At 54.5% G+C, this 115,343-nt stretch carries 101 protein-coding genes, 1 other RNA gene and 8 pseudogenes (2 of these 110 running past the window's edge); 55 read left to right on the top strand and 55 right to left on the bottom strand.

The features are described from left to right. Positions 1 to 1,133, top strand: the 3' portion of a protein-coding gene (locus tag K6K13_RS01580) for a purine-cytosine permease family protein (RefSeq protein ID WP_222159256.1). The gene continues 268 nt to the left of window position 1, outside the view; the window shows 1,133 of its 1,401 coding nt (coding positions 269–1,401); its start codon lies beyond the left edge, outside the window; it ends in the stop codon at positions 1,131 to 1,133. Next, on the top strand, positions 1,133 to 2,086 hold the full coding sequence (locus K6K13_RS01575; protein ID WP_222159255.1) for a PfkB family carbohydrate kinase: 954 nt from the start codon (positions 1,133 to 1,135) through the stop codon (positions 2,084 to 2,086). Before K6K13_RS01580 ends, K6K13_RS01575 begins: the two co-directional genes overlap by 1 nt. Before the next feature lie 13 nt (positions 2,087 to 2,099). Here K6K13_RS01575 and K6K13_RS01570 read toward each other — a convergent pair whose 3' ends face one another. After that, positions 2,100 to 2,993, bottom strand: a complete 894-nt coding sequence (locus tag K6K13_RS01570) for a LysR family transcriptional regulator (RefSeq protein WP_222159254.1) — start codon at positions 2,991 to 2,993, stop codon at positions 2,100 to 2,102. Positions 2,994 to 3,094: 101 nt separating this feature from the next. Between K6K13_RS01570 and K6K13_RS01565 the strand changes: the two genes are divergently transcribed. Then, positions 3,095 to 3,601 (top strand): phenolic acid decarboxylase, encoded by a 507-nt coding sequence (locus K6K13_RS01565; protein WP_222159253.1) that lies wholly within the window; start codon positions 3,095 to 3,097, stop codon positions 3,599 to 3,601. A gap of 28 nt (positions 3,602 to 3,629) precedes the next feature. Continuing rightward, a complete protein-coding gene (locus K6K13_RS01560; RefSeq protein WP_222159252.1) occupies positions 3,630 to 4,664 on the top strand; it encodes an alpha/beta hydrolase in 1,035 nt (344 codons plus the stop codon). A gap of 67 nt (positions 4,665 to 4,731) precedes the next feature. On the opposite strand, the gene ftsP is transcribed toward K6K13_RS01560, so the two are convergent. The 3 genes from ftsP to parC form a co-directional block, all read right to left on the bottom strand. Further along, positions 4,732 to 6,138 (bottom strand): cell division protein FtsP, encoded by a 1,407-nt coding sequence (gene ftsP, locus K6K13_RS01555; RefSeq protein WP_222159251.1) that lies wholly within the window; start codon positions 6,136 to 6,138, stop codon positions 4,732 to 4,734. 257 nt (positions 6,139 to 6,395) lie between these two features. Beyond that, complete coding sequence (locus K6K13_RS01550) at positions 6,396 to 7,133, bottom strand: 1-acylglycerol-3-phosphate O-acyltransferase (protein WP_222159250.1); 738 nt, start codon at positions 7,131 to 7,133, stop codon at positions 6,396 to 6,398. Between the two features lie 146 nt (positions 7,134 to 7,279). After that, positions 7,280 to 9,538: a DNA topoisomerase IV subunit A gene (gene parC / locus K6K13_RS01545; protein WP_222159249.1), complete on the bottom strand. Its 2,259-nt coding sequence runs from the start codon at positions 9,536 to 9,538 to the stop codon at positions 7,280 to 7,282. A gap of 462 nt (positions 9,539 to 10,000) precedes the next feature. Here parC and K6K13_RS01540 point away from each other — a divergent pair. Further along, positions 10,001 to 12,390, top strand: a pseudogene (locus K6K13_RS01540) (TonB-dependent receptor domain-containing protein). A 237-nt stretch (positions 12,391 to 12,627) separates the two neighbouring features. Beyond that, positions 12,628 to 13,209 carry an NAD(P)H-dependent oxidoreductase gene (locus K6K13_RS01535; protein ID WP_222159248.1) on the top strand — a complete coding sequence of 194 codons (582 nt, stop codon included), beginning with the start codon at positions 12,628 to 12,630 and terminating at the stop codon, positions 13,207 to 13,209. 7 nt (positions 13,210 to 13,216) lie between these two features. Here K6K13_RS01535 and K6K13_RS01530 read toward each other — a convergent pair whose 3' ends face one another. Then, on the bottom strand, positions 13,217 to 14,113 hold the full coding sequence (locus K6K13_RS01530; RefSeq protein ID WP_222160928.1) for a LysR family transcriptional regulator: 897 nt from the start codon (positions 14,111 to 14,113) through the stop codon (positions 13,217 to 13,219). Between the two features lie 210 nt (positions 14,114 to 14,323). Between K6K13_RS01530 and bglB the strand changes: the two genes are divergently transcribed. From bglB to K6K13_RS01515, 3 genes are all read left to right on the top strand, one after another. After that, a complete protein-coding gene (gene bglB, locus K6K13_RS01525) occupies positions 14,324 to 15,403 on the top strand; it encodes a beta-galactosidase BglB (RefSeq protein ID WP_222159247.1) in 1,080 nt (359 codons plus the stop codon). Between the two features lie 173 nt (positions 15,404 to 15,576). Further along, positions 15,577 to 17,928 (top strand): hypothetical protein, encoded by a 2,352-nt coding sequence (locus K6K13_RS01520; protein WP_252120390.1) that lies wholly within the window; start codon positions 15,577 to 15,579, stop codon positions 17,926 to 17,928. 179 nt (positions 17,929 to 18,107) lie between these two features. After that, the gene (locus K6K13_RS01515; RefSeq protein WP_252120389.1) at positions 18,108 to 19,322 is read left to right on the top strand and encodes an MFS transporter; all 1,215 of its coding nucleotides are present in this window, start codon (positions 18,108 to 18,110) and stop codon (positions 19,320 to 19,322) included. 42 nt (positions 19,323 to 19,364) lie between these two features. On the opposite strand, the gene K6K13_RS01510 is transcribed toward K6K13_RS01515, so the two are convergent. Both K6K13_RS01510 and K6K13_RS23020 read right to left on the bottom strand, forming a co-directional pair. Then, the gene (locus K6K13_RS01510; RefSeq protein ID WP_252120388.1) at positions 19,365 to 20,174 is read right to left on the bottom strand and encodes a LacI family DNA-binding transcriptional regulator; all 810 of its coding nucleotides are present in this window, start codon (positions 20,172 to 20,174) and stop codon (positions 19,365 to 19,367) included. Further along, positions 20,071 to 20,427 (bottom strand): LacI family DNA-binding transcriptional regulator, encoded by a 357-nt coding sequence (locus tag K6K13_RS23020; RefSeq protein WP_252120387.1) that lies wholly within the window; start codon positions 20,425 to 20,427, stop codon positions 20,071 to 20,073. Before K6K13_RS23020 ends, K6K13_RS01510 begins: the two co-directional genes overlap by 104 nt. Positions 20,428 to 20,547: 120 nt before the next feature. Between K6K13_RS23020 and K6K13_RS01505 the strand changes: the two are divergent. Next, positions 20,548 to 21,078, top strand: a pseudogene (locus tag K6K13_RS01505) (GNAT family N-acetyltransferase). 5 nt (positions 21,079 to 21,083) lie between these two features. On the opposite strand, the gene parE reads toward K6K13_RS01505, so the two are convergent. The 5 genes from parE to nudF form a co-directional block, all read right to left on the bottom strand. Beyond that, complete coding sequence (parE, locus tag K6K13_RS01500) at positions 21,084 to 22,979, bottom strand: DNA topoisomerase IV subunit B (protein ID WP_222159246.1); 1,896 nt, start codon at positions 22,977 to 22,979, stop codon at positions 21,084 to 21,086. A 117-nt stretch (positions 22,980 to 23,096) separates the two neighbouring features. Continuing rightward, positions 23,097 to 23,678, bottom strand: coding sequence for an esterase YqiA (yqiA, locus tag K6K13_RS01495; protein WP_222159245.1), 582 nt, complete (start codon positions 23,676 to 23,678; stop codon positions 23,097 to 23,099). Beyond that, a complete protein-coding gene (cpdA, locus tag K6K13_RS01490) occupies positions 23,678 to 24,505 on the bottom strand; it encodes a 3',5'-cyclic-AMP phosphodiesterase (protein ID WP_222159244.1) in 828 nt (275 codons plus the stop codon). Before cpdA ends, yqiA begins: the two co-directional genes overlap by 1 nt. A gap of 16 nt (positions 24,506 to 24,521) precedes the next feature. Then, positions 24,522 to 24,974: a DUF1249 family protein gene (locus K6K13_RS01485; RefSeq protein ID WP_222159243.1), complete on the bottom strand. Its 453-nt coding sequence runs from the start codon at positions 24,972 to 24,974 to the stop codon at positions 24,522 to 24,524. A 4-nt stretch (positions 24,975 to 24,978) separates the two neighbouring features. Further along, positions 24,979 to 25,611 (bottom strand): ADP-ribose diphosphatase, encoded by a 633-nt coding sequence (gene nudF, locus K6K13_RS01480; protein ID WP_222159242.1) that lies wholly within the window; start codon positions 25,609 to 25,611, stop codon positions 24,979 to 24,981. A 287-nt stretch (positions 25,612 to 25,898) separates the two neighbouring features. Here nudF and tolC point away from each other — a divergent pair, with 287 nt between their 5' ends. The 4 genes from tolC (at position 25,899) to K6K13_RS01460 (ending at position 30,237) form a co-directional block, all read left to right on the top strand. Continuing rightward, complete coding sequence (gene tolC / locus K6K13_RS01475; protein ID WP_222159241.1) at positions 25,899 to 27,275, top strand: outer membrane channel protein TolC; 1,377 nt, start codon at positions 25,899 to 25,901, stop codon at positions 27,273 to 27,275. Positions 27,276 to 27,705: 430 nt separating this feature from the next. After that, positions 27,706 to 28,374, top strand: a complete 669-nt coding sequence (locus tag K6K13_RS01470) for a DUF1190 family protein (protein ID WP_222159240.1) — start codon at positions 27,706 to 27,708, stop codon at positions 28,372 to 28,374. 11 nt (positions 28,375 to 28,385) lie between these two features. Further along, positions 28,386 to 29,546, top strand: coding sequence for a glutathionylspermidine synthase family protein (locus tag K6K13_RS01465; protein ID WP_222159239.1), 1,161 nt, complete (start codon positions 28,386 to 28,388; stop codon positions 29,544 to 29,546). A gap of 160 nt (positions 29,547 to 29,706) precedes the next feature. Continuing rightward, positions 29,707 to 30,237, top strand: a complete 531-nt coding sequence (locus K6K13_RS01460; RefSeq protein WP_222159238.1) for a tetratricopeptide repeat protein — start codon at positions 29,707 to 29,709, stop codon at positions 30,235 to 30,237. Positions 30,238 to 30,289: 52 nt separating this feature from the next. Here the strand turns inward: K6K13_RS01460 and ygiD are convergent, their stop codons facing one another. The 5 genes and pseudogenes from ygiD to rsmI all read right to left on the bottom strand — a co-directional run bounded on the left by ygiD (position 30,290) and on the right by rsmI (position 34,951). Further along, on the bottom strand, positions 30,290 to 31,075 hold the full coding sequence (ygiD, locus tag K6K13_RS01455) for a 4,5-DOPA-extradiol-dioxygenase (RefSeq protein WP_222159237.1): 786 nt from the start codon (positions 31,073 to 31,075) through the stop codon (positions 30,290 to 30,292). 164 nt (positions 31,076 to 31,239) lie between these two features. Beyond that, positions 31,240 to 32,845 (bottom strand): annotated as a pseudogene (locus K6K13_RS01450) (ABC-F family ATP-binding cassette domain-containing protein). 269 nt (positions 32,846 to 33,114) lie between these two features. Continuing rightward, entirely contained in the window at positions 33,115 to 33,486 is a 372-nt protein-coding gene (locus K6K13_RS01445) for a FlxA-like family protein (protein WP_222159236.1), read from the bottom strand. A 179-nt stretch (positions 33,487 to 33,665) separates the two neighbouring features. Then, positions 33,666 to 34,044: RNase P RNA component class A (rnpB, locus tag K6K13_RS01440), an RNA gene on the bottom strand. A 19-nt stretch (positions 34,045 to 34,063) separates the two neighbouring features. Further along, entirely contained in the window at positions 34,064 to 34,951 is an 888-nt protein-coding gene (gene rsmI, locus K6K13_RS01435) for a 16S rRNA (cytidine(1402)-2'-O)-methyltransferase (protein WP_222159235.1), read from the bottom strand. A gap of 69 nt (positions 34,952 to 35,020) precedes the next feature. Between rsmI and K6K13_RS01430 the strand changes: the two genes are divergently transcribed. The 4 genes from K6K13_RS01430 (at position 35,021) to dolP (ending at position 38,602) form a co-directional block, all read left to right on the top strand. Next, the gene (locus K6K13_RS01430) at positions 35,021 to 36,997 is read left to right on the top strand and encodes a penicillin-binding protein activator (protein WP_222159234.1); all 1,977 of its coding nucleotides are present in this window, start codon (positions 35,021 to 35,023) and stop codon (positions 36,995 to 36,997) included. Further along, complete coding sequence (locus K6K13_RS01425; RefSeq protein ID WP_222160927.1) at positions 36,994 to 37,347, top strand: YraN family protein; 354 nt, start codon at positions 36,994 to 36,996, stop codon at positions 37,345 to 37,347. The genes K6K13_RS01430 and K6K13_RS01425 overlap by 4 nt, the downstream gene beginning before the upstream one ends. A gap of 80 nt (positions 37,348 to 37,427) precedes the next feature. Then, on the top strand, positions 37,428 to 38,018 hold the full coding sequence (gene diaA / locus K6K13_RS01420) for a DnaA initiator-associating protein DiaA (protein ID WP_195314305.1): 591 nt from the start codon (positions 37,428 to 37,430) through the stop codon (positions 38,016 to 38,018). An 11-nt stretch (positions 38,019 to 38,029) separates the two neighbouring features. After that, positions 38,030 to 38,602: a division/outer membrane stress-associated lipid-binding lipoprotein gene (gene dolP / locus K6K13_RS01415; RefSeq protein ID WP_222159233.1), complete on the top strand. Its 573-nt coding sequence runs from the start codon at positions 38,030 to 38,032 to the stop codon at positions 38,600 to 38,602. Between the two features lie 344 nt (positions 38,603 to 38,946). Here the strand turns inward: dolP and K6K13_RS23675 are convergent. The 5 genes and pseudogenes from K6K13_RS23675 to mnmL form a co-directional block, all read right to left on the bottom strand. Continuing rightward, positions 38,947 to 39,678: pseudogene (locus tag K6K13_RS23675) on the bottom strand (alginate lyase family protein); the annotation flags it as partial. Positions 39,679 to 40,039: 361 nt separating this feature from the next. After that, positions 40,040 to 40,774: pseudogene (gene mtgA, locus K6K13_RS01405) on the bottom strand (monofunctional biosynthetic peptidoglycan transglycosylase). Next, positions 40,771 to 41,424: an isoprenoid biosynthesis glyoxalase ElbB gene (gene elbB / locus K6K13_RS01400; protein WP_222160926.1), complete on the bottom strand. Its 654-nt coding sequence runs from the start codon at positions 41,422 to 41,424 to the stop codon at positions 40,771 to 40,773. The pseudogene mtgA and the gene elbB overlap by 4 nt, the downstream one beginning before the upstream one ends. 340 nt (positions 41,425 to 41,764) lie before the next feature. Beyond that, the gene (arcB, locus tag K6K13_RS01395; protein ID WP_222159231.1) at positions 41,765 to 44,113 is read right to left on the bottom strand and encodes an aerobic respiration two-component sensor histidine kinase ArcB; all 2,349 of its coding nucleotides are present in this window, start codon (positions 44,111 to 44,113) and stop codon (positions 41,765 to 41,767) included. An 85-nt stretch (positions 44,114 to 44,198) separates the two neighbouring features. Continuing rightward, complete coding sequence (mnmL, locus tag K6K13_RS01390) at positions 44,199 to 45,131, bottom strand: tRNA modification radical SAM protein MnmL/YtqA (RefSeq protein ID WP_222159230.1); 933 nt, start codon at positions 45,129 to 45,131, stop codon at positions 44,199 to 44,201. 674 nt (positions 45,132 to 45,805) lie between these two features. Between mnmL and gltB the strand changes: the two genes are divergently transcribed. Beyond that, positions 45,806 to 50,266, top strand: coding sequence for a glutamate synthase large subunit (gene gltB / locus K6K13_RS01385; RefSeq protein WP_222159229.1), 4,461 nt, complete (start codon positions 45,806 to 45,808; stop codon positions 50,264 to 50,266). 9 nt (positions 50,267 to 50,275) lie between these two features. Further along, positions 50,276 to 51,694, top strand: coding sequence for a glutamate synthase small subunit (locus K6K13_RS01380; RefSeq protein ID WP_222159228.1), 1,419 nt, complete (start codon positions 50,276 to 50,278; stop codon positions 51,692 to 51,694). 53 nt (positions 51,695 to 51,747) lie between these two features. On the opposite strand, the gene K6K13_RS01375 is transcribed toward K6K13_RS01380, so the two are convergent. The 6 genes from K6K13_RS01375 to zapE all read right to left on the bottom strand — a co-directional run bounded on the left by K6K13_RS01375 (position 51,748) and on the right by zapE (position 55,997). Continuing rightward, positions 51,748 to 52,164 (bottom strand): GFA family protein, encoded by a 417-nt coding sequence (locus K6K13_RS01375; RefSeq protein ID WP_350338146.1) that lies wholly within the window; start codon positions 52,162 to 52,164, stop codon positions 51,748 to 51,750. Between the two features lie 96 nt (positions 52,165 to 52,260). Then, the gene (gene sspB, locus K6K13_RS01370) at positions 52,261 to 52,758 is read right to left on the bottom strand and encodes a ClpXP protease specificity-enhancing factor (protein WP_222159227.1); all 498 of its coding nucleotides are present in this window, start codon (positions 52,756 to 52,758) and stop codon (positions 52,261 to 52,263) included. Positions 52,759 to 52,764: 6 nt separating this feature from the next. Continuing rightward, the gene (gene sspA / locus K6K13_RS01365; RefSeq protein ID WP_222159226.1) at positions 52,765 to 53,406 is read right to left on the bottom strand and encodes a stringent starvation protein SspA; all 642 of its coding nucleotides are present in this window, start codon (positions 53,404 to 53,406) and stop codon (positions 52,765 to 52,767) included. Positions 53,407 to 53,761: 355 nt separating this feature from the next. Continuing rightward, positions 53,762 to 54,154 carry a 30S ribosomal protein S9 gene (gene rpsI, locus K6K13_RS01360; RefSeq protein WP_195314295.1) on the bottom strand — a complete coding sequence of 131 codons (393 nt, stop codon included), beginning with the start codon at positions 54,152 to 54,154 and terminating at the stop codon, positions 53,762 to 53,764. A 15-nt stretch (positions 54,155 to 54,169) separates the two neighbouring features. Then, positions 54,170 to 54,598: a 50S ribosomal protein L13 gene (rplM, locus tag K6K13_RS01355; protein ID WP_196908474.1), complete on the bottom strand. Its 429-nt coding sequence runs from the start codon at positions 54,596 to 54,598 to the stop codon at positions 54,170 to 54,172. Between the two features lie 247 nt (positions 54,599 to 54,845). Then, on the bottom strand, positions 54,846 to 55,997 hold the full coding sequence (zapE, locus tag K6K13_RS01350) for a cell division protein ZapE (RefSeq protein ID WP_222159225.1): 1,152 nt from the start codon (positions 55,995 to 55,997) through the stop codon (positions 54,846 to 54,848). 235 nt (positions 55,998 to 56,232) lie between these two features. On the opposite strand from zapE, the gene zapG reads away from it, so the two are divergent. The 3 genes from zapG (at position 56,233) to degS (ending at position 59,434) form a co-directional block, all read left to right on the top strand. Further along, a complete protein-coding gene (gene zapG, locus K6K13_RS01345) occupies positions 56,233 to 56,637 on the top strand; it encodes a Z-ring associated protein ZapG (RefSeq protein ID WP_222159224.1) in 405 nt (134 codons plus the stop codon). A gap of 229 nt (positions 56,638 to 56,866) precedes the next feature. Then, positions 56,867 to 58,237, top strand: a complete 1,371-nt coding sequence (degQ, locus tag K6K13_RS01340; protein WP_222159223.1) for a serine endoprotease DegQ — start codon at positions 56,867 to 56,869, stop codon at positions 58,235 to 58,237. A gap of 102 nt (positions 58,238 to 58,339) precedes the next feature. After that, a complete protein-coding gene (degS, locus tag K6K13_RS01335; protein WP_222159222.1) occupies positions 58,340 to 59,434 on the top strand; it encodes an outer membrane-stress sensor serine endopeptidase DegS in 1,095 nt (364 codons plus the stop codon). A 45-nt stretch (positions 59,435 to 59,479) separates the two neighbouring features. Here degS and murA read toward each other — a convergent pair whose 3' ends face one another. The 7 genes from murA to mlaF all read right to left on the bottom strand — a co-directional run bounded on the left by murA (position 59,480) and on the right by mlaF (position 64,302). Beyond that, positions 59,480 to 60,745, bottom strand: coding sequence for a UDP-N-acetylglucosamine 1-carboxyvinyltransferase (murA, locus tag K6K13_RS01330; RefSeq protein ID WP_222159221.1), 1,266 nt, complete (start codon positions 60,743 to 60,745; stop codon positions 59,480 to 59,482). A gap of 51 nt (positions 60,746 to 60,796) precedes the next feature. Next, entirely contained in the window at positions 60,797 to 61,051 is a 255-nt protein-coding gene (gene ibaG / locus K6K13_RS01325) for a BolA family iron metabolism protein IbaG (RefSeq protein WP_222159220.1), read from the bottom strand. Positions 61,052 to 61,193: 142 nt separating this feature from the next. Continuing rightward, positions 61,194 to 61,487 carry a lipid asymmetry maintenance protein MlaB gene (gene mlaB / locus K6K13_RS01320; RefSeq protein WP_222159219.1) on the bottom strand — a complete coding sequence of 98 codons (294 nt, stop codon included), beginning with the start codon at positions 61,485 to 61,487 and terminating at the stop codon, positions 61,194 to 61,196. Beyond that, entirely contained in the window at positions 61,480 to 62,112 is a 633-nt protein-coding gene (mlaC, locus tag K6K13_RS01315) for a phospholipid-binding protein MlaC (RefSeq protein WP_222159218.1), read from the bottom strand. Before mlaC ends, mlaB begins: the two co-directional genes overlap by 8 nt. 16 nt (positions 62,113 to 62,128) lie before the next feature. Then, positions 62,129 to 62,695: an outer membrane lipid asymmetry maintenance protein MlaD gene (gene mlaD, locus K6K13_RS01310; protein WP_222159217.1), complete on the bottom strand. Its 567-nt coding sequence runs from the start codon at positions 62,693 to 62,695 to the stop codon at positions 62,129 to 62,131. 4 nt (positions 62,696 to 62,699) lie between these two features. Further along, positions 62,700 to 63,482 (bottom strand): lipid asymmetry maintenance ABC transporter permease subunit MlaE, encoded by a 783-nt coding sequence (gene mlaE / locus K6K13_RS01305; protein WP_222159216.1) that lies wholly within the window; start codon positions 63,480 to 63,482, stop codon positions 62,700 to 62,702. Between the two features lie 7 nt (positions 63,483 to 63,489). Then, a complete protein-coding gene (gene mlaF / locus K6K13_RS01300; RefSeq protein ID WP_222159215.1) occupies positions 63,490 to 64,302 on the bottom strand; it encodes a phospholipid ABC transporter ATP-binding protein MlaF in 813 nt (270 codons plus the stop codon). Positions 64,303 to 64,605: 303 nt separating this feature from the next. On the opposite strand from mlaF, the gene K6K13_RS01295 reads away from it, so the two are divergent. The 12 genes and pseudogenes from K6K13_RS01295 to rnk all read left to right on the top strand — a co-directional run bounded on the left by K6K13_RS01295 (position 64,606) and on the right by rnk (position 73,496). Then, the gene (locus K6K13_RS01295) at positions 64,606 to 65,577 is read left to right on the top strand and encodes a calcium/sodium antiporter (RefSeq protein ID WP_222159214.1); all 972 of its coding nucleotides are present in this window, start codon (positions 64,606 to 64,608) and stop codon (positions 65,575 to 65,577) included. A gap of 51 nt (positions 65,578 to 65,628) precedes the next feature. Beyond that, positions 65,629 to 66,615, top strand: a complete 987-nt coding sequence (gene kdsD, locus K6K13_RS01290) for an arabinose-5-phosphate isomerase KdsD (RefSeq protein WP_222159213.1) — start codon at positions 65,629 to 65,631, stop codon at positions 66,613 to 66,615. A gap of 66 nt (positions 66,616 to 66,681) precedes the next feature. Further along, the gene (gene kdsC / locus K6K13_RS01285; protein ID WP_222159212.1) at positions 66,682 to 67,248 is read left to right on the top strand and encodes a 3-deoxy-manno-octulosonate-8-phosphatase KdsC; all 567 of its coding nucleotides are present in this window, start codon (positions 66,682 to 66,684) and stop codon (positions 67,246 to 67,248) included. A 96-nt stretch (positions 67,249 to 67,344) separates the two neighbouring features. Next, positions 67,345 to 67,911, top strand: coding sequence for an LPS export ABC transporter periplasmic protein LptC (lptC, locus tag K6K13_RS01280; protein ID WP_222159211.1), 567 nt, complete (start codon positions 67,345 to 67,347; stop codon positions 67,909 to 67,911). Then, the gene (lptA, locus tag K6K13_RS01275; protein ID WP_222159210.1) at positions 67,892 to 68,470 is read left to right on the top strand and encodes a lipopolysaccharide ABC transporter substrate-binding protein LptA; all 579 of its coding nucleotides are present in this window, start codon (positions 67,892 to 67,894) and stop codon (positions 68,468 to 68,470) included. Before lptC ends, lptA begins: the two co-directional genes overlap by 20 nt. 3 nt (positions 68,471 to 68,473) lie before the next feature. Continuing rightward, complete coding sequence (lptB, locus tag K6K13_RS01270) at positions 68,474 to 69,199, top strand: LPS export ABC transporter ATP-binding protein (RefSeq protein WP_196908458.1); 726 nt, start codon at positions 68,474 to 68,476, stop codon at positions 69,197 to 69,199. A 51-nt stretch (positions 69,200 to 69,250) separates the two neighbouring features. Then, positions 69,251 to 70,684, top strand: coding sequence for an RNA polymerase factor sigma-54 (rpoN, locus tag K6K13_RS01265; protein WP_222159209.1), 1,434 nt, complete (start codon positions 69,251 to 69,253; stop codon positions 70,682 to 70,684). Positions 70,685 to 70,707: 23 nt separating this feature from the next. Then, a complete protein-coding gene (gene hpf, locus K6K13_RS01260; RefSeq protein ID WP_222159208.1) occupies positions 70,708 to 70,995 on the top strand; it encodes a ribosome hibernation promoting factor in 288 nt (95 codons plus the stop codon). A 90-nt stretch (positions 70,996 to 71,085) separates the two neighbouring features. Next, the gene (ptsN, locus tag K6K13_RS01255; protein ID WP_222160924.1) at positions 71,086 to 71,559 is read left to right on the top strand and encodes a PTS IIA-like nitrogen regulatory protein PtsN; all 474 of its coding nucleotides are present in this window, start codon (positions 71,086 to 71,088) and stop codon (positions 71,557 to 71,559) included. Between the two features lie 115 nt (positions 71,560 to 71,674). Then, complete coding sequence (rapZ, locus tag K6K13_RS01250; protein ID WP_222159207.1) at positions 71,675 to 72,526, top strand: RNase adapter RapZ; 852 nt, start codon at positions 71,675 to 71,677, stop codon at positions 72,524 to 72,526. Beyond that, positions 72,526 to 72,800, top strand: a pseudogene (gene npr / locus K6K13_RS01245) (PTS phosphocarrier protein NPr). Before rapZ ends, npr begins: the two are co-directional and overlap by 1 nt. 285 nt (positions 72,801 to 73,085) lie before the next feature. Further along, positions 73,086 to 73,496 (top strand): nucleoside diphosphate kinase regulator, encoded by a 411-nt coding sequence (gene rnk / locus K6K13_RS01240; protein ID WP_222159206.1) that lies wholly within the window; start codon positions 73,086 to 73,088, stop codon positions 73,494 to 73,496. 42 nt (positions 73,497 to 73,538) lie between these two features. Here rnk and K6K13_RS01235 read toward each other — a convergent pair whose 3' ends face one another. After that, on the bottom strand, positions 73,539 to 73,847 hold the full coding sequence (locus tag K6K13_RS01235; protein ID WP_222159205.1) for a hypothetical protein: 309 nt from the start codon (positions 73,845 to 73,847) through the stop codon (positions 73,539 to 73,541). Positions 73,848 to 73,889: 42 nt separating this feature from the next. Then, positions 73,890 to 75,230 (bottom strand): metalloprotease PmbA, encoded by a 1,341-nt coding sequence (gene pmbA, locus K6K13_RS01230; RefSeq protein ID WP_222159204.1) that lies wholly within the window; start codon positions 75,228 to 75,230, stop codon positions 73,890 to 73,892. Between the two features lie 199 nt (positions 75,231 to 75,429). Between pmbA and yjgA the strand changes: the two genes are divergently transcribed. Beyond that, the gene (yjgA, locus tag K6K13_RS01225) at positions 75,430 to 75,984 is read left to right on the top strand and encodes a ribosome biogenesis factor YjgA (RefSeq protein ID WP_222159203.1); all 555 of its coding nucleotides are present in this window, start codon (positions 75,430 to 75,432) and stop codon (positions 75,982 to 75,984) included. A 73-nt stretch (positions 75,985 to 76,057) separates the two neighbouring features. On the opposite strand, the pseudogene aaeB reads toward yjgA, so the two are convergent. From aaeB to aaeX, 3 genes and pseudogenes are all read right to left on the bottom strand, one after another. Next, a pseudogene (aaeB, locus tag K6K13_RS01220) lies at positions 76,058 to 78,016 on the bottom strand (p-hydroxybenzoic acid efflux pump subunit AaeB). A gap of 12 nt (positions 78,017 to 78,028) precedes the next feature. Further along, a complete protein-coding gene (aaeA, locus tag K6K13_RS01215; RefSeq protein WP_222160923.1) occupies positions 78,029 to 78,976 on the bottom strand; it encodes a p-hydroxybenzoic acid efflux pump subunit AaeA in 948 nt (315 codons plus the stop codon). Positions 78,977 to 78,998: 22 nt separating this feature from the next. Further along, positions 78,999 to 79,202, bottom strand: coding sequence for a p-hydroxybenzoic acid efflux pump operon protein AaeX (gene aaeX, locus K6K13_RS01210; RefSeq protein WP_222159202.1), 204 nt, complete (start codon positions 79,200 to 79,202; stop codon positions 78,999 to 79,001). A gap of 321 nt (positions 79,203 to 79,523) precedes the next feature. Here aaeX and aaeR point away from each other — a divergent pair. Both aaeR and K6K13_RS01200 read left to right on the top strand, forming a co-directional pair. After that, a pseudogene (aaeR, locus tag K6K13_RS01205) lies at positions 79,524 to 80,453 on the top strand (HTH-type transcriptional activator AaeR). Positions 80,454 to 80,554: 101 nt separating this feature from the next. Further along, positions 80,555 to 81,433 carry a hypothetical protein gene (locus tag K6K13_RS01200; protein ID WP_222159201.1) on the top strand — a complete coding sequence of 293 codons (879 nt, stop codon included), beginning with the start codon at positions 80,555 to 80,557 and terminating at the stop codon, positions 81,431 to 81,433. Positions 81,434 to 81,481: 48 nt separating this feature from the next. On the opposite strand, the gene tldD is transcribed toward K6K13_RS01200, so the two are convergent. From tldD to csrD, 9 genes are all read right to left on the bottom strand, one after another. Continuing rightward, the gene (tldD, locus tag K6K13_RS01195) at positions 81,482 to 82,927 is read right to left on the bottom strand and encodes a metalloprotease TldD (protein ID WP_222159200.1); all 1,446 of its coding nucleotides are present in this window, start codon (positions 82,925 to 82,927) and stop codon (positions 81,482 to 81,484) included. Between the two features lie 68 nt (positions 82,928 to 82,995). After that, positions 82,996 to 86,820, bottom strand: a complete 3,825-nt coding sequence (gene yhdP / locus K6K13_RS01190) for an AsmA2 domain-containing protein YhdP (RefSeq protein WP_222159199.1) — start codon at positions 86,818 to 86,820, stop codon at positions 82,996 to 82,998. A 71-nt stretch (positions 86,821 to 86,891) separates the two neighbouring features. Then, a complete protein-coding gene (gene rng, locus K6K13_RS01185) occupies positions 86,892 to 88,361 on the bottom strand; it encodes a ribonuclease G (protein WP_222159198.1) in 1,470 nt (489 codons plus the stop codon). Then, complete coding sequence (locus tag K6K13_RS01180) at positions 88,351 to 88,944, bottom strand: Maf family protein (RefSeq protein WP_222159197.1); 594 nt, start codon at positions 88,942 to 88,944, stop codon at positions 88,351 to 88,353. Before K6K13_RS01180 ends, rng begins: the two co-directional genes overlap by 11 nt. 71 nt (positions 88,945 to 89,015) lie before the next feature. After that, positions 89,016 to 89,504 carry a rod shape-determining protein MreD gene (mreD, locus tag K6K13_RS01175; RefSeq protein WP_196908447.1) on the bottom strand — a complete coding sequence of 163 codons (489 nt, stop codon included), beginning with the start codon at positions 89,502 to 89,504 and terminating at the stop codon, positions 89,016 to 89,018. Then, positions 89,501 to 90,568: a rod shape-determining protein MreC gene (gene mreC / locus K6K13_RS01170; protein WP_222159196.1), complete on the bottom strand. Its 1,068-nt coding sequence runs from the start codon at positions 90,566 to 90,568 to the stop codon at positions 89,501 to 89,503. Before mreC ends, mreD begins: the two co-directional genes overlap by 4 nt. A 250-nt stretch (positions 90,569 to 90,818) precedes the next feature. Beyond that, on the bottom strand, positions 90,819 to 91,862 hold the full coding sequence (mreB, locus tag K6K13_RS01165; protein ID WP_004385136.1) for a rod shape-determining protein MreB: 1,044 nt from the start codon (positions 91,860 to 91,862) through the stop codon (positions 90,819 to 90,821). 44 nt (positions 91,863 to 91,906) lie between these two features. Beyond that, positions 91,907 to 92,095 carry a hypothetical protein gene (locus tag K6K13_RS01160; RefSeq protein ID WP_222159195.1) on the bottom strand — a complete coding sequence of 63 codons (189 nt, stop codon included), beginning with the start codon at positions 92,093 to 92,095 and terminating at the stop codon, positions 91,907 to 91,909. An 84-nt stretch (positions 92,096 to 92,179) separates the two neighbouring features. After that, entirely contained in the window at positions 92,180 to 94,114 is a 1,935-nt protein-coding gene (csrD, locus tag K6K13_RS01155) for an RNase E specificity factor CsrD (protein WP_222159194.1), read from the bottom strand. A gap of 284 nt (positions 94,115 to 94,398) precedes the next feature. Between csrD and msrP the strand changes: the two genes are divergently transcribed. The 10 genes from msrP (at position 94,399) to fis (ending at position 103,134) form a co-directional block, all read left to right on the top strand. Continuing rightward, the gene (gene msrP, locus K6K13_RS01150) at positions 94,399 to 95,412 is read left to right on the top strand and encodes a protein-methionine-sulfoxide reductase catalytic subunit MsrP (protein ID WP_222159193.1); all 1,014 of its coding nucleotides are present in this window, start codon (positions 94,399 to 94,401) and stop codon (positions 95,410 to 95,412) included. Then, on the top strand, positions 95,413 to 96,012 hold the full coding sequence (msrQ, locus tag K6K13_RS01145) for a protein-methionine-sulfoxide reductase heme-binding subunit MsrQ (protein WP_222159192.1): 600 nt from the start codon (positions 95,413 to 95,415) through the stop codon (positions 96,010 to 96,012). Between the two features lie 230 nt (positions 96,013 to 96,242). Continuing rightward, positions 96,243 to 96,695: a type II 3-dehydroquinate dehydratase gene (aroQ, locus tag K6K13_RS01140; protein WP_222159191.1), complete on the top strand. Its 453-nt coding sequence runs from the start codon at positions 96,243 to 96,245 to the stop codon at positions 96,693 to 96,695. Between the two features lie 38 nt (positions 96,696 to 96,733). After that, complete coding sequence (gene accB / locus K6K13_RS01135) at positions 96,734 to 97,204, top strand: acetyl-CoA carboxylase biotin carboxyl carrier protein (protein WP_222159190.1); 471 nt, start codon at positions 96,734 to 96,736, stop codon at positions 97,202 to 97,204. 29 nt (positions 97,205 to 97,233) lie between these two features. Further along, positions 97,234 to 98,577: an acetyl-CoA carboxylase biotin carboxylase subunit gene (gene accC, locus K6K13_RS01130; RefSeq protein ID WP_222159189.1), complete on the top strand. Its 1,344-nt coding sequence runs from the start codon at positions 97,234 to 97,236 to the stop codon at positions 98,575 to 98,577. Positions 98,578 to 98,653: 76 nt separating this feature from the next. After that, positions 98,654 to 98,896 carry a YhdT family protein gene (locus K6K13_RS01125; RefSeq protein ID WP_222159188.1) on the top strand — a complete coding sequence of 81 codons (243 nt, stop codon included), beginning with the start codon at positions 98,654 to 98,656 and terminating at the stop codon, positions 98,894 to 98,896. After that, positions 98,886 to 100,337, top strand: a complete 1,452-nt coding sequence (gene panF / locus K6K13_RS01120; protein WP_222159187.1) for a sodium/pantothenate symporter — start codon at positions 98,886 to 98,888, stop codon at positions 100,335 to 100,337. The genes K6K13_RS01125 and panF overlap by 11 nt, the downstream gene beginning before the upstream one ends. Before the next feature lie 17 nt (positions 100,338 to 100,354). Next, positions 100,355 to 101,236 (top strand): 50S ribosomal protein L11 methyltransferase, encoded by an 882-nt coding sequence (gene prmA, locus K6K13_RS01115; RefSeq protein ID WP_222159186.1) that lies wholly within the window; start codon positions 100,355 to 100,357, stop codon positions 101,234 to 101,236. 612 nt (positions 101,237 to 101,848) lie between these two features. Continuing rightward, a complete protein-coding gene (gene dusB, locus K6K13_RS01110) occupies positions 101,849 to 102,814 on the top strand; it encodes a tRNA dihydrouridine synthase DusB (protein ID WP_222160922.1) in 966 nt (321 codons plus the stop codon). Positions 102,815 to 102,837: 23 nt separating this feature from the next. Continuing rightward, positions 102,838 to 103,134, top strand: a complete 297-nt coding sequence (fis, locus tag K6K13_RS01105; RefSeq protein ID WP_012883002.1) for a DNA-binding transcriptional regulator Fis — start codon at positions 102,838 to 102,840, stop codon at positions 103,132 to 103,134. Between the two features lie 192 nt (positions 103,135 to 103,326). Here the strand turns inward: fis and K6K13_RS01100 are convergent, their stop codons facing one another. From K6K13_RS01100 to K6K13_RS01085, 4 genes are all read right to left on the bottom strand, one after another. Beyond that, complete coding sequence (locus K6K13_RS01100; RefSeq protein ID WP_222159185.1) at positions 103,327 to 103,683, bottom strand: hypothetical protein; 357 nt, start codon at positions 103,681 to 103,683, stop codon at positions 103,327 to 103,329. A 34-nt stretch (positions 103,684 to 103,717) separates the two neighbouring features. Beyond that, positions 103,718 to 104,422, bottom strand: coding sequence for a scabin-related ADP-ribosyltransferase (locus K6K13_RS01095; RefSeq protein ID WP_222159184.1), 705 nt, complete (start codon positions 104,420 to 104,422; stop codon positions 103,718 to 103,720). Between the two features lie 620 nt (positions 104,423 to 105,042). After that, positions 105,043 to 105,717, bottom strand: coding sequence for a 4-carboxy-4-hydroxy-2-oxoadipate aldolase/oxaloacetate decarboxylase (locus tag K6K13_RS01090; RefSeq protein ID WP_222159183.1), 675 nt, complete (start codon positions 105,715 to 105,717; stop codon positions 105,043 to 105,045). Between the two features lie 18 nt (positions 105,718 to 105,735). Further along, positions 105,736 to 106,929 (bottom strand): mandelate racemase/muconate lactonizing enzyme family protein, encoded by a 1,194-nt coding sequence (locus tag K6K13_RS01085; protein WP_222159182.1) that lies wholly within the window; start codon positions 106,927 to 106,929, stop codon positions 105,736 to 105,738. A gap of 388 nt (positions 106,930 to 107,317) precedes the next feature. On the opposite strand from K6K13_RS01085, the gene K6K13_RS01080 reads away from it, so the two are divergent. The 5 genes from K6K13_RS01080 to K6K13_RS01060 all read left to right on the top strand — a co-directional run bounded on the left by K6K13_RS01080 (position 107,318) and on the right by K6K13_RS01060 (position 111,998). Continuing rightward, positions 107,318 to 107,971 (top strand): RraA family protein, encoded by a 654-nt coding sequence (locus K6K13_RS01080; RefSeq protein ID WP_222159181.1) that lies wholly within the window; start codon positions 107,318 to 107,320, stop codon positions 107,969 to 107,971. A gap of 202 nt (positions 107,972 to 108,173) precedes the next feature. Then, positions 108,174 to 109,172: a Bug family tripartite tricarboxylate transporter substrate binding protein gene (locus tag K6K13_RS01075; protein ID WP_222159180.1), complete on the top strand. Its 999-nt coding sequence runs from the start codon at positions 108,174 to 108,176 to the stop codon at positions 109,170 to 109,172. Between the two features lie 14 nt (positions 109,173 to 109,186). Then, positions 109,187 to 109,972, top strand: coding sequence for an RraA family protein (locus tag K6K13_RS01070; protein WP_222159179.1), 786 nt, complete (start codon positions 109,187 to 109,189; stop codon positions 109,970 to 109,972). Between the two features lie 56 nt (positions 109,973 to 110,028). Beyond that, positions 110,029 to 110,496, top strand: coding sequence for a tripartite tricarboxylate transporter TctB family protein (locus tag K6K13_RS01065; RefSeq protein WP_222159178.1), 468 nt, complete (start codon positions 110,029 to 110,031; stop codon positions 110,494 to 110,496). Then, positions 110,493 to 111,998 (top strand): tripartite tricarboxylate transporter permease, encoded by a 1,506-nt coding sequence (locus tag K6K13_RS01060; protein WP_222159177.1) that lies wholly within the window; start codon positions 110,493 to 110,495, stop codon positions 111,996 to 111,998. The genes K6K13_RS01065 and K6K13_RS01060 overlap by 4 nt, the downstream gene beginning before the upstream one ends. 58 nt (positions 111,999 to 112,056) lie before the next feature. Here the strand turns inward: K6K13_RS01060 and K6K13_RS01055 are convergent, their stop codons facing one another. After that, entirely contained in the window at positions 112,057 to 113,124 is a 1,068-nt protein-coding gene (locus tag K6K13_RS01055; protein WP_222159176.1) for a ketopantoate reductase family protein, read from the bottom strand. 85 nt (positions 113,125 to 113,209) lie between these two features. Then, positions 113,210 to 113,794 (bottom strand): peroxidase-related enzyme, encoded by a 585-nt coding sequence (locus K6K13_RS01050; protein ID WP_222159175.1) that lies wholly within the window; start codon positions 113,792 to 113,794, stop codon positions 113,210 to 113,212. A 273-nt stretch (positions 113,795 to 114,067) separates the two neighbouring features. Here K6K13_RS01050 and K6K13_RS01045 point away from each other — a divergent pair, with 273 nt between their 5' ends. Then, positions 114,068 to 115,039 (top strand): ABC transporter permease, encoded by a 972-nt coding sequence (locus K6K13_RS01045; protein WP_222159174.1) that lies wholly within the window; start codon positions 114,068 to 114,070, stop codon positions 115,037 to 115,039. Next, a protein-coding gene (locus tag K6K13_RS01040; RefSeq protein ID WP_222159173.1) for an ABC transporter permease crosses the window boundary here: on the top strand, positions 115,036 to 115,343 show its 5' portion. 541 nt of this gene lie beyond the right edge of the window; the window shows 308 of its 849 coding nt (coding positions 1–308); it begins with the start codon at positions 115,036 to 115,038; its stop codon lies off the right edge, out of view. The genes K6K13_RS01045 and K6K13_RS01040 overlap by 4 nt, the downstream gene beginning before the upstream one ends.

Raw genomic sequence — 115,343 nt, 5'->3', positions numbered from 1 at the left:
CGTTGACCCTGTCACGTGCGGTGTTTGGCCTGAAAGGCAATATCGCGCCTACTGCTTTTGGCTGGTTTACCCTGATGGGTTGGGAAGCCGTTAACCTCACCACTGGCACACTGACGCTGGTGGCCTTGTTTGAAGCCATTGGTTTTACCAGCAGCACTACGCTGACCGCTATCTGCCTGATTCTGTTCGGCGGCCTGACCATTGTGGTAAGTATTCTTGGGCAAAATACCCTGATCCTGATGCAAAGCTGGATCACCAAAATCTTCGGCACCATGACGCTTATCGTCGTGGCCTATATCTTGTTCAGTACCCCGTGGGATGTGGTACTGGCACTGCCGTCTGGCAACTGGCTGACTGGTTTTCTCCCGGCCGTGTCCGTGATTGCGGCTGGCACCGGGGTCGGTTGGGCCATCGCCGGCGCGGACTACAGCCGCTATCAAAGCCCTACCACCACGCGCAGCAGCGTCTTTTTTGCCGTGGTCGGTGGCTCCGCGTTGCCGCTCGTCCTGCTGATGCTGGCAGGCATTTTACTTTCAGCCCAATTACCAGAGTTAACCAGTTCAGCTAACCCCATCGCCCTGATCGGCACCGTATTGCCAACGTGGATGTCAGTGCCCTATCTGCTAACGGCCACCGCGGGTATCGTCACTATTGCGGTACTTAGCCTCTATTCCGCCAGCCTCAACCTGCTGGCTATCGGCGTAAAACTGCGCCAGTCGGTGGCCGTTTCTCTGGATGCCGTGCTGGTGGTGGGCGTTGCGGTCTACGTTCTGTTTGTATCGCAGGATTTCCTTTCGCCGTTTATCGCCTTTCTGATCTTCTGTGGCCTGTTTCTCGGCCCGTGGGCGGCGGTGTTTATTCTGGACTATATCTACCTGCGCCAACGCGACGGCTACGATAACGACGCGCTGTTTGCCGTCAACGGCAAGAATAACGGCGTGCGCTGGGTACCATTACTGTGCTGGCTGTTGGGTGCCTTTGCCGGGCTAATGGTGACCAAAACCGGCTTTATTGATGGCCCGTGGGCAACCGGTATTTTCGAAAACTCCAGCCTTGGGCTGTTCCTCTCCTTCGGCGTCAGCGGCGTGACGTATGGCCTCTATGTCATGCTACTGCCCAAGGAGAATCACTAATGCATGAAGGAAAAACGCTTCGACAGGTGCTGGTGATCGGCGGTGCTTGTGGCGATATGCTGCTGGGCGTTCCACGCATGCCGCTCAGCGGCGAAGACGTGGAAGCCAAAGACAACGGGCTGCAAATCGGCGGCTGTGCCTTTAACGTCGCGCGTGCGCTCACCCGTCTTGGTGCTCCAGTGCTCAACGGCATGCCGGTGGGCAACGGTACCTGGGGCAACGCGGTAGAAAGCGCCATGAAAGCGCTGCATCTGCCTGTGCTGATGCGCCACCCCGATATGGACAACGGCTGGTGTCTGGCGCTGGCGGAACCGGGCGGCGAGCGCACGTTTATCAGCATCACAGGCTGTGAGGCCCATATCACCGCAGCGATGTTGCAACGTCTGCAACCCGCTGCGGATACGCTGATTTATGTGAATGGCTACGAGTTGTTTGGTACGGGCGGTGCCGCACTGCGCGCCTGGGTACTGGCGCAGCCTCAGCAAAAACTGATCGATTTCGGCCCTCGTCTACCGGGCATTCCGCCCGGCTTTATCACGGCGCTGTTTGGCAGTCGCACGCTATTGACGCTAAACCGAGACGAGGCGCGCCACCTGCTGGGCGAAGGCGATATTATCGCACTGGCGCAGCAGTACGCCGCACGCAGTGGGCTTACGCTGATTTGTCGACTGGACAAGGAAGGGGCATGGATTTGCCCACCGGACGCCGCACCGCAATCCGTAGCGCCGTATCCGGTCACGGTGGTAGACAGCATTGGCGCAGGTGATGCGCACTGTAGCGGGTTGCTGGCTGGCCTAGCTGCGGGCTGGCCGCTGACGCAGGCGGTCGATTTGGCCAATCGCGTTGCCGCTTGTATGGTCGCCGTTCAAGGATCGTCACAGCCTCCCGGCTGGAATACGCTAGACGAGTATTTCCCCGACGCCGCGCCGCTGCCCGCTTTTCCCACGCGCTAAACCATAGACAGGCTTATTCGGTACACCCCGTTTGGGGCGTACCGCGGCTGGCACGCCGAAACAGTGTCAGCAAGGTTTTTACCTGTTCATCCAACGGTGCCAGCGCCCGCCGGACAATCAGGTGCAGCGGCGTGGCGCGGCGCGTGCCGTGCCCTAATGCCAGTGTTTTTAACATGCCCGACGCCAGCGGTGCCGCAATCCACTCTTCCGGCAACCAGCCATAACCGACCTGATGCATCACCGCTTCAATCGCTGATTCTACGGTGGAGAACGTCCAATATTCAGTGGCTGCTGTTACCGCCAATGGCATGCTGTTTTCCCGGGAAGCGATTCGCACCAGCGGATAACGCAACAGCGTTTCTTCACGCAACGGCGCAGGGAGTTGATGCAACGGATGATCGCAATGCGCCACGGCAACAAAATCGATGTTCATCAGCCATTCGCCCCGCCCCATCATATCTTCACGCCGCGTCAGTACCGCCACATCGGCATCCACGTCCCAGGATTGGTTCTCCAGTATCTCCGTCAGATGGAGGTGGGTATCGGGATGCAACTGCTGAAACTCACGTAAGATGGCAAATAGCGTTTCACGGGGAAATACGTTATCGACCACCAGATCGAGACGCGTACGCCCCCCCTTTTTCAGCGTGGCCGCCTGCGTTTCCACATAATGAAATGCATTAAGTAGCGGCCTGACCTGCGCCAACAGCAGCGCGCCGGCAGGGGTTATCTCCGCTTTACGTCCTTTAGCTTCCAGCAATGCCACACCAAGGCGCTCCTGAAGCAGCGCCAGATTGTAGCTCACCGAAGACTGGCTACGGTGCGTTGCCTGCGCTGCACGCGCAAAGCTGCCCAGCTCAATCACCTTATCCAGCAAGAACCATTGTTCCAGCGTTGTCTTGTGCATAATCAATCTACATTTTGGATGAATTAGATGAAAAATAAGCGTTATGAATTCACAGAGTGACGCAATATGATCCTGACATCAAGAACAAAAGGAGCAGGACCATGAGTACATTTGATAAGCACGACCTCAGCGATTTTGTCGGCAAACATCTGGTTTATACCTACGATAATGGCTGGAACTATGAGATTTACGTGAAGAACGACCACACGCTGGATTACCGCATTCACAGCGGCATCGTCGCTAACCGCTGGGTCAAGGATCAGTTTGCCCACATCGTTCGCGTTGCCCACAGCGTTTATAAAATTTCTTGGACGGAACCCACTGGCACCGATGTCAGCCTGATCGTGAATCTGGGCGATCGCCTGTTCCACGGCACCATCTTCTTCCCGCGTTGGGTTATCAACGATCCACAAAAAACCGTGTGCTTCCAAAACGATCATATCCCGACCATGGAAGCCTACCGCGCCGCGGGCCCGGCTTACCCAACGGAAGTGATCGACGAGTTTTCCACCATCACGTTTGTGCGTGATTGCGGCCCCGATAACGAGAGCGTGATCGCTTGCCCAGCCAGCGAACTGCCGGCCAATTTTCCTGAAAATCTGAAGTAACCGATACCGCAGTCACGTAAGGAACGTCATGAAAATAAAACAGATTGCCTTAATTGGCGCGATTGTGGCAGGCATTGCCGCCGCGTCCGCCAATGCTGCCCCACAGCAACTTCCCGGCTACACGCCCGGTGCCGAGGTCACTCAGATTGCTGCTACCCGCGGACAAATTGATACCATCAGCAATGTGATCTACAGCCAGATCAAAGGCCCACGTGCGGTTCGTCAGTTGAGGATGTCGTTTCTTATCCCGCGTACTGCCGCCGCTAAACCGGCTATTGTCTATTTCCCTGGCGGCGGTTTTACCTCCGCCGATCATGAGAAATTTATCGAAATGCGCATGGCGCTGGCACAGGCTGGTTTTGTGGTCGCTGCCGCAGAATATCGCACGGTGCCAGACACCTTCCCTGCGCCAGTACAAGACGGTAAAGCCGCGGTGCGTTACCTGCGCGAACACGCCGCAGAATATGGCATTGATCCGCAACGTATTGGCGTATTGGGTGATTCTGCGGGTGGATATCTGGCACAAATGCTGGGTGTCACCAACGGTGAAAAAAACTTCGATAAAGGGGATTATCTCAATCAATCCTCGGATGTTCAGGCCGTGGTGACCCTCTATGGGCTCTCCAATCTGCTCAACATCGGTGCTGGCTTCCCAGAGAATATTCAGGATGTACACCGCTCACCGGCGTCAACCGAAGCGCTGTTGGTTAACGGTGCGGCCTTCCGCGATTTCCCTGGTGCAGCTATCGGCAAAGATGAGAAGAAAGCCCTTAATGCCAGCCCTATGGGGCACATCAACGGTAAAAAACCGCCATTCCTGATCATGCACGGCAGCGCGGATACGCTGGTTTCTCCGGTACAAAGTGCTCAGTTGTTTAAGGCCTTAAAACAGGGCGGAAATCCGGCAGAGTATGTGTTGCTGGAAGGGGCGAATCACGGCGATTTACCGTGGTATCAAGAGCCGCTGATTCATCGCGTGGTGGAGTGGTTTAAACTAACGCTGAAAGTGTCTGCATCGCAACCCGTCGCGGCGGCACCACAGAATCCAAACGCCAATTTGTAATACACGGCGGTAATACAAAACGGCAAGACAAAACAAAGGGGGCCATACGCCCCCTTATCGTGCCGTTTTACTGCACCACCAACTGTCCGGTGGAACCACGATCCGCCATCTCCAGCGTGTGGCTGTAGTAGAGGAACGGGAATGAGGCCGATGACGATTGGGTGAAATAGACCAACAGTTCGGCGTCCCCATCCACCCACACCGTGTCTTTCCAGCCACTCTGATCGGCAGCAGGAGCCGCGCCGTTGATGCTGCGCACCAGAAACATCGCCCCCTGAATGTGGAACGGTTGCGGTGAATCGGCGTGAATGATCCAGCGTTCACAGCGTCCTTCCTGCGTTTGCACATCCGTGCGCGTCATATCCCACATCGCACCGTTAATCCCCGGCAGGCTATCGCCCAGACGGAACTCCCGCGTCCGGCTGATATTGGCGGGTAGCACAATATCCGTCAGCAAGCGGGCGGGAAGATTGTTGGTCACCAGTGGCAGCAAACCGGTGGGTTTTAACGTCAGTATCTGCGTTGACACCAGGATGCTGGAGGGCTCAAACAAGCCACGCAGTCGCTCCATCAGCGTTGCCGCATCACCCGCCGCCAAGGTCACTTCACCGCCCTGAGACATATCAATCAGAATTTCACGGCGTTCACCCGGCGCCAGGGAAATCTGATTCAGCGCCAGCGGCAGCGGTAAAAAACCCAAATCGCTGGCGATAAGGTACATCGGGCGACCGTCGCTCAGACGCATCACATAACGACGCGCATTTGATGCATTCAGCAAGCGCAGGCGCACCCAACCGCGTGAGACTTCGACAAACGGTTCTTGTATACCGTTCACCAACAGCGTATCGCCGACAAAGCCTCCGCTACTGGGCGGGTTGTAGACCGGAACGCCAAAGTTATCCAGGCGCTTATCCTGAATAATCAGCGGAAAATCATCCACACCGTAGTGATTCGGAATAGGCAAACTCTTGCTGGCGCTGTCTTCTATCAGCCAAAGACCAGCCAGCCCCTGATACACATGCGGCGCCATGCGGTTCGGCGTATTGGCGTGATACCAGCAGGTAGCCGCCGCCTGTCGAATGGGCAACACTGGGGCCCAGTCAGTCCCCGGAGAGATCATACGTCCGGCTCCGCCCATCAACGGACCTGGCACCTGCAGGCCACTGACAGTCATCGAGACCGGCTCATTCAGACGGTTGCCATAGATCAGTTTGACATCATCGCCGCTGAACACTTTTACCGTAGGACCGAGATAACGTCCGTTAACGCCCCACACCGACGTCTTACGATCACCGGAGAACGCCCAGTGTGCACGCTGCATGGTCAAAAAAAGCGGTTGTCCGCGACGAGACTCCAACAGCGGCGGGATGGGTAGCGCATTTTGCTTGCCCTTTGCCTGCGCCGGCGCAGGTAACCCGCTCGCACACACCATAAGCCCCGATGCCTGAATAAACTGACGGCGGCTAAGTGACATAAAAACTCCGTAATCTTGCTAACCGTATATGCCCGTCATACTTCGCATTACAGGGGCGTTGGCTACGCTCGCTCACCCGAATCACTTACCTGAGTAAGCGCATCGGGACTCCCTCACTTGCCGCATTACGAGACGCATAAATGAGCTTCGCCCTAGAGGGCCAGCGCAAGCGCTGTTCAAAACGTAAACGTTTTGTCCTGCAACGCGAATTAGTTAGGGTATACATCCACCACCAATGTAGAGGGCGTAAAAAAACGTTAACGCTTCGCTGCTTTCTCCCGATCAACGACTTCAGCATTCAGTTCAACCAAACGCGCTGCCATCACATCATGACAGTGTGCGGCCAGCTCACGCACCTGCTCTTTACCGTATGCAGAAGTATCAATCGGTGGCAGCATTTCAACGATCACATGGCCGTTATTCCACCGGTTCAGTTTGACTTTATTGTGCGTGTCGGTCACACAAATTGGCACAATTGGCACGCCTGCGCTGATCGCCGCATGGAAAGCGCCGGTTTTGAACGGCATCAATCCGCGACCACTGCTACGCGTGCCTTCTGGAAACATCCAGACAGAAATATTGCGCTCTTTAATGTGATGAACAACTTGCGCAATGGTGCCGTGCGCCTTGGCGCGGTTTTCTCTGTCAATCAGCAAGTTACCTGCCAGCCAATAGAGCGGCCCAAAGAAAGGGATCCACACCAGACTTTTTTTACCGACCGTTACCGTACCCGGCTGCACCGCATTTGCCGCCGTCACCATATCGTAGTTGTTCTGATGGTTGGCAATGTAAATGCAGTTGCCATAGTTTCCCGCATCCGCAGGCACTCTGACTTCTACTTTTAGGCCAAACAGGGTCGAAAGCCGCCCAAACGCATGGCCAAAGGTCGCCACGTGGCGCGGATTCTTCGGGCTAAACAGGCAGTAAATCGTACCGAACAGGCAAATCAGAATGGAAAAAATCACCACTACCACAAAACGGATAATGAATAACATAACAACCTCATAAGCCAACCGCCGCCGCTAGTATAGCGACTTCGGCATAAAACACACGGGTAATCCTTTGCCGTGGCGCCCGCGCCATCGGCACGGTAACAAAGGGGGGATGCCTGATACCGCCATCGGTGATATCAGGCAACGAATTACTCCTCGCTGTCATCCTTCGACGCTGGCGGCGCATCAACCTCAATGCGGTCAATGTTTTGCAGCCCGCGTAGCAGGGTGCCTTTGCGCCCCCGTTCACCGTGATGCTCGCTCGCACGCACCACAATTTTGCGCTTGCCGGAATACAGTTTCACCGTCGCCTGCGGCCACAGTACCAGCAGGAGAGCCAGGCGATCCTTGCCTTCAGTAAAGTCCGCCGAAGAGATGGAGATGATCTTGTTGCCTTTGCCTTTCGACAACTGAGGCAGATCGGACACCGGGAACACCAGTACGCGCCCCGCAGCAGTGACCGCCATCAGCAGATCGTCTTCGCGCTCTATCACGATCGGTGCCAGCGCTTTGGCATTGTCCGGCAGCGTGATCATCGCTTTACCGGCACGGTTGCGCGCCACCAGATCGTTGAACGTGCAAACAAACCCGTAGCCGGCATCGGACGCCATCAACAGACGCTGTTCATCCGCCGCCATCAGCACATGCTCAATGGTGGCACCCGGTGGCGGTGTCAGTTTGCCCGTCAGCGGTTCACCCTGGCCGCGCGCCGACGGCAGCGTGATAGGATCGAGCGCATAGCTACGCCCGGTGGAGTCGATAAACACCACCGGCTGGTTACTCTTGCCGCGCGCGGCCGCTCGGTAGCTATCGCCTGCTTTAAAGCTCAGCCCGGAAGGATCGATATCGTGCCCTTTCGCGCTACGCACCCAGCCCATTTCTGACAACACAATCGTGACGGGCTCAGACGGCACAAAATCGTGCTCGCTCATGGCCTTGGCTTCCGCACGCTCATGCAACGGCGAACGGCGATGATCGCCATACAACTCCGCATCCGACTGAATCTCTTTTTTCAGCAGATTGTTGAGCTTGCGTTCTGATGCCAACAGCGCCTGAAGCTGATCGCGCTCTTTTTCCAAATCATGTTGCTCGCCACGGATTTTCATCTCTTCCAGGCGCGCCAAATGCCGCAATTTTAATTCAAGAATGGCTTCAGCCTGGGTATCACTCAGGCCATAGCGGCGCATCAGCTCCGCTTTGGGCTCATCCTCGGTGCGGATGATATGAATAACGTCATCAATGTTCAGGAACGCAATCAACAAACCTTCCAGAATGTGCAAACGCTTGAGCACTTTTTCCAGGCGGTAATTAAGGCGGCGGCGCACCGTATCACGGCGGAACACCAGCCATTCGCTCAGGATCTCCACCAGCCCTTTCACGGCGGGACGGTTATCCAGACCGATCATGTTCATGTTGATACGGTAGCTTTTTTCCAGATCGGTGGTGGCAAACAGATGATTCATGACCTGATCGAGATCGATCCGGTTAGATCGCGGCACCAGCACCAGGCGCGTCGGATTTTCATGATCCGATTCATCGCGTAAATCGTCGATCATCGGCAGCTTTTTCGCCCGCATTTGGCTGGCGATCTGCTCTAACACTTTCGCCCCCGAGACCTGATGCGGCAGCGCGGTGATCACCACTTCGCCGTCTTCTTTCTTCCACAGGGCACGCATCCGCACGGAACCACGCCCCTGCTCATAGACACGGCGCAGCTCATCACGCGGCGTGATGATTTCCGCTTCGGTGGGGAAATCCGGCCCCTGGACGAACTGCAACAGATCGTCGAGCGAGGATTCCGGTTTTTCCAGCAGTTCAACGGCGGCGGCCGCCACTTCGCGCACGTTATGCGGTGGGATATCCGTCGCCATCCCGACTGCAATGCCGGTGGTGCCATTGAGTAAAATGTTGGGCAGACGCGCCGGCAACATTTTCGGTTCCTGCAAGGTGCCGTCAAAGTTGGGCTGATACTCAACGGTGCCTTGCCCCAACTCGCCCAGCAGCACTTCGGCGTATTTGGAGAGGCGCGATTCGGTGTAACGCATCGCCGCAAAGGATTTCGGATCGTCCGGTGCCCCCCAGTTGCCTTGACCGTCCACCAACGGATAGCGGTAAGAGAAAGGCTGCGCCATCAGCACCATGGCTTCATAGCAGGCGCTGTCACCGTGCGGATGGTATTTCCCCAGCACGTCACCCACGGTACGGGCGGATTTCTTAAACTTGGCGCTGGCGCTCAACCCCAGTTCCGACATCGCATACACGATGCGGCGTTGCACCGGCTTAAGGCCGTCACCAATAAAAGGCAGCGCCCTGTCCATGATGACGTACATGGAGTAGTTCAGGTACGCATTTTCTGTAAACGTATGTAGCGCAAGACGTTCTGCGCCGTCATGAGTTATCTCACTCATCGATAATCCTTACGCGGTGACTCAATGATCATGCCATAACAGGTCATCTATACCCGTCATACGTCAAGTTGCAGGTGCGTTGGCTGCGTTCACTCACCCGCATCACTTACCTGAGTAAGCTCATCGGGATTCATTCGCTTGTCGCCTTCCTGCAACTCGAATTATTTAGGGTATAAAAAGGCTTAATTCCCGCAACGCGCGCGGTAATGTCTGCGCAGATAGTACAGCATCTTGCCAGCCACTGTCACAAACCTCCGGTGTCTTCCTCCCTTAACACTTCATCAATCGTCGTTGAGTTCCTGCATTAAGAAATCTTAATGCCGCAATCGCGGTGATAATGATTATATTTGCTATATGCTAATGATTATCATTTAGCTATACGCGGCATCCTACCGCACCGATGACAATATCGGCACCGCTATTTTTACGAACCCAAACCATCGCGAACCCAAGAGCTCTATCATGTTAAATCATAAGAATATGAATAACATTTTGCTGACCGGCGTCCTGTCCGGCTTGGCATTTGGTGCCAATGCGGCGCAAAGCGCGCAGGGCAAATCGGATACTGCCCAGAAAGAGTCCCAGGATACCATGACGGTACTTTCTCCCCGCGTGGAGCGAGAAGCGGGCACGAAAACCACCCTGACGGCCAACGACCTCTTGAAAGAAGGCGGTAACACCTTCGGCAATATCATGCGCTATCAGCCACTGGTGAGCGCACCGGGCGTCAGCGCCGGGGCTACCGCAGGCAAAAGCAGCTACGATCGCGGTGGCTATAGCGGTTACAACATTCGCGGACTGGAAAACAATCGCGTCTCTATCGATATCGATGGCGTTGAACTTCCCGCAGGAACCGATCGCGGGACTTCCACGCCAAGCGGTCGCGTTCAGGCAGGCAGCACCGGCATCGGCCGCGGTGATTACCTCGATCCCTACCTGTACGGCTCAGTAGACATCGCCTCCGGTGCGACCGACGTGTCTAACAGCAATAACGCGCTGGGCGGCTCGGTTTCATTTATGCCCAAATCGCCGGATAACTTCCTCAGTAGCGATAAACACAGCTATTTTGGCTATCAGGCTGGATATGACTCCGCCGATCGCAGTTTCCACAACGGGATTACCGCCGCTGGCGGTGACGACACCCTGCGCGGCGTAGTGGTCTACAGCCGCCGTGACGGCAATGAAACCGAAAACCACCGTGATGCCACCATCGACAGCAATCCGGCCAACTGGCACTCCAACGCAGTATTGGCCTCCGGCATCTGGCAGGCAACCGACGTGCACCAGCTCACCGGTACCGTGGACTATTACGAGAAGTTTAACCACAGCAACTTCCCCACCTGGAATGTCAGCGCCTCTGGCAGTTCTTCTCGTGATGGCAGCACCTCATTTCAGGACAGCAAAACGCGCCGCTGGGGCGTAAGCGTTGCCGATCTGTATACCCCGACTGACGGGCTGCTGTTTGACAGCCTGAACAGCAAACTGTTCTTTAGCAAAACCGAAGCCCACGACTACACCATCAGCAATGCGGCGTCACCAACTCAGGTGTGGAGCGGCTACGATACCAACACCCTTGGGCTGGAAAGCAAAGCGACCAAAGAGTGGCGTAACCATCGGTTTAGCTATGGTGTCAATATTCGCCAATCTGAATCCGAAAGACCGCTGACAGCACAAAACATAGCGGCTGATGGATTACCTATTCAATTGGGCCGCCCTCAAGCAGACAGTAAAATCATCAATGCCGGTGCTTTTGTGCAGGATAAGATGACCTGGGATGTGGCGGGGCGTGATTTCTCCGTGATCCCTGCGGTGCGTTTCGCCTGGCAGCACGCCAAGCCGGAAAATACCGATAACCTGTTTACCAACACTAATGGCAACGTGACAGCCAATGACACTGCCAATATGTACGGCACCAACGCTGACGGCCAAATTCTGCCAGCACTGACCTTCCAGTACAATCTGAAGCCGGATTTGCTGGCCTATGTGCAGTATAAGCGCGGTGCGCAGTTCCCGAACGCAGGGCAACTGTATGGTGCCTGGTCCCTGGGTTATATGGGCACATCAAGCTCTTATGCCACGATCGGCGATCCTAATCTGAAAACCGAAACCAGCGATAACTATGAGCTGGGGCTGAAAGGTCGTATTGTGGACGGGGTAACGCTTAGCGCTGCTGCGTTCTATAACGATTACAAAAACTTTATCGCCAATGGCTACTATCGCCGTGCAGGAAATCCCGACCTGTTTGTCAATCTGCCAAACACCATCAGTACCCTCTATCTCACTGAAAACCGCGATAAAGCCTATATCTACGGTGGCGAGCTGAGTGCACGTTTCGAACTGGGCACCTGGTTTGAACAGGCCAAAGGGTTCAGCCCCGTCTGGCTTACGGCTATACCCAGGGTGCCTCGAAATCCAGCGCCTCCGGTGACCGCTATGTCAATCTTGATACCGTCACGCCACAAAAAGCCGTGGTTGGGCTGGCCTATGACGATCCGAGCAACACCTATGGCTCTGCGTTGATCACCACCTTTACCAAAGGAAAAACCGCTGATTACGCCGCAGGCCGTAAACGCGTAGGCAACGGTAATGTGCTTGGCTCCGACAATTACACCTTTATGCGCGTGCCGGGCTATGGTTTAGTGGATTTGACCGCCTACTACCGCATTACCAAAAACGTGCGTGTCAACGGCGGTATCTACAACCTGACTGACCGTAAATATTGGGATTACCAGAACAGCCGCAACATTGAGGCACCAACCAATGCCGATCCCAATAACGCACACTATTACGATCAACAGTTGTCCATTGCACCGGGGCGCACCTTCCAATTGGGCATGAGTGTCGATTTCTAATTAGCGTGTTTATTGCGTGAAGTGAAATAAACGCAAAACGTGTCCTCAACAGGGCAGGAAAACCAATACGTTGGTTTTCCTGCCCTTTTTATTTAGCGATTGCCTGACGCTCAGGACACAAAACCCCTGATTTATTGACTGAAAGTCAAAAGTGTTTTGCGATTACACCCATTTTTTATCTTAAGACTGCGCACTACACTGCCTTACTTTCATTAAGCAATCAGGATCATCGTCACCATGCAAAACATTCTGCTGATCAACGCCAGCAAATCCTTTGGTCACTCCAAGGGCCAATTGAACAATACGCTCGCGGATTTTGCCGCCACCTTGCTCAGCGAACAGGGCCATAACGTACAGGTGACTAACGTCGATCAGGGCTACAACCTGGACGAAGAGGTACAGCGCTTTTTGTCGGCAGACACCGTCATTTATCAAATGCCGGGATGGTGGATGGACGTGCCGTGGATTCTGAAGAAATACGTCGATGAGGTGTTTACTCACGGTCACGGCTCGCTGTATGCCAGCGATGGCCGCACCCGCTCAGACGCCAGCAAAAAATACGGCTCCGGCGGTCTGCTGCAAGGGCGGAATTATATGCTGTCCCTGACCTGGAACGCGCCGTTGGAAGCCTTTACCGATCCCGACCAGTTCTTTCACGGTGTCGGGGTTGATGGCGTTTACCTGCCGTTCCACAAAGCTAACCAGTTTATCGGCCTGTCACCGCTGCCGACCTTTATCTGCAATGATGTGATCAAGCAGCCGGAAGTAGATCGCTATCTGGCTGAGTACCGTGAACATTTGACCCGCGTATTCGCCTGAACGCGGCCTACAGCAACTGTTGCGCCATCTTCTCGCTGAGAAAATCGAGAAAACAGCTGATACGCGCCGTCAGCTTGGTATTGCGGTAGTAAACCGCGTTCACCGGCATGCGCGTTTCAATCGTCTGTTGCGCCAACACCGGCACTAATCGTCCGCTTTTCTGATCGTCCTGTGTCATAAAATCAGACAAGCGGACGATCCCCTCCCCGCGCAGCGCCAGCTGGCGTAGCGTTTCACCGCTCGAGGCCACCAGCGCCGGTTTGATGCGATACAACTCACCGTTGGCTTTACGTACCGGCCAGACATTGAGCACATCCACATGGGTAAAACCGAATAATACGTGATTATCCAGCGCTTCTACGGTCTGCAGCACTCCGTGGCGTTGCAAATAATCAGGGCTGGCCAGGATCCGCGTGCGCGTGCTGCCCAGCAGACGGGCATGGATGCTGGAATCCCGCAGGGTGCCAATGCGGATCGCAATGTCAGTATGCTGCTCCAGTAAATCAATAAAGACGTCATCGGTGTTCAGTTGTAGCTGAATATGCGGATAAATGCGGCGAAATTCGGGAATAAGGGGCACAATGGCATGTTGCATAAACGGAAACGCGGCATTGACGCGCAACGTGCCGCAGGGCTGCTCACGTCCGACGGCCATCGACTCTTCTGCCTGTTCAACTGACGCGATAACTTCACGTGCCTGCGTCAAAAACCGCTCGCCTTCCTGTGATAACGCCAAACGGCGTGTGGTGTGGTGCAACAGCGTGGTATCCAGCTTGGTTTCCAGCCGGCGCAGCGCACGACTGATACCGGAGGCGGTCTGCCCCAACTGCTCTGCCGCTGCTGTAATCGATCCGCTGTCGATGACCACGACAAACGCTTGCAACTCTTCCAGCGTGACTTTCATCGCTTCTCGCTGCCGTTTCTCTGCCTCAGATAACGTCATCATAACCGGTTATTTTAATAAATAAAAAAAACCTGATCGGTACGCACCTCGGCAAAAAGTTAATCAAAATCACAAAACATTAACGCAAAAAATTTTCGTATTGCGCATTCTTTTGCGCAAATGCTACACCATTTGCAAGACGCACTCTTTCATCAAGGGAAAACCGACGCAATGAGCAGCAACACCACACTGAACGCACAGTTAGATGCCCTGATAGCAGGCACTCTCGGCCTGAAAGACGAAGGCCGTTTTCACGAGCCCAACCTGGATGGTACGCCGAGAGATTATATCTCTTTCAACAGTTGGGAATGGCCGCAGGGCGTGGGCCTGTACGGGCTGTTCCGCCTGTGGGAATTCACCCGTCGAGACGATCTGCTGGCTACCCTCACCACCTGGTTTGATAAGCAAATCGCACAGGGTTTACCGCCGCTCAACGTCAATACCACCGCGCCGATGCTGCCGCTGTCGCTGCTGTGGCAACACACCCGTAATGATGATTACGCGCGCGTGTTGGACGGTTGGGCGAACGATGTGATAACCAAACTGCCACGCACGCCGGAACAAGGCTTCCAGCATGTGGTGTCTGACGGTGTGAACCAGATGGAGATATGGGACGACACACTGTTTATGGTGGTGCTGTTCCTCGCGCATTACGGTACGGTTTCAGGCCGTCAGGAACTGGTCGACGAAGCGGTACGTCAGTTCTTGCTGCACGCACGCTACCTCAATGACCCGAAAACCGGGCTGTGGTACCACGGCTGGAGCTTTGCGCAAAAAAGCAATTTTGCGCAAGCCCGCTGGGCGCGTGGCAACGCGTGGATCACCGTGGGGATTCTCGATCTGCTGGAGATTGCTCCTATCGATAACGGTGTACGCCTTTATCTGCTGGAGTGTCTCAACGCACAGGTGAACACGCTGATCGACCTGCAAGCCGAAAGCGGGGCCTGGCATACCCTGCTGGACCACCCTGACAGCTACGAAGAAATTTCCGCTACCGCCGGTTTTGGCTATGGCTTGCTGAAAGGCGCACGCCTGGGCCTGGGTGATGAGCGCTGGCTGGCGGCGGGGAAAAAAGCGTTACAGGCAGTACGCCAGAATATCGATGCGCAAGGCACGGTGCAGAATGTCTCGTATGGCACCCGCATGGGGCGCACGCTTGATTTTTATAAAGAGATTCCGCTGCAACCCACCGCCTACGGGCAGTCGCTTGCCATATTGTGTTTGAGTGAAGGCATCCGTGTTGCGGAATAAATGACCTGCAACACATTGTTTCCGGGGAATAATCAATGAACACTGACACTATTTATCGCCGCGCTTTACAACAGGGTGACGCGATTCGTTACTGACACTATTCCGATATTGTCAGCCAGCGTTATGACGTACCCGATGTCCCTATGCAGGGTGACATGGACCCGTTTTTCTTCATGAGTAAAAAGAAAAACTTCATCCCGCATACCTACCCTTGTCGGGTAGACTTCCAGCAACGCTATCTGGAGAAGAAACCACAGCCGTTCGGTGCGTTCGAACTGACGCGATGGTGGTTCCCGTTTGGTTCTGACCGCGTAGACCTTTCTGGTTTCTGGTTCCGTCCCACCCGTATCGGTGCCTGGGCGCAAACCGGGTTGGAAGCCGAAACCGACGGTGAGGTGACCCTGCGTTTCACCACCTGCGGCGGCGGCATCGTGCAGGTTAACGGCGAAGAGGTCGCCTGGAGTGCCGCCTACCAGCGCAACCTGGAAAACGCCATTGAGGTCACCGTTTCCTTGAAATCGGGGCTTAACGACGTTCGGGTCTGGTTTGACGATCTGGCTGAACGGGATATTCGCTTTTTCTTCCAACTCGATTACGTAGCGGGCATACCGGTTAATGTGGCGTTGACCTCACCGGTTGGCGCATCGTGCGTGGCGGAAATGGAAGCGCTGTTGGAAGGGGTGTCCTTCGAATACTCCGCCTACAGCCACGGGGATATCAACCTCTGCTTCCCTGCGCCTGCGACCCGGCCGCTGACCATCGCCTGTCGCGTACTGGGCGATTTTATTTCGCTGGATAGCCCTATTGAGTTGGAAACCGAATTGCGTCCGGGCCAACAGATAGCGCGTATCGCCAATACGGCACAGCTCCCGGCGGATTTCCGCAACTTCGTGATAACGCTCTCCAGCGGAGCGTTATCAATAAGCCGTACCCTTGGCGTTGAAATTTGTCATGCCACCGCACAGCAGGTTGTGCCAGAGACCTTAGCCGCACGTATTGCCGAAGCGCTGCACACGGTCGCCACGCAAGGGGAATACAGCAGCGTTAAAGCGTTAGCCAGACTGGCCTGCGGCATGGCCGATGAGGAAACGCACACCATGCTGGAAGGGGTATTGCCTTCCGTGCTGGATTGTCATGACTGTGCCGATTTCACGCTGGTGCCGCTGCTGTGGTGCCGCATCGCCTGGGGTGATGCCATCGCACCGGCCACCCGGGAAAAAATCGATGCCGCCATTCTGCATTTCCGCTACTGGATGGATGAGCCGGGCAACGACGTGCAGTGGTACTTCTCGGAAAACCATGCGCTACTGTTTCACACGGCCGCCTATCTGGCAGGCAGCTTTTTCCCACAGGCCACCTTTGTGCGTAGCAACCGCAGCGGGAGCCAGCAGGCTGCCGCCGGCAAGCAGCGCGTGCTCGATTGGCTCACCCATTTTGAATCCTGCGAGATGGCCGAGTGGAACTCAGCGCCCTATTTCCCCGTGGATTTGAAAGGACTGACCGCGTTGGCCGCGCTCTCTCCCGACGCCGATATTGCCGCACGCAGCTGCCGCGCCATCCAGCGGTTGGTTGAGCAAATCGCTCGCTCCTGTCATCAAGGTATGCTGACCGCCTCTCAGGGGCGCTCTTACGAACACACACTGCGTGCTGGACGCTCATTGGAGCTGGCCGCAATCTCCCGCCTGCTGTGGGGCAAAGGCAACTACGGTTGCCGTTTCCACGCCTTACCACAGTTGGCGCTACTGCTGCGCGACCACGGTTTAACCCTCGATCCTGCACTGGCCGAGATTGCGGTGTGGCAGAAACCGACGGCACAAGAGTGGTGCTTTGCCCAAGGGGCCAACCGCATCGCTAAGCTGTATCACTACAAAACTCGTCATGTGGCGATGGGCTCCATTGCCGGTTATCGCTGGGGCGAGTGGGGATATCAGGAGACACCGTTGCATCTGCGCCTTGGTGATATTCCTGAAGCGCAGGTGTGGATCAACCACCCTGGCGAAGCCCTACACGGCGGATTTGGCAGACCGTCCTACTGGGGCGGTTGCGGTACGCTGCCGCGCGTCCAGCAGTATCGTGGACTTGCAGTGCTGACCTTCACCACCCACGAAGGACAGCCGACGTTTACCCACGCCTGGCTGCCGCAGCACATCTTTAGCGATGTGCGTATCAGCCCCGAGCGTATCGCGCTGCAAAGCGGCACGGGCATGGCGCTGTTATTCGGCTCTCAGCCTTTCCACATCGTGGAAACCGGCCCGACACGCCACTGTGAAGTGCAGCAGCACGGCCAAACAACCACCTGGCTGGTGCGCCTGAATGACACCGCAGACATTCAGTCGCTGGACTACTTTACGCAGACGTTCGCCGATCTCACCGTGCACCACGAGGCCGATGGCACCCTGCGCGTCCTCGATCCGGTCTACGGTGAGGTGCGCTTTCTGCCGGATGGCCGCGTGGAAGCGCAAGGGCGCGCTCTTGACCCCGATGCCTGGAGCGTGGCCGGTACGCACGGCGAGCTGACGCTCTAGCCCTTTTCATCACGCAACACCACTCTACCCTAACCATCAACCGCTCAGGCCACTGGCCTGAGCTGGAGAATCACTATGGACACTCAAGTTAGCCAAAAAGAAGCTGCTGTCCCTCACGGCGACAGCCAAACCACCGCCAGTGCCCCCCCAAGGGCCGCTATCGCTGGACTATCTGCTCGATGCTAGTGTTCGCCACCACGGTGAACTACATGGACCGCCAACTGCTCGGGTTGCTGGCGCCGATGCTGCAAAAAGATATCGGCTGGACGCAGATGGAGTACAGTTGGCTGGTCAACGCCTTCACCATTGCCTACGGCGCAGGCACCCTGATTTGCGGCCGCGTCATTGACAAATTTGGTACCAAGATCAGCTACGCCGTGGCGATGGTAGTCTGGAGCGCCGCTGCCATGTTGCACGCGGCGGTCGGCACCGTGGTCGGTTTTGCTATTGTGCGCGTCATCCTTGGACTGGGGGAATCGGCCAACTTCCCGGCAGCGATGAAAGTCATCGCCGACTGGCATCCCAAGAAAGAGCGCACGCTGGCGACAGGGATTCTGGGCGTCGCGGTTAACCTTGGCGTGGTAGTCTCTCCCGCCTTGATTCCGTTTATCGCCATCCATTACGGCTGGCACGGGGCGTTTCTGATTCTTGGCGCGGTGGGCTTTGTCTGGCTTATTCCGTGGTTTTTCCTGTTTGGCAAACCGCAAGATAAAGCCTCTGCCGAAGAGCTGGCCTGGATCCGTCAGGACAAAGAAGAGCACGTTAGCGTGGAATCCATCAAATGGACGCATCTGCTGCGCTACCGTCAACTCTGGGCCTTTGCGCTAGGCAAGATGCTGACCGATCCCATCTGGTGGTTCTTCCTGTTCTGGCTGCCCAAATGGCTGAACGAAACCCGCGATATCAATATGGCCGGGTTGGGTGTGCCGTTGATCATGATCTATCTGTTTGCCATTGGCGGTAGTCTGGGCGCAGGCTGGTTACCCGGTAAGCTGATGAATATGGGATTCAGCGCGGCGAAAGCGCGCAAAACCACTATGTTGATTTGCGCCTGCGCGGTGATACCGATTTTTGCCGCGACGCAGGTGGAAAGCCTGTGGCTGGCCGTTGCCCTCGTCGGGTTGGCGGCTGCTGCACACCAAGGCTGGTCAGCAAACCTGCTGACATCGGTGTCCGACCTGTTCCCAAACGCGGCGGTGGGTTCGGTGGTCGGCATCGGCAGCACCTTTGGCATGATCGGCAGCGTGATCTTCTCCACGGTGATCGGTGCCGTACTCGAAGCATCAGGCAATTATTGGGCGCTGTTCGCCATTAGTTCTGTGGCCTATCTGGTCGCCTGGGGTGTGATGTACCTGCTGCTGATCCCCAATATGGAACGAGCGAAATTCAAATAACCGCGTAACACGCGCAGCACCGCATCATGGGGGCATTAGCCCTCATGATGCGTTTAACGCCGCCACAGACTGACGCTCGACCATGGCGCACGCCAGTTCTATACGCCGGGGGATCGTCACATTGCCGACGATGATGTCCTGCAACAACTCCAGCGCAATAACGCCGATTTCCTGCACCGGCAAGTGCACGGTGGTCAGCGGCGGCGATGCAAATTCGGCCTGCGGCAAATCGTTCATCCCCACCACCGAGATATCCCCTGGCACATCCAAACCTAAGCGCTGTAACCCGTTAATCGCCCCTAACGCCAAAGAGTCATTGGCACACAGGATCGCGGTACAGGTACGTTTTTTTTCGCGAAACCACGCTACCACCGCCTGCTCAGCCAGTTCGGGAAGCCAATCGGTCACGCTGATCACCTGCTGTTCAGAGCAGGGCAGCTGAAAATAACGCATCGACTCCTGCCAGCCCTCATGCCGTTGTTCAATGGTTCGTCGGCCGGGATGGATCAAAAACAGGATATCGCGATGCCCGTGCGACACCAGATAGTCAGCCGCCATCCGGGTGGCCGAGCGGTTACACGGCATCACGCTGGAGAGTCGCATCAGCGGATCTTCGCTGTTTACCAGCACCGCAGGTTTTTTCAGGTTTACCACAACGTCTAAAATCGCCGGATCGTCGACGGTGAGTGCCAGCATGCCACCGATATCCTCCTGATTGAGCAGATCGGTCAGCGCCTGCGTGCCCTTGTCAGAAAGTGGATGGGTCACCAGATCCAGCCCCAGCACTTTGGCGCGCTCTTTCAGCCCTTGCAGCACATACCAACTGAATTGATAACGGTGATAATCCAGCATCGCAACCTGAGAGACGGCCAGCACCGATACGGGAGCCCCCCATTTCCACGGCGGGGCTGTAGCGCACCGCCCGCGCCACTTCCAGTATCTGCGCGCGTAGCGCCTGGCTCACCCCTTTTTCACCGCTCAGCGCACGGGACACCGTGCTTAACGACGTACCACAGCGCGCGGCGATATCTTCCAGCCGTACACGGCGCGCACCGCCGTCAAGTTTTTCTGTGCCACCCGAGTCTTTTTCGTGATTGTTTTTCATAATGTTACACAGTCGTCAAGGATTAAGATGCTCACTTACTCTACTGTGAAGCCATGAAGGCTGTCAGCGTCTTTCAGATTGATTTGTTAGTCTTTAGCGTGAATAAGGAGAAAAATCGCTATGATCGAGACGGAAAGATTGATTCTGCGCCAATGGCGCGATGAAGATTACCCCATTTTTGCACAATTGAATGCCGACCCGACGGTAATGCGCTATTTCCCTGCGCTGATGACACGCGAAGAAAGCGATGCGCAGGCCGGCCGTATCAGCAGACATATTGCCAACAAAGGCTGGGGCTTCTGGGCCGTAGAGTTGAAATCAAGCGGCGAATTCATCGGCTTTGTTGGTCTGCATAAACAGCAGGAATAGAGCGGAATTCCTCATGCGCCGCTTATCGAAGCGGGCTGGCGCTTACAAGCGCGGCACTGGGGAAACGGTTATGCCACGGAAGGGGCAAAACGCGCCATTCGCTATGCCTTTGAGGAGCTCGACGCCCCAGAGGTCTACGCCTATACCCCACTGCAACATATGGCTTCACAGCGCGTGATGATAAAGGCAGGCATGACCAATACCGGTGAAGACTTTAGTTATCCCAAAATACCGGCAGGTCATGCGCTGGAGCGGTTCTGTTTATACAAGATTGCGCGCTAGCCGCATCACACCTCAATATCCGCCCGATCGCCCTTCTCTTGCAGCCAGTTGCGGCGATCTTCCGAGCGTTTCTTCGCCAGCAGCATATCCATCATCGCCAGCGTTTCGGTCACATTATCTTCACTGATGGTGAGCTGCACCAGACGGCGTGTATTGGGATCAAGCGTGGTTTCACGCAATTGTAGCGGGTTCATCTCGCCCAGCCCTTTAAAGCGCTGAACGTTAGGTTTGCCCTTCTTGCGCTTCAGTTGCTCAAGTACGCCGGCTTTTTCTTCTTCATCCAGCGCGTAGAACACCTCTTTGCCCAGATCGATACGGTAGAGCGGCGGCATGGCGACATACACATGGCCGCCCGCGACCAACGGGCGGAAATGGCGCACAAATAGCGCACACAGCAGCGTGGCGATGTGCAAACCGTCCGAGTCAGCATCCGCCAGAATACAGATCTTGCCGTAGCGCAACTGGCTAAGATCGTCGCTGTCTGGATCCATACCGATCGCGACAGAGATGTCATGCACTTCCTGTGACGCCAACACTTCATCAGACGAGACTTCCCACGTATTGAGGATCTTGCCCTTGAGCGGCATGATGGCCTGAAACTCACGCTCACGCGCCTGCTTGGCGGAGCCGCCTGCAGAATCCCCTTCCACCAGGAACAGTTCAGTTTTATTCAAATCCTGTGAGGTGCAGTCTGCCAGTTTCCCCGGTAACGCCGGGCCGCTGGTCAATTTTTTACGCACCACTTTTTTGGCCGCGCGCATGCGGCGCTGGGCGCTGGAAATGGCTAATTCGGCCAGCATTTCAGCCGCTTGCACGTTCTGGTTCAGCCACAGGCTAAACGCATCCTTCACCACGCCAGACACAAACGCGGCGCACTGACGCGAAGAAAGGCGCTCTTTGGTCTGCCCGGCAAACTGCGGGTCTTGCATCTTCACCGACAGCACGTAGGCACAGCGTTCCCAGATATCTTCAGCGCTGAGTTTCACGCCGCGCGGCAGAATATTGCGGAATTCGCAAAACTCACGCATGGCATCGAGCAAGCCCTGACGCAGGCCGTTAACGTGCGTTCCGCCTTGTACCGTCGGGATCAGGTTGACGTAACTTTCGGTCAGCAGTTCGCCCCCTTCCGGCAACCATAGCAGCGCCCAATCCACCGCCTCAGTATCGCCAGCAATAGCGCCGATAAACGGTTTTTCCGGTAGCGTCGGCAGGCCGTTAACCGCTTCACACAGGTAGTCGTTCAGACCATCCTGATAGCACCAACGCTGTTCAGTATTGTTGACCTTGTCTTTAAACGTGATTTCCACGCCGGGGCACAGCACCGCCTTGGCTTTCAATAAATGCGTCAGGCGAGAGACAGAAAAACGCGGGCTGTCAAAAAAGCTGGCATCCGGCCAAAAATGCACGCGGGTGCCAGTGTTGCGTCGTCCGCAGGTGCCGCTCACCGTTAGCGCTTGCACCTTCTCACCGTTTTCAAAAGCAATATCATAGACCTGCCCATCGCGGCGCACGGTCACTTCCACGCGTGAAGATAACGCGTTCACCACCGAGATGCCCACGCCGTGCAGACCACCGGAGAACTGGTAGTTCTTGTTGGAGAATTTCCCGCCCGCGTGCAGGCGACACAGAATCAGCTCAACAGCCGGCACCCCTTCTTCCGGGTGGATATCCACCGGCATGCCACGGCCATCGTCAATCACTTCAAGTGACTGATCTTCATGCAGGATCACATCGACACGGCGCGCATGGCCCGCCAGCGCTTCATCGACGCTGTTATCAATCACTTCCTGCCCCAAATGGTTAGGGCGAGTGGTATCGGTGTACATCCCCGGACGGCGGCGCACCGGTTCTAAGCCGCTGAGCACCTCAATGGCGTCAGCGTTATAACTTGATTGACTCATATTCGCGTTAGCCGTTGTTTAAATGTGTAAAACGGAATGGCGCTGAGAGGATACACTGTCCGCGGACGGCGCGTTGTCGTTGCCCGTATCAGTAAGGACAGTGCAGTACAGAACGGATCAATCGTCGCTCAATCCCAGGAAACGCACAATAGGGTCAAAATGGTGTTCAAACCCAACAAAACTGTGGTTCCCGCCCGATTCCACCGTCTGGCGACACGCCGTGTAATACGCCACAGCCTGCCGATAATCCCGCACTTCATCCCCTGTCTGGAGCAAACACCACAGTAAATCCGGCGCCTCGAGTGATTCAATCTGCATCACTTTCAGGTCGTAAATATGCCGAGACTCTAGCACATATTCTTCCCCTGTATAGGGGTTACGATATTCGCCGAGATGTCCCAGCAACAGTTCGAAGGGTTTCACCGCCGGATTGACGACCACGGCGGGCAAGGTAAAGCATTGCGACAGCCAGGTGGCATAATAGCCACCCAGCGATGAGCCCACCAGGCCGATCGGATGCCCTGCGCGCTCCATCACCAATGACTCCAACAGGTCGGCCGCCTCCGCCGGATAAGGCGGCAACTGCGGCACCAGCATCTCTATCTGGGGGTGATGCTGCGCCAGCCAGGCGGCCAGCGCCGTCGCTTTGGCCGATTTCGGCGTGCTATTGAATCCGTGAAGGTAGAGTAGCGTAGGCATTAATAGCCGTCCGAATCCATGTCAGGCAAAAACTCGCTGCCGTTCAGACGGTAGACACGCGTCTGGAGCGAACCGTCCGATAACAGATCCAAATAACGCCAGCCGGGCCCGACATCGTCAATGGTAAAGTTGGTGCAGTGCGGTTTGAACTGCACACAGGTAGAAGGCGTCGCCATCAGTCGGCGTCCGTTCCAGTCAAGATCCAGCTCCTGATGAATATGGCCGCACAGCACATTTTTCACCTGCGAATAACGCGCCAGCACCGCATCCAAATGGTGCGCGTTACGCAGGCTGTGCTGATCGAGCCAGGTACAACCTGAAGCCAGCGGATGGTGATGTAACAGCAACAGCGTATGACGCTCTGGAAAGCGTAGCAGGCTGCGCTCCAACCACTCGAGTTGATATTCACTCAACTCACCGTGCGGCACGCCAAATACCTGGCTGTCTAACAAAATAATCTGCCAGGCATCGCCCAACAGCACGTGCTTGGAAGGCGCAATACCGGCCTGTGCCAGTACATCCACCATCGCAGGCTGGAAATCATGGTTTCCCGGCAGCCACACGCAAGGCGCGGGTAGCTGCGCAATGCCACGCGTGAAGTGATGGTAGGCCTCCTGCGAATGGTCCTGAGCAAGATCTCCCGTTGCCACAATAAGGTCAACATCCTGCCCCTGCGCCTGAATGGCAGACAGCACGGCATGGTAACTACGGTATGTGTTCACGCCGAGCAGTGTCTCGTGCTCGCCAGCAAACAAGTGGGTATCGGTTATTTGTAAAATCCTGATTCTGGCCCCACTCGCCACAGGAACTTTCAGCAGACTTTCCAAAAAATAGTATCCTTGGTTACTGAAATCTGTCTAACAAACTGGAATCGGCATTTAACGGTGCCGATGTAAAACCATACGCCAGGCAGTACCTTAGCCAATCAGCAAGAAACTGATTAATTTGATGCTTTTCATCACGTTGATGTAATTTTTTATTCGGGTAATCATAACGTGCTTTAAAACGGTAGATCTGCTGACTGGCACACACTTCCGCAACCAGCGCGTCGTGGTAAAGCCGCACGCTCAACGTTGGCAGGCTCCAATAGCTGACGGCGGGCGCAATCTGCTGGATTTCAACCAATGAGGTATAACGCGTGGATTCCACTATCGTTAAGCGATAGCTTGCATTATTTACATGATAAACCGCACTTTCTCCGACTTCATCCTTTCGCGGCAATAAACGGCGTAATTGTGCGAAATTCATTTCGCACAGCCGCATCATGGCCGGAAAATCCGGGGTGTAGCGTTTCATCAGCTTACTCCGTCCACGCCAGTCTCAATTGCGTATGGTGCAACGCCAACCATTGCAGCGCAATGACAGATGCTGCGTTATCAATAATTCCACTCTCCACCCAGGCATAGCTCTGTTCGCGGCTGACAACATGCACCCGAATGTCTTCATTCTCTTCAGCCAGACCGTGGATGCCCTGTGCGGCACGGGAATCGACTTCGCCCACCATCACCGCCAGACGCTCACTGGTGCCTCCCGGGCTCGCCAGATAGCCGATAATCGGTTTACAGCGCCCGACGTTAAGACCGGCTTCTTCCTGCGCTTCCCGTCGCGCCACTGCTTCCAGAGACTCACCCGGCTCAATCATGCCCGCCACCAGTTCAAACAGCCACGGGCTCGGGCTGGTGTCATAAGCGGCAATGCGGATCTGTTCAATCAGCACCACCTCGTCCCGTACCGGATCGTAGGGCAGCAACACAACTGCATGACCACGCTCCAAAATTTCCCGGCTGACTTCGCCGCTCATCTCACCGTTAAACAACCGATGACGAAAACGGTAGCGCTCCAGCGAAAAAAAACCCTCGTATAACGACTCCCGTGCAATAATTTCTACATCGTCTTTATGAAAAGTCGCCGGATGGGACACAGACACAGCCATACCTCAACTCCTTGCGAGCAACCGCAGGTACGTGGACGTGTCTCATGTATCAAGATGGACATCATACTTGCGATGCTTTGTGATAAATTGGATTAGTACAACACCTATTTGACCAAACGTTAGGGCCTGAGAGCAAATTAAACCCCCTAATGGGGTCGGTCAGGGGGAAGATGGCACGTTCAGCCAACTTATCCTATTGGCACATTCTGATAGAATCTGCCGGATTCGTTTTTTGACAGCGCTATCTCCGCTACATCGTTGCCTTAGCTGCACAACAAGGAATGCACATGAAGAAATTGCTCCCTCTTCTTATTGGTCTGAGCCTGAGCGGCTTTAGCGCCGTGGGTCACGCGGAAAATCTGTTACAGGTCTATCAACAAGCAAAAACCACCAACCCGGATTTGCGCAGCTCGGCTGCCACCCGTGATGCGGCTTTCGAGAAAATCAACGAGGCGCGCAGCCCCCTGTTGCCACAACTCGGACTCGGTGCTGACTACGGTTACACCAAAGGTTTTCGCGATAGCAATGGCGTTAACAGCAACGTTACCAGCGGTGCTTTGCAGTTGACCCAGACCCTGTTTGATATGTCGAAATGGCGCGCCCTGACGCTGCAAGAAAAGCAGGCAGGCATTCAAGACGTGACCTACCAGACGGCACAACAGTCGTTGATCCTGGATACGGCCACCGCTTATTTCAACGTGCTGCGCGCCATTGATGCGCTCTCCTACGTTAACGCCCAGAAACAGGCCATTTATCGCCAGCTCGATCAAACCACCCAGCGCTTTAATGTCGGCTTGGTGGCTATCACTGACGTACAGAACGCCCGCGCCCAATACGACAGCGTATTGGCCAATGAAGTCTCTGCACGCAACACGCTGGATAACGCGCTGGAAAATCTGCGTCAGGTCAGCGGCAACTTCTATCCGCAACTGGCGGGGCTGAACATCACCCGTTTCTCCACCGAGAAACCGGGGGCGATCGCTACCTTACTGAAAGATGCGGAAAGCCATAACCTGAGCCTGCTGTCCGCCCGCTTGAGTCAGGATCTGGCGCGTGAGCAGATTCGCTCAGCGGAAACCGGCCATATGCCAACGTTAGATCTGACGGCGTCCTCCGGCGTCAGCAACACGCGTAACACCGGTTCCAATAATACCTCGAGAGATCTTGATGCCGGCCAAAACAAAATTGGCCTGTCATTAACCGTGCCGCTCTACAGCGGTGGTGCCACCAGTTCACGCGTGAAACAGGCGCAACACAGCTTCGTCAGTTCCAGCGAGCTACTGGAAAGCGCACACCGTTCCGTGGTGCAGACCGTGCGTTCCTCGTTTAATAATATTTCTGCCTCGATCAGCAGCATCAACGCTTACAAGCAGGCCGAAGTGTCAGCGCAAAGCTCTCTGGATGCGATGGAAGCAGGCTATCAGGTCGGTACACGTACCATTGTCGACGTGTTGGATGCCACCACCACGTTGTTTAACGCCAAGCAACAGCTGTCTAACGCGCGTTACGACTACCTGATCAACCAGTTGAACATCAAGTCAGCGTTGGGCACCTTGAATGAAAACGACTTGCAGGCGCTGAACGGCGCGTTAGGCCAGGACGTTTCCACGTCACCGGTCTTTACTGACAACAGTGCGCCGGAGCCGAAAGCACCGCGCAGCTAATGACGTCGTCCCCGTCAGGCAGTTAATGACCTTAAGGAGATACCCCGTGTATCTCCTTTTTGTTTGGCGCTGATTTATTCCAAGCCGTCCAGGCACGCAATAAAATGTATAGCAACGTAAAGAGCAGGCGTTCTGACAGGCGTAGTGCTTTAAATTCAGCCAGCCATCCCCTATGCTAATGCACACTTGCTATACCCTAAATAATTCGAGTTGCAGGAAGGCGGCAAGGGAGAGACAAATTTGTCTGGAACAAATTTGAACAGCGCTTGCGCTGACCCGTAGGGTGAACCTCAGGGATGAGGTTCATCAATCCCGGTGAGCTTACTTAGGTAAGTGATTCGGGTGAACGAGAGCAGCCAACGCACCTGCAACTTGAAGTATGACGGGTATATACCTTTGGCATTGACGCCTTGCCCTCTGGGATAACCATATGAAACGTACAGAAAACATACAGAAGGACGCTTTCCGAAAAGGGTGGCGCACTTATCGTCTGGCACAGGTCGCACTGGCGATCAGCGCCGCGTTTATTCTGGCCGGTTGCGAGCAGACTGACGAAACCGTGTCGATGTATCAAAATGCGGATGACTGCTCAGCAGCGAACCCGTCCATGAGCGCGCAATGCACCACGGCGTACAACAACGCGCTGAAAGAAGCCGAAAAAACTGCACCGAAATATGCCAGCAAAGAAGACTGCGTAGCAGAATTTGGCGAAGCACAATGTACGCCAGTCCCTGCGCAGGCAGGCACCGCCGCTCAGCCAACACAGACCAGCAGTTCCTGGATGCCGCTGATGGCCGGTTACATGATGGGCCGCATGATGGGCGGTGGCGCAGGTTTTGCCCAGCAGCCGCTGTTCTCTTCCCGCTCTCCGGCAAGCCCGGCGAACGGCCAGTTCGTTGACGCCAGTGGTAAAAGCTACGGGGCTGCCACTTCCGGTCGTAGCGTCACGGTTCCCAAAACCGCGCTGGCTCCTAAGCCTGCCACCACTAACACCATCACCCGCGGTGGTTTTGGCGAAAGTGTCGCCAAGCAGACCACGATGCAACGTAGCAGCGCCAGCACCGGTTCCAGCTCCTCTTCTCGCAGTATGGGTGGCTAAGGGACATAAGCATGAAGCGCGTTGATATTGCCGAACGCCCGGATTGGCGTGAAAAGGCGACAGAGTTTGGTTTCAACTTTCACACCATGTACGGCGAGCCCTACTGGTGTGAAAATGCTTACTATCAGTTCACGTTGGCGCAGATTGAAGAGTTGGAAGCAGCAACCGCCGAACTGCACCAGATGTGTTTGCAAGTGGTCGAAAAGGTGGTCAGCAGCGATGCGTTGCTCACCAAATTCTGCATCCCCAAGCATACCTGGGAATTTGTCAGAAGCTGCTGGCGCAGCCAGCAGCCCTCGCTCTACTCGCGCCTCGATCTGGCCTATGACGGAAAAGGCCCGGCCAAGCTGTTGGAAAACAATGCCGATACGCCGACATCGCTGTATGAAGCGGCCTTTTTTCAATGGTTGTGGCTGGAAGATCAGAAAGAGGCGGGTAAGCTGCCGCAGAATGCCGATCAGTACAACAGCATTCAGGAAGCGCTGATCGCCCGGTTTGAAGAACTGCGCCTCAATCATGGCTTCGGTCTGCTGCATATGGCGTGCTGTCAGGACACCGAAGAAGATCGCGGCACGGTGCAATACCTTCAGGATTGCGCGTTGGAAGCGGGTCTGCCCACAGAATTTCTCTTTATGGAAGAGATTGGGCTGGGTGAAAAAGGCCAGTTCACCGATATGCAAAATCAGGTGATCGGCAACCTGTTCAAGCTCTACCCGTGGGAATTCATGCTGCGCGAAATATTTTCCACCAAGTTGGAAGATGCGGGCGTGCGTTGGTTAGAACCGGCCTGGAAAAGCATTATCTCCAACAAAGCGCTGCTGCCGATGCTGTGGGAAATGTTCCCCAACCACCCCAACCTGCTGCCCGCCTATTTTGCCGATGACGATCATCCGCCACTCGACAGTTACGTGGTCAAACAGCTGTTCTCACGTGAAGGTGCCAATATTCAGATCGTGAAAAATGGCCAGCAGATCGCCTCTGTTGACGGCCCTTACGGCGAAGAAGGCAAGATCGTTCAGCAATATCACCCGCTGCCAACCTTTGGCGACAGTCATACGGTGATCGGCAGTTGGTTGGTCAACGATCAGCCGTGCGGCATTGGTCTGCGCGAAGATCGCGAACTAATCACTCAGGATCTGTCACGCTTTTACCCGCATATCATTCTGGACTGATTCTCGTTGCCAGCAAAAGCCACTGAACCCAGTGGCTTTTTTCTTAGCATTACTGTTCTAATACCATGATGTAATTGAGTTAATTCCTGAAAATATTAAAGAACAGACTCTGTTAGCCGATATTTAACAACGTTATTTACCTCATGGAAAAAGGACTTTTATGAAAAAGCGACTTCTGTCTGCGTTGCTGCTTTGCGCCGTCAGCACCCTGTTTACCGCCCATGCCGCTGGCACCGCCTCTCTGCCTCCCGATGTTAAAGCCATCTACGATGAAGATACCGATCTGGTAAAACGTGCAGAACAGGGCGATCTGGAAGCACAGAACCGCCTGGCGTACAACCTGACCACCAGCGGTTCAGACAGCGCCTGGAAAGAAGGGTTTGTGTGGCTAAAACGTGCAGCGGATGGTGGACATGTGCCCTCACAGTTTGCGGTAGGCAAAACCTACTTTACCTCGAAAAGAATTCCACACGATCCACAACAGGGACAGACGTACCTGACCAAAGCGGCTGATGCTAATTTACCTATCGCGCAAATGGCGCTGGCCAGCCTGCTCGCCGATGGCACCGTGTTGAAGAAGGATGCTAAAGCCGCAGCGTTTTGGGCAAACCGTCTGCTGAACAACGCCAAAGCGTCCGAAGGCCACAAAAAAACAGCGCAGGATATTTTAGCTTCACTTAAAAACGGCTGATGCCACCATGAATAAAACAAGCCCGTGCAATGCACGGGCTTGATATTCAACCTTAACCGCCTACTTGTACCGAGAGCATACTCAACGCTCCCATCACAATGCCATCGACGGGCACCGTGATGGACTCTTTGCCATCCCAACTGCCCAGCACATAGAGCAGCGGTAAAAAGTGGTCAGGCGTCGGGTTCGACAACGCCGCCCCTTTATGTTGCATAAAGTCCACCAGCGGGTGGTTATCTCCCTGATAGTTCAGGTTGTCTTTGACAAACTGATTGAAGGAAACCGCCCAGTCATAAGGCGTGGCATCGCCATCCCATTTCACCATGCGCAGGTTATGCACCACGTTGCCGCTGGCGACAATCATATAGCCTTCATCACGCAGCGCTGCCAGTTTGGTCCCCAACTGGTAGTGATACTCTGCCGATTGCGTACCGTCCACGCTCAGTTGCACCACAGGAATATCCGCATCCGGGTACATTTTAATCAACACGCCCCAAGAGCCGTGGTCAAACCCCCATTGCTCGTGGTCAGCAATCACCGGCAGCGGTGCCAGAGCCTGTTGAATGCGCTCTGCCAATTCAGGCGATCCCGGTTCCGGATACTGCGTATCAAACAGCGCCTGCGGGAAGCCGCCGAAATCGTGGATGGTGCGCGGTTTCTCCATCGCTGTCACCGCCGTACCACGGGTATACCAGTGTGCCGAGACCGCGATAGTGCCTTTCGGGCGCGGCAGGGTTTCACCTAACTGGCGCCATGCACGCGTATAGTCATTTTCTTCCAACACGTTCATCGGGCTACCATGGCCGAGAAACAGTGCGGGCATCCGGGAAGTGTTCATAGAAGTATCCTTAGTGAGCCATATTGATGTGCCAGTGCACTCGATAGGATTACTCTACGCCCTTTTTCACCGGGAGAAAGTCATCGGCGTGTGATGAAGAACATCAATAAATTTGAATCATCACGTTGAATGCCCACCACCTTCAAGCCAGCACGTCGCTCCCTTTATTCATAATGCCACCCCGTTTCCCGCCATTCGAGGCTGTGCGTAAGCCTCAAACCAGAAAGAAAAGCGTCATCGTGTGATACCACAATCATTGCCCCCGGAAACGTAGATAACGCAGCCTCAATCGCCTGCGTTGACGTCAGATCGAGATGGTTGGTGGGTTCATCCAGCAACAGTAATTGGGCGGCATCGCGACGCCAAAGCACGCAAGCCAGAGCCGCCTTCAGACGCTCCCCGCCGCTCAATGCCGCCAGAGGCAGAGCAACTTTATTCGCATCCAGTTGCAGTTGCGCCAGCCGGGTACGCAATACGCTTTCTTCCAGCGGCGTATCATCGGCATTGAGATGCGCCAGTACCGACAATGAGAGATCCAACCGCGACAAATGCTGGTCGAGATAAGCGGTGGTGACTGAAACACGACAGTCACCAGACACTGGCGTTTCGTCACCCATCATCACCTTGAGCAGGGTCGATTTGCCACAGCCATTTGGCCCACGCAGCGCTACCCGCATCGGGCCATCTATCCTCCAGTTGAAAGGAACCTTCACGATGTGAGGCAAAACCAGATCATCCATGACTAACACCGGTTTATTGGGGGCTACCTGGCAGCGTAAATAATATCGGACTATCTTCCTCGACCTTTCCCCGCATCTCACAGACAGCAGCATTAAGCACATCATTTTGCTCACGGTGCTGTTTACGCAGCGTGCCTAAACGCGCTTTTGCCGCCGCTTTGTATTGCACCCGCTCAAACGACGCGATATTCAGTGAATCAACGGTACGTAAGGTCTGTGCCGAGCGTCGCTGGCTGGCATCATGCGCTTTTTGCAAACGCATTCGGGTGCGCCGACGCTCGGTAGTGGCATGTTCCAATGCCGCCTGAGCAGCCTGCTGCTCGGCCTGACGCTGCCGCTGATACTCATCATAATTGCCACCATAGTTGCGCAACCCCGTCGGGGTCAGTTCCAAAATGCGCGGCATCATCACCAGGAGTTCACGATCGTGCGTTGCCACCAATGCGCCGCCGCGTCGCTGGGAAAGCTTGTCGTAAAACCACACTCTCGCCTGTCGATCGAGGTGATTCGTCGGCTCATCAAGCAGTAAATAGTCAGCATCAGCCATAAATGCCGCGCACAGCAGTGCCCGCACGCGTTCTCCGCCGCTCAGTTCAGCAGCACGTTTATCAGGAACAAATTCCGGCAAGCGGGCTTCGGCAAACGCCGCCGCCAAGCGTTCTTGTAGATCCCATGCCCCCTCCAGAAGTTCGAGATCTTCCAACTGATAGTCGCCTGACTCGACGCGCTGACGCGCGGCAAAAATGGCCTGGTAACCCAGCAAATCAGCCAGCGTTGTCGTTGATAAAATTTTATGCTGATGAGCAACATAAGCCAGAGAGCCCGCGCGTTCAACATGACCGAAAGCGGGAACCTCGAGCCCTGCCAGCAAACGCAGCAGAGACGTTTTTCCGCAGCCGTTACGCCCGACCAGGCCACACAATGAGGGATCAAGAGAAAGATTAAGCGGACCGAAAAGCGTCAAGCCGGTCGCAAATTGACAGGTAACCTGATGCAAAAGAAAAGCAGGGGATTGCGCACAATGAGCCATAAGCACTCCTGAATGAAATCAATAGCCATCCCCGATAACGCATTCGCGTTAGCAAGGATCCGAATTCATCAGTCGTGTTTGTTCATTTTCCGTGTGTGCTCCAGTGAGACGAGAAGTTCGTCGCAGTAAAGGTTAACGGACGGCAGGATCTGACTCAAGATTAATTTTTGTCTTGTTGAGAAACGAGATATACAAAGGCCAGGTATCATTCTTTAGCGGGGAGCTTTTGCTTAAGTCCCACAATATGCTCAGTGCTGAAAGCGCAAAACCTACGCGTAAATATTAATCTGGTGACCGCGCCTGCGCGTTCCCTCTTGCGATAAATCAGCCTTAGGCGTTGTTGTCGCAGCAGAAGCCGTGCTGCTCTTCTCAGCGTCTTGCCTTTGTAGTCGAGAAATTTCTGCGTAAAGTGCCTGAATTTGCTGTTGAATGAGTTGTATTTGTTTTCTCAACGCATTGCGTTCTTCATCAGATTCTGTCCCAGCCGCTTTTCCGGTTAATTCTTTCAGCGCTTTAACCAGTTTAACGATCTGTTTGTGCAATTTTTGAATCTTCTGCTCTACCGAATTTCCACTTGAAGGAACCTGGGTAGCAAGCGTTTTTAGCATGCCTGAAGTCATGCTGCCTGGGCTTACGCGCATTGTACCTCCATTCACAAATAGGGATTAGTCGTCGATAGCGGCCTGCCGTCGGTAAACGGGTTAATATTAGCGTGCATTTTGCACAGCAAATACCAGGAAAGGCTCCGGCCAGGCATGCCAGGTTGCTGCAATGAGGGGGGTTAACATGCAAAAACCCCGCCGAAGCGGGGTTTTTTAAGAGGTGAAGTCGACCGATAAGCCGGGTTCTGTCGTGGACAGTCATTCATCTAGGCCAGCACTCACGCACTGGCTCAAGCAGCCTACCCGGGTTCAGTACGGGCCGTACCATGTGAACCCCTATTTGGCCTTGCTCCGGGTGGAGTTTACCGTGCCGCGAACGGTTACCCGCCGCGCGGTGCGCTCTTACCGCACCCTTTCACCCTTACCTGATCCCGCTTGCGCGGGCCATCGGCGGTTTGCTCTCTGTTGCACTGGTCGTAGGTTTTACCCTCCCAGGCGTTACCTGGCACCCTGCCCTATGGAGCCCGGACTTTCCTCCCCTCCACGCGTATCCCCCGAAAGGGACAACCATGAAGCGGCGACTGTCTGGTCAACTTCGGCGCGAATGATAGGCGAATTAGTCCTGGTTGTCATCCTCTGCGTCGTCATCCGCCTCATTTTGCGCCAACGCATAGCGATACAACGCATTCTTTTTCACGCCGTGGATTTCCGCTGCCAGCGCTGCCGCCTTTTTCAGCGGCAATTCAGCGCGCAGCAGTTCCAGGGTACGCAGCGCTTCCGCTGAAAGCGCACTCTCATCCGGTTGGAAGCCGTCTACGATCAGTACCATCTCACCTTTGCGGCGATTTTCGTCTTCTTTCACCCAGGCCAGCAGTTCACCCACCGGGGCACCTTGAATCGACTCCCAGGTTTTGGTCAATTCGCGCGCCAACACTACATAACGCGATTCCCCCAGCACCGTTGCCATATCGGTCAGGCTGTCAATCAAGCGGTGAGTGGATTCGTAGAAAATCAGCGTGCGCGTCTCTTCAGACAGTTGCAGTAAACGATCCTGACGCGCTTTGGTTTTCGCGGGCAAAAACCCTTCGTAACAAAAACGATCCGAGGCGATGCCGGCAGCCGACAACGCCGTGATCGCCGCGCACGGACCCGGTAATGGCACCACGCGTACGCCCGCTTCACGACAGCGGCGCACCAGATGGTAACCGGGATCGTTAATCAGCGGCGTCCCCGCATCGGAGACCAGCGCAATGGATTGTCCTTGCTGAAGCTTAGCCAGCAGATGATCGGCCTTTTGCTGCTCGTTGTGATCGTGCAGTGCAAATAAGCGCGCACTAATGGCAAAATGTTGCAATAACAGGCCGGTATGACGCGTATCCTCCGCGGCAACCACATCCACCCCACGCAGTACGCTTAGCGCACGTTCCGTAATATCGCCCAGATTGCCAATGGGCGTTGGCACAATGTAAAGCGTGGATGCAGAAATGTCTTCATTGTTGTTCATGATTCATTGTTTCATCCGGGTTGCCGATTTAATATTGAGCATCTTTATAAAAAAACCACTGGATACAGTATGCTTCCCAATCATTTCGTCCGTTCGCAAACAGGGCGTATCGCGTCTGTGTTATTCGCGGCGCTGCTTCTTGCGGGATGTCCAGGCCAGGCGCCACAGCCGCCTTCACCTGATGTTCAAGGTCAGGCCGGAGCCTCCTCTTACTACTACCTGCAACAAATGGAGCAAAGCCGAGATAATAACAAGGCTGGCTGGCAATTACTTGCGATTCGTGCCCTTGTTCAGGAAGGAAAGCTCCCCCAGGCAACCGAGCAGTTCAACGCACTGCCTGCACAGTTGGCACAACCGCAGCAGCGTGAGCAGCAACTGCTGAAAGCGGAAATTGCCGCCGCTAACAACGACAGCAACGGCACTGCCGCCGCACTGCAGGGGCTCGACGTCAGCGCACTCTCCGCCGATCAACAGGCGCGTTACTATCAGGCGCAAATCAACGCACATCAAGGCCAGCCCTCTGCTGACCTGCTGCGTGCCTATATCGCCCAAGAGCCGCAGCTTAAAGGCGATGAGCATCAAAAAAATATCGATCAGACCTGGGTTGCCCTGACACAGATGTCTGCGCAGGCAGCCAGTGCCGTGCTGATCAACGCCAATGAGAACGTGCTGGCTGGATGGATGGATCTGCTCACCACTTACCAGAACAACCGCGAGTCGAGCGATCAGTTAAAAGCCGCGCTAAGCGACTGGCAGACGCGCTATCCGCGCCACCCAGCGGCACAAACGCTGCCGACACCGCTGGCATCGGGCCAGACCGCCTTACCGGTCGCCGGTGGTGGCGTCGGCGGTGGCGTCGCCCTGCTGCTGCCGCTCAACGGTCAGGCACAGGTGTTCGCCAACGCCATCCAACTAGGCTTTAATGCGGCGAAAAGCGGCCAGGCCAGCATGGCCTACAGCGCGCCTGTCGATACAGCCTCCGCACCAACAGACAACGGGGCGGTAACCTCAATCAGTGCCCCGTATACTACGCCTGCCAGCGTGTCACCGGCGCCTGAAGCCGCCAGCGGTGTGTCAGTGAAAGTCTACGATACCACGTCGCAGCCCGTAGCAAATCTGGTCGCACAGGCACAGCGTGACGGTGCGTCGATCATCGTTGGGCCTTTGCTGAAAAATGACGTTGAGCAACTCACCAGCCAGCAAACTACAGTGAACATTCTGGCGCTTAATCAGCCCGAGCATGTGCAAAATACCCCCAATATGTGCTTTTTCGCTCTGTCACCGGAGGATGAAGCGCGCGACGCGGCGCAATTTATTCATCGCCAAGGCAAACAACAGCCGTTGCTGCTGGTGCCGCGCGGCGCGTTGGGCGATCGCGTAATTAACGCCTTTGCCCAAGCCTGGCAAAGCCAGGGCGGCAATACACTGCTGCAACAACGCTTTGGTAATACCGCAGAGCTGAAACAGGCAATCAACAGCGGCGCAGGATTGAGCTTGAACGGTCAACCGGTCAATGTGATGTCCTCGGCGGCACAGCCGGGCACAACCATTGGCGGGTTAACCATCCCGACACAGATTGAGCCCACCGTCAGCACCAGCGGCAGCGGCAATGTCGACGCAGTTTATATTCTGGCGACGCCGGATGAATTGGCGCTGATTAAACCGATGATCGATATGCGTACCACCTCGCAGTCACGCCCGGCGTTGTATGCCAGCTCGCGTAGTTTCCAGGCAGGGCTGGGGCCAGACTTCCGTCTTGAAATGGAAGGCCTTCAGTTCAGTGAGATTCCCTTGCTGGCAGGCAGCAACCCGGCGTTGATGCAACAAGTAGCGAGCCAGTTCAAGAATGACTACTCACTGGTACGCCTCTATGCCATGGGGATGGATGCCTGGGCGTTGGCGAACCACTTTACCGATTTACGTCAGTCGTCCAGCCAGCAAATTACTGGCGCAACGGGCACGTTAACGGCCAGCGCAGATTGCGTAATCAATCGCCAATTAACCTGGCTGCAATATCGCCAAGGCCAGTTGGTGCCCGTTCCCTGAATCAGCGAGCGACAGGCACACACTATGAGCAGCACGCCCGGCGCTATCTGGAACAGCAGGCCGGGCTGACGTTCGTTGCCGCCAACGTACATTATCGCGGCGGTGAGCTGGATTTGATTATGCGGGATGAACACACCTGGGTCTTTGTCGAGGTACGTTACCGCAAAAACGCGCAATTTGGTTCGGCAGCAGAGAGTGTGACGCCCCGCAAGCAACAGCGGTTATTGCATGCCGCTGCGCTGTGGCTGGCGCAGCGACAGCAGAGTTTTGACACGACAAGCTGCCGATTCGATATACTGGCGATTACCGGCGAACACTATGATTGGTTGCCAAACGCCTTTGGCGCGTAAACACCGCATCTGGACGGTGTCGTTGTCAGAGAAAAGATCGCATTGCTCAATGGATCGCTTGGAAAATAGGTTAATGCACCGTGCTGGATAGAATAAAAGTCTGTTTCACCGAAAGTATTCAAACACAAATCGCCGCAGCGGAAGCCCTACCCGATGCGATCGCCAGAGCAGCCACTGCACTGGTGCACTCATTACTCAACGGTAACAAAATCCTGTGCTGTGGCAATGGGACTTCCGCCGCTAACGCACAGCATTTTGCCGCCAGCATGATCAACCGATTCGAAGCGGAACGCCCCAGTTTACCGGCGATTGCACTAAATGCGGATAATGTGGTCTTAACCGCGATAGCCAACGATCGTCTGCATGAAGAAGTGTACGCAAAACAGGTGCGTGCATTGGGGCAAGCGGGCGATATTTTGCTGGCGATCTCCACTCGAGGCAACAGCCGAGATATTGTGAAAGCCGTGGAAGCCGCGGTGACACGTGATATGACGATTGTCGCACTGACCGGTTACGATGGCGGGGAACTGGCCGGTCTGCTTGGCCCGCAAGATGTTGAAATCCGTATACCTTCACATCGCAGTGCGCGTGTGCAGGAGATGCACATGCTGACCGTTAATTGCCTGTGCGATTTGATTGATAATTCCCTTTTCCCACACCAGAACGATTAAGGAGCACCCCCATGAGGATATGTTCTGCATTTGCCGTGCTGTCTGTCGCCCTGTTGCTGCAAGGTTGTATTGGCGTCGCTGCCGTTGGCGGTGCTGTTGCTACCAAGACTGCGACCGACCCACGCTCAGTTGGCACGCAGGTGGATGATGGTACATTGGAAGTCCGTGTCTCCAACGCCATCAGCAAAGATCAGCAGTTATCCAAAGACGCGCGCATCGTCGCGACAGCCTATCAGGGTAAGGTGTTGCTGACCGGGCAAGCCCCCACCACCGACTTGGCCAGCCGGGCGAAACAGATAGCCATGGGCGTGGATGGTGCGACGGAAGTCTATAACGAGATCCGTAAAGGCACCCCAGTCTCCATGGGCACCGCTTCCATGGATACCTGGATCACCACCAAAGTGCGCTCCCAGTTGCTTGCCACTGATACGGTAAAATCATCCAACGTGAAAGTGACGACCGAGAACGGTGAAGTCTTCCTGTTGGGTCTGGTCACCCAGCGCGAAGGGCGTTCTGCTGCTGAGATTGCCAGCAAAGTGAGTGGCGTGAAACACGTGACGACAGCGTTCACCTTCTTGGAATGATCGCTCGTCGTAGCAAAAAAAAGGGTGCCTCGGCACCCTTTTTCATTTTCCGGCATTCGAATTATGCGCCGGGTGCACTGGCCAGCGATGAGAGCAGCCAAACGTCGCGTCTCTTGACCAATTTCGCCGCCGAGATCCTGCTTGTCACGCGACTTACCGGACAGGAAAGTGGAAAATCCTGCTTTTTCAATTCGATTACGGTAACGCGTATTTCCCTTGGCCTCATCCACCCGCAGCATCAGAGGAATTAACCGCGCGCTTTTTTGATCGAACGATTTGTAAGGCCAGCGGTTATCTTTATCCAGATAAGGGGCCAGGAAATTAAAGGCATTTGCGATACCGCTGCCTTGCGGCGTGCGATAGCGCCACAGATCTTCACCCACTTTGTCTGCCAATACCCCCATGTTGGTAATGGCTTGCAGGTTGAAATAGCTGTAGTGAAAGGAGCGGGTGCGAGACAGCTCTTCCGGCTGGGCGCCGTCATCCTGAATCTGGTGATTCAGCTTGGTACGCTGTAGCGCGGCCATCGCAGAAACGACGTCTTTCTTGTCGAGATACCAGGCGATACCGGCCACCTGCGCAGCGTACCAGCTACCGTGGTTGTTCTTCGCTTCCGATTCCCGCTTCGCCAGCTTACTGGTCTGCAACCACCCCAGATAGGCCATCATCCACTCACGCATCTGTGCGTCATCCTCTTTTTTCCATCCTTGGTAGTCGCGCAACATAATCAGCGCATCCACAATGCGGGTGGAGAAGTAGCGTCCGTCGAGCACGCCCGCCCCGCGTCCTGGCGCAATACCTGGCACACCCTGGGCGAAATCAAGGTTGGGATTCATGCGGGTTTCTGGGTCGATAAACCAGGTGCGAATCAGCGAAATGGCCTTATCGGCATAGGCAGCGTTATCAGAGAAGTACCAGGCTAATGTCAGTGTGTACACCTGATCGGTAAAATCTTCCAACCGAACGCCGTCGATGTCATCACTCTTGCTGACAGGGTTTATAACGCCGTCACGGCGCACCCAAGGCAATCCATTAGATTTGTTGCTATCGGGCCACCAGTAGACGCTGAGGCTCATATAATCGTGTTTAGAGCCACTGGGTGGCGTCATACCCTTTTCCGTCACGCTCGGGTTGGGTTTGTTGAGCGCTTTTTCTGCCTGAGCGATCAGTTCGGTGTAAGCGAGTCGCGTTTGCGGTTTCTCCGTGCCCTGCCGCAGTTGCTGCTTGACCGTCGTCAGCACCGACTGCTGTAGAAACGCGTAAGGATCGTCGTGACGTTCCTGCGCCTGTACCTGTGCCTCTGCCTGCATGACGACACCGCCAATAACCCACAGCATCAGCGCACACACGCGTGCCAGCCTGTTAAACATCACCACTCGCATAACTTCCCCTTTCAACGATAGTCAAACGCACGAACGGCACAGGGCAAGCCAGCCTTCAACGCAGTCCGTTAGTCCGCAAAAACGCTTCGCCCCCTATCTGGGACATTTGACGCAGTATCCACTGCTGGCGTTAGCTCACATAGCGTGACGGTGCGTTAACCCGAAAGCGTATCGGATTCGGCAACACCGCCGCCAGCAACGCCGCCTCACCTGCCGTCAAGCGGCTGGCGGGCTTGTTGAAGAAGTGCTGTGCCGCCTGCTGCACGCCGAAAATCCCCGGCCCGAACTCTACAATATTCAGGTAGACCGTCAAAATGCGCCGTTTGGTCCAGACCAGTTCAACCCCCACTGTGATACCTGCTTCCAGCCCTTTACGCAACCAGCTTCGTCCATCCCACAGAAGCAGGTTTTTCACCATTTGCTGCGTGAGCGTCGAGCCACCGCGCACCCGCGCACCGTCACGCTCATTGTGCGCCAGCGCTGCCCGGATGGCGGCCATATCAAACCCGGCGTGTTCCGGGAATTTTTGATCTTCAGCGGCGATCACCGCCAGCGCCATCACGGGCGCTATCTCATCCATCGGCACCCACGTCGAGCGAGCAACGTAAGAAAAATCTCCGCTCAGCCAGGCGCTCACCTGCCGCTCCACCATCACGGCAGAAAACGGAACCGGCAAAAACGCGAACACAAAAATCCCCGCCAGCCACAGGCCAAGCAACGAGAGAACGCTGCGTAGTACCCAGCGTTTTATCCCAGGGATCACACCGCGTTTTTTGCCCCACCCTTTCATTCGGTAAAGCCCAGAACACGCTCAACCAGTTTATCGATGCCTTTGGCCGCCTCGCTAATGGAGTTCGCCAGCATGTAGGCAGGCGTCGTCACCACTTTGTGTTGCGCATCCACCACAATATCATCCACCGGACAAACAATGTGCGTACCGCCCATTTCTTCTATACATTCTGCGGTATCGATATCATTTCCAATTGTAACTCTTACCGACTCCCCCAGCAGTTTTGGCAACAGCGCCGGAGCGATGCAAATAAAACCAATTGGTTTGTTCTGCTTATAAATTTCTTGCGTGAGTAATGCCAATGATTCATCAACCCGACACGCCGCGCCTTTGGTCGCGAAATCACTGAGATTCTTCGCTGCGCCAAAACCGCCGGGAACAATTAACGCATCCAATTGGCTGGCATCCGCCTGCGACAGTGGCAGAATGTTTCCACGGGTGATACGCGCGGACTCGACTAAAATATTGCGATTCTCACCAGTTACTTCACCCGTCAGATGATTAACCACATGAAATTGTGGCTTATCAGGGGCAAAACATACCGCCTGAGCCCCCGCACGATCGACGGCAAGCAGCGTCAGCACTGCTTCGTGAATTTCGGCGCCATCATAGACGCCGCAACCGCTCAGAACGATGCCGACTCGTTTCATCATATTTTCCTTCATTTCATTACATCAACTAATTGATTTTTTGATTGACAAACACTAATCTACATCACACATTTTAATGATTCTTGTAACAAAGATTTCTGCATTTGCTATTTTGTTGCTTGAGCGGTTCGTCACCTTACGACGTTGCGAATACTCGCACCTGCTAACTGAAACTGCTGATAATTATCAAGCAGGTGCATAGTTTCCCTGGTGTTGGCGCATAATTCGCGCACCCCGGCCTCGGTCGGGGTCATTTTTTTTTAGGCCCCTGAAAATCCTTTTCGCCCCAACCTCACCCTGTTCACACCACTCCTAAACGCATTGAGCCTACGTGCGCCCGCTATTTGCGGGCGCGTTTTTCCTGTTCAGCCACCCACGCTTTCAATACGTCAATATCGTGCAGCCAGTCGTGTTTCAGTTCGTCAATCCACTCCTGCACGTTGTCCCACCAGGCAGGCAAGGTTGTGGTCTGGATTTGCTGCGCCACCTGCTGTAGATGGCGTAACCCAACGGAACCGGCAGCACCTTTAATTTTGTGCCCCTCTTCCGCAATGCCTTTTTGATCGCGCGCTGTCATGTTGGAATCCAGCACGGCGAGATAGCCGGGCATCATCTGCTCAAACATGGCAACACTCTGATGGATCAGCGATGGCCCGACCAAATCCAGATATTGTTGCAACATGGGAATATCAAGCAACGCTTCTCGAACCGGTTCCTGCTCCGAAACGGTGGGAATGGCCTGCTCAGGCTCATCCGCGTAGTCCCAATAATGTTTAATAACAGCGGTTAATGCCGGCACCGCCAGCGGTTTGCTCAGCACATCGTCCATACCCGCGTCGAGATACTCTTTTTTATCACGCAGCACGTTAGCTGTTAGAGCAATCAGCGGCGGCAAGTCTTGTCCGGCATATTTTTTGCGCAGTTCACGCGCCACATCCAGCCCGGTCATGTCCGGCAGTTGGATATCCAGCAGCACCAGATCGAACTCGTCCGGATCGAACATCGTCAGCGCTTCCTGCCCGGTCATCGCCACTTCCACGCTGCTGCCCAGTTTCTCCAACACCGAACGCGCGACCACCACGTTCAGCTCGATGTCCTCCACCAGCAGCACGTTGAGCGCAGGTAACGGCAACTCATCCTCTCCACCGACAATCACCTCATCTTCCAGCGCCGGGGCGGTAACGGTCAGCGTAAAGCAAGAACCTTTGCCCTGCGTACTCGTGACATGGATATCGCCGCCCATGTTCTGCGCCAGACGTTTGGACACCGCCAGGCCAATACCAGTACCGGTCGCGGGTTTACCACCGTGTTTATCTTTTACCTGATAGTACATGGCGAAGATTTTCTCCAACTCATCCTCGGGGATGCCCATACCGGAGTCTTCGACATCAAAGCGCAGCAGGCTGTCCGCGTCATGCGAAACGCGCACTACGATTTTTCCTTTCTGGGTAAATTTCACCGCGTTACTGAGCAGGTTCCACAGAATCTGGCGCAGACGCGTACCATCGGTAATCACCCGTTGTGGTAACGGGGGATGCTGTTCAACGACCAGTTGCAACCCCTTCGGCTGCGCCAGCAAACCGCCCAGGTTTTCCAGATCTGCCAGGAAGCCAATAAAATCAATAGGCTGATTGTCCAGTTGCACCTTGCGGCGCTCCTGTTTGTCCATCTCGATCACGTCGTTAAAGATATTGCCCAGCGTGATGGCGCTGACATGCAGGGTTTTGAGGTATTTTTCCTGTTCCGCATCCAGATGGGTATCGAGCAGGATGCGGCTAAGGCCAACAATGCCATTAAGCGGCGTACGAAGCTCGTGGCTGATCGTTGAGATAAAAGTGGTCTTCTCCCTACTGGCGTTCTCTAACGCGTCCTGATAGCGCTTACGCTCGGTTATATCGCGTCCAAAACCCATTAGCCCGTGTCGTTTGCCCATTCGGTCGTAGAAAGGCACCTTACGCAGTTCAAAACAGGCTTTGCGCCCATCGGGATAGACCAGCCACTGCTCATAGGTAAGCGACACGTTGTGACGGAACACTTTCTCATCCGTTTCCATCACTTTTTCTGCCACGTCTGGGGTGTAGACGTCTTTCGGCGTCAGGCCTACCAGTTGTTTCTGACTGCGGCCCAGCAGCAGTTCCATCGCGCGGTTACACCCGGAAAACTCTTTATTTTCATTGCGGTAGTAAACCAAATCTGGCGAGGCATCCAGAAACGATCGTAACAGCGCAGATTGCTGCTCCAGTTCTACCTGCGCCTGTTCGCGGCCGGCAATCTCTTCTTTGAGCTTGCTCAGCATCATCAGGCGCGCCTCTTCTGCTTTTTCGCGATCGGCAATCTCCTGATTAAGCTGGGCAATATTGCCCTTGAGCTGCTCGTTCAGCGTCTGATCGCGCAGACGCATCTCCTCCAGCTTTGCCACCAGCTTAGCCAGACGTTGGCGCGACTCCTCCAACTGATCCACCACCACGGAGAGGAAATAGACCGCCCAGGGGGTAATCAATAGCCCGAAAAACACCGAACGGACCACATCGATGTCTTCGACCTTGCCGGTCAACAACAGCGTAACTGCCATCTGCACGGCCATCGCCAATAGCACCAGCACCGAGGCCAGCAACAGTGAAAAACGTACCAGCCCGAGCTTTACCATCAAATCGACGTAGTACTGCGCCAACAACCGGATCTGCTTCATAGAGAATTCCCTTGGATACCCACCGCGCCATCATAACGTAAAACCCAGCACGATGCGGTGAGACAATCACCACAACGCGTTAACATTATCCGAGGATAACCGGTTGATATGGCTGACCGAGCGCAGAGCCTTGCACCCCGTGAGCCTGAAGGTATAAATCCAGTTTCACCATCCCGGTCCAGCGGTTTTCGCACCATAGCGGCGCCAGCAGCGTCGGCCGTCGAGCGCTGGCAGAAATACGGTGAAACACCACGTCTGGCGGCGTGTGGCGAATCATCTCGCCTGCCGTGGCGACGTAAGTGGCAAGCGGTAATTCGCAGAGGCGTCCGGCGCGCCAGGCCTTAGCCATAATGCTGCCGTCAACGATGTGCAGAGGGTGAAGCTTGATACCCTCTACGCCGGTATCCACCACGCGTTGCAGCGTCGTCATGCAGTGATCGCGACTCTCGCCCGGCAGCCCGACAATCAGGTGGCAGCACACGCGCAGGCCGCGCTGATGCGCACGCTGCACCGTTTCCTGATAGCAGGCAAAATCGTGACCGCGATTGATGCGATGCAGCGTTTTATCCCAGGCGCTCTGTAGCCCCAGTTCCAGCCACACCTCATAGCCTTGTGCATGGTAACCTGCCAACAGATCCAGCACGCTGTCTGGCACACAATCAGGACGCGTTCCCACGCACAGGCCAACAATCTCAGCTTGTTGCAACGCTTCCTGATAAAGCCGGTCCAGCATCTGCACTTCGCCATAGGTGCTGGTGTAGGCCTGAAAATAGGCCAGATAGCGCTTGGCGCGATTGACCTTGCCCGCCTGCGTGCTGAGTTGCTCCGCAATGCTTTGGCGTTGCATGGTTTCATCGGCAAAAGAGGCCACATTGCAGAACGTGCAACCGCCCCGTCCGAGCGTGCCATCCCGATTGGGGCAGTTAAAGCCGCCGTGCAGCGTCAGTTTATGAATCTTTTCGCCATAACGACGTTGTAAATCCCCGCCAAACATATTGATTAATTTTTGCAATTGCATATTCTAACCTACCCCCTGAGGGAAAGCAGACTACCCTTCTCTTCCAGCGTTCGCGATGACCGCGATCAATCACGCACACCCCAATGAAATGCATTTTTATTCGCTTTTAGTGAAAATAAACTCACATCCATGCTGATTAAATTTTCTAATCCCCTACGCGCGCGTCATGAAAAGATGAAGCGTTACTTAAAAAGAGTTTCATTAAATCTAAAAGTGGATATCCACAGCAGAATATTCTATAACGTAGAGATAACGCAGCAGGGTGACGAGATGTTCACGCTTTTGCATAGTGATACAGCTCACACTTCATTCAGCCGTCGATGTGCAGCCCAACGGAGATTTTTTCAAAAAAATCATTTTTTTCATAATCATAACTAAAAATTATCCCTTAATCGCACATTTTGCATTGATATTTGACCTGAACTGGCTTTCTCGCTAATTTGGGAGTCCGCTGGAAGCTTTCCCGACGAGTCCGCGACTCGTCATATTTATGCAGTTAGAAAAGAAAGACTCCCTCTTAAAGCAAGTCATAGTCCACTTGTAAGACCGTCACGAGAGGCCGAAGAAGAGAACGGCAGGATGCGCGACCCCGCCATCCGCCACCGTTCAACGCCACGGTGCCGAACGAAGTAGGTTGTGAGAGTCACACAGAGCCTGGGGAGGTTCACTGAGATATGTTGTACGATGCATCCCAAGAGAGAGACAACTGTGGTTTCGGATTGATCGCCCATATAGAAGGTGAACCGAGCCACAAGGTCGTGCGTACTGCGATTCACGCACTGGCCCGTATGCAGCACCGTGGCGCGATCCTTGCTGACGGCAAGACCGGCGACGGCTGCGGCTTGTTATTACAAAAACCCGATCGTTTCTACCGACTGGTGGCCGAAGAGCACGGCTGGCGGTTGGCAAAGAACTACGCCGTGGGCATGATGTTCCTCAATCAGGACCAGGATCTGGCCCGAGCGGCGCGCCGCATTGTGGAAGAAGAGCTGCAAAACGAAACCTTGTCCGTACTGGGATGGCGTGAAGTCCCCACCAACCCGGACGTGCTCGGTGAAATTGCCCTCTCCTCACTGCCGCGCATCGAACAGATTTTTGTCAATGCCCCGGCGGGATGGTCGCCGCGCGATATGGAGCGCCGCCTGTTCATGGCGCGCCGCCGTATTGAAAAACGGATTCAGGATAAAGAGTTCTACGTTTGTAGCTTCTCCAATCTGATCAATATCTATAAAGGTCTGTGTATGCCGGCGGATCTGCCGCGCTTTTACCTGGACCTGGCGGATTTGCGTCTGGAATCGGCCATCTGCCTGTTCCACCAACGCTTCTCCACCAACACCGTGCCGCGTTGGCCGCTGGCCCAGCCGTTCCGCTATCTGGCGCATAACGGTGAAATCAACACCATTGCCGGTAACCGTCAATGGGCGCGCGCGCGCGCCTACAAGTTCAAAACGCCGCTGATCCCCGATCTGCAAGATGCCGCTCCGTTCGTTAACGAAACCGGCTCTGACTCCAGCTCACTGGATAACATGCTGGAGCTGTTCCTGAGCGGCGGGATGGATATCGTGCGTGCCATGCGTTTGCTGGTGCAGCCCGCCTGGCAGAACAACCCGGATATGGACCCGGAACTGCGTTCGTTCTTTGACTTTAACTCCATGCATATGGAGCCATGGGACGGCCCGGCCGGTATCGTCATGTCCGATGGTCGCTATGCGGCCTGTAACCTCGACCGTAACGGTCTGCGCCCGGCGCGCTACGTCATCACCAAAGACAAGCTGATCACCTGCGCCTCTGAAGTGGGGATTTGGGATTATCAGCCGGACGAAGTGGTGGAAAAAGGTCGCGTTGGCCCCGGCGAACTGATGGTTATAGATACCCTCGAAGGCCGCATTCTGCACTCCAACGAAACCGATAACGACCTCAAAGGCCGTCACCCGTACAAAGAGTGGATGGAACGCAACGCCAAACGTCTGGTGCCGTTTGAAGAACTGCCGGACGACCAGGTTGGCAGCCGTAAGCTGGATGACAACCTGCTGGAAACTTACCAGAAGCAGTTCGGCTACAGCAGCGAAGAGCTGGACCAAATCCTGCGCGTACTGGGCGAAAACGGCCAGGAAGCCACCGGTTCCATGGGGGATGACACCCCGTTTGCCGTGCTCTCCAGCCGTCCGCGTATCATTTACGACTATTTCCGTCAGCAGTTTGCCCAGGTGACCAACCCGCCAATCGATCCGCTGCGTGAAGCGCACGTGATGTCGCTGGCGACCTGTATTGGCCGCGAAATGAACGTATTCTGCGAAGCCGAAGGGCAAGCGCACCGTTTGAGTTTCAAATCGCCAATCCTGTTGTACTCCGACTTTACGCAGTTGCTCACCCAAGATCAGCAGCACTATCGCGCGGAAACGCTGGATCTGACCTTCGATCCGCGCGAGCAATCATTGCAGCAAACCGTTGAGGCGCTGTGTGAAGAGGCCGAACGCAAAGTACGTGAAGGGGCGGTGTTACTGGTGCTTTCCGACCGCGCCATCAGCGATCACCGTTTACCGGTTCCGGCACCGATGGCAGTGGGGGCGATACAACACCGTCTGGTGGAAAAGAGCCTGCGCTGCGATGCCAACCTGATTGTTGAAACCGCCAGCGCCCGCGATCCGCACCACTTCGCCGTGCTGCTGGGCTTCGGCGCTACGGCTATCTATCCGTATCTGGCGTATGAGTCATTGGCGCGATTTGTGGATAACCACACCATTGAGAAGCCTTACCGTGCCGTAATGCTCAACTACCGCAACGGCATCAACAAAGGGCTGTATAAGATCATGTCCAAAATGGGCATCTCTACTATCGCCTCGTACCGGTGTTCCAAGCTGTTTGAAGCGGTGGGCCTGCACAAAGAGCTGTCTGCGCTCTGCTTCCACGGTGTGGTGAGCCGTATTGGTGGTGCCAACTTCGGTGATTTTGAGCAAGACCTGCAAAATCTGGCGAAACGCGCCTGGTTGAAGCGCAAAACGCTGGAACAGGGTGGCCTGCTGAAATTCGTTTACGACGGCGAGTACCACGCCTATAACCCGGATGTGGTTAACAGTCTGCAACAAGCCGTGAAAAGCGGCGAATACAGCGACTACCTGGAATATGCCAAACACGTCAACGAACGCCCGGTGGCGACGCTGCGCGACCTGCTGGCCATTAAACCGCAGGAAGGCGTAGCCATTCCGGTTGACGACGTAGAACCGGCCAGCGAGCTGTTTAAACGCTTTGACACCGCCGCCATGTCCATCGGTGCGCTGAGCCCCGAAGCCCATGAGTCTCTGGCGGAAGCCATGAACACCATTGGTGGTAACTCCAACTCCGGTGAGGGTGGTGAAGATCCGGCGCGTTACGGCACCAATAAAGTGTCACGCATCAAGCAGGTGGCCTCTGGTCGCTTCGGTGTGACCCCCGCTTATCTGGTCAACGCTGACGTGATTCAGATTAAAGTGGCACAGGGAGCCAAACCGGGTGAAGGCGGTCAGTTACCGGGTGATAAAGTGACGCCGTACATCGCCAGGCTGCGTTATTCCGTGCCGGGCGTAACGCTGATTTCGCCGCCACCGCACCACGATATTTACTCCATCGAAGACTTGGCTCAGTTGATTTTTGACCTCAAGCAGGTCAATCCGAAAGCGATGATTTCGGTCAAGCTGGTTTCCGAACCGGGCGTGGGCACCATTGCGACCGGTGTAGCCAAAGCCTATGCCGACCTGATCACTATCGCCGGGTATGACGGCGGCACCGGTGCCAGCCCGCTCAGTTCAGTGAAATATGCTGGCTGCCCGTGGGAACTGGGACTGGTGGAAACCCAGCAAGCGCTGGTGGCTAACGGCTTGCGCCACAAAATCCGTCTGCAAGTGGACGGCGGTCTGAAAACCGGTGTCGATATCATCAAAGCGGCGATTCTGGGTGCAGAAAGCTTCGGCTTCGGCACCGGCCCAATGGTCGCACTCGGCTGTAAATACCTGCGTATTTGCCACCTGAACAACTGCGCGACCGGCGTTGCTACACAGGATGACAAACTGCGCCGCGATCACTACCACGGCCTGCCAGAGCGTGTGATCAACTACTTCAACTTTATTGCCCAGGAAACTCGCATGCTGATGGCGGAGCTGGGTGTTAGTCAACTGGTTGATTTGATTGGTCGTACCGATCTGCTGGTGGAACTGGATGGCTTCACCGCCAAGCAGAACAAGCTGGATCTCTCTGCACTGCTGCAAACCGCGCAACCGCAGCCGGGCAAAGCGCTGTACTGCACCGAGAGCAACCCGCCGTTCGATGAAGGTCTGTTGAACAAGGCGCTGCTGTCTCAGGCGCAACCGCACATCGCAGCAAAACAGAGTAAAGCGCTCTACTTTGACATCCGCAACACCGACCGTTCCGTCGGCGCAACGCTGTCCGGTGCCATTGCCGCTCAGCACGGCGATCAAGGTCTGGCAAGCGACCCGATCAAAGCCAACTTCTCTGGCACAGCCGGACAAAGCTTCGGCGTATGGAACGCAGGCGGCGTCGAACTGACGTTGACCGGCGACGCCAACGACTATGTGGGCAAAGGCATGGCTGGCGGCTGCATCTCCGTGCGTCCACCGGTCGGCTCCGCGTTCCGCAGCCATGAGGCGAGCATTATCGGCAACACCTGTCTGTACGGCGCTACTGGTGGCAAGCTGTTTGCCGCAGGCCGCGCGGGCGAACGTTTCGGCGTGCGTAACTCCGGTGCCATCACCGTGGTGGAAGGCATTGGCGACAACGGCTGTGAATACATGACGGGCGGTATCGTCTGCGTATTGGGCCGCACCGGCGTCAACTTTGGCGCAGGCATGACCGGCGGTTTTGCCTACGTACTGGATGAAGACGGCGAGTTCCGTAAACGCGTCAACCCTGAGTTGGTGGAAGTGCTGTCGGTCGATGACCTGGCGATTCACGAAGAGCACTTGCGCGGCCTGATCACCGAGCACGTGCAGCATACGGGCTCCCATCGCGGCGAAGATATCCTCGCCAACTGGCCAGTCTGGGCGCCGCGTTTCGCGCTGGTGAAACCCAAATCGAGTGATGTGAAGGCATTATTAGGGCATCGTAGTCGTTCCGCAGCCGAATTGCGGGTTCAGGCGCAGTAAGAGGGCATTATGAGTCAGAACGTTTATCAATTTATCGACTTACAGCGCGTAGATCCGCCGAAGAAGCCGTTAAAGATTCGCAAAATCGAGTTCGTGGAAATCTACGAACCCTTTTCCGAAAGCCAGTCCAAGGCGCAGGCAGACCGCTGCCTCGCCTGCGGTAACCCCTATTGCGAATGGAAGTGCCCGGTACACAACTACATTCCCAACTGGCTGAAGCTGGCGAACGAAGGGCGCATTATCGAAGCGGCTGAGCTGTCACACCAAACCAACAGCTTGCCGGAAGTGTGCGGACGCGTTTGCCCGCAGGACAGACTGTGTGAAGGCTCCTGTACGCTTAATGCGGAATTTGGCGCGGTCACCATTGGCAATATCGAACGCTACATCAATGATAAAGCGATCGAAATGGGCTGGAAGCCCAACCTGTCTCACGTGAAACCCACCGGCAAGCGTGTTGCTATTGTGGGCGCGGGCCCGGCAGGGTTGGCGTGTGCTGACGTACTGGCACGCAGCGGTGTGCAGGCGGTGGTGTTTGATCGTCATCCTGAAATTGGCGGATTGCTGACCTTCGGGATTCCGGCCTTCAAGCTGGAGAAAGAGGTGATGATCAAACGCCGCGAAATCTTCAGCGAGATGGGCATTGAGTTCCAGCTCAATACCGAGATTGGCAAAGACATCGCACTGGAGACCCTGCTCGCCGATTACGACGCGGTATTCCTGGGTGTTGGCACCTACCAGTCAATGCGTGGCGGTTTGGAAAACGAGGACGCGCCGGGCGTGTACGACGCTCTGCCGTTCCTGATTGCCAACACCAAGCAACTGATGGGCTTTGAAACCGCGCCGGATGAACCCTATACCGACATGAGCGGCAAGCGCGTGGTGGTGCTGGGTGGTGGTGATACCGCGATGGACTGCGTGCGTACCTCGGTGCGCCACGGTGCAACCCACGTGACCTGTGCCTACCGTCGTGATGAAGTCAACATGCCCGGCTCCAAGCGCGAAGTGAAAAACGCGCGCGAAGAAGGCGTGGAATTTCTGTTCAACCTGCAACCGCTCAGCATCGAAATCAACGGTGCTGGTAAAGCCTGCGGCGTAAGAATGGCGCGTACTGAACTGGGTGCGCCGGATGCCAATGGCCGCCGTCGTCCTGAAATCGTTGAAGGCTCCGAGCATGTGCTGGAAGCAGACGCCGTGATCATGGCGTTTGGTTTCCGTCCGCACAAGATGGACTGGCTGGCGAAACACGGCGTGGACCTGGACAGCCAGGGACGCATCGTGGCTCCAGAGCAGAGCGAGAGCGCGTTCCAGACCAGCAACCCGAAAATCTTCGCCGGTGGCGATGCGGTACGCGGTTCCGATCTGGTGGTGACCGCCATTGCCGAAGGCCGCAAGGCCGCGGATGGCATCATGAACTATCTGGAAGTGTAATCAGAACGCTATCCATCAAGGCGGCGCAAGCCGCCTTTTTCTTGTGCGCAGGTCTAGCTATTGCTATTGAACTGATCGAGGATGTCCTGCTCCGTCAGCATCGGTGTCTGTTGCGCGAAATCATAAAAATCCGGTTTGCTTTCAATATAAATCTGGCTCACCAGCCGCTTGCGATCGTCTGGGAATATCCCCGCAGACAGTTCATAGGTTTGCGTTTCCAGCAGCAGGTAATAGAGATGAGTGCCACAGATTCGGCAGAATGTACGCTCGGCCCATTCTGACGAGCGGTAATGCGTAACGTTCTCTTCACCGTGCAGCACCACGTCGTGTTTGCACTCAACCGCCAACAGCGGTCCCCCGCCCCACTGGCGGCACATATTGCAATGACATACGCTGACGTCATGCACGCACGCTTCCGGTACTTGGACGGTGACTGCGCCGCATAAGCACTGGCCCTTGGTCATTTTCATCGCGCTCTCCTGCCGCAAACGGTTATCGATGATTCATCAACGCTGTTGCCATAAAAAAGGGGCATACCGACGGTTGCCCCTTTTCTGTGAATGTGGTTATTTCACCACGCGTAACGATGGTCTCCCACCGCGCGGCGCCGGAGGCGGATCGTCATCAGGTGGGTTAGTTTCCGTCACGTTGTCTTGTTGCTCGTTATCCACAACCGACATCACCACACCCGGCGTCAATGCCTCACCCTGCGTATCCGTGAGGTTATCCAGCTCATAGGCAGGCTCAGGCTCAAACATGGTGCCAGCACCGTTTTCACGGGCGTAAATAGCCAGCACGGCGGCCATCGGGACATAAACCTGACGCGGTACCCCGCCAAAGCGGGCGTTAAAACGCACGCTGTCATCAGCCAGCTCCAAGCCACCTACCGCACGCTGCGCGATATTCAGTACAATCTGCCCATCGCGGGCGAATTCCATTGGCACCATCACGCCCGGCAGCGATACATCAACCACCAGATGCGGCGTTAATTGATTATCCAGCAGCCAATCATAAAAAGCCCGCAACAGATACGGACGGCGCGGAGACAGTTGAGACAACGCCATACAGGTTTAACCTCGGGTGTGCAAACGGATTTCACGCTCAGCTTCGGTCAGGGATGCCAGGAAAGCATCACGTTCGAAGACACGCGTCATATAACCTTTCAGCTCTTTCGCCCCTGCGCCCGTCAATTCGATGCCCAGCAGCGGCAAACGCCACAGCAGCGGAGCCAGATAGCAATCGACCAGGCTGAACTCTTCGCTCATAAAATAAGGCGCTTCATTGAACACAGGTGCAACGGCAAGTAACTCTTCGCGCAGTTGTTTACGCGCCGCATCCGCTTCTTGTGCATTCCCCTGCATAATTTTTTTCAGGAGAGAATACCAATCGGATTCAATGCGGTGCATCATCAGACGGCTGGTACCGCGCGCTACCGGGTAAACCGGCATCAGCGGAGGATGAGGGAAACGCTCATCAAGGTACTCCATGATGATACGAGATTCATACAGCGTCAGTTCACGATCGACCAGCGTCGGCACGGAGCCATAGGGATTGAGGTCAATAAGATCCTGTGGCAGGTTATCCATATCCACCAGCTCAATCTCGACACTCACGCCCTTTTCCGCCAAGACAATGCGAACCTGATGGCTAAAAATGTCGGACTGACCAGAAAACAGCGTCATCACCGAACGTTTGTTGGCAGCGACAGCCATGAAAACCTCCAAGTTTATCGAGAAATACGACTAATAACTAAACGGCGCTATCCTGCATAGCCCGGAATCACTGTACGTGATTGTCCACAAGAAAAACGTCTGGCGGCATCAACATTCGGGAAAATTGCCGGCTGGCATACAGGCACAAAATCGGCAAATAGTTTACCAGATTTTGTGCGTTCTGTGGTGAAAGAAGCGCAATTTCATTACTAACCCTCAGAAATGCAGGATTATTTTTTTATCTGATGAGGTGAAATACAGGCAGAATTAACCCGATGAGCCGAATGCAAGACAAAAAAAACCCGATGCAAGCACCGGGTTTTTTGCGTTGATTTGCAGCGATAAACGCCAGAAATTAACGTTTGGAGTACTGAGGACGGCGACGTGCTTTACGCAGACCGACTTTCTTACGTTCAACTTCACGTGCGTCACGGGTAACGAAGCCCGCTTTACGCAGTTCAGAACGCAGAGACTCATCGTACTCCATCAGCGCACGGGTGATACCATGACGAATGGCACCCGCTTGACCGGAAATACCACCACCTTTAACGGTGATGTACAGATCCAGTTTGCCAACCATGTCGACCAGTTCCAGCGGTTGACGAACTACCATGCGGGCAGTTTCGCGACCAAAGTACTGTTCCAGGCTGCGCTGGTTGATGACGATATTGCCGTTACCCGGTTTGATAAACACGCGAGCAGCGGAACTTTTGCGGCGACCAGTGCCGTAGTATTGATTTTCAGCCATTGCCTATAATCCCGATTAAATGTCCAGAACTTGCGGTTGCTGTGCCGCGTGGTTGTGCTCGTTACCTGCGTAAACTTTCAGTTTACGGTACATAGCACGACCCAGCGGGCCCTTCGGCAGCATGCCTTTAACCGCGATTTCAATCACACGCTCAGGACGGCGGGCAATCATCTCTTCAAAGGTCGCTTGCTTGATACCACCGATGTGGCCGGTGTGGTGATAGTAAATCTTGTCGTTACGCTTGTTGCCAGTTACAGCAACTTTGTCAGCGTTCAGAACGATGATGTAATCACCGGTATCGACGTGCGGGGTGTATTCCGCTTTATGCTTACCGCGCAGACGGCGAGCCAGTTCAGTAGCCAGGCGGCCCAGAGTTTTACCGGTCGCGTCAACAACATACCAGTCGCGTTTGACGGTTTCTGGTTTAGCTGTAAAAGTTTTCATTAAAAGCTTACCCAATTTAAGTTACACGTTGGTGAACACCCAAACGCTTCAATAAATTCAGAAAAAAGTGTCGAGGTTCACACCGCATCTAGTCCAGCAAACCTACCCCTTCGAATAGCCATGCCGGCGCGATTAACGTTTCGGGAAAAAAACGTCGTTGTAACGTGGGGTCGCAAGATTATAGAGAAGTCGATAGCAAAGATCGACCTCTTTTCCACCAAAGCGCGATAAATTCCCCGTTGTCCGCTCAGGCAAGGTGCGGTTGGCTCAAATATTCTTCACTTTGCATCTCTTGCAGACGGGACAGGCAGCGCTGGTATTCAAATTTCAGGTGCTCGCCTTGATACAGCGCGAACATCGAGGTTTGTGCCGCGATCACCAGTTTGACCCGCCGCTCATAAAACTCATCCACCAATGCCAGAAAGCGGCGTGCCGCATTCTCCTCCTTACTCCCCATCACCGTCACGTTGTGCAGCAGTACCGTGTGGTAGAGGCGCGATAGCGCAATATAGTCATTCTGACTGCGCGCATCGAGACACAGCGTGGCAAAATCGACGGCCAGTACCCCCTCGCCCGCACTGAGCGTCGGCATCGATCGGTGGTTGATCTCCAGCACCGGTCCCGGCGCAGAGAATGCCCGGCCAGACAAGCGCGAGAACATCTGACGCATCTCAGCATCGGTTTCTGGCGACAACGGCGTCAGATAGAGATGCGCCTGCGTCAGGGTACGCAGGCGATAATCGATACCGGCATCCACATTGCGTACCTCGCAGTACTGCTTGATAAGATCGATAGCCGGCAAAAAGCGACTGCGTTGCAGGCCGTTGCGGTAGAGGTTATCCGGAGGAATGTTGGATGTGGCCACTAATGTAACGCCGCGGGCGAACAACGCGCGTAACAGTTCCGCCAACAGCATGGCATCGGTGATATCTGTAACGAAAAACTCATCAAAGCAGAGCACATCGGTCTGCGCTTTAAATCCATCGGCCACCTGTTCCAGCGGGTTCGGTTGTCCCTGTAGCTGGTTCAGTTCCTCGTGCACGCGCAGCATAAACCGATGAAAATGCAGCCGCAGCTTGCGCTCTGTGGGCAGGCTTTGGAAAAACAGATCCATCAGCCAAGTTTTGCCGCGCCCGACGCCCCCCCACATATAAAGCCCCTGCACCGGGTCCGCCGGCGGTTTATCCGCCAGCCCCAACCAGTGCCGCCAGCGGGTAAAACGGCCATCGGATACGGGAGTCTCCTGCGATGCTTCGCGCACTTGCAAGGCCTGATAAATACCGTGCAGCGCGATTACCGTTTGCCGTTGTACTTCATCAGGCTGATACTCGCCCACCGCCACTGCCTGCTGATAGTGCGCCAGTGGCCCAGCAAGCGGCAGCGTTGTCGGTTGTATCATCTCGGGTTCTCCCTTCATCCGTCATTTTCCGAAAAAAAGTTAGTCGTGTTTTATCGCCCGTTAACGGCGATTCGCTCCGCGATCGTCGCATTTTTCCATGATATCACCTGAAATAGATCCCAATTACCTTACAGCGTCGCGTTTCGGGACTCCACTCGGGCGGCGTTAGCGGTTATAGTGGCTATTATGAAGTGAAAAAACCCTACGGGACAACGACGTCGAAAGAGGTGTCTTTATGACTTGGGAGTATGCGCTAATAGGATTAGTTGTCGGCATCATCATCGGTGCTGTCGCCATGCGCTTTGGCAACCCTAAACTGCGGCAGCAACAAGCGCTGCAAAGCGAGTTGGAAAAGAGCAAAACCGAACTGGAGACCTATCGTCAGGAGTTGGTGGGCCATTTTGCCCACAGCGCTGAATTGTTGGACAACATGGCAAAAGATTACCGTCAGTTGTACCAGCACATGGCAAAAAGCTCTAGCAGCCTGCTGCCAGATTTGCCGATGCAGGATAACCCGTTTCGCTATCGCTTAACCGAAGCGGAAGCAGACAACGATCAGGCCCCGGTAGGCATGCCACCGCGCGATTATTCAGACGGCGCCTCAGGACTGCTGCGCGGTGAGCGCCCGCTGCGCAAATAACCCCCTGCGCACCACTGCGTGAAGGACACGATCCTTCACGCAGCCTACATCCCCGATACCCCTTCCCTGCACAGTTTGACGATAGTTACATTCCCTTGACGAAAGAGCAGTGAACTTTACACGTTATTCGCTGGTCGACTCTTCACCAGCCGTTTAAGTTTATATATCATCGTTTTATTCATAATCGACATACTGTCGATGGTTCGCAGGTTGTGAGAGATAACGTCAAATGAAGAAAAAATCATTATTATTCAGCGCACTGGCAGTAAGCATGAGCCTGGCATTGTCATCGCTTCCAGCAGCATTTGCCGCCCTGCCTGCCGTGGTGGAAGGTCAACAGTTACCCAGTCTGGCACCGATGTTGGAAAAGGTGCTGCCTGCGGTGGTCAGCGTGCATGTGGAAGGCACACAGACGCAGCGCCAACGCGTACCGGAAGAGTTTAAATTCTTTTTTGGCCCGAATGCACCGTCAGGCAAGCAGAACAGTCGCCCGTTTGAAGGCCTCGGTTCCGGCGTGATTATCGATGCGGCCAAAGGGTATGTACTGACCAATAACCACGTCATCAACAACGCCGATAAAATTCGTGTGCAGTTGAATGACGGTCGGGAATATGAAGCCAAACTGCTGGGTCGCGATGAGCAAAGCGACATCGCCCTGCTGCAACTGAACGATGCCAAAAATCTGCAAGAAGTTAAAATGGCGGACTCTGACCAACTGCGCGTCGGGGATTTCGCCGTTGCCGTGGGTAACCCGTTCGGCCTCGGCCAAACGGCCACCTCCGGCATCATCTCCGCGTTGGGTCGCAGCGGCCTGAATCTGGAAGGGTTAGAAAACTTTATCCAAACCGATGCCTCCATTAACCGTGGAAACTCCGGCGGTGCGCTGGTTAACCTCAACGGCGAGCTGATTGGGATCAACACTGCAATCCTGGCACCGGGCGGCGGCAACATCGGTATCGGTTTTGCCATTCCCAGCAACATGGCGCAAAACCTGGCGCAGCAGCTTATCAAGTTCGGTGAAGTGAAACGCGGCCTGTTAGGCATCAAAGGCAGCGAAATGACCGCCGACATGGCTAAAGCTTTCAAGGTGGAAGCGCAACGTGGGGCCTTCGTCAGCGAAGTATTACCAAAATCAGCCGCGGCTAAAGCGGGCATCAAAGCCGGTGATGTGCTGACATCACTGGACGGTAAGCCCATCAACAGCTTTGCTGAACTGCGCGCCAAAATCGGTACTACCGCGCCCGGTAAAACGGTGAAAATTGGCCTGCTGCGTGAAGGTAAACCGCTGGAACTTTCCGTGGTTCTCGATAATAACACCTCTGCCGCCACCAGCGCCGAAAGCCTGTCCCCGGCCTTGCAGGGCGCATCGCTAGCGAATGGTCAGGCGAAAGATGGCAGCAAAGGGGTACAAATCGAAGACGTCACTAAAGACACACCGGCAGCACAGGTGGGCTTGCAGAAAGGCGATATCATTATCGGCGTTAACCGTGAGCGGGTAGAAAACATCACCCAATTGCGCAAAATTCTGGAAAGCAAACCCAGCGTGCTGGCGCTGAACGTGATGCGTGGCGAAGAAACGATTTACCTGCTGTTACGCTAATACAATATATTGTCTCAATACTATAAAATCGGACACGGTACATGCCGTGTCCGGTAAACTCATGTTATCCTACGCTTACCTATCCACTTCCCTGTACGTTTTATGCTCGCAAAACTCTTTCGCTCCGCCATTATTGGCGCGATCGTGGCGGGAATTCTGCTCGCGATCATGCCGTTGCTACGGTCAAATACCGCACTGTTTTCCCGCTCACACAGTATCCAGAGCGAGGATGTGCCGCTTAGCTATAATCAGGCCGTTCGCCGCGCAGCGCCTGCGGTGGTTAACGTCTATAGCCGGGAGTCAAGCAGCGAAACCAACGGAGAACTGAACATTCGCCTGCTCGGATCTGGCGTGATCATGAGTGAAAAGGGCTACGTGCTGACCAATAATCACGTGATAAACAATATCGCGCAGTTGGTTATCTCGTTACAGGATGGCCGCGTCTATGAGGCCAGCGTGATTGGCACGGACAAGCTGACCGATCTGGCGGTAGTGAAAGTGGAAGCCGCTAACCTACCGGTCATCACCATCAACGAAAAACGCACGGCGCACATCGGCGATGTGGTGCTGGCTATCGGTAACCCTTACAACCTGGGCCAAACCGTGACTCAAGGCATTATCAGCGCCACCGGCCGCGTGGGTCTGAGCCTGATGGACGGATCGGGTTCCGGCTTTGGTGGGCGTCAGAATTTCCTGCAAACCGATGCCTCCATCAACCACGGTAACTCTGGCGGTGCGTTGGTCAACACGCTAGGTGAACTGGTCGGCATCAACACCCTGACCTTTGATAAAGGCAGCGACGGAGAAACGCCGGAAGGCATTGGCTTCGCCATCCCGGTAGCGCTGGCCACCAAGGTGATGGGAAAACTGATTCGCGATGGTCGTGTGGTGCGCGGCTATATCGGCATTAACGGCGCACAAGCGGAAGGGCTATCACCCAATAGCACGCTGGACAGCAATAAACGCCTGCAAGGTGTGATCGTGATGAATGTCGAACCCGGCGGACCAGCAGATAAAGGCGGCATGAAAAAAGGTGACGTGCTGCTGACCATGAACGGCAAGCCCGCCGTCTCAGTGATTGAAACCATGGATCAGGTGGCTGAAGTTCGTCCCGGCACTGCCGTTCCGGTAGCCATTCGCCGCGGCGACCAGGAGATGACGCTGTCGGTGACGATTCAGGAGTTTCCGGAGAACTGACGTTACCAGTATGAGCAGCGCACGGCTGCTCATACTGAAACGGGATTACGCGTCGTTACCGCTCACACGTTCGATGTTTGCACCCAACCCACGCAATTTATCTTCAATGCGTTCGTAACCACGATCGATGTGATAGATGCGATCGACGAGGGTTGTGCCTTCCGCGATGCAACCCGCCAGCACCAGACTGGCTGATGCGCGCAGATCGGTCGCCATTACCTGAGCGCCAGAAAGCGTATCAACGCCGTGGCAGATCACGGTGTTACTCTCAATCTCTGCCTGCGCGCCCATACGAATCAGTTCCGGCACGTGCATAAAGCGGTTTTCAAAGATGGTTTCGGTGATAACACCGGTGCCTTCTGCCACCAGATTCAGCAGGCTGAACTGCGCCTGCATATCGGTCGGGAAGCCAGGATGCGGAGAAGTACGCACGGTAACCGCTTTCGGGCGTTTGCCATGCATATCCAGGCTGATCCAATCTTCACCCACTTCGATATCCGCGCCTGCGTCACGCAATTTTGCCAGCACGGCATCCAGCGTATCCGGGCGCGTGTTGCGGCACACAATGCTGCCACGAGAGACCGCCGCCGCCACCAGGAACGTACCGGTTTCGATACGGTCTGGCAGCACGCGGTAAACGCCGCCGCCCAGACGCTCAACGCCTTCGATAACGATCTTGTCGCTGCCAGCACCGGTGATTTTGGCACCCATGGCATTCAGGAAACCTGCCGTATCGACAATTTCCGGCTCGCGCGCGGCGTTTTCGATAATGGTGGTGCCTTCAGCCAGCGTTGCCGCCGTCATGATAGTGACGGTGGCACCGACGCTGACTTTATCCATGACGATATGCGCGCCCTGCAAGCGTCCGTCAACCGTGGCTTTGACATAGCCCTCTTCCAGCACGATCTTGGCCCCCAACTGCTCCAGCCCGGTAATGTGCAGATCGACCGGACGTGCGCCAATCGCGCAGCCACCGGGCAGTGAGACCTGACCCTGACCGAAACGCGCAACCAGCGGACCCAACGCCCAGATAGAAGCGCGCATGGTTTTCACCAGATCGTAAGGCGCACAAAAGACGTTAACGTCACGGGCATCCACATGCACCGAACCATTGCGCGTCACGTGAGCACCTAACTGGCTAAGCATCTTCATCGTGGTATCAATATCACGCAGCTTGGGAACATTTTGGATTTCTACTGGCGCTTCCGCCAACAGGGCCGCAAACAGGATGGGCAGGGCGGCATTTTTCGCCCCGGAGATAGTGACTTCACCAGTGAGCCGGGTAGGACCCTGCACACGAAATTTGTCCATAGTTAAAGGTTCTCAGCTTGCTAAAAGTATTCCAGGGCGCACTGCTCTCGCTTAAAAGCCGTTCAGCTTACGATCGCGCTGCCATTCTTCCGGTGTATAGGCCTTTATAGAAAGCGCATGAATGCGGTTGTCCGCAATGTACTCCATCAAGGGCGCGTATACGGTCTGCTGCTGTTTGACACGACGCATACCAGCAAAAATATCCCCCACGGCGACGACCTGAAAGTGGCTGCCATCGCCCGTGACGTGGACTTCTTGCAGTGCGAGTGCCTTCATCAGCACCTCTTCGATCTCGTTATTTTCCATCGCTCTCAATTCTGTGTTCAGGGGGAGGATTATCAGCCGTGTATCTTAGATGAATACGCCGTTTTCTTAAACAAAGAAATCCCTCTTGGCGTGAGCTAAGAGGGCGGTTTTCATCTATACGCGGGAAAGGTAAAGAAAAAAATCAAACGACGGGAATAATGTCGTTGAGGTTATACAGCGCAATCAGCGTTTTTACCCGTTCACTGGCACCAGAAATGGTGAACGATGGCGCTGAGCGGCGCTGCTGTTGATAGAGATGCACCAACAGCGCCAGCCCGGCGGAATCCACCCGGTTCAGCGCCGCGATATCCAGCGCCTGCTTGCCCTTCAGCAAGGTCTCGCGCTGCTGCCAAAACGGCAGCAGGGAATCGCGATCCAAATCGCCGGACAGCGCCAGCGTCGTGTCTTGCGACGTCCAGCGCAGAGCCTCAGCCATTTTTCTGCTCCAGCGTAATCGGCTGACGCGCGGAGGCTTCCAACTGCTTGGTTAACCCATCAACGCCCTGTTGACGCAAAATGGCTGCCCATTCGTTTTGCTTGGTGGTGATCATGCTCACCCCTTCGGCAATCATGTCGTAAGCCTGCCAGTTACCGGTCTGGCTGTTTTTACGCCATTGAAAATCCAGACGTACCGGTGGGCGGCCACCGTTGTCAAGAATGGTTACGCGGATGAGAATGATATCCGCAGTGCCCAGCGGCTGTTCCGGTGCAATCTGGTAGTTCTGCCCGTGATACAGCGCCAGCGCCTGACCGTAGGCTTGCGCTAAATAGGCTTCGAACGCCTTGAAATAGGCATCACGCTGCGCCGGCGTCGCTTCTTTGTAGTAGCGGCCCAGAACCAATGCCCCTGCATAGCGAATCTGCACATACGGCAGCAGCTCTTCTTGCACGATTTGACGCAAGTAGTTCGGATCCTGCTTGATACGCGGCTGCTCCGTTTTCAGACGCGAAAAGGTCTTCTCCGCCGCATCGTTCATCAAACGATAAGGATTGGTTTGATCCACCGCGCTGGCGAAAGGTGCCACGACCAGCAGTGCCACCATCAGTAAACGTTTTAACATGCAGATGTCCTCTTGATTATTGTGCTGCGCCCGACGCAGGAGCAGACGGCGCTGGCGTCAATGCCGGTTCGTTTTGCGGCACAGATTCCGTTTTCACCGTATTGTCGGCGCTATCTCCTCCGCTCTTATAGAGGAATTGTCCGATTAAGTCCTCCAGTACCATGGCGGATTTGGTGTCCTGAATCACACCGCCATCAGCGAGGATCTTGGTGCCCATTTCTTCATCTTCGAAGCCAATATTCAGCGCCAGATACTGTTCGCCCAGCAACCCGGAGGTGCGGATCGCCAACGAACTGGTGTCAGGAATATGGTCGTACCGGCGTTGGATATCCATGGCAACGCGCGGCAAATAGGTTTTAGTATCCAATGAAATATCGGCAACGCGACCAATCACCACACCGCCGACTTTGATCGGAGAACGCGCTTTCAGACCGCCAATATTGTCAAACGTGGCGTACAGCCGGTAGGTCTGTTCGCTGCCGATAGACTTCACGTCGGCGACTTTCAAACAGAGAAAAATAATGGCGCCCAGGGCGATCAACAGGAATACGCCAACCCAGATTTCACTTCGCTTTGTTTGCATCGACTCAGTTCCCAAACATCAGTGCTGTCAGCACAAAATCCAATCCCAATACCGCCAATGACGAATGCACTACCGTGCGCGTCGTCGCCCGGCTGATCCCCTCAGAGGTCGGGATCGCATCATAGCCATTGAACAACGCAATCCAGGTCACGGTAATCGCAAATACCACACTTTTGATCACGCAGTTCAGCAGATCTTTGCGCCACTCGACGGCGCCCTGCATCGCTGACCAGAAGAAGCCATCATCGATGCCCTTCCAGCTCACCCCAACCAACGCGCCGCCCCAGATGCCGACCGCCACAAAGATGATCGTCAGCAGCGGCATGCTGATAAGTCCGGCCCAGAAACGCGGGGCCACCACGCGCCGCAGCGGGTCTACCGCCATCATCTCCATACTGGAAAGCTGCTCGGTGGCTTTCATCAGGCCAATTTCCGCCGTCAGCGCCGAGCCGGCGCGGCCAGCAAACAACAACGCGGTAACCACCGGCCCCAGTTCGCGCAGCAGAGAAAGCGCCACCATCATGCCCAGGCTGGCCTCAGCGCTGTAGGTGGTCAGCACCAGATACCCTTGCAGCCCCAACACCATACCGATAAACAGTCCAGACACCAGGATGATCAAGAGAGACTGAACCCCAACGCTGTGCAGTTGCTTGAGCAACAGCGGGCCTTGCTTGCGCAGTTCGGGACGGCCCACCAGCGCATTAAACAACATGAACCCGGCACGACCGAAGGCAGCACAGGACCGGATTCCCTGACGTCCCAACGACGCCAATGCTTCTCGTAGCATGAATTGATTAACTCCCGGAGCCTAACAGGCTGGTTTTGTAGTCACCTGCAGGGAAGCGAAACGGCACGGGACCATCGGCAATGCCGTCAATAAATTGCCGTACCCGAGGATCGGTATTCGCACGCAGCGCCTCCACCGAGCCGTGCGCAACGATGTGCTGATCCGCCACGATATAGGCATAATCTGCGATGCTCAGCACTTCCGGCACGTCATGAGAGACCACCACGCAGGTGATACCCAGCGCATGGTTCAGTTCATCGATAAGCTTAACCAACACGCCCATGGTGATCGGATCCTGGCCGACAAACGGTTCGTCGAACATGATCATTTGCGGATCGAGCGCAATGGCGCGGGCCAATGCGGCACGGCGAGCCATCCCTCCGGACAGCTCTGAAGGCATCAGGTTGGCCGCACCGCGTAACCCGACCGCCTCCAGTTTCATCAGCACCGTACTACGTAACAGCGCTTCGGGCAGTTGGGTATGTTCCCGCAGCGGCCAGGCCACGTTCTCAAACACGGTAAGATCGGTGAACAGCGCGCCAGACTGGAACAACATGCTCATCTTCTTACGCACGTCATACAACCGGGAACGGGAGAGCGTTGGAATATTCTCCCCGTCAAACCAGATCTCGCCGCTGTCCGGCTGAAGCTGACCGCCAATCAGGCGCAACAATGTGGTTTTACCGATACCGGAGGGCCCCATGATAGCGGTGACCTTCCCTTTGGGTACGGTTAATGAAACATCGGTGAAAATGGGCCGCTCGCCGCGCGAAAAATTGAGCCCACGAATTTCGACCAGATGAGTAGCATCTTGGTTCATGCGATCTTTTCCTTCACTCACTCCCCTTGACGATCGTCGCTGTTATACGTCCATGACGTGCAACAACCGTTGCATTTCCTATCAAGCTTAACGGCAGGTTTCAGGCAAAGCACGAGTTTTACAAAATATTACCGACAATTCTTACCGAAAAGGGCGGGTTCTGGCTGCCATAGGTTTTACTTTTTCTGCCCAGACAGTCAAAATTACCCCTCTACGATGCAACGCAATTTTTGCTCGACATTCGTCCGCGCACCGCTTCATTGCCTAATGAGCCGGTGATTATACCCGAATAAAGGACGCTGCATGCTTTTTGCGATAGTTCTGCTGGTTATTGGCCTGTTTCTTTTGGTTTATGGTGCTGACCGTTTAGTTTATGGCGCAGCCGTTCTTGCCCGTGTGTGGGGCGTTTCTCCTTTGATTATCGGCGTGATGATTGTTGGCATCGGCACCTCACTGCCAGAGTTGGCGGTGTCGGTGACGGCGGGCCTGAACCAGCAAATGGACATGGCGGTCGGTAACGTATTGGGGTCGAATATCGCCAATATCATGCTAATCCTCGGCAGCGCTGCCCTGATTCGCCCCTTGACCTTTCGTTCCGATCTGCTGCGGCGTGAACTACTCCCCATGCTGTTGATCACGCTGTTCAGCGGCGGTGTGCTTTACAATGGCTATCTCAGTCGGCTTGACGGCGTGATGCTGCTCGCGGCGGCGGGTGCCTGGATCGTACTGATGCTGCGCATGGCACGCCAGGCGCAACAGAGCGGCAGTGACAGCCTGACGCGCGAACAGCTGGCGGAGCTGCCGCAGGCACAGGCTGACGGTAATCAGACGGTTGCCGTTCTCTGGTTGCTGCTGGGATTGATTATTTTGCCGATGGCGGCACGCATCGTGATTGACAATGCCACGGTGATCGCACGTCATTTCGCGTTTGATGAGTTGACCATTGGGCTAACGGTGCTGGCGATCGGCACCAGCCTGCCGGAATTGGCCACAGCCATCGTCGGCACGCTGAAAAAAGAGGATGATATCGCGCTGGGTAACCTGATTGGGTCAAACGTCTTCAATCTGGTTATCGTGCTTGGTGTCCCGGCGCTGCTGTCACCCGGTGCGGTGAACCCACTGGCATTTCAACGCGATTACGGGGTCATGCTGGGAGCGAGCCTGCTGCTGACGCTGCTCTGTCTGCGCAAAAAACGCTCTATCGGGCAAGGTGCTGGCGCGCTGTTACTGTGTATGTTTATTGCTTACCTTGCGACGCTGTTTTTGCTGTATTAGCGGCGCACGACTCGTTTTCTTGGAAAACTCAAATAGTCAGGATTAACCGTTATGTCCAACGTTGAACAACAGCCCGATTTCGATTTCCAACAGGCGGGCCGACACGTGCTCGCTATCGAACGCGACGGGTTGGCCCATCTGGACCAGTATATCGATGACAACTTCACCCGCGCTTGTCGCACCATGTTCCATTGCCAGGGCAAAGTGGTAGTAATGGGAATGGGGAAATCCGGGCATATCGGCTGCAAGATGGCGGCAACCTTCGCCAGCACAGGCACTCCCTCGTTTTTTGTTCATCCCGGTGAGGCCAGCCACGGTGACCTCGGCATGATCACCGCGCAAGATATCGTGATCGCCATATCCAACTCGGGTGAGTCCAATGAAATTCTGGCGCTGATCCCGGTGCTCAAACGTCTGGGTGTGTTTCTGATTTGCATCACCAGCAACCCGGAAAGCACCATGGGTAAAGCGGCCGATATTCATCTCTGTGTCCATGTGCCGCAGGAAGCCTGCCCGTTGGGGCTAGCCCCCACCTCCAGCACCACGGCCACGCTGGTAATGGGCGATGCGCTTGCCGTCGCCTTGTTACAGGCGCGGGGTTTCACCGCCGAAGATTTTGCCCTTTCTCACCCCGGTGGCGCACTGGGCCGCAAACTTTTGCTGCGCGTTGCGGATATCATGCATACCGGAGACGAGATCCCCCACGTTACCCGAGACGCCTCGTTGCGTGATGCGCTGGTGGAGATCACCCGCAAGAGTTTCGGTATGACCGTAATTTGCACGCCGGACATGACGATCGAAGGCATCTTCACCGACGGTGACCTGCGCCGCATCTTTGATATGCAGATCAACCTCAATGATGCGCGTATCGCCGATCTGATGACCGCAGGCGGTATTCGGGTCACGCCCAATACCTTGGCGGTGGATGCGCTGAATCTGATGCAGTCGCGCCATATTACGTCGCTACTGGTGGCACAATCCGATCGACTGGTCGGTATCGTCCATATGCATGATATGCTGCGCGCTGGCGTGGTGTGACAGTTTACGGGATCGTCTTTCTGGCGATCCCTAGAGAAAGAAGGGTGACATCAAGGATATGTGTTTATGAATAACCCCCAAGCGCAAACCGCCACCTGCTACGGCCCCGTCGCGGATCGGGTATTGGAAAAGGCGCAAGCCATCAAATTGCTGATTTGCGATGTTGACGGCGTGCTCTCTGACGGCCTTATTTACATGGGCAATCAAGGGGAAGAACTGAAGGCGTTTAACGTGCGCGACGGTTATGGGATTCGCTGTCTGCTAACGTCCGGCATCGAGGTCGCCATCATTACCGGGCGCTCTGCGCCACTGGTGGAAGACCGCTGCCGCACGCTGGGTATCACCCATCTTTATCAGGGACAGTCAGATAAGGTTTTGGCCTTCCGTGAACTGTTAGATACACTGTCGCTTAACGCCAATCAGGTTGCCTATATTGGTGACGATTTGATTGACTGGCCGGTGATGGCGCAGGTAGGCCTTAGCGTCGCCGTGGCAGATGCCCACCCTCTGCTGCTGCCCAGGGCGGACTACGTGACCAACATTCCCGGCGGGCGCGGTGCGGTACGTGAACTGTGCGACCTTATCCTGCTGGCGCAGGGTAAGTTGGACGACGCCAAAGGGCTATCGGTATGACAATAGCGTCACGGCAAAGGGGCTATCGCCGCCCGTTTGTCAGGGCACGAATTTGCTACGACATGAGTTTGCGATGACCATGAGTACGTTTTTATTATGAATAAGACGAAGCGTTGGCTTACCGCGCTATTGGCGCTCATTGTGTTGATTCTGATTGGCTGGAACCTGACGGATCAGGACAGCGCGCCACAAACGGAAACCCAGGACAATGCGGTGCCGACCTACACCAGCGATGAAACCACCACGCGCGTATTTAACCCGCAAGGTGGCCTCAACTATCGACTCGTTGCGCAAAGAGTGGAGTATTTTAACGCGGAACAGCTTACCTGGTTTACCGCGCCTGTCGCTACGCTGTTCAACGAACAAGGTGTCGCAACCTGGTCGGTGCAAGCCGACCGCGCCAAGCTGACCAAAGATAAAATGTTGTTCTTATACGGGCATGTGGAAGTCAACAGTCTGACCAATGACTCACAATTACGGCAGATAAAAACCGATAATGCGCAAGTTAACCTGGTGACACAGGACATCGCCTCCGATGATGAGGTGACACTGTTTGGAGCCAGTTTCCTCTCGAATGGGATGAAAATGCGCGGTAATTTGCGTAACAAAACTGCCGAATTGATTGAAAAGGTAAAAACCTCTTATGAAATTCAACACCAATAACGTCTGGCGCCACGCGGCGATTGCCAGCGCCCTGTTAGCAGCAAGCCTGCCTGCCCTTGCTGTGACAGGAGACACCAGCCAGCCGATTCACATTGATTCCGCGCAGCAGTCATTGGACATGCAGGGCAATACCGTCACTTTCACCGGTAATGTCACGGTAAAACAAGGCACCATCGATGTGAAGGCCGAAAAAGTTGTGGTCACGCGCCCACAGGGATCGCAGGGCCAGGAAGTGATTGAAGCCTTTGGTAATCCGGTGACCTTCTACCAGATGCAAGATAACGGCAAGCCGGTGAAAGGCCGCGCCCAGAAAGTGCGCTATGAACTGGCGCAAGATAAGATCACGCTGACGGGTAATGCGTATCTGGAACAACTGGATAGCAACGTGAAGGGCGATCGCATCACCTATCTGGTGAAACAGCAGCAGATGGAGGCAGTGGGTGATAAAGGCGGGCGCGTCACCACCGTGCTGGTCCCCTCTCAGCTACAGGATAAGAACGGCAAGGCCGCCGCACCGTCGTCTCAAAAAGCCAAGCAGCAACCACAGGCAACTGAATAACCTATGGCAACATTAATCGCAGAAAACCTGGCGAAGGCCTACAAGGGCCGTCGCGTGGTCGAAAACGTAAGTTTAACGGTCAACTCCGGTGAAATTGTCGGGTTGCTCGGACCGAATGGTGCGGGAAAAACCACGACATTCTATATGGTTGTCGGCATTGTCCAGCGCGATTCCGGGCGGATCGTGATTGATGATGAAGAGATAAGCTTGTTGCCCTTGCACGAACGCGCACGCCGCGGCATCGGCTATTTGCCGCAGGAAGCCTCGATTTTTCGCCGTCTGAGCGTCTATGACAACCTGATGGCTGTCTTGCAGATTCGCAAAGACCTGACGCCGGAACAGCAGGACGATCGCGCCAATGAGTTAATGGAAGAATTCCATATTATTCATTTACGCGATAGTCTGGGACAATCCTTGTCCGGCGGCGAACGTCGTCGCGTAGAGATCGCTCGTGCACTGGCGGCCAATCCCAAATTTATTTTGCTGGATGAACCCTTTGCCGGTGTCGATCCGATCTCGGTGCTCGACATAAAAAAAATTATTGAGCACCTGCGCGACAGCGGCCTGGGCGTGCTGATCACCGATCACAACGTGCGTGAAACGTTGGATGTGTGCGAACGCGCCTATATCGTCAGTCAAGGGCAGCTGATTTCCCACGGTTCACCCAGCGAAATCCTGGAAGATGAGCAGGTGAAACGCGTCTATCTGGGCGAAGGCTTCCGACTTTGATACTGTAACGTTTGCAATGGGCGTTCCATTTAAGGGAAAGTGACACGAGTTATGAAGCAAGGTTTGCAACTCAGGCTAAGTCAACAACTGGCCATGACGCCACAACTTCAGCAGGCGATTCGTCTGCTTCAGTTGTCTACGCTTGAACTCCAGCAAGAGATCCAACAAGCGCTGGAAAGCAACCCGTTGCTTGAACAAACCGATAGCCACGATGAAATCGATACTCAGGAAACGAGTGACAGCGAATCGTTGGATACGCGCGAAGCCCTTGAGCAAAAAGATATGCCGGAAGAGCTGCCGCTGGACGCCACCTGGGATGAAATCTACTCCGCAGGCACGCCCTCAAGTACCGGCACCGATTACCGCGACGAAGAGCTGCCGGTCTATCAGGGTGAAACCACGCAAACCTTGCAGGATTACCTGATGTGGCAGGTGGAATTGACGCCGTTTTCTGACACCGATGCGGCTATCGCCACGTCGATTGTCGATGCGGTGGACACCACCGGTTATCTGACCGTTCCGCTGGAAGATATTCTCGAGAGCATCGGCGACGATGACGTGACGATTGAGGAAGTGGAAGCGGTGTTAAAACGCGTGCAACGTTTTGACCCGGTCGGCGTGGCAGCGCGTGATTTGCGCGATTGTCTGCAAATCCAGCTGTCTCAATTTGCCCCCGAAACCCCATGGCTGGCGGAAGCCAAGCTTATCGTCAATGAATACCTCGACCTTCTGGCCAACCATGATTTTCGTGCGCTGATCCGCGCAAGCCGAATCAAAGAGGATGCGTTGAAAGAGGCACTGGCGTTGATTCAGTCACTCGATCCGCGTCCGGGGCAATCGATCAATACCGGCGAGTCGGAGTATGTGATCCCCGACGTGCTGGTGCGCAAACATCAAGAGCGCTGGGTGGTGGAACTCAACACTGACAGCGTGCCGCGCCTGCAAGTTAACCAGCAGTATGCCGCACTCGGCCACAGCGCGCGTAACGACAGTGACAGCCAGTTTATCCGCAGCCACCTGCAAGAGGCGCGCTGGCTGATAAAGAGTCTGGAGAGTCGCAACGATACGTTGCTGAAGGTCACACGCTGCATTGTGGAACAACAGCAGGATTTCTTTGAGAAAGGTGAAGAGTTTATGAAACCCATGGTGCTGGCGGATATCGCTCAGGCTGTGGATATGCATGAATCGACCATCTCACGCGTCACAACCCAGAAATTTCTTCACAGCCCACGTGGCATTTTCGAACTAAAATATTTCTTCTCCAGCCATGTAAATACCGACAGCGGTGGTGAGGCATCATCCACGGCGATTCGGGCGCTGGTGAAAAAACTGATCGCGGCGGAAAACCCCGGCAAGCCCTTGAGCGACAGCAAGTTGACAACGCTGCTCTCCGATCAGGGAATCATTGTCGCGCGGCGTACCGTCGCAAAGTACCGAGAGTCTTTATCCATCCCGCCGTCAAACCAACGTAAGCAGTTGGTTTGATCTCTACAGAGAAGGAAGACGCTATGCAGCTGAATATCAACGGACACCACATCGAAATCACGCCCGCATTACGCGAGTTCGTTAACACAAAATTTGCCAAGCTGGAGCAATACTTTGATCGCATCAACCAGATCAACGTGGTGCTTAAGGTGGAGAAAGTGGAGCAAATTGCCGATGCTACTCTGTTCGTTAATGGCGGTGAACTGCATGCCACATCCGAATCTGAAGACATGTATGCCGCCATCGATCTGTTGATCAACAAACTGGCGCGTCAGTTAAATAAACACAAGGACAAACTCAAACAGCACTGATCGTCATCTCCGCCTCCGGGCGCAGGGAATACGCCTCTGGCACAGCGCCAGAGGCGTGCAGAGATGAGCGGGCCGTTAAGTGAACACACCATGAATAACGATCCCATTTTGCAACTCAGCGCGGTATTACGCCAAGAGTGCACCCGCAGCACCGTTCATTGCCAAAGCAAGAAACGGGCGTTGGAAATCATCAGCGAATTGGCAGCCAGGCAGTTAAACCTTCCGACCCCGCTGATCTTCGAGGCATTGCTGACGCGCGAAAGAATGGGCAGTACCGGTATTGGCGGCGGTATCGCTATCCCACACGGGAAACTCGATGATGATAACGCCTTGGGCGCCACCGGGATCTTTATCCAACTTGAACAGCCAATATCCTTTGATGCTATTGATAATCAAGGCGTAGACTTGCTTTTTGCCTTGCTGGTTCCCGCAGAACAATGTAAAACCCATCTACATACGCTGTCACTTGTCGCCAAACGTCTGGCTGACAAAAGCGTGTGTCGGCGTTTACGGGCAGCACAGAGTGACGAAGAGCTTTACCAAATTATGATTGAAGGGGATTAATCCCCTGTGGAAAGCGCGCGACATTCAGACATTCGCGCTACGATTTGCGTCATACAGATGAATCACTCGGTCAGGGTGTAACAAAAGAAGGCTATAGCCGGAGGGGAGTCGTCGGATGGTGCTGATGATTGTCAGTGGTCGCTCAGGTTCAGGAAAATCTGTGGCCCTGCGCGCCCTGGAAGATATGGGCTTTTATTGCGTGGACAACCTGCCCGTGTTGTTGCTGCCGGAACTGGCCAACACGCTGGCACAACGGGATATCTCGGCAGCAGTCAGCATTGACGTGCGCAACATGCCAGAATCGCCGGAAATCTTCGAGCATGCCATGGATCAGTTGCCGCCCAGTTTTGCGCCGCAGTTGCTGTTCCTGGATGCCGATCGCAATACGCTGATTCGCCGTTACAGCGATACGCGCCGTTTGCACCCCCTTTCCAGCAAAAACCTTTCGCTGGAAAGCGCCATCGATGAAGAGAATGACCTGCTGGAACCGTTGCGTTCTCGCGCCGATCTGATCATCGATACGTCTGAAATGTCAGTGCATGAACTGGCGGAAATGCTGCGTACCCGACTGCTGGGCAAACGCGAGCGTGAACTGACCATGGTGTTCGAATCCTTTGGTTACAAGCACGGCATTCCTATCGATGCGGATTACGTGTTTGATGTGCGCTTCCTGCCAAACCCTCACTGGGATCCGAAATTACGTCCGATGACCGGGCTGGACAAACCGGTTGCCGCATTCCTCGATCGCCATACAGAAGTGCACAATTTTATTTACCAGACGCGCAGCTACCTGGAACTGTGGCTGCCCATGCTGGAAACCAACAACCGTAGCTACCTGACGGTTGCCATTGGTTGTACCGGCGGTAAACACCGTTCCGTCTATGTGGCTGAGCAACTGGCTGACTACTTCCGCTCGCGCGGCAAAAATGTACAGTCCCGCCACCGCACGCTGGAAAAACGCAAATAATGGCGGTCAAACAGACGGTTATCGTAAAGAATAAACTGGGTATGCACGCTCGACCGGCGATGAAGCTGTTTGAGCTGGTGCAAAGCTTTGATGCCGAAGTGATGTTGCGTAACGAAAGCGGCGTTGAAAAGCTGAAGCCAGCAGCGTGATCGCCATGATCATGCTGGATTCTGCCCAGGGTAAATACATTGAAGTGGAAGCCAACGGCGCAGATGAAACCGCCGCGCTGGCTGCGGTGGTTGAATTGTTCGAAGCCGGGTTTGATGAAGAGTAACGCGCGACAATAATCCCAAAAATGGACAATGCCATAGGTAATAACGCTGCCTTATGGTATAATTTCGTTACAAGTTATCTCTCATTTTTATCAACACCCCCGCGTCACTGGCGCGGGGGTGTTGATAAAAATGCGGTAGACTTTTTCTCTTGATATTGTTTTTTCATATATGCAGTACGTGCTTATATCCCTATGAACCTTGATCTTACTGCCATGCAGTAACGCTGTTTGTTACCGCTATGCGTTTGAACGGGGTTATGTTTTACCAACCTATTGGAGAGGAGTATGACGAAACCTAACCTGACTATTAGCGAACTGGATGCGGAGCGCCTGGATCGGCTGTTGGAACAACCTGCATTTGCAGGCACACCGATTGCACAAGCGTTGAATGAGGAGCTGGATCGTGCCGAGATCTTGCCTTCAGAGGACATCGCGTCAGATGTTGTCACCATGAACAGTCGGGTACGCTTTCGCGATTTAAACACTAACGAAGAGCACACCCGAACACTGGTTTATCCTGCCGCCATGCAGGACAGCAAGGAACAACTTTCTGTTATGGCACCGCTCGGCGCAGCCCTGCTGGGTCTGCGCGTTGGGAATACCATTAACTGGCAGTTGCATAACGGTACGGAAACTCGCGTGGAAGTTCTGGAATTGCTCTACCAGCCTGAGGCCACTGGCGAATATCATCGCTAAGCACGCGCCCACTGCCCTGATTTCAGGGCAGTCATGATTGCGTCAAAACGGCCACAGTAGCCACCAGTTCGTCAGTTTATCCCCCAAACCTTGCCACCACATGCGTGACATCAGGTGGCCTGCTTTCTTACGCGGTTCGGTGGGTGATTCCCCTTTGGCCGTCAATGCTTCCCAGGCCGCCCAACGCACATCAAAAACGAAATCCCGTTGCATCATGTCGCGCAAAATCACCAGACTGTGCGGATCCGGCTCGCCACGCAAAAGCGCCACCAGCGCCAGCCGCTTGCGAAAATCCGTTTTATCCTGCGCGAGTTGCTGTGCGAGATCGACATCAAACGCACTGTCGGGCATTCCCTACTCCCTAGACATGCCGTTGTATACGTACACGCCTGATTACATCCCGGCGATCTTCATACTCGGCAACAGCGCAGAACCGCACTGAATATTGCTGCGGGTTTCAATATCATCCCCCAGCGTCACCATGTCGCGCAGCATAGTTTTCAGGTTACCGGCAATAGTAATTTCACTCACCGGATACTGAATCTCGCCATTTTCTACCCAGAAGCCTGACGCCCCGCGCGAGTAATCACCCGTTACCGCACTCACGCCCTGTCCCATCAGTTCGGTCACCAGCAAGCCTTTATCCATCTGCTTAAGCATCTGTTGGAAATTCAGCCCTTGCCCCGCAATGCGCCAGTTGTGAATGCCGCCGGCATGACCGGTGCTCTTCATGCCGAGTTTACGGGCCGCATAGCTGGTCAACAGCCAGGTTTGCAGCACGCCGTCTTTAACGATGTCCCGCTGCGTGGTGCGTACCCCTTCACTGTCGAACGGGGTGGACGCCAGTCCTTTACGCAGATGCGGCAGCTCTTCGATAGTGAGCCAATCCGGCAGGATCTGCTGGCCCAGTTTATCGAGCAGGAACGTCGATTTACGGTACACGTTGCCACCGCTGATCGCCCCCACCAAGTGGCCGAACAAACCGGTAGCCACTTCGGCCGCAAACATCACCGGTGCTTCCATGGTTGGCAGCTTGCGCGGTGATAAACGCGAGAGCGTACGGCGAGCGCACTCTTCACCGACCCATTCCGGACTTTGCAAATCGTCCAGCGCACGACCTACGGTGTAAGCGTAATCGCGCTCCATATCACCGTTCACTTCGGCAATCACACAGCTCGACATGGAGTGGCGGCTTGATAAATAACTTTGCAGCATGCCGTGGCTGTTACCAAACACTTTGATACCGTAGTGGCTGTTGAAGCTGCCCCCTTCCGTGTTGGTAATGCGCGCGTCAGCTTTCAGCGCCGCCTGCTCAGCGCGGGCAGCCAGCTCAATGCCCTTTTCCGCATCCAACGCGGCAGGATGAAACAGATCGAGATCGGGCGCGTCAAATGCCAGCAGTTCTTGTTCTGCCGGGCCAGAAAAAGGATCGGGCGAGGTATAACGGGCAATATCCAATGCAGCCTGCACGGTGCGGGCGATGGCCGCCGGGCTCAAGTCGGTCGATGACGCACTGCCTTTACGCTGCTGATGGTATACGGTAATTCCCAATGCACCATCGCTGTTGAATTCCACATTTTCAACCTCGCCGTAGCGCGTACTGACGCTGATCCCTGTGGTTTTGGAAATGGCCACCTCTGCCGCATCTGAACCAGCACGCCCCAGCTCCAACGCCTGTGCGACTGCCTGCTCCAATGCTTTACGCTGTTCTGCAACCTGAGTGATTATTGTCATCGTTCTGCCATACTGAGTTAAAAGCCGTTCAGAAGCCGGGAAATGGCGTCTGCCTTGCCCCTCTTCTGCGCCTAAAGGTGTATGCTTGAGTCTAACAGGATATCAGGATAATTTCGCAAAAAGCCCAAACCTGTTAGGATCGGCGTCTTTTTTATGGCGTTAACCGCGTCACATGCCCGAACTGTTACGGAAAGAGATAATGAACAAACACCCTGAAGAGTGGCTGGACGACGTACCGGACCCGCACGCCGACGATGATGAAGACGATGAGATCATCTGGGTCAGTAAAAGTGAAATCAAACGCGATGCAGAAGCGCTGAAAGATCTTGGCGTGGAGCTGATTGAGCTCGGTAAAAATGCGCTGGAGCGCATCCCGCTGGATGACGATCTGCGTGCTGCGGTTGAGCTGGCGCAGCGCATCAAAAAAGAGGGCCGCCGCCGTCAGGTGCAACTGATCGGTAAGATGCTGCGCGCCCGCGATCCGGAGCCGATTCAAGTCGCACTGGATAAGCTAAAGAGCCGCCACAACCAGCAGGTCGCCCTGTTTCACAAGCTGGAACAACTGCGCGACAGGCTGATTGAAGAAGGGGATGATGCCATTCCGGACATCCTCGGGCTCTATCCGGCCGCCGATCGCCAGCAATTGCGCTCACTGGTGCGCAATGCGCAAAAAGAAAAAGCCGCGAACAAGCCGCCCAAGTCTTACCGCCAAATTTTCCAATATCTGCGCGAACTGGCTGAAGATCAGGCCTAATCCCTTGAGGTAAATCCCCCTTAAGGTAAATTGTCGTATGGTAAATCACCTCATGGTGGAGTCACCCTCAGCGTTACTCCACCAACGCATGCTGATAGCGGTGCAGTATCTCCGTGATACGGCCAACCGATGCACCGACCTCCGGCGCTATCTGGCGCTGACATAGCGCAATCTGATACTCATCCAATAAGGTCAGCAATTGAGTAAAAGCGTGACGGCGGGAAATCTCTCGTCGCGCTTCGCTGACCTGCTCTGCCGCCTGACGAAGACGACGATGAAAAGCCGACAGTTCACTGTCCATCGGCAGCGGCAGATTCCGCATACGCTGGTGCAGAATAATCAGCGACAGCGCCAGGCGGTATTTGGCAATGTCGTTGGGAAACAGGGTCAACAACAGGTAGAGCTGCTGATAGAGCGCAGGTAAGTGGTTCTCACGCCGTTTGGTTGGGTTGGTGGTCAGTGCCGATACCGCGCTGTAAACAAAACGGTTAAGTAGCGCCTGCCCGGTACGTGCTCGTGAATTATCGCGAATCAACAAGATAACCAGCCACGCCAGCAAGCAGCCGATAACCTGCCCAATCGCACTATCCAGAAAGTGGCTGAGATTAAACGTCATCGGGTTATCCAACACCAGGATATTTATGGTGCTGGCCAATGCCCCCAGCGATCCCATACGCCGTTTTTGCACTTCAATGCCGATAATGAAGGCCATAATGCCCAGACTGAGGCATAACAGCAGCATGCTTTGCTGTGTGGATGGCAGTACAAACATGAACAGCAGCGATCCCAACGGCAAGGCATAGACCGTGCCGACCAGGAAATCGACTGCCATACGTTTTGGGTTGGGCAGGCGCATCGCCAACGCCGTCACTACAGCAATCATCACCATGCAGGCACTGCCTGAGGTCCAACCGGTGATAAGCCAAAATAAACAGCCTACCGCCGTCGCCACGCCGGTGCGCCAGCCGTTGATCATCGCATGATGACGCTCAGCCGAAGCTGCTTTCACCATCACTTCATCACGCAGCAGTTCGCCCTCAACCTGCGTCAACCGGGCGTTGGTCTGAATCCCTTTTGCCAGTAACAGATAGCGCGTTGCGGCCCCCACCCAGCCAATCAGCGTCGGTGGCACGGTCTTGCGCTCACCGGCTGCAATTGCGTGGCGCAGTTGCTTGACCCGTTTACGCACATCGGCCATCGAGTCCACCGGTGCATCAATCAGCATCGCCAGGCTGGTTCTGAGCGGTTCGGGTTTATCCTGTAACACCAGGTAGGTTTCACACGCCTGGGTAATCAGGGTAAATGATTGCGCCAGCAGCGCCTTGATGCGCCGATGGCTATTTTGCCAGCGCGCCGATTCCAGCAGCAGCGGGTTGCCCATACCAGCCAATGCGGTGCTTTTGCGCACCAGCCCGTGCCAGGCAACGTCAAGCTCTTCACGCGATGCCCCCCGAATACACAGTTGCAGCAGGCGATAGTGATCCAGTAGTAGCCCTTCCAGGCTGCTGTAGATATGGTGTTTGATGGAACGCGGAGTGAACAGCAGATCGGCCACAATGGCACAAACAATGCCCAAAACAATCTCGCTAAAGCGCTCAACGGCAAACTGCGGCGTCAGCAACGGCGCGCTTTGGGTAGACACGATAATAATTAATGCGGTATAGCCCGCCAGTCCCCATACGTAAGCGTTTTCCACCTTAACCAGCGATGACACCCAGGTACAAAATCCCGCCCATATGCAGCACAGCAGCAGCATCACTACGGGTGCACGAATGGTCGCGATAATAATCACCAACGCACCGACACAGCCGATAAAGGTGCCCACAATACGCAATATCCCACGATGCCGAATCGCTCCGGAAAAGGGATCGCCACCAGCAGCAAAAGCAGGACCAGCGGCTACGATGGCCGCAGTGAGCACTTACCAACGCGGCGTTTCCAACTGAAAGTGGAAACCGAGAAACAGCGACAGTACAACGGCAACGCTGAGTTTGCAGGCAAAACGCCAGTGGGGAAAAGCAGGCATTTTCATCATGAGTTCGTCTTAACCAAACTCACGCAGCCGATAGAGCAAGCGGATCAACGGCGAAGGCTGCTTGTTTTGCGGAGCATCTGCCTGCGCAATCACCACGGTGGCCGTGGTGCCCGCCGGATAAGGAATATCACGCTGTTGATCCAGATGGATTCTTACCGGCACGCGCTGTGCCAGTCGCACCCATTCCAGATTGGCATCCACCGTCGCCAACCCTTTACTGTCTACGTTGGCGCTGCTGTTAGTGATCGCCGCCGCCACGCTGTCAACCGTACCGTAGAACAGCCGATCGCTACCCAGCGGCGTGATCTCGACCCGATCGCCCGCATGAACGCTCGCCAGCTTGGTCTCTTCCATATAGGCCACCAGATAGAATGAGCCCTTTTTCACCAACGCCACGGCGGTCGCGCCGCGCGTAATATACTCCCCGCGCTGCACATTGAGGTTGGTCACCCAACCGTCCGCTGGCGCGCGAATCTCGGTACGTTCCAGATCCAGCTTCGCCAGCGCCAGCGTCGCTTGCGCCTTGGCTAGCTGATGCTGCGCGGTTTCCAGCGCGCTGCCAGACTGATCGATCGCCTCTTGCGACATGGCCTGTACGCCGAGGCGCGTACGCCGCCCAGACTCACGCCGCTTTTCATTGACCAGCGCCAAATAGTAGTCCACATCCGCCTGTGCTTGCGCCTGTGCTTGCTGAAAACGAGGGGGATCAACCACAAAAAGCACATCCCCCTTTTTTACCTGCTGATTGTCATGCACCAACACCTCGGTCAACAACCCGCTGACATCCGGTGCAATCGCCACAACGTCAGCGCTGAACTTCGCGTCTCGCGTCCACGGCGATTCGGTGTAAAACACCCAAACGCGCAGCAGCGCAACGGCAGCCAGCAACAGCACGCACAGCGTAATACCGACACGCAGCAGCCTTTTGGTTATCAGCGAGACAACAGGAAATTTTATAGCAAGGGTTTTCACAGTAACCTCAAAGGGAGAAGCGAAAGATCAAATAAAACAGGCAGCAAAACAGAGCAGTGTTAAACAGCGCCGGATGCCATACCACGTCATAAACGCCAGTGGGCTGTAAAACACGGTTCAACACAAAAAACAGTGCCAGCGATACCAGCAACACAAAGAATACGGGCGGGAAAGACAGGCCAAACAGCACCATCACCGGGAGTGAGCTCATCCTCTTTTCCTTTTCACTTCAATTGACGAATAAACGATACCGACCGCGTCACCGTAGACACAGGCATGAGGGGTCATAACCAACGACGACACGGACCTGTCAGCCATTAATGCTAAAAGGCATGAAGGGCATTACACTTTCAAGAGAGATGGCAGGTTGTTTAGTAGAAGCGAACGCAACCTGTTACCTTATGGAAACAAGTAGCACGAAGCACACCGGTATTCTTCCCGCCCGATTCGTTCGAATGCGGTGTATTATGGATGTTTATTCGCGTTTCATCTACGATGTGTGATCTAAATCACTTTTAAGCCAGAGTGAATAATGGAAAGACTAAAGAGCATGTCGGTCTTTGCGCGTGTAGTGCAGTGCGGCTCGTTTACCGCCGCAGCCCGACAATTAAACATGAGCGTTTCCGCTGTCAGCCAAACGGTGACCCGGCTGGAAGAAGAGCTACAGATCAAGCTGCTCAACCGCAGCACACGCAGCATTGGGCTTACAGAAGGCGGCAAGATCTACTACCACGGCTGACGTCGTATGCTGCATGAGGCACATGAAGCGCACGATCAGCTCTATGCCTTCAATAACACGCCGATCGGCACGCTGCGCATTGGCAGTTCCTCCACCATGGCGCAAAACGTGCTGGCGGCCATGACAGCAGAGATGCTGCTGAAATACCCAGGGCTCTCGGTCAATCTGGTCACCGGCATTCCGGCTCCCGATCTGATCGCGGACGGGTTGGATATCGTTATCCGCGTGGGTGCATTACAGGACTCCAGCCTGTTTGCCAAACGTCTTGGTTCGATGCCGATGGTGGTGTGCGCCGCCAAACGCTATTTAACCCAGCATGGCACCCCGGAAAAACCGTCAGACGTGGAAAGTTTCTCCTGGCTGGAATACACCGTGCGCGCAGACAGTGAGTTTGAACTGATCGCCCCGGAGGGTATTTCCACCAAAATCGCACCGCAGGGTCGCTTTGCTACTAACGATCCGCAGACGCTGGTGCGTTGGCTCAAAACCGGCGCAGGCATCGCCTATATTCCACTGATGTGGATTATTGATGAGATTGCGCGCGGCGAAGTAGAAATTCTGTTCAGCCGTTATCACTCCGATCCGCGCCCGGTTTACGCATTGTATACACGTAAGGATAATTTGCCGCTCAAAGTACAACTGTGCATCAATTATATGACAGAGTATTTTAAGAACGTTGCTCAGATTTATCAAAGCCATAGGGAAGAAACGTTAGGAAAATAATAGCATTCACACTGCGGAATTCACCTGAAAGTTAAGTGCAGTATAGATTACCTTCACCTTTAGGCTGTTACACTGTGCTTTCTTTAACCAAGGGGGCACTTATGACAACGGCATTCAATATTTCAGGGAGTTTATTTTCCAGAGAGATTACATTTAATGAAATAGAAGAAATAAAAAATAATATAAAACCGAATGAAATAAAAACACTATGGGATAAAATTGTAGATTGGTTTTTGGGAACCGATAAAGAAAATGCAAAAGAAACATTGTCTACACTGATGAATAGTGATGATGTCAATAAAAAGATTGAAGCGTTCAATCAACTTAAATCCATGGTATCACCTGCTTTTAAAGAACTTTTTACCTATACCATAGAGATAGATGATACATCAGATACAAATGACACATCCTTCTCTTTCGTTCTATCGATTGGAGAATTGATATCTACCGAGAAATTATCCACTCAAGGGAAAACCATTGAGATGGAGGATAAAATAAAGACATTTACGGAAAGATGTGACAATCAGCGCGATATTAAATTAGGGCAATTGAAATTAGACATCCCAAGAAGTAATGTTTTTTTATTTAATGACTCAAAAGAACCTGAGCGAATCACGTTAGAAAACATTGATAACCACCTGGTAAATAAAATATCCGAAGAGCAAAAAAAATCATTAAATGTGGCACTTTCTCAAACGGGCATGATTGATATTTGTGACCAAATATATCAGAATGCCAAAGAAATACCGATGCTCTGCTCACCCAATAAAACCATATCCTTGTTTTTGGATAATCTGAATAACGTCATCATTAACATGAATTTTTTCAATAACATTGATGAAAATACGTACGTTAAGTATAAAGAAATTTACCCTGATTTAAGGCACCGTTGTTTTTCGGCAAATGCTACTGTCGAAATAGACAGCAACGGTTACTGTAGCATCACTCGCGTTAACGTAACACATCCAGGCATTGAGTAGTCACCGCCACGCATTTTCACACCCGCATGACGGTGACAAAGGTGCAGGTTACGCCGTACCGCCCACAGTCATGCTGTCCAGTTTCAGCGTCGGTTGCCCAACGCCAACAGGCAGGCTTTGGCCCTCTTTACCGCACACACCAACCCCGTTATCCAATGCCAAATCGTTACCCACCATCGAAATCTGCTGCATGGCTTCGATACCGGAGCCAATCAGGGTTGCCCCTTTAACCGGCGTCGTGACTTTACCATTTTCAATCAGATAGGCTTCGGAGGTTGAGAACACAAACTTGCCGGAGGTGATATCCACCTGGCCACCGCCAAAGTTAGGCGCATATAACCCGTATTCTACGCTGGAAATAATCGATTCCGGCGTCGATTGACCCGCCAACATATAGGTATTGGTCATACGCGGCATCGGCAAATGGGCATAAGACTCACGGCGGCCATTACCGGTCGGCGCTACGCCCATCAAACGTGCGTTGAGTTTATCCTGCATATAGCCTTTCAGCACACCGTTCTCAATCAGCACGTTGTATTGTCCGGCCACGCCTTCGTCATCCATTGCCAGCGAACCGCGGCGTCCTTCCAGCGTGCCATCATCCACCACGGTGCACAGTTCAGAGGCGACCAGCTTACCCATCTGCCCACTGAACACCGACGTGCCACGGCGGTTAAAATCGCCTTCCAACCCGTGCCCGACAGCTTCATGCAGCAGCACGCCCGGCCAACCCGCGCCCAGCACCACCGGCATCGTGCCCGCAGGCGCAGCAACGGCGGACAGATTAACCAGCGCCATACGCACCGCTTCTTTTGCCCAGGCTTCCACCCGCGCTTCACCGTCTACCGTTTGCCAAAAGTAGTCGTAACCCACACGCGCGCCGCCGCCGCTGGCACCGCGTTCACGTTTACCGTCTTGCTCGACCAGCACGCTGATCGACAGGCGCACTAGCGGGCGCACATCCGCCGCCAACGTGCCGTCGGTTGCCGCCACCAGCACGTGTTCATAGACACCGGTCAGGCTGACGCTCACTTCCTGCACGCGGGCGTCGGCCGCGCGCGCTACGCTGTCTGCGCGTTGCAGCAGTGCCAGTTTCTCTTCCCGACTCAGGCTGTCCAGTGGGTTGAGCTGCGGATACAGCGCACGATGACCGTTTTCCCCCAGCGTACGAACGCGGCCAGTGCCCTGCTCGCGCACGATACTGCGCGCTGCCTGAGCGCTTTGGTGCAGCGCATTGAGCGTGATCTGGTCCGCATAGGCAAACCCGGTTTTTTCTCCGCTTACCGCACGAATACCGACCCCTTGATCGATATTGTAAGAACCATCTTTAATGATGCGGTCTTCCAGCACCCAGGATTCATGGTAACTGGATTGAAAATAGAGATCGGCATAATCCAGGCGACGTTCATTCAATACCTCTAACACCGAGAACAGGTCTTGCTGGCTCAAGTTGTTAGCAGTGAGTAACTGTTCACTGACAAACGAAAGACTCATATTTTTTCCACTTTAGTTCACATGAAACCGATGAATAAACGGCACGGAGCCATCACTATGCTGGCGTATCAACGCCGCTCCTGCGCCGCATTTTTTTGCGGCTCGCGCAGGACTTCCTTAATCGTAGGCTGATCCAGGCTGCCATGAATCTGGTAGCGAATCAGCGAAATTTTGTTCCAGAGCGGTGCCAGTACCTTACTGGCCGCAAACACAGCAGCACCGACCACCGGGTTGACCACAAAGGCGGTAGCCACCCCCACCGTGGCTGATATCTCCGGTGCAATCACCGCTTCCATGGCAATTTGCCGGTTAGCCAGATCGACACTGCCCTTCATGGCAATATCGTCTTCCAATCCATCGACCAGCAGATCGTCGGTATGCAACACACCGTCTTTAATCCAAGCCGTGCTGCGGATGGAATCGAAATAGAAGCCTTTGCCAAAGGTATCGCTGAAATCAAACTGCAATTTGCGCAGCAACGCATCAAAGCTCACCAGGCGCAGCAAGCGTCCCGCCTGCCCCGTACCCGCATTGACGATGTCCCCCTTGCCAATACGCGTGTGCAAAATACCGCTCAGGCTCGCCAGATGCGGCGCCCACGGCGAGCCGCGCCAATAGAGATCATAGTCAACATCAAAGGTTGCTGCGCGCAGTGGCGTATCAATGCCAAACCAGTCAGCATTTTGCTCCAGCGTGCCGCCCGTCAAACGCCCTTTGAGTGCGGTACGAACCCCGTCGGCATTCTCCTGCCAACTGCCGCTGGCAGTCAGCTTGGCTTTGCCGGTATCGATCACGCCCTCACTGAGCGTCAGCTTATCTTTTTCTGGTTGCAGCGTCGCCGAGATTTGGCCCAGGTTCTGCCCGGCAATCCAGCATTCCCGGCAAGCCAGCTGCAACGCAGGCCAGTCCTCAAAGCGGATGCTGGGGTCATTAAGCGGTGATTTCTTCTCGGCCAGTGCCACGGGGTTGGTTGCTTCATCCCCTTTCCACTGCGGGTTGTAATAGAGATAGCGAATATCCGCACGCCACATGCCGCTTTGTGGCACCGTCAAATTAGCATCAACCTCACGCCCGGTAGTGTGAATTTCATTGCCCTGCGGCGTATTGCGGCTATTGAGTACCACGTCATGCCACTGCTGGCCGAGCAGTTGCAGCGCAGGGGTACGCAACGTCACGCTCTCCGGCACATGGAGATTGCTTTGTGCCCCTTTGCGCAAGGCGGTATCGCCACGCAGAGCAGGCAGCAATCCCAACCAGCGCTCCGCATCCAACGCGGGCAGCGCCAGCACCAGTTCAGACTGTTCCGGCAGCGCGGGCAGCGTTTGAGCACCTTGTTGCCAGACAGCGCGCGCTAGCGTCAGCGCATCACCGTGCAGCAACCACTGGCTGTTAAACTGTGCGGATTTTCCCAAGCTTCCCGAGAGCACAAACCCCTTGAGATCCCCTTTGGCGGCGATCTTGAGCGGCACCGCCGTTCCCTGCGCCTTGTTAAAGGGTTCAGGTAAGCGAGTACTTACATTTTTCAGATCGGCATCGACGCTGACCTCATAGGTCTCAACGCCTTTATAGGGCAGATTCACCGTCACATCGCTACGCCAGGCGGCGGTTCCCGACAGGGCGGTTTGCACTGTTTTTGGCAGACCGGGGAACTGCGCGGGCGCCCATTCGCCGTTCAGCCCTACCTTTACCAGAAAGGCTTTTTCCTGCTCTTCGGTGGTAAAGCTGAACGTGACAGGCTGCCCTAACCAGTTAGCCGCAATGTCATCGCTGTTCAGGGTGCCATTGCGATAATGGAAGCGCCCGTTGAGCTGTTTCAGCGTGCTATTCAGTGGTTTGATATACAGACTATTGTTACTGAGTTGAATATCGCCACTGGCCTCCACTGCGGCGTGCGACAGGGAAATATCGAGGTGCAGCGTGCCATTGACGCTACCGCCAATTTGCAGTTGCTTTAACGCGCTCCCCACGCTGTCCTTGAGCGGCGTTTGTTCAAAATAGTGTCCGACATCGGGCCCGTCCCCCTGAAGTTCGCCATCGATCAGCAACTTTTCTTTACTGTAATCAGGGATGGCGGCAAGAATATTTCTGCCAGCGACATTCCCTAACTGCGTTGACGGCGCGGACATCCACAGGCCGTTGTTGGCAAAGTTGAGATCGATATCCAGTGGTGACAGCGCGGGCCAGCCGGGTTCAAATTCAAAGGTCGCCGCGCGCAGCGGCACCCACACCTGAAACTGGCCTTCGTTATGTTCAAAGGGAAAATGCGACGGGTTTCCGGCAAAAACCAGCGTGGCGTTGTCGACCTGCCCCCCTTTTAACGCGCCGGTCAGGTACTTAACCAACTGTGCGCCCATCAGCGGTTCAGGGAAGTAACGCCAGGCTTCTGAAGCATCGGCTAGCCGAATTCCCGCCAGAATATCCAGACGCGGCTCCCCACTCACCGGATGGCGATATTGAAAATCACCCTGAGCCTGTAGCGCACGAGCCTGTACATTCAGCCCTTTACTCCACACTTCCCAGCCGTCGGCGGCATTGCTCCAGTCGACAGCACCGTTTGCCTGCTGAATCTCGAACGGTGCCCGGAACTGATTACCGCTGGGCAGCACGCTCTGCGGTAACGAGAAGGTGATGCGCCCGCGGTCGACTCTGCCACTCAGCGTGCCCGCCAGCTTTTCACCCCCCGGCAACCATTCCCACGCTTTCCAGCGCAGATCGCGCCATGCCGCTTGAAAACGACTTTTTTCCGGTTGTTTTAAGGGAATATCCAGGGCCAGTTGTGTCAGAAGCCCTTCCGGTTGCAGCGCCTCCCAGCGCGTTTTAAGCTCGGGCGTCACCGTGGACAGCAACGGCAGTAAATCACGCAAACGAGCCAAACTCAGCTCGCTGGCACGCACCCGCAGCATATCTTGCTGATCTGTCGATGGCGCGGGTATCCAGCGCGCCGCCAGACTCCCCTTCGGCCAGGCGACGCCGTCCGTCGCCAGATTCAAGACAGGCACGGCAACCTGCCAACCTGCACCCTGCCGCGTGGCATGCAGTGCCAGCTCGTCTACGCTCAAACGATGGGTGCTGTCTCTTTCTTTCCAGGCTGCCGAGCCCTGCGCCAAAAAGACATCGCTGGCAACCAGCGCTCCGCTGCGCACCTGCAACCAGGCCGCCAGATTGAAATTGGCGCTCTCTAGTCCGGTATTATTTTTTAGCCAGCGGCTGATCCAGGGCTTCATATCAATATTGTCAGCCTGTAGGTACACCGTGCCGTCATTCAGGTGGCCCTGAATTGCCTGCAAATCCATGCGTACCTGCACCACGCCGTGCTGCCCATTAAAACTCGACAGGCTGATTTGCCCTTCGGCACGGTGCCGGTTGTTGCGGTTCAACCAGGTCAATTGCGGGATGGCGAGTTCAGCGCGATCGCCAGAAGGCGTGAGGAAAGAGAGATGGCTGTCGCGCAGATCGAAGTGATCGAACTGCTGGAGGAACAGCGTACTTAGACGATCGGTTTCGATCAGGCTACCGTCGGCCCGCTGCCCGGTCAATGTGGCATCCAGCGTCAAACGCATACGGTGGAACGTCAGATCGCGAAACTGCCAGCGCGCATGCAACAATGACTGCCACACATCCAGCGCCAGTGTAATACGCTCTGCCTGCCAGCGTGCAGCACGCGACTCGCTCGTCAGGCCATCGATCGAAAGCGTCGGCCCAAAAGAGGCCCAACTGCCCGTTAGGCGTTGCGCGTCAACCGATACGCCGGTCGTCGACGTCACCCACGCCATGATTTGCGGCCGAAAACGATCGAGCTGCGGCATCGCTAATCGTAAACCACTGACGATCAGCGCCACGATAACAACCATCGTAGCACCCGTCATCAGCAGTAGGCCGGGCAGTCGCCTCACACTATTCTCCTTGATCTTCGTCGCAGGCGACGCGGGGAAGTCATTCTGTTCGTTTTATCATCGACATGGGATTACATCATCACCACATCAAACTGTTCCTGGCTGTACAACGGCTCAATCTGTACCTTGACCTGTTTGCCGACAAAAATTTCCACTTCTGCCAGGGCGTGGGATTCTTCGCTTTTCAATACCTCAGCCACCGCAGGCGATGCGTACACCAGGAAACGATCGGTATCATACGCATGATGCACCCGCACAATTTCACGCATGATTTCATAGCAAACCGTTTCGACGCTTTTCACCCTGCCGCGACCATGGCACGTCGGGCACTGATGACACAACACATGTTCAATGCTCTCACGGGTGCGCTTGCGCGTCATCTCCACTAATCCTAGTTGAGAGAAGCCTTTAATACTGGTTTTAACCCGATCTTTGGCGAGCGCTTGCTCCAAAGAGTGCAGCACCCGGCGACGGTGGTCCTCATTACTCATGTCGATAAAATCGATAATGATAATACCACCCAGGTTGCGCAGTCGCAGTTGACGGGCAATGGCCTGCGTCGCTTCGATATTGGTGTTAAAGATGGTCTCATCCAGATTGCGATGACCGACGAAGGCCCCGGTATTGATGTCTATCGTCGTCATCGCCTCGGTTTGATCGATGATCAGATAGCCACCGGATTTCAACTCAACCTTTCTGTCCAAGGAACGCTGAATTTCATTCTCCACGTCATAGAGATCGAAAATCGGTTGGCGTCCGGCATAATGCTCCAGCTTATTGGTGGTTTCCGGAATATAGTCAGTGGTGAACTCTAGCAGCGCGTCATAGGTCAGGCGGGAGTCGATACGGATGCGATCCAACGCCGCACCGGCAAAATCACGCAGGATACGCTGCGCCAGCGCCACTTCACCGTACAGCTTGCATTTGGTCTGATTGCGTTTTTTACGCTCGCTGACCTTGGTCCACAAGCGTTTGAGGAACGCCGCGTCAGAAGAAAGCTCATCTTCTCCGATCCCTTCTGCCGCCGTGCGAATAATAAACCCACCCTGCTCATCGCAGTATTCGCTGACGATTTTCTTCAGGCGTTCGCGCTCCACTTCACTTTCAATGCGCTGTGAAACCCCAACGTGGGCCGCGCCGGGCATGAAAACCAGATAGCGCGATGGCAGGGTAATATCAGTGGTCAGTCGGGCACCTTTGGTACCGAGCGGGTCTTTCACCACCTGCACCATCAAGTCCTGCCCTTGGCGCACCAGTTCTGCGATATCGCGCACGTGGAAATTTTTCTGTTCTTCCCCGGCCACGCATTCGGTGTGCGGCATGATGTCTGACGCGTGCAAAAACGCCGCTTTATCCAGCCCGATATCCACGAACGCGGCTTGCATGCCCGGCAACACCCGGCTGACACGCCCTTTATAAATATTGCCCACGATGCCGCGTTTCGCTTCACGCTCAATGTGGATCTCTTGCAGTATTCCGCCGTCAATGTAGGCAACGCGCGTTTCCGACGGCGTCACGTTGACCAGTAACTCAGCTGTCATTTTCTGCTCCTGCCGTTCGTAACGCTATAATCTGATTATACAATTCATGAGTTTCCACCAGCGGCAACCCGACAACCGCGTGGTAACTGCCGGCAATAGCCTTGACGAAACAACCGCCCTTACCTTGAATGCCGTAGGCTCCCGCTTTATCCATCGGCTCACCGCTGGCAACATAGTCGGTAATGTCCTGCGGCGTCAGGGTGCGGAACGTCACGTCGGTCACCACCAGCGCGCTGCACTGAGTGCGACGATCGGCCAACGTGACCGCGGTCATCACCTGATGCTGTCGCCCTGAAAGCATCGATAAGATGTGCGCCGCATGGGCTTCGTCACGGGGTTTTTCCAGCACCTGCCCTTCCAGCACCACGATAGTATCGGCCCCCAACACCGGCAAATCTTGCGGTGCGGCAGCAACCCCAGCCTGCGCTTTATCCTGCGCCAGACGGCGTACATAGACCTCTGCCGTTTCATGTACTTCCCGCTGCTCGATAACATCAACCCGCAGCCGTTCAAAAGGGATGTCCAGCAACGTAAGCAGTTCGCGGCGGCGCGGTGAACTCGAGGCCAGATAGAGCGCAGTCATATATCCTCGCTACGTAGTCACTCTACGTATTCTACTGTAGGCGCCACGGTTAAGGACTACGCCCTTATCGATTATTGTACTGTGAACTGACGGCGAATTTTGCGCATCAACAGGAATAGCCAGGGCCACAACACGCCATCAACCACACAGTTCCACAAATTTTCCGGCCTGAATGACACATTGCTCACCAGGAACTCCGCCCAGAAGACTATCAGATCCATCACGAGCGAAAGCACCATGACGATCAGGGCTTGTTGCCAGAGCGCCATATTGCGGAACAGTTGAAACTTGAAGGCCACCAGATAGGCAACAATGCTGAGCGCCAGCGCACGCACACCAAGCGTGGATCCTAAAATAAGGTCCATCACCATTCCCAGCACAAAACCGGTGCCGACGTTGACCCGATGCGGTAACGCCATCACCCAATAAATCAGAAACAGTGAGAGCCACGATGGCCGGAAGTGATAGAACTGATCCGGCCACGGCATGATTTGCAGCACCATGGCGATCAGGAACGATAACCAGATGATCCAGTTGCCGTGACGGCGATAGCGGTTCATTGGCGTCCTCCCTGTGCTGGCGTAGCAGCAGGTGGCGTATTACGTTGAGGTTGTTGACCTTGAGCCGCACTGCGCGCAGGGCCATTTTTCGGTTGTGTACTCCCCTGCGGCGGTGCGGTGGGTGCGGCAGCCGCAGGCGGGCCCATTTCATCGGGAGAGGGCAGAACCTGCGGCATCATCTGCATCAAACGTTCATTGGCAACGCGGTGCACTTCTTGCGGCGGCAACCCTTTGCCCGACACGTCATCAACGCCCCACAGCAGCAGCAGATAGCGTAAACGTTGTAGACCCGCGGTAGGATGCGCCTTGATAACGGTGTAGGCGCGTTGCGTATCCACCTTCACTTCGGAGACAACGCCCACCGGATACCCTTCAGGGAAACGACCGCCCAGTCCGGAGGTCACCAGCACATCACCGACGCGAATATCGGTGTTGTTGGGCAAATGCTCCAGTTGCAGATCGTCAGTGCAGCCATTACCGGCGGCAATCACACGGATATCATTGCGCAGCACCTGAATCGGCAACGCGTGGGAGACATCGCAAATCAGCAGCACACGGCTGGTCAACTGACCGACCGCGACAACCTGCCCAACCACCCCTTTATCACTGATAACCGGTTGCCCTTCGTAGACACCGTGCGCCGCCCCTTTATCAATCACCACCTGATCGCTATAGGGGTCGGTGCCAGCGGAAATCACATGGGTCACCATCTTCTGCTCATCCTGACGCAGCGGCGATCCCAACAGTTCGCGCAGACGCGCATTTTCCTGTTTCAGTTGACCGAGCAGCAGCAGATCGCTGTTGCGCAGTTGCAGTTCCTGGCGTAATACACGGTTTTCCAGCGCCAACTGATTTTTGGTCGCCAGCGATTCAGAGACATTATCCAATACTTCACGCGGCCCGTTGGCGAGAAAATAGAACGGGCTGACCGCCGTATCCATATAGGTACGGATCTTGAGAAACGTCCCCAAACGGCTGTCGGCGATAATGATCGCCATCGCCGTGAGGACGGCAAGAAAAAGTCGCAATTGCAGGGAAGGTCCCCTGCTAAAAATCGGCTTCATAAAGGTTGCGTATTCCTCAACGCGAATAAAGAACGCCCGACACGCTCGAAACGAAAGATAACATTCGTGTTATTCACCGCCGTCATGCCCGCAGAAACGCTGGGGCAGAGGGGCGTCGGGCGCAGGGAATTACGCTAATGGCGATACCCGTGAAAACGACTCGCCACAGAATAAAAAAAGAGGGGCTACCCTACGGGATGAAAAACAACGCTGTTTCCCCATACGGTTCCCCTTCCTTTTATTCGGCACTCTACTCTTCGCTGAACAGATCACCGCCGTGCATGTCGATCATTTCCAGCGCTTTACCGCCACCGCGAGCCACACAGGTCAGCGGATCTTCGGCAACCACTACCGGGATGCCGGTCTCTTCCATCAGCAGGCGATCCAGGTTACGCAGCAGCGCGCCACCACCGGTCAACACCATGCCGCGTTCAGAAATGTCGGAAGCCAGTTCTGGTGGGCACTGTTCCAGCGCAACCATCACCGCGCTCACGATGCCGGTCAACGGCTCTTGCAACGCTTCCAGAATCTCGTTCGAGTTAAGGGTAAAGCCGCGCGGTACGCCCTCAGCCAGGTTACGACCACGCACTTCGATTTCGCGTACTTCATCGCCCGGATACGCAGAACCAATTTCGTGCTTGATGCGTTCCGCCGTCGCTTCACCGATCAGCGAGCCGTAGTTACGGCGCACATAATTGATGATGGCTTCATCGAAGCGGTCACCACCAATACGCACGGAAGAAGAGTAGACCACACCGTTCAGGGAGATAACCGCCACTTCTGTGGTACCGCCCCCGATATCCACCACCATGGAGCCGGTTGCTTCAGAAACCGGCAGTCCGGCACCGATAGCGGCCGCCATCGGTTCTTCAATCAGGAACACTTCGCGCGCCCCGGCCCCTTGCGCAGATTCGCGAATGGCACGGCGTTCAACCTGAGTAGCACCGACCGGCACACACACCAGCACGCGCGGACTCGGACGCATAAAGCTGTTGCTGTGCACTTGTTTGATAAAGTGCTGCAACATTTTCTCAGTCACGAAAAAGTCAGCGATAACGCCGTCTTTCATCGGGCGGATGGCTGCGATATTACCCGGAGTACGACCAAGCATCTGTTTGGCTTCATGGCCTACGGCGGCGACGCTCTTAGGCGAGCCAGCACGATCCTGACGGATGGCGACCACAGACGGCTCATTCAGTACAATGCCCTGCCCTTTAACATAAATCAGGGTATTGGCGGTACCCAGGTCGATGGACAAGTCGTTGGAAAACATGCCACGAAATTTTTTAAACATAACGAAAGGATAATCCTGCAAGCTGGGGGCGAAAAGAAATCCGCCTACTTTACCAACCACACGGTGCAGCGACAAGGCACGACAGCGCTCTGCATCGGTGAAAAATTCCCCTGTGTCAGATCCATCACGTTCCCCGGAAAAACCGTAGGGGCGATATTTCTTTGTGCGGTAAAGCGAGTTACCGCTTTTTCACGCAGTCGGATGGCATCAACACAGGACACAAAATCTAACATTTTATCGGCCAGTTCATGCAATAAGCACACACTAACCGATTTATAAACCACGCATTCTACGTCAATTTACCTGCGACATTCACCCTAAACACGACGCCGGGGTGAATATTTTTTCAACTCATCGCTGACAGGGATAGACGCCGCAAAAAAATCGCCCTGACCACCGTAAACACCGCGACTCGATAGCGTATTCCACTCTTCCTGAGTTCTGACGCCCGCGGCAAACACCTTGGCGGAGGTTCCCTTGCAGGCTTCTATCAGGCTTTGCACAAAAAGCTGATTTTCCGTCCTGCGTTCAAAACGGCGTACCAGACCCGGATGCAACTTGATGATTTCTACCTGCAACGTTCTGATATAGGTCGTACTGACCAAGGTCAGCCCGGCTTGCGTCACCGCCAGTCGACACCCTAACCCCACCAGCGTATTCAAAATAGGACGCAGGCGCTCGATATACTGACACACATCTGACTCAGCAAGTTCAAACAATATGCGTTGACGCTGCTGTTTCGGGCATTGCAATAGCACTTCTTGTAGCCAACGCCAGAAAGGGCGCTGTAACAGAGAATCCACATTGACGGGCATCGCCAGCGTCTCTTGCGGCCAGGAGGCAGACAGCGCGATGATTTGCGCCACCAGCAGCCGGTCATAATTGGGCGTCAGCCCCAATTGCTGCACCAGCGGCATGTATTCGGCGGCCAGCAGTACCTGATCGCCATCGGTGATACGCGGCATGATTTCCCGATGATGCACCATACCATCGCGCGTCACCGCCGGTTTTTGGTACAGATGCGGGCCACCTTTCGCCAACGTCTGCTCCAGCAATGTGCGCCATTTCACACTGCCGCGCCCTTTGTCTGGCACCTGCCGGTCAAATACGCACCAGCCGTTTCCTCCCTGCAATACCGCATTGCGCGTGGCATCCTCCACGCTCTCCATCACCTGCTCGGAACTCTGCCCGCTGGCATAGGCGCAGATACCAATATGCAACACGTCCTCACGATCGATAAGCGGCGTGATGGGCAGAATATCCAGCGCTTTGACTAACTGCGCCGCAATAATATCCGCTTCTTTCAGCGAACGGTGTGGCAGCAGCACGGCAAAATCACTGTTGAAATAGCGCGCCAACAGCGCGGAGGGGTAACGCATGACAAAGGTCGACAACATATTGACCAGCGTATTGCGGTACTCACGCAATTCATTGGCATAGCGGTGTGTTTCCTGCAAGGTATCGAAGTCCGGCAGGCGAATCATCATGACCACGCCGTGGGTGCCGACATTTTCCGCGTCTTCCAACTGCGTAGTGAGTTGGTTATCGAAAAACAGGCGATTGCTTAATCCGGTTTCCGCATCCTGAGCGGCAAACGCACGAATCAGCGTATCCAGTCGGCTGCGTTCTTCACGTGCATCGGAGAGATCCGACAGCAACTGATCGAACGCACCGCTGGCGCTATCGGGCCATTCGTGCACGGAACCGCGCGCCACTGATTCGCGTTCACCGCGCAGAATGCGGTTTGCGCGTGTCTCCAACTGTTCGTGCCCTGCCACCTTGCGACGAAAACGCCGCATGGCAAACACCAACAGTGCTGGCATGCACGCCATCGCTACCACCATAGCGATGGTAGAGAAAATCCAGCGCGGCGAGCCGAAGAAGGGATCAAGATAGGTCAGGTTGACGCGAAAATCCGCGTTTTGCATCAGCGGCAGTTGCATCACATAGTGCACATAATCGTCTTCTGCGCTCATCAGTTCCGGCAGTCGCAGTGAAAATTGCAGGTTTTGATCAAGGTCCCTGATCTCCAGCAGCACAACCCCCGCCGCCTTCATCATTGAGGGCAACCAAAAGCGTAACCGTTCAGGAGGTTGCACCAACAGCGCCTGATCGATACTGGTCGCGATAGCGTGAAGCTGGTTATCAACCTGCTGTAAATTATCATCAACAATGGTGGCTAACCCTATGATAAACAGCAGGGATATGACGACTACCAGCGCCATCGTCATCAATGAAGAAAATTTCGTCATTCGCCCATCCCTGCATCCTCTCGCCGCACAAGGTCATACCCCGTACCGTATTCACCACTGTTGTTAATACTACCTGTTACAAATATAGACACTAAAGGATTTTCCCTGACTTTTCCTCTCCTGTCACAATCACATCGTGATCGTGATCTGAACGCAACCGATAACCATCGCCAGTTCCCCTGTAGGCTGACCGTGCAACACTCTGCAATGAACTCTTTTTTGCTCGAGCCGTCTTATCTTCCATACTTACACTACTCAGCCGTCGTAACCCGTGGAGCATCATCATGTCTGACTCTCACCGTCAACGCAAACCAAGCGCCGCCGACGTTACCCCTGAGGGGATTTTTCACCAGCGCCGCGCAGTGATGAAAGCGCTGGGCATCGCCGCCTGTGCGCTGAGCCTGCCGCTTAGCGCACAGGCGGATGTGCTGGACTGGCTCACTGGCGGCAAAAAAAAACCGACAGCACCGCCGCCCACGCCGCTCACCTTCACACCGGAAACCAATGCGCCAGCGGCACTCACGCTGACGCCCGAGGACAAGGTTACCGGCTACAACAACTTCTATGAGTTCGGGCTAGATAAAGCCGACCCGGCCGCCAATGCCGGAGGATTGCGTACTGAAGGTTGGAAGATACAAATAGAAGGGGAAATCGCCAAACCGGTCACGCTGGATATCGATGACATTATCAAGCGCTTTCCGTTGGAAGAACGCATCTATCGCTTTCGCTGCGTCGAGGCCTGGTCAATGGTGATTCCCTGGGTAGGATTTCCCTTGGCAAAACTGATTCAGTTCGTAGAGCCGACTAGCGCCGCGCGCTATGTTGCCTTTCAAACCCTGCACGATCCCGAACAGATGCCGGGGCAGAAAGATCGCTTTCTCGGTGGTGGACTTGACTATCCTTATGTAGAAGGCTTAACCCTGGAAGAGGCGCTACATCCCTTGACCCTGCTAGCACTGGGGGTTTATGGCAAAACCTTGCCACCGCAGAACGGCGCGCCTATCCGTCTGGTGACACCATGGAAATACGGGTTCAAGAACATCAAGTCCATCGTGAAAATCCGCTTTACACGCGAACGACCGCCTTCAACCTGGAATCTGGCGGCACCCGATGAATATGGTTTTTATGCCAATGTGAACCCGGATGTTGACCATCCGCGCTGGTCGCAGGCCAGTGAACGGGTGATTGGTGCGGGTGGATTGCTTAACGTTCAGCGCCAACCAACGCTGCTGTTTAACGGCTATGCCGAACAGGTAGCACACCTCTATCGCGGTCTGAACCTGCGGGATAACTTCTGAATGAGTCTGACACTCCGCCAGGTGTTCTGGCTAAAAATCGTCTTACATGCCGCCGCCGTGTTACCGCTACTGTGGCTGTTTTACGCCATTCAACAAGGGGCGTTAAGCGCCGATCCGGCCAAAGATATCCAGCATTTTACCGGACGAATGGCGCTAAAACTGCTGTTGGCAACACTGCTGGTTACGCCGTTGGCACGCTACGGCAAACAGCCGCTGTTGATCCGCTGTCGCCGCTTGCTGGGCCTGTGGTGTTTTGCCTGGGCAACGCTGCATCTGACCAGCTATACGCTATTGGAACTGGGGCTCGCCAATCTCGCGTTGTTGGGCCAAGAGCTGATCAACCGCCCTTACCTGACGCTGGGTGCGCTCAGTTGGCTGCTGCTGCTGGCCCTGGCGATAACCTCGTTTCAGGCGGCACAACGTGCGCTTGGCAGCAACTGGCAGCGCTTACACAACCTTATCTATGCCATCGCGGTGCTCGTCCCCCTTCATTATGTGTGGTCGGTAAAAATCTTATCGCCGCAACCGGTGATTTATGGGCTAAGTGCGCTGTTCTTGTTAGCTTTGCGTTACAAAAAGTTCCGCCAGTGGTGGCGTTAATGCCGGGAAAGCGGCAGTAGCGTGACGCCGCGCGCGACGGGGGCGTCAAAGCCATTTGCGGAGATAAGACCAGTATTTAGCTGCTAATTGCCACGATATGGTTATAATGCCCGACCTTATCGCCCGGTGAACAATTTACGTTGCCAAAAGGTGACAAACGATGTGCTTCGCGCTATGTTGTGCGACACGTTTTTCTACAAACTGGGTGTATCGCGGGAGATAGCGGCACAATGGCAGAGAGATTTCACATTTTGCTTTTGAACGGTCCCAACCTGAATCTGCTGGGAACCCGTGAGCCAGAGAAGTACGGCAGCACTACGCTTGCCGAGATCGTCAGCGATTTGGAACATCAGGCGCAGGCGCTCAATGTACACTTCTCCCATGTCCAATCCAATGCTGAGCATGTGCTGATTGATACGATTCATCAGGCACGCGGCAAGACGGATTTTATTTTAATTAACCCGGCGGCATTCACCCACACCAGCGTTGCATTACGTGATGCGCTGCTGGCCGTGGAAATTCCGTTTATAGAGATCCATCTGAGCAACGTGCACGCACGCGAACCGTTCCGCCATCACTCTTACCTGTCCGATGTGGCAGTGGGTGTGATTTGCGGCCTGGGCGCAGATGGATATGGCTATGCGTTACAGACGGCGGTAAAACGCCTGTCCACGTCAAACTAAATAAACCCATTTCAACAAATGAGTACGGAACCACATCCATGGATATTCGTAAAATCAAGAAACTGATCGAACTGGTTGAAGAATCCGGCATCGCCGAACTGGAAATTTCAGAAGGTGAAGAATCAGTACGTATCAGTCGTGCGCCTGTCGCGCCAGCTTACCCGATGATGCAGCAAGCCTACGCGCCCATGATGCAGCAACCAGCCCCCGCATTGGCAACTGCCGTGGCGCCGGCACCGGAAGCTGCTGTTGCCGCTGCACCTGCGGCCGTGAGCGGTCACATCGTACGCTCTCCCATGGTCGGTACTTTCTACCGTACCCCAAGCCCGGATGCCAAAGCATTCGTTGAAGTTGGGCAGCGCGTTAACGTCGGCGATACCTTGTGCATCGTTGAAGCCATGAAAATGATGAACCAAATCGAAGCCGATAAAGCGGGCGTGGTGAAAGCCGTGCTGGTGGAAAACGGCCAACCGGTTGAGTTTGAAGAGCCTTTGGTTGTCATTGAATAACCGGTTGTCATCGAATAACGAGGCTTACCATGCTAGATAAAATCGTTATCGCGAACCGCGGAGAAATTGCGCTGCGCATTTTGCGCGCCTGTAAAGAACTGGGCATCAAAACCGTTGCCGTTCACTCCAGCGCGGACCGCGATCTGAAACATGTGCTGCTGGCCGATGAGACCGTGTGTATCGGCCCGGCTCCGTCGACCAAAAGTTACCTGAATATCCCGGCGATTATTTCCGCCGCAGAGATCACCGGCGCTGTGGCTATCCACCCCGGTTACGGCTTTTTGTCCGAAAATGCGGATTTTGCCGAGCAGGTTGAGCGCTCCGGCTTCATCTTCATTGGTCCACGCGCAGATACCATTCGCCTGATGGGTGACAAAGTGTCTGCCATTTCGGCCATGAAGAAAGCAGGTGTACCGTGCGTGCCAGGCTCTGACGGCCCGCTGGGCGAGGACATGGACAAGAACCGCGCTTTTGGTAAACGCATCGGCTATCCGGTGATTATCAAAGCCTCTGGCGGCGGCGGCGGTCGCGGCATGCGCGTGGTGCGCAACGAGAAAGATCTGGAACAATCCATCCTCATGACCCGTGCGGAAGCGAAAGCCGCTTTCAATAACGACATGGTGTATATGGAAAAATACCTGGAAAATCCGCGTCACGTGGAAATTCAGGTATTGGCTGACGGTCAGGGTAACGCCATCTATCTGGCGGAACGCGACTGCTCCATGCAGCGTCGTCACCAGAAAGTGGTGGAAGAAGCACCTGCGCCAGGCATCACGGCGGATTTGCGTCGCTATATTGGCGATCGCTGCGCGAAAGCCTGCGTGGATATCGGCTATCGCGGTGCCGGTACGTTCGAATTCCTGTTCGAAAACGGTGAATTCTACTTTATCGAAATGAACACCCGTATTCAGGTTGAGCATCCGGTAACGGAGATGATCACTGGCGTCGATCTGATCAAAGAGCAGTTGCGCATCGCTGCTGGTCAGCCGTTGTCGATCAAACAGGAAGAAGTCAACGTGCGCGGTCATGCGGTGGAATGCCGTATCAACGCCGAAGATCCTAACACCTTCCTGCCGAGCCCGGGCAAGATCACCCGTTTCCATGCACCGGGCGGTTTTGGCGTACGCTGGGAGTCGCACATCTACGCGGGCTATACCGTGCCGCCGTACTACGATTCCATGATCGGCAAGTTGATCACTTACGGTGAAAGCCGCGATATCGCGATTTCCCGAATGAAAAACGCCTTGGCGGAACTGATCATTGATGGTATTAAAACCAACATTGAGTTGCAGTTGAAGATTATGAACGACGAGAACTTCCAGCACGGTGGAACCAATATCCACTATCTGGAGAAAAAGCTCGGTCTGCAATAATCTGCATCGTACAAGCGTATAAAGGCCAGCCATGCTGGCCTTTTTGCTTGCTGGTAACGCTTTACAGGGAAAAACCATGGACAAACGCTTCCCCCAAGCGCACAAAGAGGCGCGATGGGCACTGTTCCTGACGCTATTTTACCTCGTAGGCTGGATAGTCACCGCCTACCTGCCTGACAACACCGCCGGGTTGACCGGGCTGCCACGCTGGTTTGAGTTCTCCTGCCTGCTGCTGCCGCTGGTCTTTATCGTGCTGTGCTGGCTGATGACGCACCTGGTGTTTCGCGATATTCCGTTAGGAGACGACGATGCACAATGATGTGATTCTGCCGCTGGTCGTCTACCTGATACTGGTGTTCGGGCTGTCGATTTACGCTTACCTGCGCCGCCGCGAAGGCAATTTCCTCAACGAGTACTTCCTCGGTAGCCGCTCGATGGGCGGTTTTGTGCTCGCCATGACGCTGATTGGCACATATGTCAGTGCCAGTTCGTTTATCGGTGGGCCTGGTGCCGCCTATAAATACGGTCTGGGTTGGGTGCTATTGGCGGTGATCCAAGTGCCCACCATGCTGCTTTCTCTCGGCATTCTGGGGAAAAAATTCGCCATTCTGGCACGGCGCTACAACGCCATTACCCTGAACGATATGCTGTATGCGCGCTATGGCAGTCGCCTGCTGGTGTGGTTTGCCAGCCTGAGCCTGCTGGTGGCCTTTATCGGGGCGATGGCGGTACAGTTTATCGGCGGCGCTCGCCTGCTGGAAACTGCCGCTAATGTGCCCTACGACGTTGGTTTGCTGATTTTCGGCGTCACGATAGCGCTTTACACCACCTTCGGCGGTTTTCGCGCCAGCGTGCTCAATGACGCGATGCAGGGCGTTGTGATGCTGATCGGTACGGTATTGCTGCTGGTAGCGATTATCTCTGCCGCGGGTGGGCAGCGCAGCGCGGTAGAAACGCTGCGTCAGATCGATCCGGCACTGGTTGACCCACACGGCAGCGGCCAGACGCTCACCTTCCCGTTTATGGCCTCATTCTGGGTGCTAGTCTGCTTCGGCGTCATCGGCCTGCCTAACACAGCCGTACGCTGTATCTCTTACAAAGACAGCAAAGCACTGCACCGTGGCATCATTATCGGCACTATCGTCATCACCGTGCTGATGCTGGGTATGCACCTGGCAGGCGCGCTGGGGCGCGCGATCATGCCCAATCTGACCATTCCCGATCAGGTGCTGCCGGAACTGATGGTGAAAGTACTGCCACCGCTGGCAGCGGGCATCTTCCTCGCGGCGCCCATGTCCGCCATTATGGCCAACATCAATGCGCACCTGCTGCAAGCCTCTGCCACCATCATCAAAGATCTGTATCTGAGCGTAAAACCGCATCAAGCGCAGAACGAACGCCATATCAAATGGCTCTCCAGCGCCACCACGCTGCTGCTGGGCGTCCTGACGCTGCTGGCCTCCTGGCGGCCACCTGAAATGATTATCTGGCTCAATCTGCTGGCATTTGGCGGCCTGGAGGCGGTATTCCTATGGCCACTGTTGCTTGGGCTTTACTGGGAGCGCGCCAATGCGACCGGTGCGCTCAGCGCCATGATGGTCGGTGCCTTATGCTATACCCTACTTGCCACCTTTAAGCTGAATCTGGCGGGCTTTCACCCGATTGTTCCCGCCCTCTCATTCAGCCTGCTGGCCTTTCTTATTGGTAACCGTTTTGGCAGCAACCCTGCGCCAAACGCTGCCGCAACACCTTCACATTAATGGGAACAGAGGCTGCTATGCCGTGGATTCAACTCAAAATCAATACGACGGGCGCGCAGGCTGAACAACTGGGCGATGCGCTTATCGAGAGCGGTGCGGTGTCCGTCACCTTTCAGGACACCCACGATACCCCAGTATTCGAACCGCTGCCGGGTGAAACCCGTTTATGGGGCGATACCGACGTGATTGGGCTGTACGACGCCGAAACCGAGATGCCAGACGTGATTGCCCAACTGGAGCAAGAACCGCTACTGGGTGCCGGTTTTCGCCATAAAATCGAACAGCTGGAAGATAAAGACTGGGAACGGGAGTGGATGGACAACTTCCACCCGATGCAGTTTGGCAAACGCCTGTGGATCTGCCCAAGCTGGCGTGACATCCCCGATCCGAATGCGGTTAACGTCATGCTGGATCCCGGTCTGGCCTTTGGCACCGGCACGCACCCTACCACGTCCCTGTGCCTGCAATGGCTCGACGGTCTGGATTTGGTGGGCAAAACGGTTATTGATTTTGGCTGTGGCTCCGGTATTTTGGCGATTGCCGCATTGAAACTGGGTGCCGCACAGGCGATTGGCATCGATATCGATCCTCAGGCCATTCAAGCCAGCCGCGATAATGCACAGCGTAACGGCGTCTCAGAGCGTCTGGCGCTCTACCTGCCGAAAGACCAGCCCAACGACCTCTCGGCCGACGTCGTGGTTGCCAATATCCTTGCAGGCCCGCTGCGTGAGCTGGCACCGCTGATTAGTACACTGCCCAAGGCGGGAGGGCATTTAGGGTTATCAGGTATTCTCGCGTCACAGGCAGAGAACGTGGCAGCTGCTTACACCGACCTGTTCGAACTCGACCCAACCGTTGAGAAAGAAGAGTGGTGCCGTATTACTGGCATCAAGCGCTAAGCGTTATGGCGAGTGCCCTTAGCCGTTTCACGGCGGTTGGCGGCACTCGTCAGCATCATTGATGTATATACCCTAAATAATGCGAGTTGCAGGACAAAACGTTTACGTTTTGAACAGCCCTTGCGCTGACCCGTAGGGTGAATCTCAGGGATGAGATTCATTCATCCCGATGAGCTTACTCAGGTAAGTGATTCGGGTGACAAATCTGCCGGGAGCAGATTTGAACGCCGCGTGCGGCGGCCTCGTTAGCAGTGAGGCCCAGGGATGGGCCGAATAACGAGTGCAGCCAACGCACCTGCAGCTTGAAGTATGACGGGTATAAGCTACTGTGCGATAAACCGCCCATTGTTGTGCACGAAAACGCCATCGGACGCGGCCTGTCCAGGCATTTGCGTACTGTTGCGCAGAAATGTTTGATCGTGCAATGGTTGGACCAATAAGTGATTAGTCATATAACCTGCTGTAATAAAAAGATAATTAAGAAATTTCAGCGCGCAAAGACACATTTCCTTGATCTGTTCCGCTCAATTGCTCAAAGTTTGGCCTTTCATCTGGCGTAAAAAATGCGTAATATACGCGCCCTTGCAGACACAGTATGGTCACTCTTTGTCTATGCACATTGGACAATTTCAGCTAGCTAATCGATTGATCGCCGCCCCCATGGCTGGCGTCAGCGATCGCCCTTTCAGGACGCTTTGTCATGACATGGGGGCTGGGATGACGGTCTCCGAAATGCTCTCTTCCAATCCGGAGGTGTGGCGTTCGGATAAGTCGCGTCTGCGCATGGTACACAGCGATGAACCTGGGATCCGCGCCGTGCAGATTGCCGGTAGCGACCCTGATGAGATGGCAGCGGCAGCCAGAATCAACACTGATTTCGGCGCGCAAATCATTGATATCAACATGGGGTGTCCTGCAAAGAAGGTAAACCGCAAGATGGCGGGTTCTGCGCTGTTGCAGTATCCGGATTTGGTCAAACAAATCCTCTCCGCCGTGGTTAAGGCGGTGGACGTACCGGTCACACTGAAAATTCGTACTGGCTGGGCACCGGAGCACCGTAACTGTGTAGACATTGCCAGACTGGCCGAAGCCTGTGGTATCCAGGCGCTTACCGTACATGGCCGCACACGTGCGTGCCTGTTCAACGGTGAGGCAGAATACGACAGTATTCGGGCGGTTAAGCAGGCCGTTTCCATTCCCGTTATCGCGAATGGCGACATTACAAGCCCGCGTAAAGCCAGAGCGGTTCTTGATTACACCGGGGCAGATGCCCTGATGATAGGACGGGCTGCTCAGGGAAGACCCTGGATCTTTCGGGAAATCCAGCATTATCTGGACACGGGGGAGCAACTGGCACCGATGCCATTGGCAGAAGTGAAGCGTTTGCTCTTCAAGCACATACGGGAATTGCACGACTTTTATGGTCCGGGCAAGGGATTCCGTATTGCTCGTAAGCACGTCTCTTGGTATCTCCAAGAGAACGCCCCCAATGACCAGTTTAGGCGCACATTCAACGCCATTGAGGATGCCAGCGAACAGCTGGAGGCGTTGGAGGCATATTTTGAAAATCTTGCGTAAACAGAAAAAGAGCTGACAGAACTATGTTCGAACAACGCGTGAATTCTGACGTACTGACCGTTTCTACCGTAAACTCTCAGGCTCAGGTAACCCAAAAACCCCTGCGCGACTCGGTTAAACAGGCACTGAAGAACTATTTCGCTCAACTTAACGGTCAGGATGTGAATGACCTGTATGAGCTGGTATTGGCTGAAGTTGAACAGCCACTGTTGGACATGGTGATGCAGTACACCCGTGGTAACCAGACCCGCGCAGCCCTGATGATGGGTATCAACCGCGGTACGCTGCGCAAGAAATTGAAAAAATACGGCATGAACTGATACGGGTTCATTACCGTTGGTTTTTTAGAAAAACGCTTGCCAGAAATGACAGGCGTTTTTTGTTATAACGCGATCGGTCTACTTGGGTGATGAAAACGCTCAACGGTTCACTAAAACTTTTGCTTTTTTTTCTACCATGTTTGCTCATCGTAAACGTGGACGGCGGATAAGTGCAGTGTGATAGCAAGAACATTAATGGGTTGATCTGTTAGATAAAATCTCAATACCGAGTAAGTAGCTACCGCCCGTTCTATCCAGACAAACATTAACCGGAATGCCCATGGCATTGGCCATTCTCGCAGTGCTAGCAAATTGATCTCTGTATACGTCTTTCTCTTTTTCACTTCTTAGTACAACTTTAAACCATTCTTTTAGCACTCTGACATAAAACCCATATTCTTCACCAGGGAGAATGGTATTGATACTGTACCCGTCTATATAAACATCTTTCTGGAATTCAGCGCCTCTGGTATTACATGCATCCTCCATATTTTCTATTCCCATTGCCATGACATTCATCGGCACAGTGATATAAAAAACGAAAAGCATAAAAAAAACATTTTCATACGCACCTCATTAACATTCAGTCACCAAAAAAAATCTCAAGATGCTTATGACTGCACATACGCCACAACTCAAGTTCATATTTGACACTCCTTTTATATTTTTTTTCTGGAAAATGAACATTACATCCGGTACAGTTCTGTGGCTCATTGACATGTTCTGCGGGAAGGTCAGGAATACTATAAACCGTATTACTCGGTGTGCTGTAGGCCTCAATGTAGGCTGCATTTAGATATTCCATTATTAGGGTTGCTTCTTGGTGGGGGCCCTGACTCTGGTATTCTATGGCACTATGAATCTGTTGAGGACTAATCCCGCCTTCTGCCAACCACTCCTCCTCAAGCATATAATAAAAGTACGCCGCCAGAAATCGCTCATCATGCGTTCGGTTCATTGCTGCCTGCACGCTATTCATAGAATTATAAAAGTTATCCGTTGGTCGAATCCGATATAAATAGTAATTCGAGCCTATCGGAGTATTTGCATTTGCCATTTCCATTGCCATTAATTGCGATGACGATGTAGAAATAAACCTGGAGTTTGCGTTACGATCAAAACAACTAACAACAGCAATGTGTTGATACACATTGCTGTTGTTGCCCAGTGGGAGAAAACCCTGTTGGAAAACCCGCTCAGGAGGAACCACTGAGTAGCGAAAAAAGAATGCAGGGTATGCGCTACCGCTAAATAAACACATAAAGAAAATCAACATAACTCTGCCCATTTGATTCTCCGGAAGGAGTATAAGCACCAGAAAGTAGCACAAGAAAAAGAATGATTTTTATTATTATTTAATTTTGCGATCAAGCTCGATTTTTTTATTTTCACCCAAGCCTATTTGCTAAAAACAACGAACGCATGATAAACACATAACAAAAAAAGAGAAATTACGTTATCTCCCAAAATCCTGCCATAGAAATATTACAGGGTTATCTGATTCAGCGACCTTACCTCACTGGTATAAAAAAGCGTTATCGAAGAGGTACGCCATACGCTATACAATACGTCTGAAACCGAGCTATCACTAAAGGTAAAACCACAACGCTTTACTAACCGTATTTATTGCATCACCGATGAGTAAGGTCATTTCATGGTGAAGATCTACGTCCATACGCATCATTTTATGAAACGGAGAAATTATACGAGTAGAAGGTAGTAATCACATGAACAGGTGATGCACAGAGAACATTCAATAAAGCGTGAATGCTTCTGTGTCTTCAAGGTGAAAATCAGTTCAGCTAAATAATAAGATAAATAGGGAGAGCGCCACACCACGCCTCATAAAACAGCATGTTACCCTGCGGCACTCATCCATCATGTTATTTAGGCGTAGTCGCGAGCAGATCAAATATCAACATCAATACCGTTACGCTTTAACAGCGCATTGAAATTATGCAGTTCCCAGATGGTTTTGCCCTGCTGAATTTGCGCCCGCAGTTTCACTTCTTTTTCATCACGGCTGCGCGAGGCGGCAAGCACTTCTTCAATGTTCTCGCGCGGGATGGCAACGATACCGTCATCATCACCGATGATCAGATCGCCAGGGTTAATCGTCACCCCGCCAAAAGCGATCGGCTGATTGATTTCACCAAAGGTTTCTTTGACAGTGCCTTTGATGGAAATGGAGCGAGAAAAAATGGGGAAACCCAATTTGTGAATGCGCTCAGCATCTCGCACCCCGCCGTTGGTGACCAATCCAGCGATACCACGGCTAAGGGCCGCCGTTGCCATGACATCGCCAAACGAACCTTGCTCCTTGTAGTCTCCGGCATCAATCACCAGGACGTCACCGGGTTTGGCCAGCTGGAGCGCCGCGTGGATGGTGAAATTATCCCCGGCAGGGGTTTTAACCGTAAATGCGGAGCCCAATACACGTAAGCCGGGATAAATCGGCTTGATGGCGGAGTCTACCGCACCGCGTCGGCCAAAGGCTTCATGGGCGGTGGCGGTGGTGATATCTTTAAAAGCGTCAATCAGTTCCTGGTCTGGGCGAATAAAATCTTGAGTAAGTTTTGACATGATCGTGTTTTCCGTAAATCAGGCTGGGTTAAAAACATTGGGGGCGACGGTAGCAACTTTGCGCGGGAATTCTTCGCGGTAATCGCGCAGTCCTTTACCCGGTAAGGGGCTGTAAGGGCGTTTCTTGAGTTCATTGATATCCAGATCGATTCCCAATCCCGGCGCATCGGGCACATCGGCCCAGCCGTTGGCAATCGTAATGCCTTGTGTGGCAATACTCTGTGTCGGTTCAATCAGGTTGACGAACACTTCTGCAATATTGAAGTTAGGGATAACTGCGGAGAGGTGGACCGTCACTGCCAGGCCGACAATGGGGCTGTTGTAGTTATGCGGTGTTACCGCCACGCCGTGCGGCGCGGCCAGCGCAGCAATCTCCAGCATGGATAACAGGCCGCCGACTGCACAAATATCCGGGTTGATAATGTCCGCCGCGCGTTTCTCAAACACCGGCACAAACCCTTCTTTGGTGTAGAGCGCTTCACCCAGCACGATCGGCGTGTGAGTGCTGCGTTTGACCTCGACGGTCAGATCGATGTTTTCTGGCGGGCACGGCTCTTCGTACCAGCCGATATCATATTCTTCCAGACGTTCAATCACGCGGATTGCATGATTCGGTGCCAGGCGACGATGGCCGTCAATCAGCAGTTCTACATTCGGCCCAACCGCTTCGCGTACCGCCTTCACATTCTCCACGGCAGCAGTTTCATCGGCGCGTGAAATAAAGGTGCGCCATGGACCGGGGAAGGGATCCCATTTGATGGCATCATACCCTTGAGCAACCACGTTCAAGGCGCGTTTTACCGTATCGTCAATGCTCTTGGCACCGAACCACCAGCCGTTGGCGTAAAGGCGAATTTTTTCGCGCACCGCGCCACCCAGAATACGGTGCAGCGGCAGCCCGGCCTTCTTGCCGACGATATCCCACAGCGCCAATTCGATAGCGCTCCACGCGCACAGCAGGTCAACCGAATTACGGCGAATCGCAAAATCATCAAGCAGCGTCTGACCAAAGTGACGGATATGATAGGCTTCACGCCCGATCACCAGCGGAGAGATAGCATTAAGATATTCACTGACGACCTTCTCTTTGGTATTCGTCACATAGGCTTCGCCCCAACCGTAAATGCCTTCATCGGTATCCACTTTGACAAAAAGCAGATTTTTCCCGCCCCCTGGATGATAAAAAAAGGTTTCAATATTTGTGATTTTCATTGTGGCCCTTATTAGAAAAAAGCGCAGAGCGACAAGATATAGCGCAAAATTGACACGTAAACATAGCCAATATTATTCTAACTATTTCCACTTAGTGAATAATCAACATGAAAATTAAAAACAGAAATAGAAATGTTTAATTATATTAATCAATCCGTTTCTTATGCCATATTTAAAAAATAATTAGCCCTTATTTGAATAATGATCGGCCGGATAATCACTAGACAAAAAATTTAATCGCCTTATTCTCGATGGCATCATCTTATTATCACGCCTTTTGTCGTCATTATCGTATCTGTTTAATGGGTATGGATTTATTGCTCTGCGCTTGATTCATATACAAAAAACCTATGGCACATTGAAATGATATTTATCGGGAGATAATGCTTTGGCCAGCGTAATAAAAACAGATTTTCCCCGACCCAGTGTGGATCAATTGGCCGCATTCAAAACGGCCAATACTGCACTGATTTATCAGGCCGCAGGACAACGCGGTGCGCTGCATTCCACCCTCAAACCACTGCGCCCGGGATTTCGCTTGCTGGGTGCCGCGTTTACCGCCGCCGGTTTTCCCGGCGACAACCTGACGGGGCACGCCGCCATCACGCTGGCGCAACCGGGAGATATCCTGGTGTATAGCGTGGACGGCTTCACCCAGGGTGCATCTTTCGGCGACATGATGGCAACGCTGGCTGCCAACCGCGGGCTGGGGGGGATATTGATTGACGGTGCGATTCGCGATGCCGCGCTATTACGTACCTGGGATCTCCCTCTGTTTGCCCGTGGCATTAGCCTGAAAAGCCGGGGCGAAAAAGCACAGCTCGGCCCACTCGCGGCCCCGCTGACGGTGGCTGGTGTGCAAATATCCCCCGGCGACCTGATTGTGGGCGATGACGACGGCGTGATCGCCATTGCCTATGCCCGGCTTGATGACACGATTGCGCGTTTACGGCAACTCCAAGAAGAAAAAACACGCTTGCTGCATCGTTTCTCATCCACCGCAACCCAGGAAGATTGGCAAGCGCTGAAAGCGTGGGAATAGCCCGTTCCATTACTGGCTTAGCAGCTATCTATACCCTAAATAATTCGAGTTGCAGGACAAAACGTTAACGTTTTGAACGCCGCATGCGGCGGCCTCGTTAGAGGTGAGGCCCAGGGATGGGCCGAATAACGAGCGTAGCCAACGCACCTGCAACTCGAAGTATGACGGGTATAACAATAAAATCATTGAGGAGTAAAATATTATGAATACATCGGGGATATCACGCCGTCGCTGGTTACAGTTCGCGTCCGCTTCTCTAGTGGCCGCTGGGATCGCATTAAGTTCCCCCGCTGTGGCGGCGAACGCTGATTGGCCGACCAAAACCGTCAAGTTGGTGGTGCCCTTTCCACCCGGCGGAGGCACCGACCTGTTAGCACGCGCCCTGGCGGAGCGTCTGAGTAAATCGTTCGGTCAGACGTTTGTGGTGGAAAACCGGCCGGGAGCAGGAGCGGCTGTCGGCACCGAATATGTGGCACGGGCAACCGACGGTCACACCTTCCTGTTCGCCTCGTCCAATCACGTAACCGTACCGGCACTCAACACCCACTTGCGCTATGACATCTTCAAGGATTTCAAATCTATCTCTCTGGTAAGCGACCAGGCGAGTGTCTTCGCCGTCTCGCCCGATCTGCCGGGAAAAAACCTGACGGAAGTGTTGGCGCACATCAAAGCCAATCCAGGTAAATACAACTACGGCACCGCGGGTATTGGCTCCGGCCAGCATCTCAGCACCGCCTATTTACAACAGTTAACGGGTATTGATGTGGTGCATGTGCCACTCAAAGGTCAGGGCGAAATCATTTCCGAACTGCTGGGCAAGCGGATTCAACTGGGCTTCCTGGTGTTGAGTACGGCAGTGCCCTACTTTGAGGCCGGCACCATTCGCCCACTGGGCGTTTCAACCGAACAGCGCAGTCCGTTTGCTCCCGATATTCCAACCCTTTCAGAAGCGGGGGTCCCTAACTTTGTTGCCCGTTCCTGGCTGGGGCTGCTTGGCCCGGCATCGACGCCAGATAGCGTCGTAACGCGACTGCACGATGCCGTGGTTGGCTACCAGAACGATCCGAGCTACATCGCGATCACCGACAAAGCCGGCATGACGTTGGTCAACAGTACGCCAGCGGAATTTGATGCCGAAATCAAACGCGGTTACGAGCAATGGCGCACCGTGGTAACCAACGCCAATATCCAGCAGCAATAAGTCAGGAGCGCACCATGAGCGAAACACAACCGATAGCACAACAGTTACTGCCTTATGCCGATCGCCTGCTGGGTACGCTGAACCCGCCGTTAATCAGGCAAGTGGAGATAACCCGACCGTCCGCAGAGGTGATTGAGGGGTTTTTATCATTGCCGGATCTGACCTCGGTGGTGGCGGACATTCTTGATGCGTTGGGCTATGACACGGCGATCCCGGCACAGACGCTACGGCCACTTGCGCCGGGGCAGCGTATCGTCGGACCGGCGGTGACAGCGCGCCAGAGCCGCGCCAGACAATTACCCGGCTTCACGTTGTCCGCAGGCAATGCGCCGCAAGGCGGCGGTATCGACCAAATCACGCTAACGCAACCCGGCGATGTGTTCGTGGTTGATGCGGCAGGCAGCACCGATGCTTCCAGCTTTGGCGGCATTCTTGCCACCGCGGCGAAGGCCAAAGGGCTCGCAGGCGTGGTGGTTGACGGTGCCGTGCGCGACAGCGGCAGTATCGTTGAATTGGGGCTGAAGGTCTGGTCACGCAGCATCACGCCACGCACCGGTAAGCGCCGTCTGGAACTGGTGGCGTTTAACGACGTGGTCAATATCGGCGGCGTTCAGGTCAGGCCTGGCGATCTGATTCTGGCGGATAACGATGGCGTGATTATCGTCCCCAGTGATGTTGCGCAGACCGTGCTGGAAAGCGCACTGCAAGCGGCAGAGAAAGAGAGTCATCTGTTGAAAGCGCTGGAACAGGGCGCATCGGCACATGACGCCGCAGGCATTCTGGCTCCCGGTAAATGGTGATACCTCGAGTATCGCTACGACATCACGCTTAAACCATGATCAATTGAGGTAGACCCATGTCTGCAACGCATAAACGTTTACAGGGCGAATTCCTGTCCGGCATCGCGATTGCCCTGCTTGGCGCAGGCGCCATCGCGCTCGCCACGACCGAGCATACGCTAGGGACCGCCGCCAGAATGGGTGCCGGTTACATGCCGACCATTTTGGGTGCACTGTTGGTACTGCTGGGGGGATTGATTGCCGCGCGTGCCTGGCTGTCATCCCCACGTCGCCGCGCCCCCGATGAAGCAGGTTTCACGCTGCGTGCTCCGCTATTGATGCTGGGTGCGGTGATTTTATTTGCCCTGTTGGTCGATCAGTGGGGCATTATTGTTGCCAGCCTGCTGACGGTAATTACCGCCGCAATCGGCAGTCGTGAAGCAAAACTCAAGGAAACGCTGGCGCTGGCGACGGTGCTGGCGTTTTCTGTCCCACTGCTGTTTGTTCAGGTACTGGGCTTACCGCTTAAGGTATGGCCGTTATGATCCCAGATGTATGGCAGGGGTTGTTCCACGGCCTGTCGATAGCCCTGTTACCAAACAACCTGTTCTATTGCTTTTGCGGCGCGCTGTTTGGCACGTTGGTGGGCGTCTTGCCCGGCGTCGGGCCGCTGGTTACCATCGCGCTGCTGTTGCCGTTTACCTTCACGCTGGAGCCAACCAGTGCACTGATCATGTTGGCGGGTATCTATTACGGTGCACAATATGGCGGTTCTACCACGTCGATTCTACTGAATATGCCGGGTGAAACCTCTTCGGTGATCACCTGTCTGGACGGGCACGCTATGGCGAAACAGGGCCGTGCTGGTCCCGCACTGGCGATTGCCGCGTTGGGGTCATTCTTTGCCGGAACCCTGGCGACCTTTGTTATTGGCTTTTTCTCCCCGTCGCTTGCCAGCATGGCCATTCGCTTCGGGCCGGCAGATTATTTTTCACTGCTGGTGTTAGGCCTCATTGGCGCGGTGGTTCTGGCACAAGGCTCACTGCTAAAAGCCATCACCATGGTAGTGGTTGGACTGCTGCTGGGATTGGTGGGCACCGACATTAACTCTGGCGAACTACGCTTCACCTTTGGCATTCCCGAACTCGCTGACGGCATCGATTTTGTGCCGCTGGCAATGGGTGTGTTTGGTATTGGTGAAATTATCCGCGTGTTAGTACAGCAGGAAAAAAGCGGCGGTACGGTGATTGAACACGGTAAATTGATGCCAAGCGCGCAGGATATCCGCCAGGCCTCTCCCGCCGTTTTACGCGGTTCCTTACTGGGGTCAGTGCTCAGACTGCTGCCGGGCGGCGGAGCCGCACTCGCCTCTTTTGCTGCATATACCGTGGAAAAGAAGTTGGCAAAAGACCCTTCCCGGTTTGGTAAAGGGGCTATCGAAGGGGTTGCTGCGCCGGAATCCGCCAACAACGCAGCGGCGCAAACCTCGTTTATTCCGCTGCTCACGCTGGGATTACCATCAAACGCCATTATGGCCCTGATGGTAGGCGCCATGATGATCCACGGTATTAACCCCGGCCCGCGTATTATGCAGAGCGAACCTGACCTGTTCTGGGGAATGGTGGCGAGCATGTGGGTAGGGAACGCAATGCTGCTGGTGCTCAACTTGCCGATGGTCGGTGTGTGGGTTCGTCTGTTAAAAATACCTTATCGCTTGTTTTATCGGGCCATTGTGCTGTTTAGCTGCGTCGGCATTTACAGCGTCTCCAATAATCCGTTCGACCTGTTTTTGGCCGCCCTGTTTGCCTTATTAGGGTATACCCTGGCGATGCTGCGCTTTGAGCTTGCACCGCTGCTGTTAGGCTTTATTCTCGGACCGATGATGGAAGAGAATTTACGCCGGGCGCTGATCATTTCACGCGGAGATTTCGGTATTTTCGTGCATGAGCCCATCAGCTTAGGCTTATTGATTGCCTCGGGATTACTGCTGTTGATAACGCTGGCACCGATGGTGCGTTTGGGACGGGATAAAATCTTCGTTGAGTAACCAGGAAAAAGAAAGAGTAGATACGGAGCGTGAGGGCGAAACCCACGCTCCGAACGCATTAGCGCTGCAATGATTCATCCAACTGGACGATCAATTCTGGTGAGGGTGAAAGCTGCCCGCGCTCAATCTGATGGATAGCATCAACAATCGCGGCATTCGCCGGAGTAGGCACCCCAACCTGTTGGCCGACCTCAACGATAAGGCCGTTCATATAATCGATTTCGGTGCGCCGCTGGCGGCGGATATCCTGCCCCATAGAGGGACGCTGGTGTTCACTTTGTGTCCCGAGTTCCACATAAGACAAAAAGTTGGCCTCGGCCTCCGCCAGCGCGTGCGCATCGCCCTGTGCCGCCTTAACCAATCCCTCTGGCGTGCTGCGGTTTATGGTATCCAGTGCCAGCCCTTGCGCCAATCCTACCTGTGCCGCTTCCCCTCCTAACCGAATGGCAAAGCGCCGAACCCGTTCATGACGAATCAGATCGTTACCGGTCAGGCCGCTGGCGGCGGCAATCGAATTACGCATCGCATTGATGCTGAGTTTGGTCCAACGGTGGGCGTACAGGTCAGGCGTCACCAGCACCGTATCGACAGGCTGTAACAGCTCCCCCACACGCTGCAAACGCGGCGTAATGCCACCGCCAAACTCGCCCACGCGCAACGTTCCCGGCACACCGCGCTGATTACCGCGACGCACCTTGCCCGGTGCATACAGCTCAGCAGCGATGGTAATGACAATGCCCAGCGTATTCTCCTTGCCGGCAACCGACGCCACGCGCGCATCGTTGATACAATTCTGCGCAGAAGCAATCACGCCCTCCGGTCGGATAAAGGGACGGATAAACTGGGTGGCCCACAGCGTATCGTAAGACTTGAGCGCCACCAGCCCAATATCAAACGGAGGTTCCCGGTGCAGACGCTGTGCGTCGCCGAGGTGAAGAACGTTTAACGGCACGGTGAAATGCTCTTCCGGCGTCAGTCCTTCCAACGACACGCCGTCACGCCGGATCGTCTCGACATTCTCGGCCCAGGGATCGATAAGCGTGACCTGACGCCCAGCGCGGGTCAGATAGGCGCCAAGATAGCTGCCAATCGCCCCCGCACCGATAATTAAAATACGTTCAGACATGATGAGTCTCTTCCTGTTATCGTCACCGCGCCCGCCTGATGAGCGAGGGTAACCCGCACCGCACATCAAGTATGCGCGGCAAGGCTTAGCGGAATGAAAGGAATGGCTCTGGGTTGGGTTGGACGCCAAGCCCGCTGTTAATGCGGTTACTGAAGTTGAAATAAGCAGCGATAGCAACCACCTCGATAATCTCCTGCTCCGTGACGCCGCTTGCGCGCAGCGGTGCCAAATCGTGCTCTTCTACGGTTTCCGGCGCTTCCGTCAACTTTTGCACATAATCGGCTATCGCCCGCTCACGTGGGCTTAATTCTGCATCACGGTAGTTCACTTCGATACCGCCAACCCAGAGTGCATCGCCGGTGATCTGGCGCAATTTCGCCGCGTGTCCCCAAACGCAAGGACGGCAACGGTTCTGTACGCTCACCACCAACGCAATCAATTCACGCTCTTTACCGTTCAATCCTCCCTCGTATTCCACCGTCAGAGCACGGCTGAGTGCATCCTGTGCCAGCAACACGGCAGGAAATTGTCCCAATACCGCCTGCATGTTGCGGATAAAACCGCGTGTTTCGATGGAGTCTTCGAATAGCTTTTCTGTCTCTGGCGTCGTTGTTGTATTTTTCAGTTTTAACCAAGAGATATTCTTTGTTTTCACATTCTTGATGGACATAGCCGGTGTTTCCCTTATTGGTTTAGCGATATGGATGTTTAATGAATAAGGTCTGCATTACGTGTCATTAGTTTATTAATACTTAATAAAAAATAATGAATGGGTTGTTTTAATGCTGACGTTAAAATAAGAAAAACATAATTAAAGAAGACAATCCAGTGCTATTTATATTGCCAATATTGGACTATTTATAGCTAAAAAATGAAATAGACACCAAGGGCATTCTCCGTATGATTATTTGGATTAGCAATTAATCAGGACACACTGACTGAAATGATGCATTATCTATTTCGCCGGCTTGCACAGGTCAGTATTGTTGCCGGATTAGTGATATTGGGAAATTTTATTTTACTCAAATCGGTGCCAGGAGATTTGGCGGATGTTATTGCCGGAGAGTCTGGTGCAGCAACGCCAGAATATATGGAGATGTTGCGCGCACAATTTGGCCTCGACCGCTCCGGCTTTGAACAACTGACGACTTATTTTTCTCAGATAGCCCATTTCGATCTCGGGTTTTCGTTTCGTTATCACCTGCCAGTACAAACATTAATTCTGGAGCGACTGCCCGCCACGCTGCTGCTGCTGGGCAGCAGCCTGCTGTTTTCTGTGATAGTGGGTGTGATCCTCGGGTGTTTTGCCGCGCGCTATCGCCATGGCCTTTTCGATCAGGGTGTTACGCTGTTTTCCGCCGTCGTGTTTGCCATACCGGTGTTCTGGTTCGGCTTGATGGGCATTGTGCTGTTCGCCGTACATTTTCGTTGGCTGCCCATCGGTGGCATGGTCACCGTGGGTGCCACACCTGGCACGCTCGGGGTGGCTGGCGATGTCGCCTGGCATCTGATCATGCCTGCCATCACGCTGGGGTTATCACATTTAGCGCTGTATGCCCGCGTGACACGCGCCTCAATGCTGGAAGTGTATCCGCTCGATTTTGTGCGCACGGCGCGGGCGAAAGGCATCAGCGAGACGGCGGTGACCCTGCGCCACATTTTGCGCAACTCACTGTTGCCGGTGGTCACTCTTACCGGTTTACAGCTTGGCTCGTTGCTTGGCGGTGCCGTGGTGGTTGAAACCGTCTGCTCCTGGCCGGGTATGGGTAGACTGGCTTTCGAGGCGGTGTCCGATCGCGATATCAATCTGTTGCTCAGCCTGTTCCTCTGCAACTCGTTGTTGGTGGTTTTGAGCAGCCTGCTGATTGATATTCTGTACGGTGTGCTTGATCCACGCATTGGGTTGGCATCATGAAAATTCGCCCCGACGTTCATCTTAATGTGTATCTACGCATTGGGTTCTACCTGCTAGCAGGGCTGTTGGTTATCGCCGCCTGCGCCGGCCTGCTGTTCCCCGGCGATCCCCAGGCGATGGTGGGACCGCGTACGCTGTGGCCGCTGCAAAATGCACAATTTCCATTAGGCACCGATCAACTCGGGCGCGACGTGGCCGCGCAGTTGGCACACGGCGCGCGGGTATCATTAGCCATTGGTTTCGGTGCTGCGCTGATTGCCACGGTGATTGGCGTCAGCGTGGGTGCTGCCGCAGGCTATCTCGG

The sequence above is a fragment of the Symbiopectobacterium purcellii genome, assembly GCF_019797845.1.
Lineage (GTDB): Bacteria > Pseudomonadota > Gammaproteobacteria > Enterobacterales > Enterobacteriaceae > Symbiopectobacterium > Symbiopectobacterium purcellii.
Note: the sequence above shows the minus strand (reverse complement) of the source record. Positions and strands in the feature narration are given on the sequence as shown.

What these genes read in the sequence shown, in the direction of transcription:
- K6K13_RS01575 (WP_222159255.1), top strand. Translation starts at nt 1,133, where the DNA reads ATGCATGAAGGAAAAACGCTTCGACAGGTGCTGGTGATCGGCGGTGCT.
- K6K13_RS01570 (WP_222159254.1), bottom strand. Translation starts at nt 2,993, where the DNA reads ATGCACAAGACAACGCTGGAACAATGGTTCTTGCTGGATAAGGTGATT.
- K6K13_RS01565 (WP_222159253.1), top strand. Translation starts at nt 3,095, where the DNA reads ATGAGTACATTTGATAAGCACGACCTCAGCGATTTTGTCGGCAAACAT.
- K6K13_RS01560 (WP_222159252.1), top strand. Translation starts at nt 3,630, where the DNA reads ATGAAAATAAAACAGATTGCCTTAATTGGCGCGATTGTGGCAGGCATT.
- ftsP (WP_222159251.1), bottom strand. Translation starts at nt 6,138, where the DNA reads ATGTCACTTAGCCGCCGTCAGTTTATTCAGGCATCGGGGCTTATGGTG.
- K6K13_RS01550 (WP_222159250.1), bottom strand. Translation starts at nt 7,133, where the DNA reads ATGTTATTCATTATCCGTTTTGTGGTAGTGGTGATTTTTTCCATTCTG.
- parC (WP_222159249.1), bottom strand. Translation starts at nt 9,538, where the DNA reads ATGAGTGAGATAACTCATGACGGCGCAGAACGTCTTGCGCTACATACG.
- K6K13_RS01535 (WP_222159248.1), top strand. Translation starts at nt 12,628, where the DNA reads ATGCAAAACATTCTGCTGATCAACGCCAGCAAATCCTTTGGTCACTCC.
- K6K13_RS01530 (WP_222160928.1), bottom strand. Translation starts at nt 14,113, where the DNA reads ATGAAAGTCACGCTGGAAGAGTTGCAAGCGTTTGTCGTGGTCATCGAC.
- bglB (WP_222159247.1), top strand. Translation starts at nt 14,324, where the DNA reads ATGAGCAGCAACACCACACTGAACGCACAGTTAGATGCCCTGATAGCA.
- K6K13_RS01520 (WP_252120390.1), top strand. Translation starts at nt 15,577, where the DNA reads ATGAGTAAAAAGAAAAACTTCATCCCGCATACCTACCCTTGTCGGGTA.
- K6K13_RS01515 (WP_252120389.1), top strand. Translation starts at nt 18,108, where the DNA reads ATGCTAGTGTTCGCCACCACGGTGAACTACATGGACCGCCAACTGCTC.
- K6K13_RS01510 (WP_252120388.1), bottom strand. Translation starts at nt 20,174, where the DNA reads ATGCTGGATTATCACCGTTATCAATTCAGTTGGTATGTGCTGCAAGGG.
- K6K13_RS23020 (WP_252120387.1), bottom strand. Translation starts at nt 20,427, where the DNA reads ATGAAAAACAATCACGAAAAAGACTCGGGTGGCACAGAAAAACTTGAC.
- parE (WP_222159246.1), bottom strand. Translation starts at nt 22,979, where the DNA reads ATGAGTCAATCAAGTTATAACGCTGACGCCATTGAGGTGCTCAGCGGC.
- yqiA (WP_222159245.1), bottom strand. Translation starts at nt 23,678, where the DNA reads ATGCCTACGCTACTCTACCTTCACGGATTCAATAGCACGCCGAAATCG.
- K6K13_RS01485 (WP_222159243.1), bottom strand. Translation starts at nt 24,974, where the DNA reads ATGAAACGCTACACCCCGGATTTTCCGGCCATGATGCGGCTGTGCGAA.
- nudF (WP_222159242.1), bottom strand. Translation starts at nt 25,611, where the DNA reads ATGGCTGTGTCTGTGTCCCATCCGGCGACTTTTCATAAAGACGATGTA.
- tolC (WP_222159241.1), top strand. Translation starts at nt 25,899, where the DNA reads ATGAAGAAATTGCTCCCTCTTCTTATTGGTCTGAGCCTGAGCGGCTTT.
- K6K13_RS01470 (WP_222159240.1), top strand. Translation starts at nt 27,706, where the DNA reads ATGAAACGTACAGAAAACATACAGAAGGACGCTTTCCGAAAAGGGTGG.
- K6K13_RS01465 (WP_222159239.1), top strand. Translation starts at nt 28,386, where the DNA reads ATGAAGCGCGTTGATATTGCCGAACGCCCGGATTGGCGTGAAAAGGCG.
- K6K13_RS01460 (WP_222159238.1), top strand. Translation starts at nt 29,707, where the DNA reads ATGAAAAAGCGACTTCTGTCTGCGTTGCTGCTTTGCGCCGTCAGCACC.
- ygiD (WP_222159237.1), bottom strand. Translation starts at nt 31,075, where the DNA reads ATGAACACTTCCCGGATGCCCGCACTGTTTCTCGGCCATGGTAGCCCG.
- K6K13_RS01445 (WP_222159236.1), bottom strand. Translation starts at nt 33,486, where the DNA reads ATGCGCGTAAGCCCAGGCAGCATGACTTCAGGCATGCTAAAAACGCTT.
- rsmI (WP_222159235.1), bottom strand. Translation starts at nt 34,951, where the DNA reads ATGAACAACAATGAAGACATTTCTGCATCCACGCTTTACATTGTGCCA.
- K6K13_RS01430 (WP_222159234.1), top strand. Translation starts at nt 35,021, where the DNA reads ATGCTTCCCAATCATTTCGTCCGTTCGCAAACAGGGCGTATCGCGTCT.
- dolP (WP_222159233.1), top strand. Translation starts at nt 38,030, where the DNA reads ATGAGGATATGTTCTGCATTTGCCGTGCTGTCTGTCGCCCTGTTGCTG.
- elbB (WP_222160926.1), bottom strand. Translation starts at nt 41,424, where the DNA reads ATGAAACGAGTCGGCATCGTTCTGAGCGGTTGCGGCGTCTATGATGGC.
- arcB (WP_222159231.1), bottom strand. Translation starts at nt 44,113, where the DNA reads ATGAAGCAGATCCGGTTGTTGGCGCAGTACTACGTCGATTTGATGGTA.
- mnmL (WP_222159230.1), bottom strand. Translation starts at nt 45,131, where the DNA reads ATGCAATTGCAAAAATTAATCAATATGTTTGGCGGGGATTTACAACGT.
- gltB (WP_222159229.1), top strand. Translation starts at nt 45,806, where the DNA reads ATGTTGTACGATGCATCCCAAGAGAGAGACAACTGTGGTTTCGGATTG.
- K6K13_RS01380 (WP_222159228.1), top strand. Translation starts at nt 50,276, where the DNA reads ATGAGTCAGAACGTTTATCAATTTATCGACTTACAGCGCGTAGATCCG.
- K6K13_RS01375 (WP_350338146.1), bottom strand. Translation starts at nt 52,164, where the DNA reads ATGAAAATGACCAAGGGCCAGTGCTTATGCGGCGCAGTCACCGTCCAA.
- sspB (WP_222159227.1), bottom strand. Translation starts at nt 52,758, where the DNA reads ATGGCGTTGTCTCAACTGTCTCCGCGCCGTCCGTATCTGTTGCGGGCT.
- sspA (WP_222159226.1), bottom strand. Translation starts at nt 53,406, where the DNA reads ATGGCTGTCGCTGCCAACAAACGTTCGGTGATGACGCTGTTTTCTGGT.
- rpsI (WP_195314295.1), bottom strand. Translation starts at nt 54,154, where the DNA reads ATGGCTGAAAATCAATACTACGGCACTGGTCGCCGCAAAAGTTCCGCT.
- rplM (WP_196908474.1), bottom strand. Translation starts at nt 54,598, where the DNA reads ATGAAAACTTTTACAGCTAAACCAGAAACCGTCAAACGCGACTGGTAT.
- zapE (WP_222159225.1), bottom strand. Translation starts at nt 55,997, where the DNA reads ATGATACAACCGACAACGCTGCCGCTTGCTGGGCCACTGGCGCACTAT.
- zapG (WP_222159224.1), top strand. Translation starts at nt 56,233, where the DNA reads ATGACTTGGGAGTATGCGCTAATAGGATTAGTTGTCGGCATCATCATC.
- degQ (WP_222159223.1), top strand. Translation starts at nt 56,867, where the DNA reads ATGAAGAAAAAATCATTATTATTCAGCGCACTGGCAGTAAGCATGAGC.
- degS (WP_222159222.1), top strand. Translation starts at nt 58,340, where the DNA reads ATGCTCGCAAAACTCTTTCGCTCCGCCATTATTGGCGCGATCGTGGCG.
- murA (WP_222159221.1), bottom strand. Translation starts at nt 60,745, where the DNA reads ATGGACAAATTTCGTGTGCAGGGTCCTACCCGGCTCACTGGTGAAGTC.
- ibaG (WP_222159220.1), bottom strand. Translation starts at nt 61,051, where the DNA reads ATGGAAAATAACGAGATCGAAGAGGTGCTGATGAAGGCACTCGCACTG.
- mlaB (WP_222159219.1), bottom strand. Translation starts at nt 61,487, where the DNA reads ATGGCTGAGGCTCTGCGCTGGACGTCGCAAGACACGACGCTGGCGCTG.
- mlaC (WP_222159218.1), bottom strand. Translation starts at nt 62,112, where the DNA reads ATGTTAAAACGTTTACTGATGGTGGCACTGCTGGTCGTGGCACCTTTC.
- mlaD (WP_222159217.1), bottom strand. Translation starts at nt 62,695, where the DNA reads ATGCAAACAAAGCGAAGTGAAATCTGGGTTGGCGTATTCCTGTTGATC.
- mlaE (WP_222159216.1), bottom strand. Translation starts at nt 63,482, where the DNA reads ATGCTACGAGAAGCATTGGCGTCGTTGGGACGTCAGGGAATCCGGTCC.
- mlaF (WP_222159215.1), bottom strand. Translation starts at nt 64,302, where the DNA reads ATGAACCAAGATGCTACTCATCTGGTCGAAATTCGTGGGCTCAATTTT.
- K6K13_RS01295 (WP_222159214.1), top strand. Translation starts at nt 64,606, where the DNA reads ATGCTTTTTGCGATAGTTCTGCTGGTTATTGGCCTGTTTCTTTTGGTT.
- kdsD (WP_222159213.1), top strand. Translation starts at nt 65,629, where the DNA reads ATGTCCAACGTTGAACAACAGCCCGATTTCGATTTCCAACAGGCGGGC.
- kdsC (WP_222159212.1), top strand. Translation starts at nt 66,682, where the DNA reads ATGAATAACCCCCAAGCGCAAACCGCCACCTGCTACGGCCCCGTCGCG.
- lptC (WP_222159211.1), top strand. Translation starts at nt 67,345, where the DNA reads ATGAATAAGACGAAGCGTTGGCTTACCGCGCTATTGGCGCTCATTGTG.
- lptA (WP_222159210.1), top strand. Translation starts at nt 67,892, where the DNA reads ATGAAATTCAACACCAATAACGTCTGGCGCCACGCGGCGATTGCCAGC.
- lptB (WP_196908458.1), top strand. Translation starts at nt 68,474, where the DNA reads ATGGCAACATTAATCGCAGAAAACCTGGCGAAGGCCTACAAGGGCCGT.
- rpoN (WP_222159209.1), top strand. Translation starts at nt 69,251, where the DNA reads ATGAAGCAAGGTTTGCAACTCAGGCTAAGTCAACAACTGGCCATGACG.
- hpf (WP_222159208.1), top strand. Translation starts at nt 70,708, where the DNA reads ATGCAGCTGAATATCAACGGACACCACATCGAAATCACGCCCGCATTA.
- ptsN (WP_222160924.1), top strand. Translation starts at nt 71,086, where the DNA reads ATGAATAACGATCCCATTTTGCAACTCAGCGCGGTATTACGCCAAGAG.
- rapZ (WP_222159207.1), top strand. Translation starts at nt 71,675, where the DNA reads ATGGTGCTGATGATTGTCAGTGGTCGCTCAGGTTCAGGAAAATCTGTG.
- rnk (WP_222159206.1), top strand. Translation starts at nt 73,086, where the DNA reads ATGACGAAACCTAACCTGACTATTAGCGAACTGGATGCGGAGCGCCTG.
- K6K13_RS01235 (WP_222159205.1), bottom strand. Translation starts at nt 73,847, where the DNA reads ATGCCCGACAGTGCGTTTGATGTCGATCTCGCACAGCAACTCGCGCAG.
- pmbA (WP_222159204.1), bottom strand. Translation starts at nt 75,230, where the DNA reads ATGACAATAATCACTCAGGTTGCAGAACAGCGTAAAGCATTGGAGCAG.
- yjgA (WP_222159203.1), top strand. Translation starts at nt 75,430, where the DNA reads ATGAACAAACACCCTGAAGAGTGGCTGGACGACGTACCGGACCCGCAC.
- aaeX (WP_222159202.1), bottom strand. Translation starts at nt 79,202, where the DNA reads ATGAGCTCACTCCCGGTGATGGTGCTGTTTGGCCTGTCTTTCCCGCCC.
- K6K13_RS01200 (WP_222159201.1), top strand. Translation starts at nt 80,555, where the DNA reads ATGACAACGGCATTCAATATTTCAGGGAGTTTATTTTCCAGAGAGATT.
- tldD (WP_222159200.1), bottom strand. Translation starts at nt 82,927, where the DNA reads ATGAGTCTTTCGTTTGTCAGTGAACAGTTACTCACTGCTAACAACTTG.
- rng (WP_222159198.1), bottom strand. Translation starts at nt 88,361, where the DNA reads ATGACAGCTGAGTTACTGGTCAACGTGACGCCGTCGGAAACGCGCGTT.
- K6K13_RS01180 (WP_222159197.1), bottom strand. Translation starts at nt 88,944, where the DNA reads ATGACTGCGCTCTATCTGGCCTCGAGTTCACCGCGCCGCCGCGAACTG.
- mreD (WP_196908447.1), bottom strand. Translation starts at nt 89,504, where the DNA reads ATGAACCGCTATCGCCGTCACGGCAACTGGATCATCTGGTTATCGTTC.
- mreC (WP_222159196.1), bottom strand. Translation starts at nt 90,568, where the DNA reads ATGAAGCCGATTTTTAGCAGGGGACCTTCCCTGCAATTGCGACTTTTT.
- mreB (WP_004385136.1), bottom strand. Translation starts at nt 91,862, where the DNA reads ATGTTTAAAAAATTTCGTGGCATGTTTTCCAACGACTTGTCCATCGAC.
- K6K13_RS01160 (WP_222159195.1), bottom strand. Translation starts at nt 92,095, where the DNA reads ATGTTAGATTTTGTGTCCTGTGTTGATGCCATCCGACTGCGTGAAAAA.
- csrD (WP_222159194.1), bottom strand. Translation starts at nt 94,114, where the DNA reads ATGACGAAATTTTCTTCATTGATGACGATGGCGCTGGTAGTCGTCATA.
- msrP (WP_222159193.1), top strand. Translation starts at nt 94,399, where the DNA reads ATGTCTGACTCTCACCGTCAACGCAAACCAAGCGCCGCCGACGTTACC.
- msrQ (WP_222159192.1), top strand. Translation starts at nt 95,413, where the DNA reads ATGAGTCTGACACTCCGCCAGGTGTTCTGGCTAAAAATCGTCTTACAT.
- aroQ (WP_222159191.1), top strand. Translation starts at nt 96,243, where the DNA reads ATGGCAGAGAGATTTCACATTTTGCTTTTGAACGGTCCCAACCTGAAT.
- accB (WP_222159190.1), top strand. Translation starts at nt 96,734, where the DNA reads ATGGATATTCGTAAAATCAAGAAACTGATCGAACTGGTTGAAGAATCC.
- accC (WP_222159189.1), top strand. Translation starts at nt 97,234, where the DNA reads ATGCTAGATAAAATCGTTATCGCGAACCGCGGAGAAATTGCGCTGCGC.
- K6K13_RS01125 (WP_222159188.1), top strand. Translation starts at nt 98,654, where the DNA reads ATGGACAAACGCTTCCCCCAAGCGCACAAAGAGGCGCGATGGGCACTG.
- panF (WP_222159187.1), top strand. Translation starts at nt 98,886, where the DNA reads ATGCACAATGATGTGATTCTGCCGCTGGTCGTCTACCTGATACTGGTG.
- prmA (WP_222159186.1), top strand. Translation starts at nt 100,355, where the DNA reads ATGCCGTGGATTCAACTCAAAATCAATACGACGGGCGCGCAGGCTGAA.
- dusB (WP_222160922.1), top strand. Translation starts at nt 101,849, where the DNA reads ATGCACATTGGACAATTTCAGCTAGCTAATCGATTGATCGCCGCCCCC.
- fis (WP_012883002.1), top strand. Translation starts at nt 102,838, where the DNA reads ATGTTCGAACAACGCGTGAATTCTGACGTACTGACCGTTTCTACCGTA.
- K6K13_RS01100 (WP_222159185.1), bottom strand. Translation starts at nt 103,683, where the DNA reads ATGCTTTTCGTTTTTTATATCACTGTGCCGATGAATGTCATGGCAATG.
- K6K13_RS01095 (WP_222159184.1), bottom strand. Translation starts at nt 104,422, where the DNA reads ATGGGCAGAGTTATGTTGATTTTCTTTATGTGTTTATTTAGCGGTAGC.
- K6K13_RS01090 (WP_222159183.1), bottom strand. Translation starts at nt 105,717, where the DNA reads ATGTCAAAACTTACTCAAGATTTTATTCGCCCAGACCAGGAACTGATT.
- K6K13_RS01085 (WP_222159182.1), bottom strand. Translation starts at nt 106,929, where the DNA reads ATGAAAATCACAAATATTGAAACCTTTTTTTATCATCCAGGGGGCGGG.
- K6K13_RS01075 (WP_222159180.1), top strand. Translation starts at nt 108,174, where the DNA reads ATGAATACATCGGGGATATCACGCCGTCGCTGGTTACAGTTCGCGTCC.
- K6K13_RS01070 (WP_222159179.1), top strand. Translation starts at nt 109,187, where the DNA reads ATGAGCGAAACACAACCGATAGCACAACAGTTACTGCCTTATGCCGAT.
- K6K13_RS01065 (WP_222159178.1), top strand. Translation starts at nt 110,029, where the DNA reads ATGTCTGCAACGCATAAACGTTTACAGGGCGAATTCCTGTCCGGCATC.
- K6K13_RS01060 (WP_222159177.1), top strand. Translation starts at nt 110,493, where the DNA reads ATGATCCCAGATGTATGGCAGGGGTTGTTCCACGGCCTGTCGATAGCC.
- K6K13_RS01055 (WP_222159176.1), bottom strand. Translation starts at nt 113,124, where the DNA reads ATGTCTGAACGTATTTTAATTATCGGTGCGGGGGCGATTGGCAGCTAT.
- K6K13_RS01050 (WP_222159175.1), bottom strand. Translation starts at nt 113,794, where the DNA reads ATGTCCATCAAGAATGTGAAAACAAAGAATATCTCTTGGTTAAAACTG.
- K6K13_RS01045 (WP_222159174.1), top strand. Translation starts at nt 114,068, where the DNA reads ATGATGCATTATCTATTTCGCCGGCTTGCACAGGTCAGTATTGTTGCC.